108 protein-coding genes and 2 tRNA genes (2 of these 110 cut by a window edge) are annotated in these 115,343 nt (G+C 51.2%); 58 read left to right on the top strand and 52 right to left on the bottom strand.

Features of this window, described 5'->3' with window-relative positions; translation table 11 throughout:
• The 8 genes from ACJJI7_RS09900 to ACJJI7_RS09935 all read right to left on the bottom strand — a co-directional run.
• Nucleotides 1–447, bottom strand: the 5' end (the start) of a protein-coding gene (locus tag ACJJI7_RS09900; RefSeq protein WP_020411892.1) for a vWA domain-containing protein. 636 nt of this gene lie to the left of the window's left edge; only the first 447 of its 1,083 coding nucleotides appear in the window; it begins with the start codon at nt 445–447; its stop codon lies off the left edge, out of view.
• Entirely contained in the window at nt 437–1,741 is a 1,305-nt protein-coding gene (locus ACJJI7_RS09905) for a hypothetical protein (RefSeq protein WP_282951669.1), read from the bottom strand. Before ACJJI7_RS09905 ends, ACJJI7_RS09900 begins: the two co-directional genes overlap by 11 nt.
• A 48-nt stretch (nt 1,742–1,789) precedes the next feature.
• On the bottom strand, nt 1,790–2,584 hold the full coding sequence (locus ACJJI7_RS09910; RefSeq protein WP_020411894.1) for a MotA/TolQ/ExbB proton channel family protein: 795 nt from the start codon (nt 2,582–2,584) through the stop codon (nt 1,790–1,792).
• A 24-nt stretch (nt 2,585–2,608) separates the two neighbouring features.
• Nucleotides 2,609–2,821, bottom strand: a complete 213-nt coding sequence (locus ACJJI7_RS09915; protein WP_353376972.1) for a hypothetical protein — start codon at nt 2,819–2,821, stop codon at nt 2,609–2,611.
• Between the two features lie 9 nt (nt 2,822–2,830).
• Entirely contained in the window at nt 2,831–4,921 is a 2,091-nt protein-coding gene (locus ACJJI7_RS09920; protein ID WP_444902247.1) for a PEGA domain-containing protein, read from the bottom strand.
• Between the two features lie 274 nt (nt 4,922–5,195).
• Nucleotides 5,196–6,746, bottom strand: a complete 1,551-nt coding sequence (locus tag ACJJI7_RS09925; RefSeq protein WP_020411897.1) for a tetratricopeptide repeat protein — start codon at nt 6,744–6,746, stop codon at nt 5,196–5,198.
• Between the two features lie 97 nt (nt 6,747–6,843).
• Nucleotides 6,844–8,070, bottom strand: coding sequence for a hypothetical protein (locus tag ACJJI7_RS09930; protein WP_282951664.1), 1,227 nt, complete (start codon nt 8,068–8,070; stop codon nt 6,844–6,846).
• A 17-nt stretch (nt 8,071–8,087) separates the two neighbouring features.
• On the bottom strand, nt 8,088–8,852 hold the full coding sequence (locus ACJJI7_RS09935) for a hypothetical protein (protein ID WP_282951663.1): 765 nt from the start codon (nt 8,850–8,852) through the stop codon (nt 8,088–8,090).
• On the opposite strand from ACJJI7_RS09935, the gene ACJJI7_RS09940 reads away from it, so the two are divergent.
• Complete coding sequence (locus tag ACJJI7_RS09940) at nt 8,830–9,054, top strand: hypothetical protein (RefSeq protein ID WP_157533339.1); 225 nt, start codon at nt 8,830–8,832, stop codon at nt 9,052–9,054. The two genes, ACJJI7_RS09935 and ACJJI7_RS09940, sit on opposite strands and share 23 nt — an antisense overlap.
• Nucleotides 9,055–9,064: 10 nt before the next feature.
• Nucleotides 9,065–9,274: a hypothetical protein gene (locus ACJJI7_RS09945; RefSeq protein ID WP_157533340.1), complete on the top strand. Its 210-nt coding sequence runs from the start codon at nt 9,065–9,067 to the stop codon at nt 9,272–9,274.
• A 154-nt stretch (nt 9,275–9,428) separates the two neighbouring features.
• Here the strand turns inward: ACJJI7_RS09945 and ACJJI7_RS09950 are convergent, their stop codons facing one another.
• On the bottom strand, nt 9,429–10,781 hold the full coding sequence (locus ACJJI7_RS09950; RefSeq protein ID WP_020411901.1) for an energy transducer TonB: 1,353 nt from the start codon (nt 10,779–10,781) through the stop codon (nt 9,429–9,431).
• 550 nt (nt 10,782–11,331) lie between these two features.
• Here ACJJI7_RS09950 and ACJJI7_RS09955 point away from each other — a divergent pair.
• The 3 genes from ACJJI7_RS09955 to ACJJI7_RS09965 all read left to right on the top strand — a co-directional run bounded on the left by ACJJI7_RS09955 (nt 11,332) and on the right by ACJJI7_RS09965 (nt 14,478).
• Complete coding sequence (locus ACJJI7_RS09955; protein ID WP_020411903.1) at nt 11,332–12,396, top strand: branched-chain amino acid aminotransferase; 1,065 nt, start codon at nt 11,332–11,334, stop codon at nt 12,394–12,396.
• A 364-nt stretch (nt 12,397–12,760) separates the two neighbouring features.
• Nucleotides 12,761–13,357, top strand: coding sequence for a Yip1 family protein (locus ACJJI7_RS09960; RefSeq protein WP_282951661.1), 597 nt, complete (start codon nt 12,761–12,763; stop codon nt 13,355–13,357).
• A gap of 185 nt (nt 13,358–13,542) precedes the next feature.
• A complete protein-coding gene (locus ACJJI7_RS09965) occupies nt 13,543–14,478 on the top strand; it encodes an alpha/beta hydrolase (RefSeq protein WP_282951660.1) in 936 nt (311 codons plus the stop codon).
• Nucleotides 14,479–14,492: 14 nt separating this feature from the next.
• On the opposite strand, the gene ACJJI7_RS09970 is transcribed toward ACJJI7_RS09965, so the two are convergent.
• Nucleotides 14,493–14,975, bottom strand: a complete 483-nt coding sequence (locus tag ACJJI7_RS09970) for a hypothetical protein (RefSeq protein WP_282951659.1) — start codon at nt 14,973–14,975, stop codon at nt 14,493–14,495.
• Between the two features lie 407 nt (nt 14,976–15,382).
• Here ACJJI7_RS09970 and ACJJI7_RS09975 point away from each other — a divergent pair, with 407 nt between their 5' ends.
• Both ACJJI7_RS09975 and ACJJI7_RS09980 read left to right on the top strand, forming a co-directional pair.
• Nucleotides 15,383–16,528 carry a parallel beta-helix domain-containing protein gene (locus ACJJI7_RS09975; RefSeq protein WP_475717121.1) on the top strand — a complete coding sequence of 382 codons (1,146 nt, stop codon included), beginning with the start codon at nt 15,383–15,385 and terminating at the stop codon, nt 16,526–16,528.
• On the top strand, nt 16,521–17,675 hold the full coding sequence (locus ACJJI7_RS09980; protein WP_020411908.1) for an SO2930 family diheme c-type cytochrome: 1,155 nt from the start codon (nt 16,521–16,523) through the stop codon (nt 17,673–17,675). The genes ACJJI7_RS09975 and ACJJI7_RS09980 overlap by 8 nt, the downstream gene beginning before the upstream one ends.
• 77 nt (nt 17,676–17,752) lie before the next feature.
• Here the strand turns inward: ACJJI7_RS09980 and ACJJI7_RS09985 are convergent, their stop codons facing one another.
• From ACJJI7_RS09985 to rsxA, 7 genes are all read right to left on the bottom strand, one after another.
• Nucleotides 17,753–18,460 carry a TetR/AcrR family transcriptional regulator gene (locus ACJJI7_RS09985; protein WP_020411909.1) on the bottom strand — a complete coding sequence of 236 codons (708 nt, stop codon included), beginning with the start codon at nt 18,458–18,460 and terminating at the stop codon, nt 17,753–17,755.
• Between the two features lie 351 nt (nt 18,461–18,811).
• Nucleotides 18,812–19,525: an electron transport complex subunit E gene (locus ACJJI7_RS09990; protein WP_353376979.1), complete on the bottom strand. Its 714-nt coding sequence runs from the start codon at nt 19,523–19,525 to the stop codon at nt 18,812–18,814.
• Nucleotides 19,525–20,229: an electron transport complex subunit RsxG gene (gene rsxG, locus ACJJI7_RS09995; protein ID WP_282951657.1), complete on the bottom strand. Its 705-nt coding sequence runs from the start codon at nt 20,227–20,229 to the stop codon at nt 19,525–19,527. Before rsxG ends, ACJJI7_RS09990 begins: the two co-directional genes overlap by 1 nt.
• On the bottom strand, nt 20,229–21,281 hold the full coding sequence (locus ACJJI7_RS10000) for an RnfABCDGE type electron transport complex subunit D (RefSeq protein WP_282951656.1): 1,053 nt from the start codon (nt 21,279–21,281) through the stop codon (nt 20,229–20,231). Before ACJJI7_RS10000 ends, rsxG begins: the two co-directional genes overlap by 1 nt.
• Entirely contained in the window at nt 21,281–23,425 is a 2,145-nt protein-coding gene (rsxC, locus tag ACJJI7_RS10005) for an electron transport complex subunit RsxC (protein ID WP_444902245.1), read from the bottom strand. Before rsxC ends, ACJJI7_RS10000 begins: the two co-directional genes overlap by 1 nt.
• Nucleotides 23,422–24,036 (bottom strand): electron transport complex subunit RsxB, encoded by a 615-nt coding sequence (gene rsxB / locus ACJJI7_RS10010; RefSeq protein WP_444902244.1) that lies wholly within the window; start codon nt 24,034–24,036, stop codon nt 23,422–23,424. Before rsxB ends, rsxC begins: the two co-directional genes overlap by 4 nt.
• Before the next feature lie 9 nt (nt 24,037–24,045).
• Nucleotides 24,046–24,621 (bottom strand): electron transport complex subunit RsxA, encoded by a 576-nt coding sequence (gene rsxA, locus ACJJI7_RS10015; protein WP_020411915.1) that lies wholly within the window; start codon nt 24,619–24,621, stop codon nt 24,046–24,048.
• 443 nt (nt 24,622–25,064) lie between these two features.
• Here rsxA and yghU point away from each other — a divergent pair, with 443 nt between their 5' ends.
• Nucleotides 25,065–25,940: a glutathione-dependent disulfide-bond oxidoreductase gene (gene yghU / locus ACJJI7_RS10020; protein WP_444902243.1), complete on the top strand. Its 876-nt coding sequence runs from the start codon at nt 25,065–25,067 to the stop codon at nt 25,938–25,940.
• Between the two features lie 38 nt (nt 25,941–25,978).
• On the opposite strand, the gene ACJJI7_RS10025 is transcribed toward yghU, so the two are convergent.
• The 4 genes from ACJJI7_RS10025 to ACJJI7_RS10040 form a co-directional block, all read right to left on the bottom strand.
• A complete protein-coding gene (locus ACJJI7_RS10025; RefSeq protein WP_444902242.1) occupies nt 25,979–26,221 on the bottom strand; it encodes a hypothetical protein in 243 nt (80 codons plus the stop codon).
• The gene (locus ACJJI7_RS10030; protein WP_282951654.1) at nt 26,199–26,681 is read right to left on the bottom strand and encodes a hypothetical protein; all 483 of its coding nucleotides are present in this window, start codon (nt 26,679–26,681) and stop codon (nt 26,199–26,201) included. Before ACJJI7_RS10030 ends, ACJJI7_RS10025 begins: the two co-directional genes overlap by 23 nt.
• Before the next feature lie 35 nt (nt 26,682–26,716).
• Nucleotides 26,717–26,968, bottom strand: coding sequence for a hypothetical protein (locus ACJJI7_RS10035; protein ID WP_020411919.1), 252 nt, complete (start codon nt 26,966–26,968; stop codon nt 26,717–26,719).
• A 306-nt stretch (nt 26,969–27,274) separates the two neighbouring features.
• Nucleotides 27,275–28,231: a D-2-hydroxyacid dehydrogenase gene (locus ACJJI7_RS10040; RefSeq protein ID WP_444902241.1), complete on the bottom strand. Its 957-nt coding sequence runs from the start codon at nt 28,229–28,231 to the stop codon at nt 27,275–27,277.
• Between the two features lie 151 nt (nt 28,232–28,382).
• Here ACJJI7_RS10040 and ACJJI7_RS10045 point away from each other — a divergent pair, with 151 nt between their 5' ends.
• On the top strand, nt 28,383–29,285 hold the full coding sequence (locus tag ACJJI7_RS10045; protein ID WP_020411921.1) for an EamA family transporter: 903 nt from the start codon (nt 28,383–28,385) through the stop codon (nt 29,283–29,285).
• Between the two features lie 23 nt (nt 29,286–29,308).
• Here ACJJI7_RS10045 and metG read toward each other — a convergent pair whose 3' ends face one another.
• On the bottom strand, nt 29,309–31,336 hold the full coding sequence (gene metG, locus ACJJI7_RS10050; protein WP_444902240.1) for a methionine--tRNA ligase: 2,028 nt from the start codon (nt 31,334–31,336) through the stop codon (nt 29,309–29,311).
• A gap of 233 nt (nt 31,337–31,569) precedes the next feature.
• On the opposite strand from metG, the gene apbC reads away from it, so the two are divergent.
• Entirely contained in the window at nt 31,570–32,685 is a 1,116-nt protein-coding gene (gene apbC, locus ACJJI7_RS10055) for an iron-sulfur cluster carrier protein ApbC (RefSeq protein ID WP_444902616.1), read from the top strand.
• Between the two features lie 664 nt (nt 32,686–33,349).
• Nucleotides 33,350–33,742 carry a hypothetical protein gene (locus ACJJI7_RS10060; RefSeq protein ID WP_020411924.1) on the top strand — a complete coding sequence of 131 codons (393 nt, stop codon included), beginning with the start codon at nt 33,350–33,352 and terminating at the stop codon, nt 33,740–33,742.
• Nucleotides 33,743–33,747: 5 nt separating this feature from the next.
• On the opposite strand, the gene trhO is transcribed toward ACJJI7_RS10060, so the two are convergent.
• Nucleotides 33,748–34,752: an oxygen-dependent tRNA uridine(34) hydroxylase TrhO gene (trhO, locus tag ACJJI7_RS10065; RefSeq protein ID WP_020411925.1), complete on the bottom strand. Its 1,005-nt coding sequence runs from the start codon at nt 34,750–34,752 to the stop codon at nt 33,748–33,750.
• Nucleotides 34,753–34,950: 198 nt separating this feature from the next.
• Here trhO and ACJJI7_RS10070 point away from each other — a divergent pair, with 198 nt between their 5' ends.
• Together ACJJI7_RS10070 and ACJJI7_RS10075 are read left to right on the top strand one after the other, a co-directional pair.
• Nucleotides 34,951–35,211, top strand: coding sequence for a hypothetical protein (locus ACJJI7_RS10070; protein ID WP_020411926.1), 261 nt, complete (start codon nt 34,951–34,953; stop codon nt 35,209–35,211).
• 212 nt (nt 35,212–35,423) lie between these two features.
• Entirely contained in the window at nt 35,424–35,957 is a 534-nt protein-coding gene (locus ACJJI7_RS10075; RefSeq protein ID WP_020411927.1) for a hypothetical protein, read from the top strand.
• A 119-nt stretch (nt 35,958–36,076) separates the two neighbouring features.
• Here ACJJI7_RS10075 and ACJJI7_RS10080 read toward each other — a convergent pair whose 3' ends face one another.
• From ACJJI7_RS10080 to ydiJ, 3 genes are all read right to left on the bottom strand, one after another.
• A complete protein-coding gene (locus ACJJI7_RS10080; RefSeq protein ID WP_020411928.1) occupies nt 36,077–36,478 on the bottom strand; it encodes a 3D domain-containing protein in 402 nt (133 codons plus the stop codon).
• Between the two features lie 517 nt (nt 36,479–36,995).
• Nucleotides 36,996–37,730 carry a tetratricopeptide repeat protein gene (locus ACJJI7_RS10085; RefSeq protein WP_353376982.1) on the bottom strand — a complete coding sequence of 245 codons (735 nt, stop codon included), beginning with the start codon at nt 37,728–37,730 and terminating at the stop codon, nt 36,996–36,998.
• 73 nt (nt 37,731–37,803) lie between these two features.
• On the bottom strand, nt 37,804–40,842 hold the full coding sequence (gene ydiJ, locus ACJJI7_RS10090) for a D-2-hydroxyglutarate dehydrogenase YdiJ (RefSeq protein ID WP_444902239.1): 3,039 nt from the start codon (nt 40,840–40,842) through the stop codon (nt 37,804–37,806).
• Between the two features lie 279 nt (nt 40,843–41,121).
• Between ydiJ and ACJJI7_RS10095 the strand changes: the two genes are divergently transcribed.
• The 3 genes from ACJJI7_RS10095 to ACJJI7_RS10105 are packed head-to-tail and all read left to right on the top strand — an operon-like array spanning nt 41,122 to nt 44,470.
• On the top strand, nt 41,122–42,051 hold the full coding sequence (locus ACJJI7_RS10095; RefSeq protein ID WP_444902238.1) for a YbgA family protein: 930 nt from the start codon (nt 41,122–41,124) through the stop codon (nt 42,049–42,051).
• Nucleotides 42,051–42,998 carry a MerR family transcriptional regulator gene (locus tag ACJJI7_RS10100; protein WP_475717122.1) on the top strand — a complete coding sequence of 316 codons (948 nt, stop codon included), beginning with the start codon at nt 42,051–42,053 and terminating at the stop codon, nt 42,996–42,998. The genes ACJJI7_RS10095 and ACJJI7_RS10100 overlap by 1 nt, the downstream gene beginning before the upstream one ends.
• Nucleotides 42,998–44,470, top strand: a complete 1,473-nt coding sequence (locus tag ACJJI7_RS10105; RefSeq protein WP_444902237.1) for a cryptochrome/photolyase family protein — start codon at nt 42,998–43,000, stop codon at nt 44,468–44,470. Before ACJJI7_RS10100 ends, ACJJI7_RS10105 begins: the two co-directional genes overlap by 1 nt.
• 53 nt (nt 44,471–44,523) lie before the next feature.
• On the opposite strand, the gene ACJJI7_RS10110 is transcribed toward ACJJI7_RS10105, so the two are convergent.
• The gene (locus ACJJI7_RS10110; protein WP_083922672.1) at nt 44,524–44,724 is read right to left on the bottom strand and encodes a CPXCG motif-containing cysteine-rich protein; all 201 of its coding nucleotides are present in this window, start codon (nt 44,722–44,724) and stop codon (nt 44,524–44,526) included.
• A gap of 469 nt (nt 44,725–45,193) precedes the next feature.
• Here ACJJI7_RS10110 and ACJJI7_RS10115 point away from each other — a divergent pair, with 469 nt between their 5' ends.
• Complete coding sequence (locus ACJJI7_RS10115) at nt 45,194–45,664, top strand: YqaA family protein (RefSeq protein ID WP_475717123.1); 471 nt, start codon at nt 45,194–45,196, stop codon at nt 45,662–45,664.
• Between the two features lie 961 nt (nt 45,665–46,625).
• On the opposite strand, the gene ACJJI7_RS10120 is transcribed toward ACJJI7_RS10115, so the two are convergent.
• The gene (locus tag ACJJI7_RS10120; RefSeq protein WP_444902236.1) at nt 46,626–47,342 is read right to left on the bottom strand and encodes an aspartate/glutamate racemase family protein; all 717 of its coding nucleotides are present in this window, start codon (nt 47,340–47,342) and stop codon (nt 46,626–46,628) included.
• 1,110 nt (nt 47,343–48,452) lie between these two features.
• Between ACJJI7_RS10120 and ACJJI7_RS10125 the strand changes: the two genes are divergently transcribed.
• Both ACJJI7_RS10125 and ACJJI7_RS10130 read left to right on the top strand, forming a co-directional pair.
• Nucleotides 48,453–49,661, top strand: a complete 1,209-nt coding sequence (locus tag ACJJI7_RS10125; RefSeq protein ID WP_245556655.1) for a pyridoxal phosphate-dependent aminotransferase — start codon at nt 48,453–48,455, stop codon at nt 49,659–49,661.
• A 136-nt stretch (nt 49,662–49,797) separates the two neighbouring features.
• On the top strand, nt 49,798–50,274 hold the full coding sequence (locus tag ACJJI7_RS10130; RefSeq protein ID WP_020411942.1) for an Lrp/AsnC family transcriptional regulator: 477 nt from the start codon (nt 49,798–49,800) through the stop codon (nt 50,272–50,274).
• 51 nt (nt 50,275–50,325) lie between these two features.
• Here the strand turns inward: ACJJI7_RS10130 and ACJJI7_RS10135 are convergent, their stop codons facing one another.
• Nucleotides 50,326–51,255, bottom strand: coding sequence for a HupE/UreJ family protein (locus ACJJI7_RS10135; protein WP_282951639.1), 930 nt, complete (start codon nt 51,253–51,255; stop codon nt 50,326–50,328).
• Nucleotides 51,256–51,419: 164 nt separating this feature from the next.
• Complete coding sequence (locus ACJJI7_RS10140) at nt 51,420–52,235, bottom strand: peptidylprolyl isomerase (protein WP_444902235.1); 816 nt, start codon at nt 52,233–52,235, stop codon at nt 51,420–51,422.
• A gap of 242 nt (nt 52,236–52,477) precedes the next feature.
• Between ACJJI7_RS10140 and ACJJI7_RS10145 the strand changes: the two genes are divergently transcribed.
• Nucleotides 52,478–52,882, top strand: a complete 405-nt coding sequence (locus ACJJI7_RS10145) for a DUF4345 family protein (RefSeq protein WP_169337095.1) — start codon at nt 52,478–52,480, stop codon at nt 52,880–52,882.
• A 205-nt stretch (nt 52,883–53,087) separates the two neighbouring features.
• Nucleotides 53,088–54,038, top strand: coding sequence for an AEC family transporter (locus ACJJI7_RS10150; protein ID WP_020411947.1), 951 nt, complete (start codon nt 53,088–53,090; stop codon nt 54,036–54,038).
• A gap of 58 nt (nt 54,039–54,096) precedes the next feature.
• Here ACJJI7_RS10150 and ACJJI7_RS10155 read toward each other — a convergent pair whose 3' ends face one another.
• The 5 genes from ACJJI7_RS10155 to ACJJI7_RS10175 all read right to left on the bottom strand — a co-directional run bounded on the left by ACJJI7_RS10155 (nt 54,097) and on the right by ACJJI7_RS10175 (nt 59,216).
• On the bottom strand, nt 54,097–54,939 hold the full coding sequence (locus tag ACJJI7_RS10155; RefSeq protein WP_020411948.1) for a sterol desaturase family protein: 843 nt from the start codon (nt 54,937–54,939) through the stop codon (nt 54,097–54,099).
• Between the two features lie 154 nt (nt 54,940–55,093).
• A complete protein-coding gene (locus tag ACJJI7_RS10160) occupies nt 55,094–56,161 on the bottom strand; it encodes a helix-turn-helix transcriptional regulator (protein ID WP_444902234.1) in 1,068 nt (355 codons plus the stop codon).
• A 3-nt stretch (nt 56,162–56,164) separates the two neighbouring features.
• On the bottom strand, nt 56,165–56,731 hold the full coding sequence (locus tag ACJJI7_RS10165; RefSeq protein WP_282951635.1) for a lytic transglycosylase domain-containing protein: 567 nt from the start codon (nt 56,729–56,731) through the stop codon (nt 56,165–56,167).
• A gap of 130 nt (nt 56,732–56,861) precedes the next feature.
• On the bottom strand, nt 56,862–58,589 hold the full coding sequence (locus tag ACJJI7_RS10170; RefSeq protein WP_282951634.1) for a proline--tRNA ligase: 1,728 nt from the start codon (nt 58,587–58,589) through the stop codon (nt 56,862–56,864).
• A 225-nt stretch (nt 58,590–58,814) separates the two neighbouring features.
• Nucleotides 58,815–59,216 (bottom strand): HU family DNA-binding protein, encoded by a 402-nt coding sequence (locus ACJJI7_RS10175; protein WP_020411952.1) that lies wholly within the window; start codon nt 59,214–59,216, stop codon nt 58,815–58,817.
• Between the two features lie 290 nt (nt 59,217–59,506).
• Between ACJJI7_RS10175 and ACJJI7_RS10180 the strand changes: the two genes are divergently transcribed.
• From ACJJI7_RS10180 to ACJJI7_RS10265, 18 genes are all read left to right on the top strand, one after another.
• On the top strand, nt 59,507–59,776 hold the full coding sequence (locus ACJJI7_RS10180; protein WP_020411953.1) for an FmdB family zinc ribbon protein: 270 nt from the start codon (nt 59,507–59,509) through the stop codon (nt 59,774–59,776).
• 77 nt (nt 59,777–59,853) lie between these two features.
• Nucleotides 59,854–61,632 (top strand): aspartate--tRNA ligase, encoded by a 1,779-nt coding sequence (gene aspS, locus ACJJI7_RS10185; RefSeq protein ID WP_444902233.1) that lies wholly within the window; start codon nt 59,854–59,856, stop codon nt 61,630–61,632.
• Nucleotides 61,633–61,735: 103 nt separating this feature from the next.
• Nucleotides 61,736–62,479: a YebC/PmpR family DNA-binding transcriptional regulator gene (locus ACJJI7_RS10190; RefSeq protein WP_282951633.1), complete on the top strand. Its 744-nt coding sequence runs from the start codon at nt 61,736–61,738 to the stop codon at nt 62,477–62,479.
• Nucleotides 62,480–62,626: 147 nt separating this feature from the next.
• Nucleotides 62,627–63,160: a crossover junction endodeoxyribonuclease RuvC gene (ruvC, locus tag ACJJI7_RS10195; RefSeq protein WP_020411956.1), complete on the top strand. Its 534-nt coding sequence runs from the start codon at nt 62,627–62,629 to the stop codon at nt 63,158–63,160.
• A 59-nt stretch (nt 63,161–63,219) separates the two neighbouring features.
• Entirely contained in the window at nt 63,220–63,831 is a 612-nt protein-coding gene (ruvA, locus tag ACJJI7_RS10200; RefSeq protein ID WP_282951632.1) for a Holliday junction branch migration protein RuvA, read from the top strand.
• A gap of 24 nt (nt 63,832–63,855) precedes the next feature.
• Complete coding sequence (gene ruvB, locus ACJJI7_RS10205; protein ID WP_444902232.1) at nt 63,856–64,878, top strand: Holliday junction branch migration DNA helicase RuvB; 1,023 nt, start codon at nt 63,856–63,858, stop codon at nt 64,876–64,878.
• Between the two features lie 11 nt (nt 64,879–64,889).
• Entirely contained in the window at nt 64,890–65,294 is a 405-nt protein-coding gene (locus ACJJI7_RS10210) for a YbgC/FadM family acyl-CoA thioesterase (protein ID WP_282951631.1), read from the top strand.
• 4 nt (nt 65,295–65,298) lie between these two features.
• Nucleotides 65,299–65,988 (top strand): protein TolQ, encoded by a 690-nt coding sequence (tolQ, locus tag ACJJI7_RS10215; protein WP_020411960.1) that lies wholly within the window; start codon nt 65,299–65,301, stop codon nt 65,986–65,988.
• 20 nt (nt 65,989–66,008) lie between these two features.
• Nucleotides 66,009–66,440: a protein TolR gene (tolR, locus tag ACJJI7_RS10220; RefSeq protein ID WP_282951630.1), complete on the top strand. Its 432-nt coding sequence runs from the start codon at nt 66,009–66,011 to the stop codon at nt 66,438–66,440.
• A 7-nt stretch (nt 66,441–66,447) separates the two neighbouring features.
• Nucleotides 66,448–67,242, top strand: a complete 795-nt coding sequence (gene tolA / locus ACJJI7_RS10225) for a cell envelope integrity protein TolA (RefSeq protein ID WP_020411962.1) — start codon at nt 66,448–66,450, stop codon at nt 67,240–67,242.
• Complete coding sequence (gene tolB, locus ACJJI7_RS10230) at nt 67,239–68,534, top strand: Tol-Pal system beta propeller repeat protein TolB (RefSeq protein ID WP_444902231.1); 1,296 nt, start codon at nt 67,239–67,241, stop codon at nt 68,532–68,534. The genes tolA and tolB overlap by 4 nt, the downstream gene beginning before the upstream one ends.
• 95 nt (nt 68,535–68,629) lie before the next feature.
• Entirely contained in the window at nt 68,630–69,115 is a 486-nt protein-coding gene (locus tag ACJJI7_RS10235) for an OmpA family protein (protein WP_020411964.1), read from the top strand.
• An 18-nt stretch (nt 69,116–69,133) separates the two neighbouring features.
• Complete coding sequence (gene ybgF, locus ACJJI7_RS10240) at nt 69,134–69,958, top strand: tol-pal system protein YbgF (RefSeq protein ID WP_444902230.1); 825 nt, start codon at nt 69,134–69,136, stop codon at nt 69,956–69,958.
• 114 nt (nt 69,959–70,072) lie between these two features.
• The gene (gene queE / locus ACJJI7_RS10245; RefSeq protein ID WP_444902229.1) at nt 70,073–70,732 is read left to right on the top strand and encodes a 7-carboxy-7-deazaguanine synthase QueE; all 660 of its coding nucleotides are present in this window, start codon (nt 70,073–70,075) and stop codon (nt 70,730–70,732) included.
• 49 nt (nt 70,733–70,781) lie between these two features.
• On the top strand, nt 70,782–71,459 hold the full coding sequence (queC, locus tag ACJJI7_RS10250; RefSeq protein WP_282951625.1) for a 7-cyano-7-deazaguanine synthase QueC: 678 nt from the start codon (nt 70,782–70,784) through the stop codon (nt 71,457–71,459).
• A 132-nt stretch (nt 71,460–71,591) separates the two neighbouring features.
• Nucleotides 71,592–71,667, top strand: a tRNA-Lys gene (locus tag ACJJI7_RS10255).
• A gap of 104 nt (nt 71,668–71,771) precedes the next feature.
• Nucleotides 71,772–71,847, top strand: a tRNA-Lys gene (locus ACJJI7_RS10260).
• Between the two features lie 807 nt (nt 71,848–72,654).
• Complete coding sequence (locus tag ACJJI7_RS10265) at nt 72,655–72,816, top strand: hypothetical protein (RefSeq protein WP_020411969.1); 162 nt, start codon at nt 72,655–72,657, stop codon at nt 72,814–72,816.
• Between the two features lie 131 nt (nt 72,817–72,947).
• Here ACJJI7_RS10265 and ACJJI7_RS10270 read toward each other — a convergent pair whose 3' ends face one another.
• Entirely contained in the window at nt 72,948–74,060 is a 1,113-nt protein-coding gene (locus tag ACJJI7_RS10270; protein WP_444902228.1) for an NAD(P)/FAD-dependent oxidoreductase, read from the bottom strand.
• Between the two features lie 165 nt (nt 74,061–74,225).
• Between ACJJI7_RS10270 and nadA the strand changes: the two genes are divergently transcribed.
• Nucleotides 74,226–75,278, top strand: a complete 1,053-nt coding sequence (gene nadA, locus ACJJI7_RS10275; protein ID WP_444902227.1) for a quinolinate synthase NadA — start codon at nt 74,226–74,228, stop codon at nt 75,276–75,278.
• 58 nt (nt 75,279–75,336) lie between these two features.
• Here the strand turns inward: nadA and ACJJI7_RS10280 are convergent, their stop codons facing one another.
• Nucleotides 75,337–76,845 carry a M48 family metalloprotease gene (locus ACJJI7_RS10280; protein WP_020411972.1) on the bottom strand — a complete coding sequence of 503 codons (1,509 nt, stop codon included), beginning with the start codon at nt 76,843–76,845 and terminating at the stop codon, nt 75,337–75,339.
• Nucleotides 76,846–77,053: 208 nt separating this feature from the next.
• Here ACJJI7_RS10280 and ACJJI7_RS10285 point away from each other — a divergent pair, with 208 nt between their 5' ends.
• The 10 genes from ACJJI7_RS10285 (at nt 77,054) to ACJJI7_RS10330 (ending at nt 88,762) form a co-directional block, all read left to right on the top strand.
• Nucleotides 77,054–77,332: a sulfurtransferase TusA family protein gene (locus ACJJI7_RS10285; RefSeq protein WP_020411973.1), complete on the top strand. Its 279-nt coding sequence runs from the start codon at nt 77,054–77,056 to the stop codon at nt 77,330–77,332.
• A 20-nt stretch (nt 77,333–77,352) separates the two neighbouring features.
• Nucleotides 77,353–78,438 carry an AI-2E family transporter gene (locus ACJJI7_RS10290; protein ID WP_040628242.1) on the top strand — a complete coding sequence of 362 codons (1,086 nt, stop codon included), beginning with the start codon at nt 77,353–77,355 and terminating at the stop codon, nt 78,436–78,438.
• Between the two features lie 109 nt (nt 78,439–78,547).
• Nucleotides 78,548–79,651 carry a phosphoribosylaminoimidazolesuccinocarboxamide synthase gene (locus ACJJI7_RS10295; RefSeq protein WP_444902226.1) on the top strand — a complete coding sequence of 368 codons (1,104 nt, stop codon included), beginning with the start codon at nt 78,548–78,550 and terminating at the stop codon, nt 79,649–79,651.
• Nucleotides 79,652–79,851: 200 nt separating this feature from the next.
• Nucleotides 79,852–82,206, top strand: coding sequence for a marine proteobacterial sortase target protein (locus tag ACJJI7_RS10300; RefSeq protein WP_282951621.1), 2,355 nt, complete (start codon nt 79,852–79,854; stop codon nt 82,204–82,206).
• On the top strand, nt 82,203–82,781 hold the full coding sequence (locus tag ACJJI7_RS10305; RefSeq protein WP_282951620.1) for a class GN sortase: 579 nt from the start codon (nt 82,203–82,205) through the stop codon (nt 82,779–82,781). The genes ACJJI7_RS10300 and ACJJI7_RS10305 overlap by 4 nt, the downstream gene beginning before the upstream one ends.
• Nucleotides 82,782–83,229: 448 nt before the next feature.
• Nucleotides 83,230–85,899: a pyruvate dehydrogenase (acetyl-transferring), homodimeric type gene (gene aceE, locus ACJJI7_RS10310; RefSeq protein WP_020411978.1), complete on the top strand. Its 2,670-nt coding sequence runs from the start codon at nt 83,230–83,232 to the stop codon at nt 85,897–85,899.
• Between the two features lie 17 nt (nt 85,900–85,916).
• Entirely contained in the window at nt 85,917–87,560 is a 1,644-nt protein-coding gene (gene aceF, locus ACJJI7_RS10315) for a dihydrolipoyllysine-residue acetyltransferase (protein WP_444902225.1), read from the top strand.
• A gap of 252 nt (nt 87,561–87,812) precedes the next feature.
• Nucleotides 87,813–88,082 (top strand): hypothetical protein, encoded by a 270-nt coding sequence (locus ACJJI7_RS10320; RefSeq protein WP_282951618.1) that lies wholly within the window; start codon nt 87,813–87,815, stop codon nt 88,080–88,082.
• 100 nt (nt 88,083–88,182) lie between these two features.
• Nucleotides 88,183–88,485 (top strand): hypothetical protein, encoded by a 303-nt coding sequence (locus ACJJI7_RS10325; protein ID WP_157533342.1) that lies wholly within the window; start codon nt 88,183–88,185, stop codon nt 88,483–88,485.
• Entirely contained in the window at nt 88,475–88,762 is a 288-nt protein-coding gene (locus tag ACJJI7_RS10330; RefSeq protein WP_353377007.1) for a hypothetical protein, read from the top strand. Before ACJJI7_RS10325 ends, ACJJI7_RS10330 begins: the two co-directional genes overlap by 11 nt.
• Before the next feature lie 83 nt (nt 88,763–88,845).
• Here the strand turns inward: ACJJI7_RS10330 and ACJJI7_RS10335 are convergent, their stop codons facing one another.
• From ACJJI7_RS10335 to ACJJI7_RS10345, 3 genes are all read right to left on the bottom strand, one after another.
• Nucleotides 88,846–89,700 carry a glycosyltransferase domain-containing protein gene (locus ACJJI7_RS10335; RefSeq protein ID WP_353377008.1) on the bottom strand — a complete coding sequence of 285 codons (855 nt, stop codon included), beginning with the start codon at nt 89,698–89,700 and terminating at the stop codon, nt 88,846–88,848.
• A gap of 194 nt (nt 89,701–89,894) precedes the next feature.
• On the bottom strand, nt 89,895–93,095 hold the full coding sequence (locus tag ACJJI7_RS10340; protein WP_444902224.1) for an efflux RND transporter permease subunit: 3,201 nt from the start codon (nt 93,093–93,095) through the stop codon (nt 89,895–89,897).
• A 103-nt stretch (nt 93,096–93,198) separates the two neighbouring features.
• On the bottom strand, nt 93,199–94,341 hold the full coding sequence (locus ACJJI7_RS10345; protein WP_444902223.1) for an efflux RND transporter periplasmic adaptor subunit: 1,143 nt from the start codon (nt 94,339–94,341) through the stop codon (nt 93,199–93,201).
• 381 nt (nt 94,342–94,722) lie between these two features.
• Between ACJJI7_RS10345 and ACJJI7_RS10350 the strand changes: the two genes are divergently transcribed.
• A complete protein-coding gene (locus ACJJI7_RS10350; RefSeq protein ID WP_020411985.1) occupies nt 94,723–95,685 on the top strand; it encodes an AraC family transcriptional regulator in 963 nt (320 codons plus the stop codon).
• Here the strand turns inward: ACJJI7_RS10350 and ACJJI7_RS10355 are convergent.
• The 8 genes from ACJJI7_RS10355 to ACJJI7_RS10390 all read right to left on the bottom strand — a co-directional run bounded on the left by ACJJI7_RS10355 (nt 95,682) and on the right by ACJJI7_RS10390 (nt 104,415).
• The gene (locus ACJJI7_RS10355) at nt 95,682–95,966 is read right to left on the bottom strand and encodes a high-potential iron-sulfur protein (protein ID WP_020411986.1); all 285 of its coding nucleotides are present in this window, start codon (nt 95,964–95,966) and stop codon (nt 95,682–95,684) included. The genes ACJJI7_RS10350 and ACJJI7_RS10355 overlap by 4 nt on opposite strands.
• A 411-nt stretch (nt 95,967–96,377) precedes the next feature.
• Nucleotides 96,378–97,703, bottom strand: coding sequence for a sensor histidine kinase (locus ACJJI7_RS10360; protein WP_020411987.1), 1,326 nt, complete (start codon nt 97,701–97,703; stop codon nt 96,378–96,380).
• Nucleotides 97,703–99,055, bottom strand: a complete 1,353-nt coding sequence (locus ACJJI7_RS10365) for a sigma-54-dependent transcriptional regulator (RefSeq protein WP_020411988.1) — start codon at nt 99,053–99,055, stop codon at nt 97,703–97,705. Before ACJJI7_RS10365 ends, ACJJI7_RS10360 begins: the two co-directional genes overlap by 1 nt.
• 114 nt (nt 99,056–99,169) lie before the next feature.
• Complete coding sequence (locus ACJJI7_RS10370) at nt 99,170–99,799, bottom strand: nuclear transport factor 2 family protein (RefSeq protein WP_444902222.1); 630 nt, start codon at nt 99,797–99,799, stop codon at nt 99,170–99,172.
• Nucleotides 99,792–101,000, bottom strand: coding sequence for an FtsX-like permease family protein (locus ACJJI7_RS10375; protein ID WP_444902221.1), 1,209 nt, complete (start codon nt 100,998–101,000; stop codon nt 99,792–99,794). The genes ACJJI7_RS10370 and ACJJI7_RS10375 overlap by 8 nt, the downstream gene beginning before the upstream one ends.
• A gap of 9 nt (nt 101,001–101,009) precedes the next feature.
• Nucleotides 101,010–102,323, bottom strand: coding sequence for an ABC transporter permease (locus ACJJI7_RS10380; RefSeq protein WP_444902220.1), 1,314 nt, complete (start codon nt 102,321–102,323; stop codon nt 101,010–101,012).
• Between the two features lie 13 nt (nt 102,324–102,336).
• Nucleotides 102,337–103,038 (bottom strand): ABC transporter ATP-binding protein, encoded by a 702-nt coding sequence (locus ACJJI7_RS10385; protein ID WP_020411992.1) that lies wholly within the window; start codon nt 103,036–103,038, stop codon nt 102,337–102,339.
• A 96-nt stretch (nt 103,039–103,134) separates the two neighbouring features.
• Nucleotides 103,135–104,415: an efflux RND transporter periplasmic adaptor subunit gene (locus ACJJI7_RS10390; RefSeq protein ID WP_020411993.1), complete on the bottom strand. Its 1,281-nt coding sequence runs from the start codon at nt 104,413–104,415 to the stop codon at nt 103,135–103,137.
• 388 nt (nt 104,416–104,803) lie between these two features.
• Between ACJJI7_RS10390 and ACJJI7_RS10395 the strand changes: the two genes are divergently transcribed.
• Both ACJJI7_RS10395 and ACJJI7_RS10400 read left to right on the top strand, forming a co-directional pair.
• A complete protein-coding gene (locus tag ACJJI7_RS10395; protein WP_040628253.1) occupies nt 104,804–106,309 on the top strand; it encodes a SulP family inorganic anion transporter in 1,506 nt (501 codons plus the stop codon).
• Nucleotides 106,309–107,211, top strand: coding sequence for a universal stress protein (locus ACJJI7_RS10400; protein WP_020411995.1), 903 nt, complete (start codon nt 106,309–106,311; stop codon nt 107,209–107,211). Before ACJJI7_RS10395 ends, ACJJI7_RS10400 begins: the two co-directional genes overlap by 1 nt.
• A 5-nt stretch (nt 107,212–107,216) precedes the next feature.
• On the opposite strand, the gene ACJJI7_RS10405 is transcribed toward ACJJI7_RS10400, so the two are convergent.
• Complete coding sequence (locus ACJJI7_RS10405) at nt 107,217–108,899, bottom strand: aminotransferase class V-fold PLP-dependent enzyme (RefSeq protein WP_444902219.1); 1,683 nt, start codon at nt 108,897–108,899, stop codon at nt 107,217–107,219.
• A 187-nt stretch (nt 108,900–109,086) separates the two neighbouring features.
• Between ACJJI7_RS10405 and ACJJI7_RS10410 the strand changes: the two genes are divergently transcribed.
• Nucleotides 109,087–109,563: an Lrp/AsnC family transcriptional regulator gene (locus ACJJI7_RS10410; protein WP_020411997.1), complete on the top strand. Its 477-nt coding sequence runs from the start codon at nt 109,087–109,089 to the stop codon at nt 109,561–109,563.
• A 3-nt stretch (nt 109,564–109,566) separates the two neighbouring features.
• On the opposite strand, the gene ACJJI7_RS10415 is transcribed toward ACJJI7_RS10410, so the two are convergent.
• The 3 genes from ACJJI7_RS10415 to ACJJI7_RS10425 all read right to left on the bottom strand — a co-directional run bounded on the left by ACJJI7_RS10415 (nt 109,567) and on the right by ACJJI7_RS10425 (nt 111,452).
• The gene (locus ACJJI7_RS10415) at nt 109,567–110,277 is read right to left on the bottom strand and encodes a DUF2238 domain-containing protein (protein WP_444902218.1); all 711 of its coding nucleotides are present in this window, start codon (nt 110,275–110,277) and stop codon (nt 109,567–109,569) included.
• Between the two features lie 96 nt (nt 110,278–110,373).
• Nucleotides 110,374–110,946: a tRNA-(ms[2]io[6]A)-hydroxylase gene (locus ACJJI7_RS10420; protein ID WP_020411999.1), complete on the bottom strand. Its 573-nt coding sequence runs from the start codon at nt 110,944–110,946 to the stop codon at nt 110,374–110,376.
• Nucleotides 110,947–111,023: 77 nt separating this feature from the next.
• Nucleotides 111,024–111,452, bottom strand: a complete 429-nt coding sequence (locus ACJJI7_RS10425) for an acyl-CoA thioesterase (protein WP_020412000.1) — start codon at nt 111,450–111,452, stop codon at nt 111,024–111,026.
• Between the two features lie 485 nt (nt 111,453–111,937).
• Between ACJJI7_RS10425 and fabV the strand changes: the two genes are divergently transcribed.
• From fabV to lpxL, 4 genes are all read left to right on the top strand, one after another.
• A complete protein-coding gene (fabV, locus tag ACJJI7_RS10430; protein WP_444902217.1) occupies nt 111,938–113,116 on the top strand; it encodes an enoyl-ACP reductase FabV in 1,179 nt (392 codons plus the stop codon).
• 151 nt (nt 113,117–113,267) lie between these two features.
• Nucleotides 113,268–114,311 carry an NADP(H)-dependent aldo-keto reductase gene (locus ACJJI7_RS10435; RefSeq protein WP_444902216.1) on the top strand — a complete coding sequence of 348 codons (1,044 nt, stop codon included), beginning with the start codon at nt 113,268–113,270 and terminating at the stop codon, nt 114,309–114,311.
• 85 nt (nt 114,312–114,396) lie between these two features.
• Nucleotides 114,397–114,630 carry a DUF2789 family protein gene (locus ACJJI7_RS10440; protein WP_020412003.1) on the top strand — a complete coding sequence of 78 codons (234 nt, stop codon included), beginning with the start codon at nt 114,397–114,399 and terminating at the stop codon, nt 114,628–114,630.
• A gap of 113 nt (nt 114,631–114,743) precedes the next feature.
• A protein-coding gene (lpxL, locus tag ACJJI7_RS10445; protein ID WP_444902215.1) for an LpxL/LpxP family Kdo(2)-lipid IV(A) lauroyl/palmitoleoyl acyltransferase crosses the window boundary here: on the top strand, nt 114,744–115,343 show its 5' portion. The gene runs 366 nt beyond the window's last position; only the first 600 of its 966 coding nucleotides appear in the window; its start codon is at nt 114,744–114,746; the stop codon falls past the right edge of the window.

Consider the following 115,343-nt stretch of genomic DNA (forward strand, 5'->3'; position numbering starts at 1 on the left):
ATCACCATCACCGGTATATTTGCGCACATTGTTGCCTAACTTCTTATTTTCCTCCTCGAGATTTTTCTTGGCCTGTTCCAGCTTTTTAAGCTTATCCTGAAGCCTTTTAATATCCTCTTGTTCGTCAATGCTGTCGATTTCAGCGATATTACCTTTTACCTCTTCAATTTGATCCAGTATACGGCGGGCGAGCCCTTGGGCCTCAGCCAACTCATCGCTGACGATATCTAAGGTATTACGTGCCTGGACCAAGTGCTCTTGACCGAATTCAACCTCTTCTTGGAGCAGGTTTACTTCGGCGCTCAAGTCTTCTGTTTCCACCTCTATTTCGTGGTCTGAGCCGTGTTTGATGATTAAAAAAATCAGTGCCACGGCGCCGAAGCCACAAGACATGATGTCTAGGAAGGATAAACTGAAGGTGGAAAAACGACGCTGCTTACGTCTCATGGCGTTCCACGCTAATTGCCGTTATCACATCCGGTTGATTGGCAATACTAATTTGGTCTCCTGCATTTAGATTGACCGGAGCAGACACCTCCTCGCCATTCAGCATTAGACGGGTTCCCGCATCCACACGTAGAGCCAGGCGACCTGCGTGATTAGTGACTGTTGCTGCAGGGTGTTTTGGGGGAGTGGGAGTTATTTGAAACTTATCTTCATGCCAAAAAACAAACAGTGGCTGATGCGCAGCTAGGGCACGATGGCCGAACAGCAGATGCGTTGCCGCTGCTTCAGATGGCGCTTCGAGGCGTATGGTAATTTCGCTCTCCGGTGTTGCGCTGATACTGTTTATCAAGCGCAGAGCCGAGTCCTGGCTTCGCAGTTCCTGCCAACGATTATTGATGGATTGCGCGATACTGTCTCTGGAGAGAAGGTACATGTGCTGTGCCAGCTGAACACCTCCGGGAATCTCCGCCCAGCGGTGAGATATAAAGCTGACACTGTTATTCTCTGAGAGGTTTTCAATCATCGCCCGTACGCGGGAGAGTATAGGCGCAGTGGCATCCTGTAGCTGACGCAGAGTGATTTTTGCGGTGCGATCATCCAGCTCTGCCAGAACTTCTCCCTGGCGCATGGCGCGACTTACCCACTGTGGCATCAGGTCGTATAGCTGCTGTTCAGACTCTGCGGAGTGGAGTGGGTCAAAGCGACACTGCATGACAAAAGCGTCGGTAAAAACCCGTGCCCAAGCCTCCTGGAAATGATACTGTCCAGCATCGGCTACTGTTTCAGCGGACTTGACGACAGCCTCTTGATCAACATTGATACGGGAGACCAGGGTTTGGTGTAGTTGTAGTTCTACATGCAATTGCAATCCGGAAGGAGCAATATGGCCAATATTTGCAGTGGCAGAGTCAATAAGGCCCACAACATTTATACTGCTTTCTTTGATAATACCCAGCAACAAGGCCAGCTGCTCTCGAGTGAAGTTTCCTGGTACTGCGAGTACAAGTTCCTCTGGAAGATCGCAATGCTCAGAAATTTCTTGTAAATGGCAGTAGGCCAAATCGGCATGATGACGACAGCTCTGGTTTTCAGATTTCAGTGATTCCAGGCTGAGCCTGCGCCAGAACTGATTATTGACTTGGGTTGGGTGGTTGCGTGCACGCATTTGTGCTGCAGTACCTATATGGATCTGTCGGGGTTCAATTACCGCTATACCAGGGCTTTCTAGAACTTCCGTAGTTCCAATAAAAACCCTTAGACCATAATCATTGATTTCAAGGACACCTTGTCCCATGGGGGCTTCCTCGCGGCCAATAACCGATATGTTGACAACCTGTGTCGGTTAACTAATTTTCAGGAATCGCAAAAGACGGTTGTCACAGTAGTTCTGCGTATCGAGTACCAGCCTCTCTTGCATCAATTGCAACTGGTGCGTAAAAAACATAATGACAATACTGATTACCAGAGCGATAAAAGTTGAATTGAAGGCGACACCGAGGCTCACGGTCACCCCGGCAATATCACCCTCCACAGCTTTGTGCGCTTGTGCTAGAGCTTCACCGATGCCACGCACCGTACCAATAAAACCAATAGAGGGGATTGCCCAGGTGATATAGCGAACCATTGCCAGCTCTGAGTCAAGGCGGTCTCCCTCGGTTTCACAAACCTCTTTTATAGAGTTGGAAACTGCAGCCACATTACGGGTTGAACCAAATCGCTGCAGGGCGGTGAGAATAGCTCTGGGTACCAGATAACTACGCTCCTCCTCAGGGAGTGCCTGAATCGGTCGAGACAGGTCGCGAGTATCTTCTGGTAAAATAGGCGTGCCTTCACTGACATTGAGAAGTGCTCTGTTGAGCAGCTTCCGTTCTCGCATACTTCGCTGGGCTTTCAAACCCATTATTGCCATGGCCCAGAGCATTAGTACAAAACAGGCCTCCTGCTCATAGTCTCGCATCACAATATAGATGGAGCGCTGTTGCACGTAGGTTTCTCCCGCCGCCTCACGAGCCAGTTGCTCCTCAATTAATGCATCAGCGTTTGGACGGATAATGGCTACATAAATGGCATGTACCAGGATAACTGAGCCCAACAGCGCAAATATCTGGAAAATAAAATCTGATGATTTGAATTTCATGATGGTGCTCTTGGCAACTTTTCTCTATATATCTACTGGATAGGAAACGGATAGATCCTCAGAAATTTCTTCGGAAGCTTTGTAATCGTCGGAACTGCTTTTACTACTTTTTGACTTCTTTTCATCCGATTTTTTTTGTGCGACCTGAGTGAGGGTCTCCCCTTCTTTTTCCTGCTTTTCCTGTGCAAATAAAAATGAAGGTAACAGGAGGATGAAAATAAAAATAAATTTAGGCATAGCTCTCTCCTAATTGACCCAGCGTGCCACTCTGAAGCCGATATCGTTTCTTGGGGCCTCTCCATAGTCGCGATAAGACAAACGCAACTCCGTCAGCCCTGAGTGACGCCAGCTGGAGCCACGAATAACATGGTAGTCACCATCCTGTGGGCCCACTGGATTTTCCTCCTGGCGGGATGAAAGACCTGTGCCAATGGTATAGAGATCGTGTATCCATTCAGATACATTGCCTCCAAGGTCATAAATTCCCAACGGGTTTGGGTTATAGCTGGCTACAGGTGCAGTCGCTGCATAGCGATCACTATAGGTGCGCAGTACAGTGGGAATTAGCTTGGCAGCATGACTGTCGGCATAATTACCTGAGTTATTACCAATGGGCAGGTCATTCCCCCAAGGATATTTGCGCATAACACCGCGGTCGTAACGGGCTAGCCATGCCCATTCAGCTTCAGTTGGTAGACGATATCCATTTGCGGCGGAATCAAAGCCGACAACCCGACCGCGTTCTGTCAGGTATACAGGAGTCAGCCCATCCCGTTGGCTGAGCCAATTGCAAAAGAGAACAGCATCGGCCCAACTGACATTGACTACGGGAAGGTTGTCGTTATCTAAGCTCACACCGTTTACATGGCTTGAGGTATGTGAGGGTTTAAATCTTCGGTATTCTCGGTTGGTGACCTCTGTGGTGCCTATATAAAAGGGGCGGTTTAGAGCGACCTGCCGCATAACTTCATTTGCGCGACGCCCTTGCTCGCGTCGGGATGAGCCCATAGTGAATACAGCGTTGGGGCGCATTAATTTCATGGTGCCGCCTGCGCCATGGCGAAGCTCTGGGGGAACTTGTTGCCAGCGAGCCTGCTCCTTGGTTAATAAAACTGCACGCACAGTTTGCTCCAGTCTGGCACTGGGAATCACGCGGGTATCAAATGTTTCATAGCCTCGCTTGCGCACTTCAATACGGTGAGTTCTTGCGGGTAGGTTGAAAGTCTGTCCGGTATTCCCCGCAAATTGCCCATCAATATAGACTTCTGCATCTGGTGGCACACTGGAGACACGAACCCTGCCATACACTGCATTCAGGTTAATATTCAAGTCGCGCTGCATACCTGCAGCGAGGTCGATGGTGTGTTCTACGGAGGCATAACCGTCCTTAAAAAAACGCAGGCGATGGATTTCCCCCGATGTGAGCTCGAGCTCCAGTGGGGTATGACCTCGAAACTCCCCATCCACGGTTACACTCGCGCCCTCAGGAGTGGTAACGACACGCAATAGCCCGTCAGCTGGCCCGAGGGTTACTGTGGCTAGTGCCTGGTCTACTCCAGCGGTAACAGCGACAGGGATATCAACCGTCTTATGCTCGGCAAGGGAGATAGAGATAACTCTATCTCCCTGGATTAACTCTGCGTTAAGTGGCGTAGTTCCAAGTACCTTGCCGCCCACGGTTACTGTAGCGCCTTGCGGATTGCTGTTGATTCGGATACTGGCCCAGGCTGGACGTAGTTTGGCTTCAAGGCGGTAGGTTTTATCGAGCCCCTCGATATTAACCTCGCGGGTAAAAGGCAGATAGCGGTCAGATAAAACTGTTATCCGCATGGACCCCGTAGCGACATTTTTCACCAGACCATTTTCATTTGGAACTTCACGACCATTCATCAGAACTTTTACAGGTACTGGGGGATCCGTTTCGATTTGTAGATGGCCCGGAAGTTTTTCAAGGGTAACCGAGTGGCGACTATGGCCTTCCCGGCTGACTTCTACTTCGCCACTTTTGGCTAGATAGCCCTCAGCTTTAATTGTGTAGCTGTAGTTTCCAGGTAATACGAGGTGGCCATTGCCGAGGGGAATTGCAAAGCCACTGATACTGATTTTTGCATGGACGGGCTGTGTATCGAAAATTAGGGAGCGGGCGATAACTAAATAATATAGCGCCAACGCGCTTAAGAGTAAGCAGGCCGCAACAATCAAGGCGCGCTTGGAGAAAAATAACCGAGCACGAGTGGATTTTGGCTGTACTGGAGTGAAACCAATTGGTTCGATGAGGGGGGATTCATCGATTGCGGGTTTCTCATCCTGGACAGGTACTGCCTCTTTCACTGTCATTTATGCTTCCCTATTGCCACATCGTTATGGAGTTATCGCAATGACTTCGGTGTCGCTGGATAGGCCTTGTTAGGGCCAGGTTGGCAAAACCGAAGCAGGGGTGCTGTGTGCAACAAAGCTTAGCTCGCCGATACCATGGCTATGTGGCATGGTGAGAGGTTTGTCGCGGAACTCTTCATATCCTGAATTTAAATCAGGCGCTCTAAATCAGGCACGGCCCCACTGCGAAAAGACCTGTTTTTTTGATTTTTCGAGGCAATAGAGGTTCTTGTAATTAGCTGTTATTAGCGCCGTTAATTTTTTCCGCACATTGTATGACAACTTCTGTGACAGGTTTCCCTGGCTTGACGATAAACTCCCGACGCACATCCCGATAGCCGTCTCGGGTACCGATGGCTGTATAACGGCCGGGCTTTAAGGCAATTTCTCGCTGATCAAAATAGCCCAGCCTTCCCACATGATAAATCGTGACACTGGTACTACGGTCGGACTTAAAACGTACGGGCATGGGGATTAGTGCTTTAGTGAGTGCATCTTCAAGATCTTCGATCTGTTGTGCCAAACGTGGTGTTTGGCTATTGAGTTTCCGTGCATCACTGAGTACTTTTCTGGCAAAATGATTACGCTTTCCTTCGCCTAAAGTCAGAGGATCTTTAAGGAGATCCTGCATTTGATCATCCAGTTGAGCCCTGGCCGTGGCGCGGGCTTTCCCTGTCACAGCAGCCACTAAACTAGCGTCTTTTTTTACTAAGGTAGTGTAACTCTGCAGGGCTTTGTGCCAGTTTTCCTGCTTTTCCTGGTCGCGCGCGTGAGTGAGAAGTTCTTCGATCTTGGCCTGCTCGGCCCCATTTTTTGCCTGCTTAAGGCCTATACCTGGGGCCTTGGCTTCAGGCTTCAACTTACTGGCTTGGTTGAAGTGTTTCTTTGCTGAGTCAAATTTTTTATCAGCAATAGCGGCATACCCTGCGGACATGGCATTTTTGTAGTCGCGTTCGGTGATTTCCTGTTCTACTTTTGCCAATAATTTTTTTGCAGGCTTTGTTTGTGGATCAGAAGAAAGAGATTCCTTTAAAGATTTCTTGGCAAGATCTAAGTCTGAATCCAGATAGGCACTTTTCCCTTCTGTGAATTTCCACCAAGCCAGCGGAAGCTTATCGGTGCGCTCTAATCCTCTTAATCCCCTGGGGTGCTTCTCGGAAATTATAAGGGTAAGTTTGAAAGCTTCTGTTGCAGAATCCAGGTCCCCACTTTCTAGCGCTCTTTCGCCTTCAGCAAGATGTATTTCAATACGCTCGGGTATACCGTCACGTAATACTTCTAGTGCCTGCAATGATTCCTGATATTTCTCCAAAGCGGGCATAAATTGTCGTTTGCGGTAGAGGCTGTCGGCCTTAAGGGCCAGATCTTCTGCCGCATAGAATTCTTCATATGCCCATAGCTCTACTTTTCGCTCCTTTAATTCTTCCTTGAGGGCGAGAATATCCTGCAGAATTTTCTGGACCTCCCGGCGTTGCTGCATAATTTCGGCATCTGTATAAGGAGATGCTTGGGCAACATTTTCCGAGATGTTATTAGTTGGGGGGGAGCTTATTTGCAGGCTACGTAACGGAGGTTTTTCCACCACCTGGGGAAGCCCCCAAAAGACGCCAATGAGACCGCTGAGCATGGCTGCACCAATTACTATGGGTCCATAAAACCTTTCTTTTTTAGGTTTTCCCTTATTGGTGTTGGTTGCCTTGGGAGAATGAGCCTCCTCACCGCCAAAGGTAAAATTGGCTGGCTCGATTGGTGCTATATCTTCCTTGGCATTATCGCGGTGCTGCATAGTATTTCCGCCTAGTTATTCGTGGTCCCAGTGAAGATGTTGGGTGAAAAGAGTGGAAAAGCGCTTTGATTTACCTCAGTTAGTAACACTTGTGATGCTAGATACTGTTACTGGATGAGCCCGTCTCAGCATCGTATATTTCCTTCAGAATTTCGCGCCATTGCCGATATTGGTTTTCTACTGAACCGGTAAGAGTCACAGTACGATCCTCAAGCTCTACGATTTGTGGCTCAACTTCGGCCTCCATTGAGTCACCCAGCTCCTGCAGTGCCTCTAAGTGCATCTTGGCATCAGCACGGCGATCAAAGGCGCTCTTTATCAGGTAACCACCTGCGCCGATACCGACCTGGCCCGCAGCTTGGGCGCTGCCACCTCCAGCTCCTGCGGCAGCAATTCCGCCGATAATGGCTGCGGCACCCATAATGGTGTGATTACGGGCCTTACGCTTTAATTCGCGCATCTCCCGAACCTCCTCGTAACTGCGCGCACGCCATTCCTGATAGGGCACCTCCATGGTTTTTGCGAATGTGCCGTAATACTCCTGTAGGGTATCGACAAACAGGTAGTCCCGCTCACGAATTTTGCGCACCCTTGCTAGCATCGGATCATTTTCTGCGGGCAGGGCACTTAGATAGTAGATACCACTTTCGCTTTGGTGCAGGTAGCGGTCGAAGGCTTCAGGGGAGAAGCTGCGGGCAAAGCGCATTTCGGAAATAGTGCGAAGCTCGACAATTTGCTGATTTGATAGTTTTTGCCGGTACTGCAGCATGTCGTTGGCAATACGGTTGTAGATGCCTTGGAAAGCATCCCCCTCCGTAGGGTGCTTGCGATCGTAGGCATAATGCGAGGCGTTTTCACTGTACTCTTTTGTAAACCAGAGCTGGCCTCGGGAGTCAGCGACAGTAATTTCAACTGTCAGGGATTCGCCGTCGGATTTGAGAATACGGCCAGAGACGGTTACATCTATATTGGTGCGTGCAGATGGGATAACTCGAACTGCTCCCCAGCCAAGGCTTGATTGCAATGAGTCGGCCAAGGTGACGGCCATAAAGCGAGACTCCGCCTGGCGCAATTCAGGAAATACCAGGGTATCTTCGTCTGCCTCAGTAGTTTCTAGGCCTGGGTCAAACTGAATTACGCCTACGTCGAGTAATCGCTCTTCAGCAATATTTTTGTCCTCAATAGTAAGGGGCGTAAATGCGGTAGTTCGTACTTCCGTTGTGGTACAGCCTGTGAAAATTAATGCGACTACCGACCACAATAATATGGTAAATAAGCATGTCGGGGAGTGGCCGCTTTTGTAAGTGGACTTGTAAAATGACATACAGGCATCCTTAGTAACTACTTCGTCGCTTTTTTATACTTTCGGTATTCTTCCCATAATTTTTCCCGCAATTCGGGGTCGGTTTCCCGGGTGGCTGCTTCACGAATTTGCCTTGCTACAACATCGTCATCTGTACCACTGGGTATATCTGCGGGTACTACGGCCTGTGAGCTGCTGTGGTTGTAGTCCCCCTGTCGCCCTTTTGTAGGCAGCCCGGGTCCGGTAACCTGGCCACTGGAGTTATTTTGCTGCGGTCCTCCTCCAGCTGGTGCTCCACTGCCTGGTGGTGCGGGGATTTCAGCTTCGGCTGATTCAATGAGGTCTTCCAGGGATTCCCCTGGCGGCGCTTCATCCATGGCGTCCTCGTCACTTTCAGCGGAGGCCGAGCCAGGCCTATTACGCACGTAATCACGCTCGCGCAGGATCATGCCGTCGTAACTCACCATGGTGGATTCAAAGCGGCCCTCCAGTTCCGCAACCTGCTCCGCAGCCGATGTCGGGGCTTCGTTGGGTGCGCTTCCCGCCCTTGATGCACTATCGCCTGGTTGCCCGGCATTAGCGCTATTGGCACTACTACTGCTGGAAGATGCACTGCTGGAAGAACTGCTACTGGAGGCGCTGGAAGATGAAGCGGTTTGATCCTCCTCGGAAAAATCGATTTCGTTTGGAGGAGTGCCTTCCTCTCCAGAGGAGGGGTCTGGTGGATTACTTTGATCCCTTTGTGATTGCTTTGAATCACTATAAACCGGTGTGGAGCGATTGCGGGAATCAGATTCCGGCATAGAATCTCCAGCTGAACTCTGGCGGGAAGCCTGTTCCTCTCCCGGTGCCGTACTGCTGTTACTCTGGGAGTTTCTTTCCGCACCGGGCATGCTCATACTGGGCTGGCTAGAAGAGTTGCTACGTGGCTGGCCGCTGCTACTGCTGGCGGTCTGCGACTGGCTGGAGCTCTGTGAGCTGCTGCTGGACGAAGAACTGCTCTGAGACTGCGATTGTGACTGCGATTGCGACTGTGGCTGCGATTGAGACTGAGAACTGGCAGAGGGCATTGATGGCATTGCTGGCGGTTGCGATTGTGTCTGTTGGCTCTTACAGCCGACCATCGCTGAGGTCAATAAGGCAACGGAGAGCAGAGTATGCCAGCCAATACACTGGCAATGACCTTTTCGAAGCGCTTTCCGAATTGTCATCTGCTTTCTCCTAAAATATTTGATATGTGCCCGGGCAGGCGGGTCGGTGAACAGTCTACGTAATCTGCCAGTCCGATAAGTAAACGGTGTGGAATCTTAAAAATAGTTGTTATTTGATTATTTGCGCGTTTACCACACCGCTTTAAAAGTGCTTTGCAGCAAAAATCCTCAATCAAAGACGAATCGTTGCACTATGCCGCGGGTTTCTACTGCTTCGCCGTCCTCAAAGCGAGGGCGAAACTTGGCGCGCTTTAATATGTTGCGGACTTTGGAACGAATGCGCACCTTGTCCGATGGGTAGGCTCTCAACACCTTAATATTGCGTGCTTTTCCGAAAGCGGTAACGTCGTATGAAACAGTGATGTGGGAGTTGGCTAGGGCCTTACTGTCGGAGTCCAGTATTGGAAGTGCTGGCAGGGCGACAGGACGCCCAAAAATATCCTCTATTTCGTCATTGGAGGCGCCATTGTCCCATAGTGCCTGATAGGCTTCGCCATATGTCTGGCGAGCCGAATGCCACTTGTTAAACATCATGTACCAGTCACCTAGCTCTACTTTTGCTTTGGCTGAAGCTGCCGGTGGGGATAGGGGATTTCTTTGGTAAACGTCGACGATACGGGTTATGGCTTTTTTACCGGTGTTAAAACTCTTCGTCCGGTAGTGATCTACTTTGTGAAGTTGACTGGCATTGGATCCACCAGCGCCAAAGCTGGTATTGACGATAACTGGTGCCTGTGGTTCGCCCTTATAGGTTGCCAAGTAATAATTGGTTGCTTTGAGTCCGCGTAGAGCGTCTACCAAGCGCAAATCACTGGCACCAAAATTCTTTGTGATAATATCAACCGCTAAGGTATAAAGTTTTGTAGCATTGATCAGGTGCTCAACAAGAGTCTCACCTTTTTCTTCTATGTAAGACTGTAGATGCCAGCGGCTCAGGTTATTGATAACGGGTAACATCCGTGGATCTTTTTCACCGTAATTTTTTTCGTAAAGCCAGTAGAGGTACTGTTGATTGTCGTTAGCTTCCTCCCACTGATTCAGGGCAATCTGACTTTCGATCAGTCGCTCAATCATAGGGATCTGGTTGAGGGAGTAGAGTCCTTCATTGACCCTATTTACCAGCATGGCACGACGGAACTCACTGGCGGCTTCTTTATGTGCACCAGTTTTTTGCAAAGCTGTGGCTAACCCAAGTAATTGTTCATCAATTCCCGCGCCATAAGCACCGTGTTGTGCCTCAAGCTCTTCAATTCGTTCGCGGTAGCTTTCTACCGCCTCAGAAGGACGAAGTTGTCGTCGATTTTTTTGTAGGGGTTTGGAGGCGGCCTCAATAAATGCCTTGGGAGGGGCATTAGTATCCTGGCTCACAGTTACGCCATCTGCAGCGAAGGCGCTTTTACACAGCAGTGCTGTGGCTGTAAACATCAAGCCGATAGCAAGTGATTTGCTGGTATCTATCTGTGTCACGATTGAACCACTTCCATTCCGGTTTTCATTACCCACAACTGCGAAAAAAGCCATGGCCTCACGCAGGGTATGTGGGTCTCGTTTCCACCTGTGGACCCCAAAGGTCGTTGAGTGGAAGCTCTCTCCTGAAATGTGGTTCTGCTTCAACACGAGGGCCGGCGGTGAGTTCGCTCTTGGGGCCTCGGGGAAGACGCAGCCGGATGCTTATCTTTGCGCTCCTGGCTGCGTATTAAACAGTATAGCCAGCACAATCTGTCATCAGAGGGATTGTGACGGAGACTTCAACCAACCGGCTATCGATTTGCCGGCATGCCTGCGACCACCCTTTTGGTTTAGCAGGCCGGGAGAAATAGCAGAACTCAAGGTCGGTAAGCAGGTGCCAAAAGTTTATTGTGCTTGTTTGGGCGACAGTTGATATTGCCGGGGGGATGCCGTATCTGACACTGTGGGGCAAGTAATACGAACTGCTTAGTGGATTTTTATCCTAAATTTTTGCGTTTTTTTAGGGGCTATTAGCTGTACCTGATCAACCCTCGGGTGACATATTTGGATTGCAGCGCAACAGGCGCCATAATCAGCCAATTGGAATGAGAGGAGAGAGCTGGTGAGCATCTATATCGACCCTGACGTAGCCCCGAGCCTGCGTGGATATGAAATGCCTGAGAGGCTGGGTTTTGGGGCAGTAATGGCGCCAGTAATGTTTCGTGCTGTCTGTCAGGATGGTTGCTGGAGCAGTGGTGAGTTGGTCCCCTACGCACCACTATCTGTTGACCCGGCAGCTAAGGTATTGCATTACGCTCAGTCGTGCTTTGAGGGGATGAAAGCTTACCGTACGTCGCAGGGTATTGCCCTTTTCCGCCCTGAAAAAAATGCAGAGCGCATGTCTTATTCAGCCAAGCGCCTATGTATGCCTCCAGTGCCTGAGTCTCTGTTCATGGATGGTGTGCGCACTGTCGCTGCTTACTGCGCAAATTTAGTACCTGGTAACAGTGGAGAATCCCTCTACTTGCGTCCCTTTCTGATGGGTACCCAGGCAGACCTAACGGTATCTGCGAGCACCTCCTATGAGTTTTATGTGATCGCTAGCCCTTCAGAGGCTTACCACTCCGGTAATATGCGACTTTGGGTAGAGCGAGAAGACGCCAGAGCTGCAGTAGGGGGCACTGGGGATGCAAAGGTCGGTGGTAACTACGCAGGCTCCTTGCTTAGTATTGGTCGCTTAAAAGAGCGTGGCTTTGACCAGTCACTATGGCTTAACCCAGACGACCGCAGTAGTGTGGATGAGTTGTCTGGTATGAATTTCTTCGCGGTAATCGACGGCGAGCTTCACACTCCGGCGCTTAATGGCTCCATTCTAGAGGGGATTACCCGTTTTAGTCTGATTGAATTGGCTAGGGACCTCGGATACAAAGTAATTGAGGGTGCAATTCATATTGATGAATTACTAGGGCAGGTCGCCTCGGGCGTCTGCTCTGAAACATTTGCCTGTGGCACCGCTGCGATTATCAGCCCTATAAGCGTGATAGGTGATGAAAGTGGTACCTACAAACTTCCTCAGGCACCTGGTCCTGTGGCCCAGCACCTGCGTCAGGCGCTCCTTGATATTCAGGAAGGGCGAGAGGAGGATCGTTTTGGTTGGATGTGCGCTATTCAGGCGGTCAGTTTCTGAGGCTGGAATGTCCCTCCAGGTAGCTGGCTGAGTTAATTCGCCAGCTACCTCTGATATGGCTATATCCACTTATTTGTCTCTCTTTTATTTATACAGATAATTATCCTCCCGGGTTGTTTTGTATCATTTTCGGTGGGTTAAATGTTTCTCCTAGAAACGCTCATGTAAGCATTTCCGCCAATTCCTTCCTTATTGTTGACTTGAACGACTTAAGCTCCTAAAAGTAAGTCGATAGAAGAAGAAATGAACTGGAGCTTCGAGGATGGCCTTTTAGTGGTACACCTCATTTTGACCAGCAGTTTCAAGATCAAATTGAGCAAATAGGTCGCACTTAGAGTTCCTTACAGAGCGTGAGGAAAACGGAATGTTGATCCATATGTTCGGCCTTATGATACAGCCCCGCAGGCAGTGGGAACTGATCAGTAGCCTCCCTGAAAAGAAATTACGCAGTCAGTTGCCCTACGTGATTGTTTTGGCGTTGCTTCCAGCAGCGGCGTGGTATTTTGGCACCACTCAGGTGGGTTGGAGTATTGGTGGCGGTGAACCGGTCAGAATTACAGGTCAGAGTGCACTGGAGTTGGTTGCGGTTTTTTACTGCACTATGGTATTGACTGTTGTTGCGATTGGTTACTTCATTCATTGGATGGCCAAGACCTATGGAGCTGAAACACACCCATTGAAGGGCGTTGTTATCGCTGGATTTACTGCAACACCAATCTTTTTAGTCGGTGTCGCCGGTATATACCCTTTGCTATGGTTAGATATTCTTTTGGCTACCGTTGCAGTTGCCTATGCCGTTTATTTGTTATATTTGGGAATTCCCATTGTTATGGGTGTCTCGGAAGAGCGCGGGTTTCTTTTTGCCAGTGCCATTATTACTGTCTCTCTGGTAATGGCTGTGTTGATTATGGTGGGAACTGTACTTTTCTGGAGCTATGTCTCCGAGCCAGTTTTCCACTGATATCACAATTATTCTTCAAATAGCCAGTTTACTTGTTAATTCTAAGCTGGCTGCTTTTAGTAGACAAAGTAATTATATCTATGGATTCTTAATTATTTTCTACCAGTTAATCAGGAAGCCTTTATGTATGGAGGCTACTTATAATGTTGATGACTGCTTTGTGATTTACCTGAGAGGACAGCCTGTTGCGAAAGGTAAATGCGAAACTGATCCCTTTTCTGGATCAACTCAACGAGAGTATGGCTGCGCAAGCAGCTCAGGGGTTCAAGTTTAGTGTAATTAATTCTCGTGAGATGTCTGGAAAAATGATCAGGAGTTACATTTCTGATATTCCAGAAGTGGACTGCATATTTGATGAAGTAGTCTATTCCACTGGCTATAACGTGCCTGTCAGGGTATATAATCCTGCACCAGAGAAGAAGTTGCCTGTACTTTTATATTTTCATGGTGGTGGTCATGTTGTGGGAAGTGTAGAAAACTACGATCCGATATGCCGGAAGTTTTCCCTCGCGACGCAGCATATTTTGGTGGCACCAGAGTATCGGCTGGCTCCCGAAAATCCATATCCCGCTGCAGTGGTCGATTCGTGTGCTGTCGCTCGTGGGATATGGACGGTTTTGGATAAAAGAAAAGTCAATTATCAAAAAAGTTTATCTGTTGCTGGAGACTCAGCAGGTGGAGCCCTGTCTGCATCAGTTTCGCATCTCGCCCAATATGATCTAGGTATTACTATTTCCAAACAAGTTCTGGTCTATCCCTGTGTTGATTATACAGCTAGGTGTGCGTCATATAAGGAAAATGGTGTGGGCTATTATGTCGAACGCGATAAATGCATCTGGTTTTCTGAGCAGTACTTTAAGGATGGCCAATGTAGAAAGTCAGCATCTCCATTACATATGGATTTCTCCGGAGGATTGCCGGATACTCTAGTTATAACGGCAGGGTTTTGCCCCTTGCGAGATGAGGGGGTGCTTTATTATAAGTCTATAAAAAATACTGGGGTTCGTTCAGAAAATTTCCACTTTCCAGATATGATACATGGCTTCTTAAACATGGAGGACTTAGTAAGAGATGAATGTCAAGAAACTTATTTTCAGGCTGGTAAGTTTCTAAATGGTTAATTACTTGTATTGTTTTATTTTGGAGTGTAATGATATTTTAAAATGTAGCCGTTGCTTAGCTCCAGTTCCTCTTGCTTTTCTATGTTCCTCATAAGATCAATTTCTCCAATAGTGTTAAATATCTGTTTTGGCTCGGTATCAATACAATGAATGCCCATACTTGCTACTGTCAAATCTTTATTGATTACTGAATACTCGATAAACTGTAGGTATACTCGATCATTCTTCTTGAAAATCTCTATGCCTGGACCGCTTGATAGCATCACCTTGTACTTAATTGCACCCCATGGGCCGTTGCACCGTATCGCTTGATACTCTCTCATTATTGCCCTTATAGATATTACGGGAGTGCTTTCTGTGAGTCGATTTTCCAATATTTGTTTTGTTTGAAATGTTTCTCCATCAGGTGTCATGATCACTACTTTAAGTGACTGCTCGGCGAGAGTGCTCTCCGCCAATAAGCTGATGGAAATCAAGGCTGGCTTTAAGATTTTCATCGCTTTAGCTTTCCTGGGCCAATTTTAAAGTGTCAGTGACGGATAATTTGCTAATGCCGAGTCGGTATTGTTTTTCCGTTCATTAATAATAGTGTCTTGATGCAGAGGCACTGGTTGGATAGTATCGGTAAAGCTATGTAAGAGGGTTTTTTGCGCAACCTAATTGGTACATTCGTGCCTATTTTTATAGATTGCCACTAATTGCTACCGATAATAATTCAAATAAAGGACGTATCATGAAAACATCAATCTGTGTGGGAGTGGTTTTGGCACTAATGGCTTCCACAGCTTGCTCGCCTGGTGACAAAGACAAGCGGGTACAAAATGACGCTCCCGGCGTAAAAGCTAGCCATGATTTTCAGAAGCAACTACTCAGGCAGCTGATATCCGCAAAACCGGGGGATGTGGTGTTAATTCCCGAAGGAGAGTTTCAAATTAACCGCAGCTTATCCTTGAATGTGGATGGCGTCACGATACGCGGTGCGGGTATGGATAAATCTATTCTCTCGTTTAAAGGGCAGATTCAGGGGGCTGAGGGATTACTGGTGAATGCAAGTAATTTCACTATCGAAAATCTTGCCATTGAAGACACAATCGGTGATGCCTTAAAAGTAAATGAAGGCGAGAACATAGTGATTCGCAATATACGTGTTGAGTGGACAAATGGGCCAGCCACTGAGAATGGAGCTTACGGCATATATCCTGTTCAAACTAAAAATACCCTGGTGGAGAGTTCAGTTGCTATAGGGGCATCCGATGCGGGTATTTACGTAGGGCAGTCGAGAAATGTCATAGTGCGTAATAATCGTGCCGAATTCAATGTGGCTGGGATTGAAATTGAAAACACGATCGGCGCTGATGTATACGGAAATGTGGCAACTAACAATACGGGTGGAGTCTTGGTTTTTAATATGCCAAACCTTCCTCAGCCTGGGCATAGCACCCGTATTTTCAATAATAAAATTTTTAAAAACAATACATCAAATTTTGGTCATGAAGGTACGCCAGTAGCTGCAGTTCCTGCAGGGTCAGGTATTGTAATTAACTCCAATGATAATGTTGAGATATTTGAGAATGAGATAGCAGATAACGATACCGCTAATATAGTAGTGAGTAGCTACTTTACGGCGGGTTATTATAGCGACAAATCCACACAGGAAGATTTCGACCCATATCCTGAAGGAATTTATATCTATGATAACCAGTTTTCTGGTGGGGGCACTTCACCGGACCACCTGGAATTGAAAGCCTTGAAATTGGCTCGATTTGGACTGGGTGGAAGCATTCCCGATGTACTTTGGGACGGGGTTGTCAATCAAGAGAAAACAGTTGATGGAGCCCTGCCGGATCACTTGAAATTATGCATTGATAATGCAGAAGCTGGTATTCTCAATGTGGATTTCCTCAATGGCTATCAAAATATCTCTACCGATATTTCCGCACATAAATGCCAGCTTGAGAAATTACCCCAAATTGTCCTGGAGTTTGAGCAGCCCGTAGAGGATCAGAAGACAGATAATCATCTGGCAGTATTAGAGGGTAGAAATGAATAGTTGGATATCCTGGGCAAGTGCCTTTATCCTGCTTCCAGGAATGATGCTGTCCACTATAGCAGGCTGTGATAAATCTCGCCCTCAAGTGGTCGTGTTTGCTGAAAATGCGATTCCGGAACGACTGAGTGATTGGAACCTGGTAAATATTCTCGATGGTGTATTAACGCCAAATATCGGAGTGGTGCCCTATGACCTCAACACAGGACTATTTACTGATTATGCCCATAAGTTGCGTACAGTGTGGATGCCTGATGGTGTTTCGGCCCGATATGGCGATGAGCAGTTTGACTACCCTGTTGGCACAGTTTTAACCAAAACATTTTACTATCCAAGGGGCGAAAACGAGACAGTACTGCGCACTGATAATTTCGAGCATGACTATGCTGAAGGCCGTATGGGTGAGGCCCTGGATATGCAGCGGGTGCGTCTGATGGAAACCCGGTTGCTAGTGAGGCGTGAGAGTGGCTGGCAGGCGATTCCCTATATTTGGAATGAATCACAGACAGAAGCGGTATTTGAAATTGCTGGTGATGCCAGTCGACTTAAGCTAAAAACGGCAACGGGAGATATTACAGAATTTACCTATGTGGTGCCTGATGCTAATCAGTGTGCTGGATGCCATGCAGATAATTTCACCGGCAAGAAAATTTCACCTCTCGGCCCAAGGGCCAGACACCTCAATCGAGATTACCCCTACCTCAGTGGTACAGAAAATCAGCTGAAGCACTGGCAAAAGATTGGTTATCTTCGTGATGTTCCCAAGACTATTGAACTGCCCAGCTTAGCTAAATTTATGGATAACAGTGTAACGCTGAATGAGCGAGCCAGGGCCTATCTTGATATCAATTGTGGTCATTGCCATAACCCTGCTGGCGCGGCCGATACTTCTGGTTTAATGCTAAATCATAGTGAGACAGACTTGCGTAAGTTGGGCTTGTGCAAGCCACCAGTGGCGGCGGGAACTGGCAGTGGCGAGCGCTTATTTGCCATAGTGCCGGGTGAACCGGATCACTCCATTTTGAATTTCAGAATTGAGTCTGTTGATCCCGGTGCGATGATGCCGGAACTGGGTCGCAGTTTGGTGCATGAGGAGGGGGTGGAGCTGCTGCGCCAGTGGGTTGCGGCTATGCCGGGTACTTGCACATAAACCCTTCTGAAAGACGGAGCTAGTTCAGAATAATGGGTACAGTGCCTGAGGGCACCGTACCTTATCCGAACCCCATTTTAACCGTATGCTGCGGCTTCAGTAACCGGAGTGGCGGCGGGAATCAGCCCGTGGACCATCATGGTTACCGTACGCTCGAGTAGTGGTGAGTCGAGGGCAATAGTGCCACTCAGTATTTCATACTCTAGCTTTAGAATTGTGCCATGGGCGATCTGAGCTGCAGCTTCGGGGTCTGTGAGGCCAAGCAGGTGGAAGAATTCCTGCATCAGGGATTCCCGTGCATGGTTTGACATGCGTACTGCTCGTGTCAGCTGCTCATTCCGCAGTGCTTCATTGCGAAATGCTAGTTCTATAAGGCGCCGGTCCTTGTCCTCAGCTTGGCTTCGGACATGGGTCAGCACAAAACGGGTTAGCTGTTGGACTAATAATTTGCGGCTACTGTTCGAGGCGCGTTCTTGTGCTGAAAGGTTACGGGCAGCGCTGAAGCTTTCTTCCTGAAGTTGGCGCGTACTCTCTAGTCCCTGTTCGACGAAATATGTAAATGAGTCGCTGATAAGGTCATTGAGGTCTTTAAAGTAGTAGGTAGTGGCAGCCAGGGGTACACTTGCTTCCCGGGCTACAGCGCGGTGACGAATACCGCGAATACCTTCCTTTACGATCAGTCGCAGGGTGGCCTCAAGGATTGCCTTGCGGCGCAGGCGGCTGTCGGCGCGCTGAGCGCGGCGGCCGTGGTAGACCAAATCAGACTTTCCATTGTCTACAGTCATAGCAGTATCCCTGTTCTTATTGCGTTGGCACCGATAGCACTCTCAAGCTGGTCGGTCGTGCCATTCTAGCCAAACGAATTCAAAAAGAGACAATAATGCTATTACATTCGATTACACCGGTATTGCACTGAAAAAGGGCTTTATTTCCAGTGTTTTAGCAAAGGTGTATATTTTTGGGCTTTTGGTGACAGATAGGTGTCTATTAATCTATCAAAGGAAAATAAATACGCCAAATATGAATATTTTATTTAGAAGAATAAATGAAATATGCCCTTTAAATAATCACTGGCAATCAAATGGTTTTCGCTAAACTAAGAGATTGCCGTCGATATTTTTTCTCCAAGTTTATTTCTAAGAAATTTTTCCGGTAACGCGAACACGTTTAGAGCCGGGAACAATTTTTACTTGTTGGCTGCGACGACGTTCAATACCTGAATCTATTGCATTTTTTGCTGCGATTAGTAGACCTGCAACCAGGAATGCTCCTGGGGGGAGTACCGCCACAAGTACTCCAGGATAGTTACTACCCAGAACCGAGATGCCCCAGTCTTTTGCCATGGGGCCGAGTAATAGATCCATATCTGAAAAGAGAGTGCCCTGGCCCAATATTTCCCGTACGGCGCCAATTACGATTAATACTGCGGTAAAGCCAACTCCCATCATAAATCCATCTACCAGCGAGGGAAGGACCGGGTTTTTACTCGCGAAGGCATCTGCACGCCCGAGAATGGCGCAATTGGTAACAATCAAGGGAATAAAAATACCGAGCACCAAGTACAACTCATAAGTGAAGGCCTTCATGAGCAGCTCGACACAGGTAACGAAGGTGGCGATGATCATGACCGAAGCGGGCAGTCGAACAGTATCTGGCATTTGCTGACGCACGAGGGATACCGCCAGGTTTGAGCAGGTAAGAACTCCGGTTGTGGCTAGGCCCAATCCAATAGCGTTGACCACTGTGCCTGTCACTGCCAACAGGGGGCAAAGCCCCAGTAGCTGCACCAGTGCAGGGTTATTCTTCCAAAGCCCATTGTGGGTGATTTCTGCGTAACCGGGGGTTGCCATCAGTTTTGCTCCATCTCTGGTTGGGCCCCATCTGTTTTTTCTGCTTCGGGGTTCTCAACTTCCACCGCACGCTTTGATATTGGTGCACTAAAAATCTTTTGGTGATTCTGTGCGACAAACTCCAATACTTGACGCACCTCATTCACGACCGCGCGCGGGGTAATTGTGGCCCCGGTAAACTGATCGAACACTCCGCCATCTTTCTGTACTTTCCATTCATTAGCGGGTGGATTTTTTAATGACAAACCATCGAATTGCAGTATCCAGTCACTTTTCTTCAGCTCAACTTTGTCGCCGAGGCCGGGGGTTTCGCTATGACCTGTAACCCGCACCCCGGCAATAGTACCGTCGCGGTTTACTCCCACCAGCAATTGGATAGGGCCTGAATAACCGTCGGGTGCCACCGCTGGCACAATCACAGCGGAGATTTTTCCATCCTCCCCCCGCGCGAGGTTGATATCACCACCCTGGGGGAGGCCGAGCTGGTTCCAGAAGACCTTGGGAATTGGATAGGTATCAACCAGTAGGTCGTTACTGTGGCGATCCAGGGGAATGATTTCCAACAGTGCTTTTGCCGATGCTGCCCGTATGGCGCGCTCAATGGGTTCACGTGTAGTGATCTGGGTCACTGCCAGCGTTCCGGCAGTGACCAGGGCAAATAGGGTTAAGACAGCGGCGTTTGTCGCCATGGACTGTTTGAGCATCAGTGCTCCTCCAGATCGGTGGCGCGTCGTGGCCGCTTATGGCCATAAGTGCGGGGCAGGGAATAATTGTCGATAGTGGGCGCGGCAAAGTTCATCAAGAGCACTGCGAAAGCCACTGCATCCGGGTAGCTGCCCCATGCGCGGATAATATAGGTAAAGAGTCCCACCCCCGCCCCAAAAATCAGGCGCCCCTTATTACTCGTACAGCCGCTAACCGGATCGGTAATAATAAAGAAGGCCCCAAACATGGTGGCACCAGAAAATAGGTGCAATAGCGGCGAACCTTCAGACAGTGAACTGCCACTGTCATAAAAAAACAGGGATAAAAGAGTCAGGGTGGCAAGCATCGCGACCGGCGCATGCCAGGTGATAATGCCGCGGAAGAGCAGAAATAGTCCTCCGAACAGGAAACCAAAACTAATGGTTTCCCAGCCAGCCCCAGCAAAGGTGCCCTTGTTGAAAATGGGCTCCAATTCATACAGCTGTGACAAAAGAACTGATTCATTGAGGCGGACAATCTCCAAGGGTGTAGCGCGGGTGAAACCATCCACGTTGTAATTGCCGAAGACGAGGGCGAAGGCTTCCCCAACACTGGGGGCACCGCCGATTACATCTGCAGCGCCAACCCAGCGAGTCATGTCCACAGGGAAGCTGATGAGTAGCACCACATAGCCCACCATTGCAGGGTTGAACGGGTTGTAGCCCATACCGCCATAGAGGTGTTTAGCCAGTACTACAGCCACGGCACTGCCTACTACCGGCAGCCACCAAGCACAATAGGGAGGAAGGGCGATGCCAAGGAGCAATGCGGTGACAAAGGCACTATAGTCACGCAAGTAAAAGGCCACGGGGCGATTGCGTAATTTCATCACCGCCGCTTCGCACAGCATGGCGGTGATAATCGACAAGGCAATATTGATCAGAACGCCTATGCCAAAGTAGATTACCATCGCCAGTACACCCGGGGCGGTGGCGGCGGCCACCTGCAGCATCACTTTGGCTGTTTGATCTCCGGAGCGGGCATGGGGAGAGGTGGCACGGATCAGTGACATTATTGATCTCCACCCTGTGCCGATTGCTGTTCATGCATCTTGTTTTCCAATTTTTTCTGCAGCTTCTCCAAGGCGGTCTCAAAAGCCTCTAGATTAGCGTCATCTTCTTCCCGGGCCTTTTGCAGTCGTGCTTCGGCTTTGGATACCCTCTTGCGTAGAGCATCAATATCCGCAGTGAGCTTTTCCGCATCACTTAACTGGGCCCGCGCCTCTGCGGCGGAACGGGCTTTGTTGATAGCGCGTACAGCGGCATTGGTTTCTTCTTTACTGGGTTCTCGCGCGGGGTCGCGGTCGGCGCGTCGCTTGGCCAGGGTGAGCTTGTGTTCAGCTTCCTGTAGTTTCAATTCAGCGGCTTTGAGTTGAGCGGCAAGCTGGTCGCGCTGGCTGTCATTGGCGGTTTCCAGTTTGCCGCGTAGGCGCTCCACGCGGCTCTCTGCACTGGAGAACGTGCGCTGAGCACGGGCGAATAATTGCTGGGGGTCCTCTTGGCGGGACTGGACCCTAGCTAGCGCTGCGGCGACAACATCGGCCTCCTGTTTACTGGCTTTGGCTTGCTCAGACTCTGGGTTTTGCTCGCGCTGCTGGCGGGCCAGTTCGGCTGCCTTGCGTCGGGCTTCACGTTTTGCCTCTTTTTCCTTTTCCGCCTTTTCCAGGCGCAGTTTACGGAATTCGAAGCGGTCGCGAGCACGGTCGGATTTCTCCTTCTCCGCCTCGGTCTGGCGTATAGCCCCCTTTGCCGCGCGGTAATACTGGACCAGAGGAATCGTGCTGGGACAAACATAGGAGCAGGCCCCGCATTCAATGCAGTCAAACAAATTGTAAGCCTGTAGTTTTTCCCGTTCATCAGCGCGTGCATACCAGTAGAGTTGTTGTGGTAGCAGCGATGCAGGGCAGGCTTCTGCGCAGAAACCACAGCGGATACAAGCTTTGGCTATTGGAGCGGGTGGCAGCTCATCAATGGTAGGTACCAGCAGACAATTGGTGGTTTTTACAACTGGTGAGCTTTCATCATCAATGGTGTACCCCATCATGGGGCCACCGATAATCACCTTTTGCATCAATCCGCGGTGAATTCCGTGATGCTGAAGGATATGACGAATGGGGGTACCGATGGGTACTTCAATATTGCGTTGTCGCTCCAGGGCTTTGCCCACTACAGTGGTAACCCGGCTGATCAATGGCTCTCCGAAGTGTACTGCGCGGAATATGGCTCTGGCAGTACCCACGTTCTGGCATACGATTCCGACATTGGCCGGCAGTCCCTGGTTGGGGACCTCACGCCCTGTGAGAATCTGGATCAGTTGCTTTTCACCGCCGGAGGGGTATTTAGTAGGAAATACGACAATATCGAAACGAGTGCCTTTGGCGGCTTCGCGCATCGCTGCAATCGCTTGAGGTTTGTTATCCTCAATCCCGATGAGAACCCGTTCGGGTTCATCAAGGATGTAGGAAAGGATACCGACTCCGGCAATAATTTCTCCAGCGCGCTCACGCATCAGCATATCGTCAGCGGTGATATAGGGTTCGCACTCGGTGCCATTGATAATCAAAGTATCAATCTCTGCACCGCCATGAGGGTCCAGTTTTACTGCAGTGGGGAAGCCGGCACCTCCCATTCCCGCGATGCCGCAGTCACGAATTTTCTCCAGCAACTCCACTCGACTGAGCTGGGTAAAGTCCTCACAGGTCTCAAGCTTGCACCAGCGCTCCTCACCATCGGTGCGAATAACAATGCAGTCTTCCACCTGCCCCGATGGATGGGGGACGGCGCAGGGCTCTATAGCAACGACCTTGCCAGAGCTGGGAGCGTGCACTGGACAGCTGATCAAGCCATCCGCTTCAGCAATTTTTTGCCCCTTTAATACATCGTCACCAAGATTAACCAGTGGCAGGGCTGTAGCACCTGTGTGCTGTAGAAGGGGCACTATCAGGTCTTCGGCTAAGGGAATACTGCCAATGGGCTCGCCGGTACTTTGATGCTTATTCTCCGGGGGGTGTACGCCACCGTGAAAATCATTGGGGCGCAGCTCCCGCGCTTTTTCGCTGGCAATTAACTGGGCCTCACGGGCAGCGCGACGCTCGGTAACCGCTTTCCGCTGTTGGGCTCTTTCTTGCTGTGCTTGGGTCTCGTTCTCGGGGCTCAAACTGCACCTCCCCCAGTTTCTGTCTGATTACCGCGACGGTCAGAGGCTATTAACTGGATGCCGTCCTCAGGTTTCCGGGGGTGCCAGTCTTGTAAAGGCATATCTACAGGCACCATATCAATACAATCCACTGGGCAGGGTTCCACACACAGGTCGCAGCCAGTGCATTCATCGGTGATGATGGTATGCATGTATTTAGCAGCCCCGGCGATAGCGTCCACCGGGCATGCCTGGATACATTTGGTACAGCCGATACATTCTGCCTCGCGAATAAAAGCGACTTTCTTTACTTCCTCTACCCCGTGCTCGGCGTCCAGTGGCATGGGTTCCATGTCCAGTAAGTTGGCCAGCTCATTGATGGTGGCCTGGCCTCCGGGTGGGCACTTGTTGATGGCATCGCCGTGCACGATGGCTTCCGCATAGGGTCTACAGCCGGGGTAACCGCACTGTCCACACTGGGTCTGTGGTAGTAGCGCATCAACCTGTTCCACCAGAGGGTCGCCTTCAACTTTAAAGCGTACAGCGGCAAATCCCAGCAGGGCACCAAACGTCAGTGCCATGCCGCCAAGTACCAGTAGGGGAGAGGAAATTTCTGAGATCCAGTCCAGCATCGTAAAACCCTATACCAGACCGCTAAAGCCCATAAATGCCAGGGACATCAGCCCGGCAGTTACCATACCGATAGCTGCACCGCGAAATGGCAGGGGTACATCTGCGGCAAAGAGACGCTCACGCATGGAGGAGAAAAGAATCAAAACCAGGGAGAAGCCCACAGCAGCTCCGAAGCCGTACAAAGTGGACTGCATAAATGTATGGGCCTTCATGGTGTTTTGCAGGGCCACTCCTAATACTGCGCAATTAGTGGTGATTAGAGGTAGGAAAACCCCTAGTACCTTGTACATTAATGGGCTGGTTTTCTCGATAAACATTCGCGCAAACTGCACTACTACTGCAATTACCAGAATAAAGGAAATAGTACGCAAATACTCGATACCAAAAGGCTCAAGCAGGTAGGTATTTACCAAGTAGGAGCAAATTGACGCCAGGGTTAGTACAAAGGTTGTGGCACCGGCCATGCCCACGGCGGTCTCCAACTTGTTGGAGACACCCATAAAGGGGCACAGGCCCAGAAACTGTACCAACACATAGTTGTTGACCAGGATGGTACTGAGCAGGATAACTGCGAATTCGGTCATAACAGGTCCGGTTGAAGCCCTGGGGCGAAATGGCACGAGCGCTATGGCGGTGTATATGCCCCTGATAGTGGTGCGTTCTGGGAGCAAGGTGTCCGTCGAATGTCGCGCAGGGCCGGTATTATGGGTGAGTCGCAGAGGGCCTTCAACTCGGAAAAGGCATCTTCTGGCAGGTGAGGGGCCCCAGCTTCGGGGTCAGTAATATGACCAAATAGCCGCTGCATGACTATAAGCTGTGCGAGGTTATTGAGATATGGGGTTGTCGTCAGTGTCCATATAAAAAATAGGGCTTATTTCAGCTGTTTTGCCGGTTGTGAGTGTAGTTTCGGGTGAATTAAGTGAACTCCTTTGAACTTTCTCGATAAATGCTGGCGCGCCCCTTTACAGTAAATTGACGTGGCCATATCTATGGCTGGACAAATCCTAATATCAGTTGGAGCCGTGAAATGTCGGATCAACCTTATACCCCACCAAAAGTCTGGACCTGGGATTCGGAGAGCGGTGGGCAGTTCGCCAAGATCAATCGCCCGGTGGCGGGTGCCACACATGAGAAGGCGTTGTCCCGGGGTAAGCACCCGATGCAGCTGTATTCACTGGGGACGCCGAATGGGGTCAAAGTGACGATCATGCTGGAGGAGTTGTTGGAGCTGGGTTTTGATGGAGCTGAATACGATGCCCATCTGGTTCGTATTACTGAGGGAGATCAGTTTGGCAGTGGTTTTGTGGAGGTGAACCCCAACTCGAAAATTCCTGCTCTTTTGGACCAGAGCACAAATCCGCCTATCAGGGTATTTGAAAGTGGCTCGATACTCCTTTACCTGGGAGAGAAGTTTGGCGCCTACCTACCGCATACCCCGGAGCAGCGCACGGAAACTCTCAACTGGCTTTTCTGGCAAATGGGCGCTGCCCCCTATCTCGGTGGTGGTTTTGGCCACTTCTATGCCTACGCCCCTGAGAAGTATGAATATCCGATCAATCGTTTTGCTATGGAAGTAAAGCGGCAAATGGATGTCTTGGATCAGCAGCTGGCAAAACACCAATATATAGCCGGGCGTGAATACACTATTGCAGATATCGCGATCTGGCCCTGGTATGGAGCATTGGTACGCAATGAGGCTTATGATGCTGCCGAATTTCTCGATACCCAAAGTTACAAACATCTGAATCGCTGGGTTGAGGAAATTGCCGCACGGCCTGCGGTGCAACGTGGACGCATGGTAAATCGAACCTGGGGAGATCCCAAAAAACAGCTTCACGAGCGCCATGAAGCCGGTGATTTTGAGACAAAGACCCAGGACAAATTAACAGGTGAAGAGAGCTAACAGGGAGTTGTTTATGAGAAAAAAGTTCGCCTTCCTCTTTAGAAAGTACGCAGTGAAAGCATCAGCTGAACTATTTGCGAGGTGCGTGGCAGCCGCCACAATTTCTCGGTAATAAAACCAGCAGCGAATGCCAGACCGAGCATTACTGGTACAGGAATTGAACTCAGGAGTTGGTGGGCCTGCTGCTGCTGTTGATTGATTAAGTGCAATGCGCTACGACGCTGTTTTTCTGTATCGTGGCGGCATTGTTCAATCTGTTTATTTAAAGTTCTCAGCGACATCGCTTAAGGCCTCTTTCACCTGCCGCTTGGTTTCTTCAAACCCAAGCAGCGGGCGCAGTTTCTGTTGGTATATCAGCACGCCGATAAAAATAGCAATTTGTAATAAGAGAAAGACGAGAAAGCCAATATAGATAGACTGGGAAAAATAGTAGGCAAAAAGGCCTACGCCCCCGCAAATAGTGACAAGCAGGGCTGTTCCCAGGGGCACCAACATCAGTTGCAAAAATATAAGGCGTTTGCCAGCAGTCAGAGTGCGATCCAATTCCAATTGGAATAATCGCTGAATATTGCTGATCCAGGCAGTAAGCAACGTGAGAGTGGCTTCGGCACGGGCCAAAGTTGTTTCTAAACTGTCACCGTCGCTATTCCCAACGCCGTTGGCTGATCCATCTGTTTCGTCCCGGCCGCGATCGTGCGCAGCCGGGCCGGAATTAGAGTCGGGCTTTTTTCCATTTCCCATCTAGGGTATCCCTACCGGTAAAAAAATGATCAGAGCTATTTAAAAAGCTTAGCGATTGCCCAACCGACTACAAAGGCACAACCCACCGCAAGAATTGGGCGTTCCCGCAATGAAGATTCCGCTTTTTCCATAACTTCCGCAGCACGCTGTCTCTGGGTTTCCACGGAAGATTTAGCTCGCTGTCTCAAGCTTTCCGCAGCATCAGTTGCCGCCTCGCCTGCGAGATTATAGGCCTGTTGCAGCTTTTCCCTACTGGAGTTTGTGTGGGGAGATCTTGCAGTTGCCATCGGGTTGCTCCTTTTCAGGGGTTGATTGGCAAGGAATGATATAGTCGTCCCCTGTATTCCCCAGTCAAATTAGCGCTTTTATTAGGGGAATTGAAAATAAGCACAATTAATTATTGTATAAAAAGCTATATACACTCTCTTTTCTTGTCTCCTAACCAAAATCACTGAAATTCCTTCCTGGGTATAAGTACTTTTTAGGGTGAGAATCGTGCCCAATGGGTAGGATAGTGACCCCGAGCCTTAATTGTGATCACTTTTCTAAGGCTCTGTTGGGTGCGGGGAGAGCATATAGATAGAAGTGGGAAGTCACGGCTTAAGGGGTGCGTTGTCGAATTCCCGTCTCCAGGATTCAATATTATTAACCACGCCATTTAATAGGCGCTGGCGGCTTTCTCGGCTGATCCAGGCATTGTGAGGGGTAAGGATTAGGTTGGGAATGTCGTTATCCAGCAGAGGGTGGCTTGCGGGTGGGGGTTCTTCGCTGAGCACATCCAAGGCTGCCCCACCCAGCTTGCCGCTGCGCAATGCGTCGGCGAGAGCTTCCTCATCTACCAGGCCGCCGCGGGCTGTATTGATCAATAGAGCGCCGGGTTTCATTGCAGCGATAAATGTGCGATCGATAAGTTTCTCAGTTTGCTCTGTAAGTGGACAGTGCAGACTGAGCACATCTGACTCCGACTGCAACTGCGCCAGGGGCACCCGGTTTTTCTGTTCAGTTTGTCCGGAGGATTCAGCGATCAAAATCCGCATATCCAGAGCCTCGCCAAGGCGAGCAACCCTCTGACCTAACTCCCCATAGCCAATAATGCCGAGAGTTTTTCCCGATAGTTCAACTACTGGATGATCCAGCAGGCAAAAAATCTCTGACTGACTCCATTGTCCCGCCATTACGTCCTGGTGATAGAGGTGCCAACGTGAGGCGAGGGCCAGCATTAAGGCCAGAGTATGTTGTGGCACTGAGGCTCCAGCGTAGCCTTGGACATTGCGCACTGGGATGTCGAGTTCTTTTGCGGCCTCAAGGTCAACATTGTTGGTGCCGGTAGCGCATACACAGATCAGTTTGAGGTTTTTTGCTTGCGCTAAAACGGCGCGACTTAATACCACCTTGTTGGTGATTACCACCTCCGCATCGGCAATGTGCTCAGCAGTTTGCGTGTCGGAAGTGGTATCGTGGAAATCCCAGTGGTCTAGACTGTTTTGCAGGGCTGATATGTCCAACTCCTCCAGCTTCATTGTCAGTGCGTCAAGAAATACGCCGCGCATGGGGTCTCCTTAGTTTCTGTGTTGTTTTAGGCATGCTACGGCAGTTGATGCCGATTGCAATGGCTTCGCTGGAGGGGCGCGTGATCTGTCCTGTGTGGGTGGCTACGGTTTGTTTGTCGGGCCTTTCTGTTTCAGTTGAAGAGGGCTCTTAATGGGAATATCGGTAACCGCAGCAACACTGGTTTTAGTATCGGCATTTCTCCATGCGGGATGGAATTTACTGGGAAAATCCCGCACACCTTCCCCGGCTTTTTTTTGCATCGCCACACTGAGCGTGGGCTTATTACTTCTTCCCCTTGGTGTTTGGGTCTTGTCTCAAGCACAGGGATTGCCGCGTGCGTTCTGGCTGCTTCTGATAGGCAGTGGCTTTTTTCAGATGATTTATATGGGAGGTCTGGCGTTAGCATACCAGCGCGCCAATATGGGGCTTGTTTATCCCATAGCACGAGCACTGCCTGTATTACTGGTGGCGCTGGCAACGGTGCTGCTCGGACAGACTCTGCCGTGGCTTGCCTGGCTGGGCATGTTACTGGTCACCATTGGCTGTCTGTTAGTGCCACTGGTGTATTTTCGTCAATGGCACTGGCGCGCTTACTGGCGAGCTGATTGTGCCTGGGCCCTGGTCGCCGCACTGGGGACTGTAGGGTATTCACTGGCAGATAAGGGAGCTTTACTCCACCTGGAGACAGCGCTCGACGGTGCCGTTCGGCCTATGGCGATGGCATACAGTTACCTGGGTATGCAGTTCTTTGCCAGCGGCTTGTGGTTGCTTTTCGGTTGTCTTGGTAGCAATGGGCGTGCCCAATTGGTGCGAAGCCTGGGTGATTTGAAGCTCGGGTTAGTAACGGGACTGATGATGGGAGCTACCTATGGCCTTGTTTTGCTGGCCATGGCGATGACGGAGAATGTGAGCTATGTAGTGGCCTTGCGCCAGCTCAGTATTCCGCTGGGAGTTGGTTTTGGTATCTGGCTATTAAAAGAGCCGGCATACAGGCCCCAACTGCTTGGTGTGGGGCTAGTATGCGCCGGCCTGATTGCAGTGTCACTGCGCTAGGCTAGGGACATCGCCAGATTCAATTACATGACTCGCATGCCGGGCTTGGCGCCCTCGTGAGGCTCTAGAATCCAAAGGTCTTTACCACCAGGCCCGGCGGCCAACACCATACCTTCGCTCACCCCGAAGCGCATTTTGCGCGGCGCCAGATTAGCTACCATGACAGTATGCTTGCCCTCCAGTTCTTCTGGCGAATAGGCGCTCTTGATGCCGGCAAACACCTGTCGTGTTTCGCCGCCCAAGTCTAGGGTCAGCCGCAGTAACTTACCGGCGCCCTCTACGTGTTCTGCTTTGGCAATCAGAGCGATACGCAGGTCTACCTTGGCGAAATCATCGAACTGGATTTGCTCGGCAATGGGCTCATCGGCCAGGGGACCTGTGGCGGCCTTGGCCTCGGCCTGCAGTTGGGCCAGAGACTCCTTTGCCGCATCCATCACTGCATCCACTTGGGTTTTTTCTACACGCTGCAGCAGCGGCTTGAACTTGTTGATCTCATGGTCGACCAGAGGTGTAATCGCACTGTTCCATTCCAGCCCGCTGTTGAGGAATTCAGCCGCCTTTTGCGCGGTGTTGGGCAGTACTGGGGCGAGCCATGTGATCAGCGCGCGGAACATATTCACGCCTTGAGAACAAATTGCCAGTACTTCGGACTCAGCTCCTTCCTGCTTAGCCAGGGACCAGGGGGCTTTGTCGGCGATCCAGGCATTGGCAGCATCGGCCAGTGCCATAATGTCACGCATGGCGCGGGCATATTCGCGCTGCTCATAGTAATTGGCAACGCGTGGTGCGGCTTCTATAAACTGGTCCCACAATTTTTCATCGGCCAGTTCAGTGGCGAGCTTGCCACCGGCCTTACTGACAAACTTGGCGGTGCGTGAGGCGATATTGACTACCTTGCCTACCAAGTCGGAATTCACCTTGGCGATAAAATCATCCAGGTTGAGGTCCAGGTCATCCACTCCGGCGGTGAGTTTGGCGGCGAAGTAGTAGCGCAGGTATTCGGGATTCAGGTGATCCAGGTAGTTGCGGGCGTTGATAAAAGTGCCGCGGGACTTGGACATTTTCTTGCCGTTGACGGTTAGGAAGCCATGCACACATACCTTGTTGGGGGTGCGGAAATCTGCGGAGTCCAGCATGGCCGGCCAGAATAGGGCGTGGAAGTTGACGATATCCTTGCCGATAAAGTGATATACCTCAGCATTGCTGTCTTTCTTCCAGTAATCCAGCCAGTCGCTACCGTTCTTGTCGCAGTAATTTTTCAGGCTAGCCATATAGCCGATAGGAGCATCCAGCCATACATAGAAATATTTGCCCGGCGCGTCTGGGATCTCAAAACCGAAGTAAGGTGCGTCGCGGGAGATGTCCCATTCCTGCAACCCCTCTTCGAGCCACTCGGCCAGCTTATTGGCGACTTCATCCTGCAGGGTACCGGAGCGAGTCCAGTCACGCAGAAATTCAGTGAAGGCGGGCAGTGTAAAAAAGAAGTGCTCGGACTCTTTTTCCACCGGTGTAGCGCCAGAGATGGCGGAAACCGGATCGATTAGCTCTGTGGGGCTGTAAGTAGCGCCACAAGCCTCACAGTTATCACCGTATTGATCGGGTGTGCTACAGCGTGGGCAGGTACCCTTGATATAGCGGTCTGCCAGGAATAGCTGTTTCTCTGGATCGAATGCCTGGGTGATGGTGCGAGAGGCGATATGGCCATTGTCGCTCAAACGCTGATAAATCATAGAGGACAACTCGCGGTTTTCCTCTGAATGGGTGGAGTGGTAATTATCCACGCCGATCAGGAAGTCGGCAAAATCCCGCTCATGTTCCGCCTGCATGTTGGCAATGTGCTGCTCCGGGGTCAGGCCCAATTGTTCGGCCTTGAGCATGATTGCGGTGCCGTGCGCATCATCTGCGCAAATGTATAGACAATCGTTGCCGCGCGCACGCTGGAAGCGCGACCAGATGTCGGTCTGGATGTACTCGAGAACGTGGCCCAGGTGCAGGGAGCCATTGGCATAAGGGAGTGCGCTGGTGACTAGGATTTTGCGCGTATCGGGCATCGGTTTTTCCATCGCTTTGGGGTTGCGGCCGGGGGCTCCGCTGGAGCGGCCGGAGAACGTCAAAAGACCGCGGAATATAGCAGATTTGTGCTATGCCGGGGAGGTATGTGGGATGTCGTTGAAATGATCCATTCACTGGCGTTGGGCTGTTTCATCCTACACAATGCATCCCAGACAAGAAGCACCAAGAGGGAGATACCGTGAGCGATCATCACGACCATGAAGAGCTATCAATGGAAGTTCAGGCCGAACTCGAGCGCCTGGCTGAATGCCTTGGTCAGTTGCACGACTCGGCCAGTGGGTTTTTACTGGACGAGTTGGATGCGGACATTGAGGTAGGTTACGAGGGCGATACAGTGCTTGTAGGTATAACCCTTGGCTACCCTTGCGCGAGCCAGGTGGAATCCTGGCACAAAAGGGTCAAAGAGGCCTGTGAGCCCTTGTTGAAAAGTGGCCCCCTGGGTGGTAGCAGCCTGCAGTTTGAGCTCTTCAGTGATATCCCCGCGACTTCATCGCCAAGTGCCCCTGAGCCACTGCAAGGGGTAAAAAATATCGTTGCGGTAGCCTCTGGCAAGGGGGGGGTGGGGAAGTCCACCACAGCAGTAAACCTGGCGCTGGCGCTGGCGGCAGAGGGAGCCCGGGTAGGGTTACTCGACGCAGATATCTATGGCCCCAGCCTACCTACGATGCTCGGTACTGAGGGGCAACGTCCTCACGTAAAGGAGCAGAAATTCTTTGTGCCGGTGGATGCTCTGGGAATTGAGACCATGTCTCTGGGCTACCTGATGACTGAGGATACCCCAGCTGTATGGCGTGGCCCGATGGCCAGTGGTGCTCTTAATCAAATCCTTACCCAGACTCTATGGTGCGATGCAAAGGAAGAGCTAGATTACCTGATTGTGGATATGCCGCCCGGCACAGGTGATATTCAGCTGACTTTGGCACAAAAAACGACTCTAGCTGGGGCGATTATAGTGACTACCCCCCAAGACTTGGCGCTGAAAGATGCCATCAAGGGAGTAGAGATGTTCCGTAAGGTCTCTGTGCCTGTACTTGGTATCGTCGAAAATATGGCACTGCACACCTGCTCCAAATGTGGTCACAGCGAACCGATTTTTGGCGTTGGTGGCGGTGAACGCATTGCTGAGGAATACGATACACATTTACTTGGTGAGTTGCCGTTGGCACAAAAAATCCGTGCAGATGTCGATAGTGGCTGTCCCAGCGTTACCGCAGATCCAGATGGGGAGATTGCTGGGTTTTATCGGGAAATTGCTCGTAAAGCTGCTGCTCAAGTCTGGCTCAATGCCAGTAGCGAGGAGGACCTTCCAGAAATCGAAATTAGTTGAACCCATTCGCGATATTGATCACAAAGAATTAATTTTTTTATTATTGTGGTTTTTCGCGGTGGTAAAAATCCCTATATTGAGCCTCTCCGGTGTGCCTTCCATGGAATTTTCTGTTGTGTGAAAGGTGCCTAAATCAATGGCCGGGTATTATACCCGGCCATTACGTATCAACTGTCGGTTTGTGAGTTCTGGCCGAACAGTGCCTCAACCTTTTAATTAAAATATTTTTCGTAATTTACGGGTATCACTGTAGGTTGCCTTATTTAGAAGCTTAAAGGGAGGTTGTCCGTATTTGCAGTATTTTAGGGGGCATTTGCTCTGCACTGAGATTGATGATTGTGTTAAGGAGCATTTATACCTATTTAAGAAAAATTAAGTATTTATGCTGTATTTATACTGGTGGTCGTCATAGCTATTAGTCAGTGATTCTGCCAAGGCTTCACAATTCAGGGAGGGCAAAAGGCCGATATAGATTGCGTGATAAGAAATTTCGACGATCCGGCAGAACAGCACAAATTTGTCGGGTTAAAGTGATAATTTCAGGAGTGTGCGAAAAGTCCCCAGCGGCTGCGTTAGCCATAGTTGCAGGTGAGGCTCATAAAAGGCATTGCAAAAGCTGTAGTCGATAAAAATAACAAAGACAAAAGCGCGGGTGCTTATATCAATGAATTTTCAAATCAGCTATCGACCGATAGGGGGTATTGCGCGGGTATTATTTTATGGGCCGGTTGGTTTTGCGGAGAAAATGGAAGCTGCAGCCCGGCTTGTGGAAAAATACCGCCACAGGGTACCATTACGAGTACTTTTGGACCTGCGCTATGCGCGTTCGAAAGTCACTTTAGAGGAGCAGCGGAAATTTACTACTTACATCGCGGAGCATCCGGTATTGCGACGTGCTTATATAGCTGTGTTGCATCCACGCAGTCGTTGTACATCTCCGCTGGCGACACAGGGGACCTGCCTATGCAGACATAGCTCGCGGGAATTTGTCGCCGAAGCCGAGGCTGAGGCCTGGCTTACCCAAAATAAGGGAGCTGTCAGGCCTGTCGCGCTCTAGTTATTTTAAGCCTGCTGCTGGATCTGTGTGCGCTGGGCTTCAGCCTGGCGTCGGCGCTCTTCTTTTTTCTGCAGACGTTTATTTGAGGTCAGGTCACGGGCATCCTGTCCCATATGTTTTTCGCCCCGTTGTTTGGCCAGTTGAATCTGCCTTTCACGCTCGCGGAAGCGGGCGCGATCGGCATCGCTGACCTTGTCGTGGCAGTGTGGGCAACTGACCCCCTGTTCAAACAGTGGGGACTTCTGGTCTTCCTGAGTGATTGGCATTCGGCAGGCGTTGCACTGGTCGTACTGCCCGCGCTCCAGATCGTGGTTGACAGTAACACGCTCGTCGAAAACAAAGCACTCACCTTCCCATAGGGACTCCTCTTTGGGCACCTCTTCGAGGTACTTCAAGATCCCGCCGTGCAGGTGATACACCTCTTCAAAGCCCTGCTCTTTCATATAGGCTGTGGACTTCTCGCAGCGAATGCCCCCAGTGCAGAACATGGCGACCTTCTTGTGTTTGGTCGGGTCCAGGTTTTCTTTTACGTACCGGGGAAATTCGCGGAAAGTATCGGTTTTTGGGTTGATTGAATCCTTGAAAGTACCGACTTGGAATTCATAGTCATTGCGAGTGTCGACTAAAACGACTTCTGGGTCGCTGATCAGGGCATTCCAGTCCTTGGGTTTGACGTAGGTCCCCACCACGCGGAGAGGATCAATACCCTCCACACCCATAGTTACAATTTCCCTCTTCAGTTTGACCTTGCTGCGAAGGAAAGGCATCTCGCCGGTAAGGGATTCCTTGTATTCCAGTTCAGCTAGACGCTTGTCAGATCTTAGGTGGGCAAGGACAGTGTCTATGCCCGCGCGGGAACCGGCAATAGTGCCGTTAATGCCCTCGCTGGCCAGAAGTAGGGTGCCGCGTACACTGTGTTCCAGCATGACATCCAGTAGGGGGGCGCGCAGAGACTCGAAGTCCTCCAGGGTGACGAACTTATAGAGTGCACATACAACAAATTGATCCATGGTACTTCCTCATTTGCGGGCCGGAGCGTAAATCCGGAGCAGAAAAAATCGCCGCGCATTTTATCGCAAAAAAAACAGCTTGTCGTACATTTAGCAAGCAGTTCATAGCTTGCCCCAACACAGATTTGTGGTTGACCGGGAGGCTGCAAATTGTCAAAGTTCTGGCCGAAATATAAGGGTCACAGCGAGGCGAACCCCATGGGCGAAGAATTTGCACCGAAAGAGTCGGAGTTAAGCCAGGTCTACCGCGAGGGCGAGGTTTCTGTCCAAATTGATATTTATGAGGATGGAGAGGGCGGCTGGCTACTTGAAATCGTCGATGAGAATAATAACTCCACGGTGTGGGAAGACTCATTCGAGACTGAGAAAGAGGCCCTGGATGAGGCGATGGATGCTCTGCGTGAGGAGGGCATTACGGCCTTTATAGGCCCGGTACAGGAGGTAGATGGTCATTGGTGAGTAGTTCTTTTCATACATCACGCGGGAGGCTGCGCCCCGTCTAAAGCCGGCAAACCCACCGGCTTTTGAGGTGCCACCGACTTTTACTGCTATGGTTAAGGTGAGAAGGGAATCGCGACTGTGTGACAGCACACCCAATCACCGCGCCGTCGCGAGGCAACTGTGTAGTCTTTGTCTCCGGCGGTGCTACCTAGCCAGCGGTTACCCTGCCGATGAAACTGCGCTGCGTATTGCCTCTTCTATCTTTGTGCATTCTGCCAGCCTCTGCTGAAACCTTAATTCTTTCCGATAAACAGCTGCTTAATACAGGCCTCAAGGAAGCTCGTCTGATTTCAGAACTACATGGTTACGCCATTGTAGCTGGTCGCTATTGCGTGGACTGTGATGAGAATTTGGCAATTTATATTCATCAGATCCCCCGACAGGAGGAGGGTGGTGGTGAATTGCTGGGCTCGATAGGTTCTGACCGCTATACCTACCCAGGTCGCTATATTGATTACATGACCAAAAAACTGGTAGAGAAAACCCGGATGTTTTATGGCTACTGTTATGAAGGGCAAGCTTCTTTACTGTGGCTTACGGAATACTTCACTGGTGACAAGTGGGTCAAAGCGGAGTATCTGATAGTGCTGGGTGATAATGGACTAGAACATCGCTATAACGAGAACCAGCAGCCGGGTATTTTTAATCTTGAAAATGAAGACTGTCGGGAGTTGAAGGGTATCTTTGCAGAAATGGAGCCTTAGGGATTTTTAAAAAGAATATAAGCCCTTAGGCTCATCTGTGCTTTTAATAGCAAGGTATCGCACAATAAAAAAACCCCGCTGGAGGGCGGGGCCAAAAGGGTCGTTGAAATCAGTTCTGCTTACTTAACAGGTTCGAAAACAATCTTCAGTTTTTTCTTGCCCCAAGCTCGGGCTTTGCGAATATCTTTTTCCATCCACACGTCAATACGGTTGGTAAATCGCTTGTTCATACGGTCACGCACAGTGTAAGTACCGGGCAGACCTTCAATTTGTACTTTGGCACCGTTCGTCAGGCCGTGCTTTTCCAAGTCACGGGATACGGCGATTATTTTGTCGCCTGGGCGCAGGCGGTTGTTCCAGGCGGCAACCCAAGGGTCGCTGTCAGTTTGTCCTGGTACAGAGTTATAGGCGGTTGCATCAACGATCATGGTTTTCTTGATTGCCGCGGACGCGTTGACACTTACACCAATTGCAAGAAGAGCGGCGATGAAAAAAGCTGTATTGCGCAGAGTCTGTTTCATGATGTCCCATTACCTCCAGGAATCAAATGGTCACAAGCCAAGAGGCGCTTGTGAAATTTCCAAGTGTTTTTGGAAATCGTTGATCAATATTTAATCAACGCTGGTTATATTACCGGCGATTTAGGAGGTATCAACTTTTTCTTATTTGATGACAGGATCACCAGCAGAACGGAGGCGGGCATAAAAACTTTGGAATTATTTGTTAAATAAATAGATAAAATAGAAATTTTAAAAGCATAATATGGAAATTTATTACTCTAAAAAAGAATTAAAAAGGTCTTTCAGAGGGAAATAATTTCAATATCAAAAATATACCTGACAGCGATGTCATTCTAAATATTGCTGGGCGGTACGAGGATCGGCTTTCTAATTAGCAGCAAAAAAGTAAAAAATTTCTCTGTAACTATTTGTGACTAGACCTTCAAAACCTTCATATTGGAGAGATATAGGGTTATGAAATGGTGTGACTAATTATTCATATGGCCGGTTCGGGCTTAAAGAGCATTTTTGTCGAAGGCTAAAGAGTAGTTTCGGGGTTCTGACCAATAGGTTCCACCTGCTGACGCAATGTGGCGAGATAGTCAGCATCCTCTTTCAGGTCAGGGAGTTTGTATTGAAGATCTAGTTGTACCGCTTTCTCCAGCCATGCGATAGCTTCTTCCAGATTTCCTTGCCACTCACATACCTGTCCGATATTGAAGTAAGTAATGGCCAGGTTATGCCACTCTTCCTGAGCCGATAGCCCGTTAATAGCACTCTTATAAAGAAGGTAAGCGGTGTTTAGTAGGTGGGCACGTTGGGTTATGGTTTCCTCGCTGGCTGCTTGGCGATGGTAGGTGTGTGCCATAGCTGAGCGCACCCTGGCAGCAGAGTGTGGCAATTCAGCACCGGAGTCCAGGTAATTCAATACAGATTTAAACTGGGCGCGAGCCAGAGGGTAGAGATCAGGGCGGGATTTTGCTCCCAGGGCATTTAACACAATGCCATAGCGATAACGCAGGGCCTGCTGCTGTGCTGGGTAAGGGGATAGTGCGGAGATAGCTTTTTCATAAAGGGGCAGAGCGGCACCGTATTCCCCTTTACGAGCCAGAGTTTCAGCTTCATTCACCCAGGTAACAGCGCCATGGGTGCTGCTGTGCGAGTCGAGCTTCTCGATTTGGGCATGTTGTGTGATCGATATAGCGGGCACTAGTATCGCAAGGGTGAGAAGGGCGCAAAATAGGATCTGAAAACTGAAAAAATTTCTGTGCATAAGGATTTCCGCAATCTGGCCCGGTCGACGGTAACAAGGCCCACTTTCGTAGGCCCCTTACGTCAGTAAATCCCTAGTTCTTGAGTTGTGCCAGGAGTCCTTGCAGAGGGTGGCGCAGGCTGACACCTGCGAAGCGATTGGCTTGGCAGCGACAGGAATAACCGGTGGCTAGTTGGTTGCCCTTGCCGCCACTAAGTTTGGGTGCCCATGACTGCTGGAATATTACTTGCGAGGTATCCTTGTGTGTGGCCTCGTGGCCATAAGTGCCCGCCATTCCGCAGCAGCCGAGACTTTCGGTTTGCAGTTCCAGGCCGAGGGTGGCAAAAACCTCCTGCCAATCCTTCAAAGAAGCGGTGGCGTTGGTTTGTTCACTGCAGTGGGGCAAGAGCTGAAAACTGGCTGGGCGCACCCGCTCGCGTTGTTTGTATAGGTGTTCTTCTTGCTGTGCCAGCCACTCCTGTAAAAGATGGACTTTCGGTGCCTGTTCGCCCAGGAGTTTTTTGTACTCGGAGCGGTAGGTGAGAGTCATGGAGGGGTCTATCCCCACAAGAGGTATGCCACTGTCCGCCAGATTGTTGAGCATCTCGCTATTACCCTCGGCAACCCGTTGAAACTGGCGCAGGAATCCATGCACATGCAAGGGTTTGCCGTTGGCGCGGTAGGGAGCAAGTATCGGTACAAAGTCCAACTGTTTGAGCAGGCGCATGATATCGGCCACCACTTCAGCATCAAAATAACTGGTGAAAGCATCTTGCACGATGATTACCGCCCGGCTGCGCTGGGACGGTCCCAGGGTTTCCAGGCAGGCTTTACTGGCAGTAGGCACGCCGAGTTCACGCACACTGGCTTGCAGAGTTTTCTGCGATAACTGAGGACTATCTACCATGCCGAAAATACGTTCCATTAAGAAGGAAACCGGCTTCAGTTTTAAGGGCCAATTGTAGAGCTGTGGCAGTTTTGCCATATGCGGCATCAGAAATTCCAGTCCGCCGACGGCGTAATCTTTTATCGGACGCAGGTATCGGCTGTAATAGAGTTCGAGAAACTTGCTGCGGAATTCCGGTACATCTACTTTGATTGGGCATTGGCCGACACAGGACTTACATGCGAGGCAGCCTTGCATGGCTTCATTCACTTCGTGGTTGAAGTCGTATTCGCCGCGGGTTTTAGCCAGGGTATTGATGAAGCGTTTGGGCAGGCCGACAAAAAAGGAGCGCTCGCGGTACTTGCGCGCGCTGGCTACGGCATCTACATCGTGCTTGCTTAACAGCCGCAGCCATTCGCGCATTAGAGAGGCGCGCCCCTTGGGAGAGTGGATTCGATTGCGGGTGGCCTTATAGGACGGGCACATCGCTTCATCGGGGTTCCAGTTAAAGCAGGCGCCGTTGCCATTACAGTGCACGCCTTCATCATAGCCCTCCCATACCTGGGCTGGGATCTGTCGGTCGAGTTCTCCGCGGGTGTTTACCGCATCAATTTTCAGCAGGCTGGAGTTGTCATCAGGCGTGGCAATTTTGCCGGGATTAAACTGGTTACGTGGATCGAAAGCGGATTTAATTTTTTGCAGCTCGGGATACAGTTCCCCAAAAAATTCTGGTGCATACTCGGAGCGAATGCCTTTGCCGTGTTCCCCCCAAAGTAGCCCCTTATATTTTTGCGTAAGTGCCACGACCTGGTCGGTGATTGGGCGAATTTGTGCGGCCTGCTGAGGATCTTTCATATCGATAGCTGGACGCACATGTAATACACCGGCATCCACATGACCGAACATGCCATAGTCGAGGTTGGCTTTATCCAATACTGCGCGAAACTCAGCAATAAAATCTGCCAGGTTTTCGGGCGGTACGGCGGTGTCTTCCACGAATGGAATCGGGCGTTTTTCCCCTTGGGCATTACCCAATAGGCCTACCGCTCGTTTGCGCATGGCCCATATCCGGTTGACCTCCGTGTGACCGCGGGCGATGGAATAGCCGAAGCTTTTACCCGGTCGGCCTATGGTCTCATCAATGTGCCCAGTGAATGTTCTTAGTGCATGCTCCAGCTCTTCTTCTGTGCCTGCAGCGTATTCCACCAAGTTGACACCTTTGACTGGGCGATCCTCCGAGGGAAAAAATTCGCTCACGCTGTGCCATACGATATCTTCCATGGCCAGCTGCAGGACCTTACTGTCTACCGTTTCGATAGACATGGGCCCCGCGCGCATCAAATCATTAGCATCGCGCAGTGCTTCCTGGAAGTGATCATACTTCAAGTTGACTAGCGCTACGCACTTGGGGATGGGTAAAAGGTTTAGCTTCGCTTCAGCGATAAAACCGAGGGTCCCCTCGGACCCGCAGAGTACATTATTGAGGTTAAAGCGCTCGCCTTCGCGGATATGGGCCAAGTCATAACCAGTAAGGCAGCGATTGAGCTTGGGGAACCTCTGTTCAATTAATTCGGCTTTTTCCCTGGCGATGTCATCACAGGTTTTGTGTACCTTTGCGGAGCGGCTGTCCTCTTGACATATTTTTTGTAGCTCTGTTTCCTCTATGGAAGAGGAGTGCCACAGCTCCCCCCCCATGAGTACTGTATGCAGCTCGAGCACGTGATCGCGGGTTTTACCGTAAACACAGGAGCCCTGGCCTGAGGCATCGGTATTGATCATGCCGCCGATGGTGGCGCGGTTACTGGTTGATAGCTCAGGTGCAAAAAACAGACCATGGGGTTTCAAGGCGGCATTTAACTGGTCTTTAACTACGCCAGCCTGCACTCGCACCCAGCATTCTTTTGCATTGATTTCCAGGATTTGATTCATATGACGGGAGATATCCACTACCAGTCCGTCAGTGAGTGACTGGCCATTAGTGCCAGTGCCGCCACCTCTAGGAGAGAGCACAATAGAGTGAAACTCTTTCTGATCCGCCAGCGAGGCCAGCAGCTGCAAATCGCGGCTATCACGGGGGTACACCACTGCCTGTGGCAGCACTTGATAGATGGAATTATCGGTGGCTAGGACCGTGCGGCTGGCGTAACTGGGGGTGGTATCGCCGCGGAAACCCGCATCTGTCAGTTCTTGCAAAAACTGCAAATAGAGCGCTTGAACCTCGTCGACTTCGCGCAATGCTGGAATCATGAGCTAATCCGTAATTTCGGGGGAGGTGAAGGCCGCATACAAGACCGGAGTGGAAGGCAGGTAATAACTTAAAGCCTGGCCGCTCGGTAGGAATGCGGCTCTGCATTGTAGCTGCGGTGTGGGTGGGCGCAAGCGGCATAGCGCTAAATCCAGGGTGCCGAAAAAGTTATACAAAGTGGAAGCTTGTATAACTAATTGCCGCAGGCTATAAAAAAGATACATGAAATTTTTCTGCGCACCATAACTATGCATATCCATCTACTGCCTAAGAAAATCCCTGTGGGAATTAGTCGCTGCGCGGTGGGGGACCCGGTGCGTTACAACGGCAGTCACAAGCACAGTAAAGTCTGCACTCAGCTGCTGAGCAATTGCTTCGAGCTCCATTCCTATTGTCCGGAAGTGGCAATTGGCATGGGAGTGCCTCGACCACCTATTCATCTCATTGTGAGTGACCGCCTGCGAGCGGTGGGAAGAGAGGATGCCACCCTGGATGTGACGGAGTCACTGGAGCACTATGCGGATCAGGTAGTACCAGAAGTGGAAAATCTTCGCGGTTTTATTCTGATGCAGAAGTCTCCCAGTTGTGGCATTCGCACCACGCCCCATTACAAGGTGGGTGGAACCGGAGTACTTGCCCATGACTCTGGATTGTTTGCCGCGCGTTTACGCCATCATTTTCCGCATTTGCCGATGGAAGAGGTGGGGCGTCTGAATGCCAGTGATATACGTGAAAATTTCCTCACCCGCGTTTTTGCCTACGATGCCTGGCATCGCTACGTGGCTTCCGACCCCCGCCCGGCTCGCGTGATCGAGTTTTATACCGCTTATAAGTACTTGCTGCTGGCCCATAGCCAGCCACAGACACGTGCACTTGGCCAGTTTGTTTCAAATTCCCGAGCGTTGGAAGCTGAGCGGTTTGCCTATGAAGTGCGGGGAAAAATTATGGAAATTCTTACCAACCAAGCCAGCCGCAAGGATCGAACTAATGCCCTGATGCATAGCCAGGGCCACCTGAAAGGTTATTTGACCAAAGAAGAGCGGGCCGAGTTGGCACATCTTATTGATGAGTACCGCCAGGGGCGCAAACCTTTATCGGCAGTGCTTACTATGCTGCGCCATTATTTACCGCGCAGTCCCCATCATTTTATCCATAGCCAGGTCTTGCTTGCTGCAGAGCCAGCTGAACTTGGTTTGTGTGAGTTTCGTTGATGGTTAGCATGAATGATACAGGTCTCACAGAAGTTGCCTATCTGCCTATTCGAGAAGTGGCACGTCGCACTGGTGTTCAGCCGGTAACATTGAGGGCCTGGGAGCGCCGTTACGGCCTCTTGACTCCGGTCCGTACCAGTAAAGGACATCGTCTCTACAGTGACGAGGAGGTCGGGCGTATCGAAACTATTTTGACGTTCCTAGCGCGTGGCGTGTCTATAGGACAGGTTCGTGCACTATTGGAGCGTGGTGATGGAATAGTATTGCGCGCAGAGGAAAGTATAGAAACCGGGAGCAGTTGGCGTGAGTTACTTGATGAAACTTGTGAGCTGCTTCGAGAGGTTGCTGAGCCTCAGTTACGCCGGCGATTAGATCAGTGGATAACCGGTTTTTCTCCGCAGTTATTATTGGAGTGCTGGTTAAAGCCCTTGAGAGAAAGACTGGATCGGTCGCCTTTACCTGACAGGACGTTGGTTCTTTCCCTTTTTTGGCAGTTGCTACATGAGCAGCTGATAGTGGCCAACGATATTGCCCGAAAAAACCTGTGCAAAGATAACAAACCAGATAAGTGTCGTATTTTTCTCCTGGGGCCTCCGGGTGAGGAACAAAAGGTTTTTACCCTGATGTTTGGCAACGTGCTGCTTGCCAATGGTATCGATGCTTTTGTCTTTAATGGTCAGGTAGGCATGGGCAACTTGGCAGCAATTATGCAAAAGCTGCAGGTGGATGGTGTACTTTGTTATAGCTACCGTGCGTTGCCCAAGCATTTTGTTACTAGGGATTTATCGACTCTGGCCTCAGGGCTTCGGGTGCCTCTATGGCTGGCGGGGGACTATGTTGAGATCCAAATTACTGAGTTGGATGGCATTATGAGACTGCCTTTTTGCTCAATTCTGCCAGGAGCTACCGCTAGTATTATTGCTCAATTACGGGAGCAGCTGAAGTAATGAGCCAACAATTTACCCTGGGGCGCGGTTTGGTTTGGTTGCGCAGTGATCTGCGGTTACATGATAATTCTGCGCTCTACCATGCCAGCAAATGTTGTGAACAGTTGGCAGCGATTTTCATTGCATGCCCCGATAGTTGGAAAAGCCATAATGAAGGTGATGCATTAGTGGCTTTTCGTATGGGCTGCCTTTACGAACTACAGCTCCAGTTGCAAACCAAAAATATCCCCCTGTATTTTCTCGAGGTGCCCACATTTTCTGGAGTTCCCCAGGCACTGCAGAAAATTATCCGACGCCTTAAAATAGACGCGCTATTTGCCAATGCTGAATATCCTCTAAATGAACAGCGCCGGGATAATGCTGTGCAGGAAAAGCTACAGAGAAGTGGTATTCAGGTAAATTATTATAGTGATCGTACGCTCTTTTCTCCGGGGTCAGTGAGGACAGGTAGTGGAGATCCTTACAGGGTTTTTACTCCTTTTAAGCGCGCACTGATAGAACGATGTACAGATAGTGATGTTAAGCCTTTGCCCGCCCCTCGAAAAATACCCCTGACTGATGAGAGAGCACAATGGCCGAGGTCGGTGACCCTGGAGGGGGGCGAAAAACTGAATCAAAAAGTACCTGGTAAGTTATTACATTTTTCAATTGAGGCCTTTAATTCGGGGGTTGTCAATGGCTGGAAGACTGGGGAAAAAGCTGCGCAAAAACGCCTGAAGGCATTTAGTGAAATAGTTAATAAATATCAGGCAGAACGGGATTTTCCTGCCTTGGATAGTACCTCGCGGCTATCGCCCTACTTAAATAGTGGGGCTATCTCAATCCGTCAGTGTGTAGGAATGGCCCTAAAACTCAATGACGGACACTGGTTAGGTGGACAAGATGGTATCGCCTGCTGGATTAGTGAGCTGATCTGGCGGGAGTTTTATACCCATTTATTGGTGGATTTCCCTCGGCTGAGTAAAGGAAAACCATTCAGAGAGGAAACTGATCAAATTCCCTGGTCATATGATAAAGATAGATTTGAGCGTTGGAGCCGAGGTGAAACTGGAGTGCCTATTGTCGACGCGGCTATGCGACAGCTGAACGAAACGGCATGGATGCACAACCGGTTACGTATGATAGTAGCTTCATTTTTAAGCAAAAATATGCTTATCGATTGGCGCTGGGGTGAACGGTATTTTATGCAACGCTTGATTGATGCTGACTTTGCATCTAATAATGGCGGTTGGCAGTGGACGGCATCCACCGGTACTGATGCTGCACCCTATTTCCGTGTATTCAACCCTTATAGTCAATCTCGGAAATTTGATCCCAAAGGTGAGTTTATCCGAAAATTTGTGCCGGAGTTAGCTTCTCTTGATGACAAGGGTATCCATGATCCACCACCTGTTGCAGGTTATCCGCAGGTTATTTGTGATGTGGGAGCTGGACGAAAACGGGCGATTGAGCTTTTTTCGAAATTGAAGTAAAGGCCGCTAACGTGTTTTAGTAAGTATCATGTGCTCCAGTTAATAAGATACGTTCAAAATATTTCATCTTCATCATATGTAGAGATTGATAAGTCTCCATTCATATCAATATTTATGCGAAATACTATTGGATTGCAACATACTTGGCAGTCTTCGGTGTATTGCTGTGGGGTTACAGAGGTGTCGATCAATACCGTAATTGATTCACCACAATATGGGCAATATATTCTCTCTTCAATTAAGGCATTAGGCATGGTCTGTTACCTCGCTAAGTTGGGGTAAATCTTTCATTTATCTTGCCATAAGAAAAGCTTTTTGAACTCGTTGTGCGAATCTATGATTAGGAAATTCGACAATTTGTGTCATGATTACTTATGTGAATATAGCAGAAATTATTTCTTTGCTATAAGGCGGGCTCCCTATTGTAACTACCCTTCCCCCTTTTTGGAGAATTTTTTAATTTATGACGTTGTCGATGTAAAAGGGGATGGCTTAATTAAAACAGGGGAGAGTCTGGCTTTAAACCTGAAAGCAGATTTTGCCATCTTTTAACAGGGCTTTTTCATGTCTAGCCAGCTTTATTGGCTTTAAAAAGAAAGAGAGCTACTTTTTAGATCGTCATTTTCTTCCGATGAATAATAGATTGATACTACAAGTATCTTGTTGCCCTCTAAGACAGTAGCATATATGGTGTGGATTATTGCTTTAGGACTTCTGTATTACTTGACAGATATAAAGGTAGCTTTGAAATTTATGGGCAGCTTAGTTGATTTTGGGTTTGTAGGTCTTTTTATTTCCGCATTCTTGGCTGCAACTATCTTACCTTTAAGTTCAGAGGTTATTTTAAGTGCATTATTATTAAGTGGCCTATCACCAATTTCTTTAATTGCTGTAGCAACTGTTGGGAATGTGGCAGGCTCTCTGACTAATTATGCCTTGGGGTACTGGGCTGGCTTGGGGCTTGCGAAGAAATGGCTTAAGATGACCGAGAATGAATTTGATCAGGCAGAGCAAAGATTTAAGAAGTACGGGGTACTTTCACTTTGCTTTTCCTGGGTTCCAATTATTGGCGATCCATTGACAGTTGTAGCTGGTATTTTACGGGTGCGCTTGTTGTGGTTTTTGATATTAGTAGGCCTGGGTAAGCTGCTTCGATATATAGTTCTTAGCTATATGGTGTTAAAAGTTGTATAGCTATAAGGCCTTGTTATGTTTTCCTCCTGTAATGTCCAGTTTATGGTACTTTAAAGGGTAGCCGTGTTGCCTAATTGGAGTGGCGAGTACCGTAATGCCACTTCTCAAAGAGGTGAAATAGAGGCGAAAAGTAAGATATGTTTTTTGGACTAATTTATTAGAAGTCAAAATTTGTATATGCTCAGTCATTTTTACTTTATAAAACGAAATGCTCAATTGTCTTGCTGTTAAGCCAGTTTTTCAATTTTATTTCCAGTTTTTAATACCTCCGATATAGACCTCGTCGACATGGTAGTATAAGAATGTGCGGTCTCCGCGTTCAAGCTTGTGCATTAACCTATCGATAAAGCTTCTATCAGGTTGTGTGGAGAAGAGAGAGTAAACAAATTGACCTGTTGGGGAATGTAAGCGTGCCTGCCCATTTCTCAACTTATGTCTCCAGTTTTGGCTTGGTAGCTTCAAGAATGTATTGATATCCATTAGCTTTAATCTGTGTTCGGGCGGATTAACCCAATTATAATTTTTCTTGTGGCGAGTGATTTTAAACTGTCTATTTACTTTTGATATAGTTTTCATCTGTTCAGCTAATCCCTCATTCAGCCTGGAGGGAGAGTAGGGTGTTATAGTATCTTTGATAGCGTGGCTAACATCATGTTTGGTTGTACGAAACGTCCTAGCTCTTGTTTGCTTATCTAGGTATTTAACGTTTCACCGGTGATTTTGAACGGATATCAGTCTGATATGTACTTTTTAGAATTGATTATTTCTTGTTTTACATTTTCATTTTTCTTATCACTAAAATGTACTTGACCGATTTTCATCGGCCCACTTATAAATATTGGCATTGGCTGTAAACGAAATTAGGATAAAAAAGAGAAAGGTAATGGAAAATAAAGGGGAGGTCACTGCGGATATTCTCTAGATAACAGATACTTGGTGCTTTTGTATATATTAATGATTGCTATTTTGACCGCATCAATATCGCTTCTGCCATAGCTGCCTCTGCCAATAATCGATTGGAGTTTAACGTTGGAATGGGTGAATTACTTTCGTTAATTATCAATGGTATTTCCGTGCAGCCAAAGACTACAGCATCGCATCCCGCTTCCCCGAACTGCCTTATGATATCCTGAAAATATTGAATGGTGTCTGGTTTAAAAATCCCGTTGACCAGTTCATACATAATTAAGTGGCCGACTTTTTCAATTGTTCTTTGTGGTGGGCGCTGCCAGCTTATATTTGCCGCCTCAATTTTTTCCGGATATACATCACTCTCCACAAGCCACTGGGTCCCAAGTATGCCTAGATTTGTGTAGCCCTTTGACAGTGCTGAATCAACTACACAGTCAACGATATGGAGCCAAGGCAGTGGAGACTTTGAGCTTATATAATTGAATGCTTGATGGATGGTATTGTCAGGGCAAATTAGTAGATCAGCCCCTTGAGCTTTGAGTTTTTTTGCGGAAGAGAGCATCAGGTCGCCGATACCCTCGAAATTATTTGACTCCAGGTACTGTACATAACTTGCCAGGGAGTGGGTGTGCATGGAAACCTCAGGATGGGCGTGTTTCCCAAGATACTTGGCGCTCTCATTGCAAATTGTCTTGTAGCAAAGCGCTGCTCCCTCAGCGGAGAATCCCACAATACCAATGTGCTTTATTTCGTTATTTAGCTTCACTGACTACTTCCTTTGATGTTTGAATAGCCCCCAAACACGCTCTCAATTGCTTATAGGGACAGGGTTTACTGACTCGGCAATAGGAATAGTTATCTTAAACGATTCATCCAGTGGAAAGAATTGTCAGGGATTAGCTTTTCCTTTGGTAATCTCACCAAGTAGAGTGGCTCTCTTTAAGTGTTTTTGGTAGTAAGCAAATGCTTTTGTACTAGAGAATGTGTTTTTGCTGGCCCTAAAAAAATAGGAGTATCAGATCTTCTTTCGCCGTTAATATTATCGGAAGTTCAGAGTTCTGATGTTTTATTGGAAGCTTTCCAATAAATGCTGTTCAAGTGTGTAGGCATATCAATAAGCAGCTGCCAATCGGCTGGCCCATATTTCCATCACCGCCACAATTATTCCTGAGAGCAAAGATGATGAAATCGGTATCTTCTGCTTGTGTCTCTTTAGATTGGGAAGCCCTCTGTAGACTTTTGTGAATTGCAGGAATGTTTCCTGTAGGATGTAACAGCTGGACATTTCCAAGTTAAGCGCACTAATTAAAGTGTCTTTTTGCTCTTTTGGTAAAGACGCGGAGAAGGCTAAACTTGCGATATGTAATAGCGATTTAGCCAGACATCTGTTCATTTGGTCCAAGCTCTTTTTTATTTGTCCCTGAATGTCCAGTTCAGAATGGCAACTGAAAATTATCGGCGATTGTAAACCTAAAAAGGTTATGACAGATCTTCCTAGTCTCGGTTGCAGAAATAGGCGCCAATAGAAAACAGGTTTGTGCACCTTGGTACCAGGTTGACTCTTACCGGGCCTAAAATGAATTTTGCCTATCTGATCAGGTTGCTGCTGAATTATCCAGACCAATTGGTCATATTCAGGTGCTTGATAGCATTATCTGATTACCTGCTTTAACTCCTCCCCTTTAACTCTCTCGCTGGTATCTCTTTGCCGACCAGAACCCACTCCCCGGTCGCAAATCGAGAGAGACGGATACTCACAGAATTTTCTGCGGTAATGCCCCTGCAAAATTCTGCCTAATGCGAAATCAGCCCTGATTTATAGCCATCAATTACCCTGACGGTTGTTACCGTATCGGGCATAAATGGCAGATAAATAGTGAAGAACGTGACAGATTTTACTCCCCGATTCAGCCTGCAAAGTCAGGCTCTGAACAGCGAGGATTCTAATGTATGGGCCGTCAGTGACCGGGCCCATGGCCTGGCTGACAAGGGGGAGGACGTCATATTTCTGTGTGTGGGTGATCCAAACTTCGACACCCCGGAGCCCATACTGGATTTTGCCCGTGCCAGGCTTGGCGTGGGACGTACCCATTACTCTCCCGCCGCGGGGGAGCCTATGTTGCGCCGCGCTATTGCCGATATCGAGAGTAAGGTATCTCAACACCCCTGCAACCCCGATGATGTCGTAGTGTTTCCAGGTGGAACCAACGCTATCTACGCAGTGCTTTCCTGCCTTCTGAATCCTGGTGAGGAGATAGTGATTCCCGAGCCGATGTATATTGGTTATGTGCCAATTTGCGACGGTCTCAGGCTCTCTGTTAAGCGGGTGGCTTGCCCTGCAGAGAAAGATTTTGCTTTCGATGTGGAAGCAATCAAGGCAGCTATTGGTGAAGAGACCCGGGTGGTAATGATCAATACCCCGGTAAACCCCACTGGCGCCATGGCAACCCCAGAGCAGTTACATGAACTGGCGGCATACTGTCGCCAGCGCAATGTCTGGTTGGTGTGCGATGAGATGTATTCCATGATTACGTTCGCTCGCCGTCATACTTCCCTACGCACGGCCGCTGAAGAGCTGGATAACATTGTGGTCATTGACGGCCTATCTAAATCCCATGCCATGAGTGGATGGCGCCTTGGCTGGGCAGTAGCTCGTGGTCCGTTGGTTGATCGGCTGGCGGAGTTTGCAGGTGCTACTATTTTCGGTTGCCCACAGTTTATCCAGGAAGCAGCGGCTTTCGCCCTGGAGTTCGATTCCTATTTCGTCAAACAGATGCGGGATGCTTACGAGCGCCGCCGCGACTTAATTGTCGAACGCATTGGCAAAATACCTGGCCTTAGCTGCTACAGCCCAGAGGCGGGAATGTTTGTTATGGTGAACGTGTCTGAAGTCGCTACCTCTGGGCAGGAGTTTGCCGAGGCCCTGCTGGATGCTGAGCGGGTATCCGTGCTACCTGGCGCACCTTTTGGTGAGAGTGCAGTGAACCATGTTCGCCTTACCCTTGCCGCGGATGAAGCTGAACTGTCCCGAGCGTTGGATCGTATCGAGCAGTTTGTCACCAGTGGAAATCGCCAGGCCGGCTGAGCCGAAGAGCGAAAGAGGTCGCCTCAGACTAAAGTGTTGAGGCGGTGGCTTTTGCCGCTGTGGAGGCTGTAATGTTTCAGCCTTCAGCGAATACCGCTATCCTTGCCCCCTTTCAGATTCAAAAGAAATCAGTTCTGTGAAAATTGACCGGCATAATTTGCGTATTTTGCAGGCGCTGCAAACCAACGCCCGTATTAGCAACCTGAATTTGAGTGAACAGATTGGTCTGTCGGAGAGTGCCTGCCTGGCTCGGGTTAAGCGCCTGACCAGTGAGCGCTACATCCGCGAATTTCTTGCCGAGATTAACTTGGATAAGGTGCGCCATGCAGAGTTTTATGTAAACGTGGCCCTTAAGCGCCAGGATGCGCGTACCAGTGAAAATTTCCGGCGGATTATCAATGACATCCCTCAGATAGTATCCTGTGTGAAGATGTCTGGTGAGTTTGACTATATGTTGCGTTTCGTTTGCCCTGATGCGGCGGACTTCAATCGGGTCTCTGAGCAGCTGCTGGCCAACGAGGAAGCTGCGATCTCACGTATGACCTCGCACTTAGTCATTGAAAAAACCAAACCTTTCACTGGCTATCCCCTGGAGCTGCTGTTTCAGGACTGAGCCAAAACCGCAGGTGGTGGGGCTGAATAGCCCTACCACTGGAGCCAAGGGCTAGATTAGTAGCGATAGAGTTCTATCCAGACACCACCAGCAGGCGACTGCGCCGATCAAGTAGGCAATTGGTGTTGCTATCCAGACTGTTATATTGCCCCTTTCCCACTTCTTTTCAGGCACCTGCTGCCCTGGGATGTATCGTTGATGAAGCAGCCTGAGTATGTGACAAAACCCTATGAATAGAGTGGCAGTGATGGCGACAAACAGTATTTGTCCAGCTTCCACACCCAGGTTAAAACTGAGAAGTGCCAGGGGGATAGAGCTTTGCGGCAGCCCAATATCCGCCAGAGCACCGGCAAAGCCGAGGCCATGCAGCAAACCGAAGGCGAAGGCCACAAGCCATGGCAGGCGCGTTGTCAGGCTGCTGTAACCATGACCCTTGGCCAATATTTCTCGGGCTATAAAGACAATGCTGAGAGCGATGATTACTTCGACAGGGGCTTGTGGCAGGGATAAATGCCCCAGGGTGGTGGCGCCCAGGGTTATGCTGTGAGCTAGGGTGAAACCGGTGAGGGCAAGCAGTAGCTGCTGCCAGCCACTGCAGAGCAACATTAGGGCCAGGACAAACAAGAGGTGATCTATGCCGAGTAGAATGTGTTCCAGGCCGAGCTTGAAATAGGTGCTGGTAACTTGATCATGGGATTCCTTTTTGCCGACAGTAAAGCCAGTGCGCTCGGGCATCAGTCGTTGGAATATTTCATTCCCATCTAGCCAGGCAATCCGTACAAGTACGTCGGTGAGGGTGTGTTCCAGCCCATCAATGGAGATGGGCAGTTGTGAAAGCGCATTGGGGTGATATATCTGCCAGCGCTCTGTATAAAATCCGTTTTGGAAGCCACCACTGGCTGGGCCAAGTACAGTAGAACCCAGGCCCAGATGTACATCCAGAGACAGCCGTAATTCTCCGCGCGCGGGCACTCGCCACATAACATCAAATCGCCGTGAGTCTATCTGTTCAATTTGGAGATAGGCGGATCGTAACTCATGGGCGGTGGTAGGGAGTGAGAGAGCAGCTATACACAGCACTAATAAGTATATTTTTGCCCAGCTTTTATAGTGCATCTTTTTCGTCCTGCTATAGTGTGGCAATTTCAGAGGGATGGGGCGTCAATACGTACTGTGTAATTTTCTCGGTACTGCTGATATTGCTGTTCCAGTTGTGCTTTTCGCCTGTTTAATTGCCAATCACGCAGCACCTGAGTCCGCACTTCTGAAAACTTGGCTGCGCTGCTGGGTTCATAATCATCTACGAAAACCAGGTGCCAGCCATAAGCGGACTTCAGTGGTCCAAACCAGTTTCCCTGCGATGATTTAGTAAGTTGGCTGGAAAAGCCGGGGCCAAATAGCTGATCAATACGCGTGCTGCTCTTATTGTTTATCTGATTGGGCAATAGGCTACTGTCTCCGGCAGAGGCGTCTTCCAGGCCCTGGTTAAGCCGGATGAGGACTTTTTTAATATCCTCCTGGCTATTACTGGTTTGAAAATAGAGTTGTCGGAAGCTGAAGTGGGCTTGGCGCTGGTAGTCTTTCCCATTTTGCTCCATGTATTGCTGCAGCGTGCTTTCCGCCGGCTCAACGTTGTCGGCAATATCCCTGGCGGCAAGTTCTATCTTCATACGTAAACGTCGCCGGATCACGGTGTCATTGTGATCCAGACCGAGGTTCAGCGCCTCACGGTACAATATTTCTTCTCGCACATAAGTTTCCACAAGCTGCTGTACCTCAACAGGAGAGGGTGCCCGTTGCCAGCGACGGGAAAATACTGCGGAAAGGTGCTCAATACGGTCCTCAGTTATGACAATTTTGTTGCGGTCCACCGATTGTTCTTGTACAAGCGTATCAAGGATAAACAGTGCACCGCCGATGATTAACATATGAGTGAGCGGCTCTTTGATTAGTGCTCTCATACTCGGGACCTGTTTGAAGTAACTGGTGGGAATGAAGTGGCGACCGGTAAGTATGGAAGGCGGTAAGTGTTTTGCCAGAAAGAAAAAGCTTTCCCTGCCGGCCAATTTACCAAGGAATGGTGACCTATTAGAAAGAGTGGCGGCTTGGGCCTCATATATACTTGAGGAAGGCTTTCGGGAAGGCTTGCGGTTTTGCGAGCCTTCCTAGACGTTAGATCACCGCTGGTGGAGGGGAGTTGCAGTTGAAATATTTGGGTAGAGTCTATTTAACTCTCAACTTGTTGATTTTTGCGTCTATAGGTCTGGGAGCTCTGTTTAATCCAGAGGCTTTCGCTGCAGCAGTTGGCCTGTCATTCATTTCCCCTGCAGCTGTGCCAGAGTTTCTTGCTACTTATGGTGGCTTTATGCTGGCAATTGCCGTAATTCTCTTAATTGCTCTGGCAATGCGGCCACACCGCCGGGCAGCCTATGCGGCTTTGTCGATTTCTTATATTGGGTTCGCCATGGGTAGACTTTTTGGCATGCTGGCAACCGGCAGCTTTGACGAGCGCAACTTGTTGTTTTTGGCCCTGGAAATATTGATGGTGGTCTGGGGACTTTTCTGTTATCGAGAATCTCGCTGGTTGCCGTTGCAACATGGACACTAAATGAGAGTTTTCCAATTCAAGTTGTACCTCTAAAGCTTTCGCTTATTGATAAATGACTTATTCTTTTCCCATCCAATAATTTTCCTTGTATTAATTATTGCCAAAAAGCCTGGCGAGGGCTTTCAGCCCTGGCCTGCTGTGTCTTTTTTATCAATTGAAAAATTGTTGCGCAGTGGCCCTGTGTGGCCTCTGATTGGTGGGTGAAATGTCACAGTTCCAAAGCTTGGTTGAAGCCTTGGTTATCCTGGTTGCTCTCTGTGCCTCGGCAATCTGGTTGCGTAAGCACCGGGTGATTCTCGAAGAGGAGCAGGGCGTTTTTGGGCGCCTAACGACGGATTTTGCACTGCCCGCAGTCATCCTACTCAGTTTGAGTAAGGTTCCTTTTTCCTCCCAGGCGTTAATACCGGCTGCAATTTTGTTCGTGGTTAGCATCGGTATTATGGTGCCCGCGTGGCTCATCGGAAAAATGATGGGATTAGGTCGCAAGACACTTGGCTCTATTGTATTGGTGGCTGGGTTTGGCGGCTCATCCACCTTGGGACTATCGTTGATCCGGCGGGTTTTTAACAATAATCCACTGGTAATGAGAGATAGTGTACTGATAGGGGAATATGGCGCCTTATTATCCGTGTTTACTTTTGGTGTTGCCGTAGCTATTTACTTCGGCAGGGATGAGGGAAAAAGGGAAAGTCTGTGGGAAGCCTGCAGGCCTTTTTTTACATCGCCAATTTTCATTGCCATGATCCTAGGAACTGTTATTTCTCTTATTAGCTTGCCTCAGGGAAATGTCTTTGTTCAACTATTTGAAGATATTTTGCGAGTTTCGGGTCGGTCCCTGATTGTACTGGTGGCATTCAGTATCGGTTTGGCATTGCGTCCAATTGCGGTGCGTGAACTGGCGGGTCTGATTACTGTTGCTGTGCTTTTGAAGTTAGCGGCAGAGCCTCTTCTTGCCTGGGTTCTGGCGCTGTCTTTTGAGCTGCCACACCTGGAGCGGGAGTTACTGGTTTTACAGTCTGCTATGCCCTCTGGTGCGATTGCTGCTGTCCTGGCTAAACGTTATGGATGTGATGGTGCGGTTGCCTCAGCTATGGTGGTGGCGACAGCCTTTATCAGCTTGGTATCACTGCCACTCACGCTGTATTTGGGAGGATGAGCATTCGGGATCCAGACCTGTGAATATCAGTTGAATGCCACAGGTCCGACCGAACGCCCTATGCGATAATTTTTTCTCCGTCCTCCCTATCTGGAGTTGGTGCCGTCCCATGGGCTTGAGGCAGCTTTTCACCATGGAGCTCCCCGTCTACCGCTTGGCGGAAAACTTTCTTGTAGTCTTTGAATTCAGTACCCATCAACCGGTCCCACCAAGTGAAGTAGAAGCCATAATTACCCTGGAATCGTTGATGGTGAAGGTCGTGGTGGGTGGTTGTAGTCATATTGTCCAGCGGACCATCCACCCAGCTGCGTGGGTGAAATTCGCGGCCGGTATGTAGCATGGAGTTACGGAAAATCATTACAAACAGGAAACTGAGCCAGATAGTTGGGTGTAGGGGTATTGTTAGTGCAATCAGGGGGGAGAAGAGCCCATTAACAAAAATTTCCCCGATTGAAAAACTGTAAGCCGTCCAGGGTGTGGGAGTCCGCGACATATGGTGCAGACGGTGGAAGTGTTTAAACACCCTTGGGTGGTGCATGGCCCTGTGGGTCCAGTAAAAGTAGGCGTCATGTAAAAGGATAACTACAGGCAGGCTGATCAGGTTCCACCACATAGGGTAATCACTCCACTGCCAGTAAAGCTTGGCAATGCCCATATCCTGCAGCAGATTAATAGTGATACCGAAAAGAGTGAAAATACAAACGGTCAGCATTGAGTAGCTGACTTCTCGTCGAATGTCCCCCCAGTTGGCTCGGCGTTCTTGAATTCGGCGCCGGTTCATCCAAGCGCGAAATAGCCAGCCTGCACAGATACTCATTACCGAAGCCGCCAGCACATAGCGAAATAGGGTTAATTTAAAGTGAGTGGCTCCGTAGTGACTCACGTCCATTAGAAAATCCATACTCTCACCATCAATATTGTATTGGAAATGGAGTCGCTGTTTTCCCGGTAGGATTGGGGCAGCGCGTGCGGTGGAGTTTCCAGTCTGGGGACGTTTTTTAATAGAGGCTTGCGGAAAATGAAAAAATGCTGACGGATTCCGAACGGCTGCCCAATCAGGCGGGCAGCTTCTCGCGACGGTACTCGGTGGGAGTCAAATTATGGCGGCGCTTGAAGGCAGCATTAAAGGGGCTGAGTGAGCGGTAGCCGATATCCAGGGCGATAGTCAGTACCGGAAGGTGCGCCTGTTCAGGGTCTGCAAGGCGGGCGCTGGCTTCATCAATACGGAACTGATTTAGATACTCATTAAAATTCCGATAACCGAGATGGCGATTAATCAGGGTGCGCAGCAGGTGTTCGCGAGTATCCAGTTGCTCTGCCAGCTCCCGAATAGTAAGACCCGTGTGACGGTAGCCGCCGTTTTCCATATGCTCCTGCAGTTTTACCAGCTGTGCCTGCTGCTGTTCATCCAGACTTGGCACTGGTTCTGGTGGTGGTGCCTCTTCCTCTGGGGATTCTACTGGTGCTTGTGAAAGGGACTCCCCCAAGGCGCTGGGTGCTAGTGCCAGCAGCCATAAACAAGCTGCCAGCGATAAAAGGCTGGCTAACAGTGCGTGTAGGGTCGGTACACCATTCGGCACAGGTCGGTAAGCAAACAAAGACTCGGCACTGATCACAATAAACATATAAGCGCCAACTACAATTAACAGGATTGCGCGCAGGCGGCGGCGCTCTTCCACAAGGTCGGATTGGAATTGCCCTAACAGTGTCAACACTCCCAAGCCAATCAGGGCGAGGCGCAGGAATTGGGATAGATTAAAGAAAATTTCCTGTGCGTTGGTGCTCACTGAAATTGGTGCGTGATTTGCCATGACGCTGAAGATGATGGAGAGGGAAATCGGGAGCCAGCCCCAATGTGGGAAGGATTCCTCCTCTCGGCATAGCAAATGTGTAAAAAGCCAAAAGGCGGCAGGCACCAGAATCACAGGCATATGAACAAGCATGGCAACGGTGCCACTAAGTGTGGGCAGTGTCGGTAGTAGCAGGTAGCAAATTACGCCTAGCAGGACCAGAATCAGCCACCGACCTGCAGCGAGCTGGTAGTGGTTAATGGATACTTTGGCAGCCGCCAGCAACAGTAAAGCGCAGGCCCCGCCAGAGAAAAATAAATAACCGGCGGTCATGGCTTACCTCCAGCGGTTAGCCCAGGCATCCAGGACTTTGCTGCTATAGCTGTGGCGGCCATAGCTGCCATTGTAATAAGCGAGGGCATTGGCCAAGTTACCCTTGGCTTTCTTAATATAGTGCTTGAGGATTGTGCAGCCATAGCGCAGATTGGTATCCATATCGATCAGGTTGTCATCCGGACGCCCGATTTCCTTTTTCCAGAATGGCATCACCTGCATCATACCCTGGGCACCTACTCGGGATACCGCATAGGGATTGAAGGCGCTCTCGATCTGGATTACGGCGAGGACAATCTCCGGTCGTAGTCCCGCACGCGTCGCTTCGCGGTGCACCGCTTTCAGCACATGCATCCGTCTTTTAGGGTCTTTGATATAGCGGGATAGAGGCTGGGATTTTGACATCAGCCACACCTCTGCATCGAAGCGATCGACAAAACTGTCTGCCTGGCTGATGGCTTCTCTCAGGGCGAGGCGCAACTCGGGATCGACTTCATTGGAGATGCTCTGGGATTGGGCGCCACACCAAGACAAGCATAACCATATTGTGGCGATAGCTTTTTTTATCATGGCTTGGATTTTACGAAATCCTGACAAAATGGGCAGTGCCTTTTTGCGGACCTGTAACGCAAATCTACTTTATCGCGGAGTATTGGCAGGATACCCGGCCCGCTAAGGAGCCGGGATGGCGGGTTGTGGATTAGTGGCTGATTTTATCCAGTAAGACTTCTTCCAGCTGGGAGACAGCAAACTCCTGGCTTTCAGCATCGCCGCGCCCTTTGTACTCCACCACACCTTTTTCCAGGCCGCGGTCGCCGATTACGATACGGTGTGGGATACCGATCAACTCGACATCTGCAAGCATGGCGCCAAGTCGTGCCTTTGGCTCATCCATCAGCAATACATCGATGCCATTGTTGCGCAGGGATTCGTACAGGTGGTCGCACTTCTCCCGCACCACTTCGCTTTTGTGCATATTGATAGGCACGATCGCCAGCTGGAACGGAGCGATTGCATCTGGCCACAGAATGCCGGAATCGTCGTGATTCTGTTCGATCGCTGCCGCTACGATACGGGAAACACCGATGCCGTAACAACCCATCGGCATTACCTGTTCCTTACCGTTTTCGTCGAGTACAGTGGCATTCATTGCGCGGCTGTATTTGTCACCCAGCTGGAAGATATGGCCTACTTCAATGCCGCGTTTGATTTCCAGGGTCCCCTGTCCATCAGGGCTGATATCGCCGGGAACCACATTGCGCAGATCGGCAATACGGCCGAGCTCTACATCGCGACCCCAGTTCACGCCGGTATAGTGGTAATCGTCGCGGTTAGCACCACAGATGAAATCTGCCAAGTGCGCTGCTGATCTATCCACAACCATCTCGATCTTCATGCCCACTGGGCCCAGAGAACCGATATTGCAGCCCAGCTCGTCAGCGATACGTTGCTCTGGTGCGAACTCAAGCGGGCTTGCGATACCGGCCAGCTTTTCCGCTTTTAGTTCATTTAACTCGTGGTCGCCGCGGAGGACCAGCGCGACCAGTGGTGCGGTTTCCCCTTCTTCGCATGCGCCCATCACAATGAGAGTTTTCACCGAGTGGGCAGGGTCGCTCTTCAGGAATTCGCTGACATCGACGATGGTTTTCTGCCCTGGGGTGTGCACTTCCTGCATATCCCCACTGGGTGCGGCACGCTCACCGGCAGGGGCTACAGCTTCAGCCAGCTCTACGTTGGCTGCGTAACGGGACTCTGTGGAGAAGGCGATATCATCTTCACCACTTTGTGCCAGAACGTGGAACTCGTGGGAACTGGAGCCTCCGATAGAGCCGGTATCCGCCAGCACTGGACGGTAGTCCAGGCCAATGCGGTCAAAAATACGACAATAGGCATTGTGCATTATGTCGTAGGTTTCCTGCAGGGAGTCCGCATCGATATGGAAGGAGTAGGCGTCTTTCATGGTGAACTCGCGTGCGCGCATTACACCAAAACGGGGGCGAATTTCGTCGCGGAATTTGGTTTGTACCTGGTAGAAACTCGCCGGTAGTTGTTTATAGCTGTTGATCTCGTTGCGGATCAAATCGGTGATCACTTCTTCGTGGGTTGGGCCCAGGCAGAAGTGATTATTGTGGCGGTCCTGGATTCGCAGCAGCTCAGGGCCATACTGCTGCCAGCGGCCGGATTCTTCCCAAAGCTCTGCCGGTTGTACCACGGGCATTAGTACTTCCAGTGCTCCGGCTCGGTCCATTTCCTCGCGTACAATACGCTCCACCTTACGCAGCACGCGCAATCCTGTGGGTAACCAGGTGTACAGGCCGGATGACAGGCGACGGATCATACCCGCGCGCAACATTAGTTGATGGCTAATTACCACCGCGTCGTTTGGGGTTTCTTTTTGGGTTGCAATGAGATAACGGGATGCGCGCATAGGAATCTGTTGGGCTCAATTATCAGTAAGCTGGCTATTTTACGCTATTCATCGCGCAATAAATATTGCCGCTTGGTTCTGGTCTGGTTATTAAGATTGGGGGGCAGTGAGCTCTAACTGGCTCATATCCTATGTAAGCCAAATTAAGTAGGAAAGGGCGTTTTCCGAGTACATCAGTAAAAAACCCCGCATGAGCGGGGTTTTTTACTGAGGAAGAGGGATGTCTTAGGACTCCGCCATTTCTTTCAGCTTCTTCAGCGGACGAACTTTCACCTGAATGCTGGCCGGCTTGGCCTTAAAGGTGGTCTCTTCACCAGTGAACGGGTTGATGCCCTTGCGAGCCTTCTTGGCCGGCTTCTTCACGGTGGTGATTTTCATCAGGCCAGGCAGAGCGAACTCGCCAATAGCGCGCTTCTTGATGTGACCTTCGATGATATCGCTCAGCTCATCCAGAACAGACTGAACCTGTTTGCGGGACAGCTCAGTGTTTTCCGCAATTTGGTTCAGGACCTGGGTTTTAGTGTACTTTTCCTTGATTGCCTTTACTTTTTTGGCCGGTGCGGCTTTCTTAGCTGGAGCCTTTTTGGCAGCAGCTGTTTTAGTAGCAGCTTTCCTGGTAACAGCCATGGCTTACTTCCTTCTTTTGTTGTTTGGTATGTATCCGGTAAAAGTGTGTTTGGTCTCCCGCTGCGCTGCATCCAAAAAACGGCGGTCTCAGCGGGTGATGGAGGGAAGTATATATAGTTTTTGTTCGGCCGCACGGGGAAATACTGGAAAAATAGTGCTTTTTCTATAGTTTTTAGCCTTTTTGTGACTCTGAAACCCCTCTCGACAGGCCAAAAGGTGGGGGCAGCTTCTTCCCTTTGGGGGGCTCATGTATACTCTGTCCCCCTTTTTACAGCACCAGGTACTGAGTAATGCCGATCTATGAATACCAGTGCAATGCCTGCGGCCATGAAATGGAGGCCCTGCAGCGCATGAGCGATGACCCGCTCAAAGACTGTCCAGCCTGTGAACAGGCAGAGCTGCGTAAGAAAGTTTCCGCGGCTGGATTCCGCCTGAAGGGCGGCGGTTGGTATGAGACTGACTTTAAAACTGGTAATAAGAAAAACCTTGCCGGTGGCGCAGCCAATAATGGTAATGCCAAGGGCGACAAGCCCGCTAAGCCGGCGGCAAAGACGGCCTAGATCCGCTGTGCGGGTTTGCCCGCGCGGTGTACTCTCTACTTAAACTTTTCACCTATCGATAACGGGAATTTTCATCCATGCGCAGCGACTACTGTGGCGTCCTTCGTTCCGCGGACATAGACCGTGTAGTAACCCTCTGTGGCTGGGTCGATCGCCGTCGAGATCACGGCGGTGTGATCTTCATCGACCTGCGCGATCGCGAGGGTATTGTTCAAGTAGTATTTGATCCGGATGCTGCCGAGCATTTCGAAATGGCCGACCGCGTGCGCAGTGAATATGTGCTTAAGGTCACTGGGCGTGTGCGTGCCCGCGCTCCAGAGGCATTGAATCCAAATATGGATACAGGTGAAGTCGAGGTATATGGCACCGAGCTGGAAATTCTCAATGCAGCGGAAACCGTACCTTTCCAGTTGGATGAGCATACTGAAGTAGGTGAAGACGTACGTCTTAAGTACCGTTACCTGGATCTGCGCCGCAATGAGATGCAGAGCAATTTGTATTTCCGCTCCAAGTTGACCACTGCTATCCGCAATTACCTGGATGAACACGGCTTCCTCGATATTGAAACTCCAATCCTGACCCGTGCCACCCCGGAAGGCGCGAGGGATTATCTGGTCCCAAGCCGGACCCACGAAGGTAAATTCTTCGCCCTGCCGCAGTCTCCACAGCTGTTTAAGCAGTTGTTGATGGTTTCCGGCTTTGACCGCTACTACCAGATAGCCAAGTGTTTCCGAGACGAGGACCTGCGTGCGGACCGCCAGCCGGAATTTACCCAGATCGATATCGAGACTTCCTTCCTCGACGAGGAAGAGATCATGGCGATCACCGAAGGTATGGTCCGCAAGCTGTTTAAGGAATTGAAGGGCATTGAATTGGGCGAGTTCCCCCGCATGACCCACTATCAGGCCATGTTGCGCTACGGTTCCGACAAGCCGGATCTGCGTATTCCGCTGGAAATGGTAGAAATTAAAGACCTGATGACCGAAGTGGATTTCAAGGTATTTTCCGGACCGGCTAATGATCCTAAGGGCCGTGTGGCTGCGATCAAAGTACCTGGTGGCTGCGATAAGCTGACCCGCAAGCAGATCGATGACTACGGTAAGTTTGTCGGCATCTATGGCGCTAAGGGGTTGGCCTATGTGAAAGTCAACGATCGCGCTGACCTTGAAAACGGTCTGCAGTCTCCAATTGTTAAATTCCTGCCCCTGGAAACACGCGCGGCAATCCTCGACCGTTTGCAGGCGCAAGATGGAGATATTATTTTCTTCGGAGCGGATACGGCTAAGGTGGTTTCTGAAGCCCTGGGTGCATTGCGCTGCAAGCTGGGTGAAGACCTGGGTCTCTATACCAGCGAGTGGGCTCCCTTATGGGTGGTGGCCTTCCCGATGTTTGAGGAAAATGATGACGGTAGCCTCACCGCATTGCACCACCCGTTTACTGCGCCCTCTTGCAGCCCGGAAGAGTTGGAGAAAAATCCGCTCGAAGCTTTGTCGCGCGCTTACGATATGGTGCTAAATGGCACTGAGCTGGGTGGTGGCTCTGTACGTATCCATGATCAAGAGATGCAGCAGGCGGTATTCCGCATTCTCGGCATTGATGAGGAAGAGCAGCGCGAGAAATTTGGCTTCCTGTTAGATGCGCTTAAATACGGTGCGCCCCCCCACGGTGGCCTTGCCTTTGGTTTGGATCGTCTGGTTATGCTAATGACCGGCAGCGACTCTATCCGCGATGTGATCGCTTTCCCAAAAACCCAGAGTGCGGCCTGTGTGATGACAGATGCACCGGGAACGGTGGACGCCAAGCAGCTGCGTGAATTAAGCATCCGCCTGCGCCAGAAAGAAGAACAAATCAGCTGATTTTCCCCGGTGGGCTATGCGAAGCGAGCCCGCGAAATCGTGTAGATGGACAGCTCGCTTCGCTTACTGGTCCATCCCACGCACAGACTGAAGAGAGACGACAATGGCCGGACATAGTAAATGGGCCAATATCAAGCACCGCAAAGCGGCCCAAGATGCCAAGCGGGGCAAGGTTTTTACCAAGATTATTCGCGAATTGACGGTTGCAGCGAAAGCGGGGCCGAACCCAGATGATAACCCGACGTTAAGGGCTACCATTGATAAAGCTCTGGGCGCCAATATGAAGCGCGATACCATCGATAAGGCGATCGCCCGCGGGGCCGGAAATGCTGAGGGTGAAAACTACGAAGCGGTTGTATACGAAGGGTACGGTGTTGGTGGTGTAGCGGTGTTGGTAGAGTGCCTGACCGACAACCGCAACCGTACGGTGGCCGAAGTGCGCCACGCTTTTTCCAAGCGCGGTGGAAACCTGGGTACAGATGGCTCGGTAAGTTACCTGTTCACGCGTAAAGGTCAGATGTTCTACGAGACTGGGGTCGATGAGGATTCGCTGATGGAAGCGGCCCTGGAAGCGGGTGCTGAAGATATCGAGACCAATGACGATGGCAGCGTTGAAGTTACCACTGAATTCCAGGACTACCTGACAGTAAAAGACGCGCTGGTAGAAGCTGGTTTTACTCCGGATAGTGCCGAGATTGCGATGATCCCCTCCACCACAGTTCCCCTGGATAAAGATGGTGCGGAGAAGGTGCTGGCGCTGGTCGAGATGCTGGAGGATCTCGATGATGTGCAAAACGTTTACACCAATGCGGATATTCCTGCAGAGGTCATGGAAGAGTTGGGCTAACTCCCGCTCACTGCAGGGCAGGGAGCGTCCTGCCTTGCCCCATGTGATTTTCGATACGCTCCTCGCAAGCTCTCCCTTGACGCTTTCATCTCACCTTGGGACACTCCCACCACTATATAAACATACAGATACCTGGGGAGCTGCCTCTTGACCCGAATCTTGGGTATTGACCCCGGCTCGCGTAAAACGGGCTATGGAATTATCGATGTGGAGCGGGGTAAGGCTCGCTATGTGGCTAGTGGGGTTATTCGTATTCCCGAGGGACCTCTGCCGGAACGCCTCAAGCTGATTTTCGATGCGGTGTGCCAGATTGCACAGCAATACCAGCCTGCACAGATGGCAATTGAAAACGTATTTATGTCCAAGAGTGCAGGCTCCGCCCTAAAACTGGGGCAAGCCCGTGGTGCCGCTATTGTGGCTGGGACCAATAGCGGCCTCGAGGTTGCCGAGTATGAAGCGCGCAAGGTCAAACAGGCGGTGGTGGGCAATGGCGGTGCAGATAAATTGCAAGTTCAGCATATGGTAAAAACCCTGCTGTCGCTGCCAGCGGCGCCCCAGGAGGATGCCGCTGATGCGCTCGCGGTGGCGCTGTGTCATATGCATACAGAGCAGACATTGGCATTTACCGCTGGAGATGGGGGGGCGCGCAGTCGCTTCCGTCGCGGGCGTCTCAGTATGTGAATGGCTCCTGCCGCTCTCCCTCTTTCGTTGGGGCAGGTATAACAAATTTGGAATAACACATGATTGGACGATTGAGCGGCTCTCTGGCCGCAGTGCAGCCGCCGCTGCTATTGGTGGATGTGCAGGGAGTTGGCTACGAAGTGCTCGCTCCCATGACCACTATCTTTGAGCTCCCGGCCCTGGGTCAGCAGGTACAGTTGCACACCCATTTGGCCGTTTCAGAGACTGCCCAGCAGTTGTATGGCTTTATCCGTGATGCCGATCGTAAGCTTTTTCGGACCCTGATAAAGGTAAGTGGTGTTGGCCCCAAAATGGCACTGGCAATTCTGTCTGGACTCGACGGTGCGGCGTTGGCGCGCTGTGTTGCAGAAGACAATGTTGCAGCTCTGGTAAAAGTGCCTGGTGTGGGTAAGAAGACTGCTGAGCGTTTGATAGTGGAGCTGCGGGATAAGTTGACCCCGGACTTTGGTGATGCCAACGATATCCCCTTGATAGCCGCGACTGCCAGCCCCAGGGCAGATCATGCCGGAGAGGCTGAATGTGCCCTGGCGGCATTGGGCTACAAGCCAACTGAAGCCAGTAAAATGGTTGCGCGCGCCAGCAAGGAGCAGCCTGATGCAGATAGTGCTACCTTGATTCGCTTGGCCCTGAAGGGCATGGCGCCCGCGTAAATTGAGTGCCCTGGAGTTGTTGCGATGATAGAAGCTGATCGCCTGGTAGCACCTGATCCGGTAGGCCCTGCGGGCCACGAAGAGCAGTATGACCGCGCTGTGCGCCCCAAGACTCTGTCGGACTATGTGGGTCAGCCGGTGGTGCGTGAGCAGATGGAGATCTTTATCCAGGCCGCCAAACTGCGCAAAGAGGCCCTGGATCACACCCTGGTGTTTGGCCCGCCCGGCCTGGGTAAAACCACCCTTGCGAATATTATTGCTGCGGAGATGGGAGTGGCTATCAAGACCACTTCCGGGCCCGTGCTGGAAAAGGCGGGCGACCTGGCCGCCTTGATGACCAATTTAGAGCCGGGTGATGTGTTGTTTATCGATGAGATTCACCGCCTGAGCCCACATGTGGAGGAAGTCCTGTATCCGGCGATGGAGGACTACCAGCTGGATATCATGATTGGTGAAGGGCCTGCGGCACGCTCAATCAAACTGGATTTGCCACCTTTCACCCTGGTGGGCGCCACAACCAGGGCAGGCTTGCTCACCTCCCCCCTGCGCGATCGCTTCGGCATAGTTCAACGCCTTGAATTCTATAACGTGAAAGACCTCACCAGCATCGTGCGCCGCTCCGCGGGCCTTATGGGGGTGGATATGGATGAGGGGGGAGCCCTGGAGGTGGCGCGGCGTGCCCGCGGCACCCCGCGGATTGCAAACCGCCTGCTCCGCCGCGTCCGAGATTATGCCGATGTTAAGGGCAATGGCTCTGTGGATTCGGCCACCGCGGATGCCGCGCTCAATATGCTCAATGTGGATGCCCGCGGCTTCGACCAGCTCGACCGACGCATGTTGCTAGCCATGATTGAGAAGTTTGATGGCGGCCCGGTTGGGGTAGACAGCCTAGCAGCTGCGGTGAGTGAGGAGCGCGATACCCTGGAGGACGTACTTGAGCCCTACCTGATTCAACAGGGCTATATCGCTCGCACACCTCGCGGACGGGTGGTTACAGGGCTCGCCTATGAACATTTCGGCATACCAGCGCCGGATAAAAAGCAGTGAGAGGAAACCGGGTGAAAGGAGACTTCAGTATTCCCATGCGTGTGTATATCGAAGATACAGACGCGGGCGGCATTGTGTATTACGTGAATTATTTGAAATATATGGAGCGCGCGCGCACAGAACTGTTGCGCTCCCTCGGTTATGATAAGCCGGCGATGCCGGCGCAGGGGCTTTTACTGGTGGCGCACTCCGCCGAGATCCAGTACCGCCGCTCCGCTCTACTCGATGATGCATTGCACGCTACTGCGGCGATTGGCAAACTGGGGCGAGCCGCGGTGACTTTCGAGCAAAAAATCTGGCGCGGCGATGAGCTAATTTGCGAAGGTGTGGTCAAAGTTGCCTGTGTCGCTGACGACAGCCGCAGGCCCTGTGCCCTGCCGGAACCTATTTATTCAGCATTAAAGGCAGTTATTTAAGAAGATGAACGCCGGTGAACAACTTTCTCTTTGGGGGCTAATCCAGAACGCCAGCCTGTTGGTACAGCTCGTGATGCTGTTGCTTTTATTGGCCTCTGTGGTGTCTTGGGTCATGATTATCCAGCGCGGGCTTTACCTATCCCAGGCCAAGCGCGGCCTCAGTAGCTTTGAGCGTCGCTTCTGGTCCGGTGCGGACCTCAACAAGCTGTTTCGCGAGGGAAGTGAGCGCGCCGAAAAAGGCAAAACTGATGGGGTCGAATCCCTGTTCCGCGCCGGCTTTACCGAGTTTACCCGCCTGCGACAGCAGGGCAGCAGTGGCCCTGAAGCGGTTATGGAGGGTACTGAGCGGGCGATGCGCGTGGCCATGTCACGTGAGCAGGAAAAGGTGGAAATGAATCTGCCGTTTCTGGCTACTGTTGGCTCTGTCAGTCCCTATATCGGCCTGTTTGGCACCGTTTGGGGGATTATGAATTCTTTCCGCGGTCTCGCCACGATGCACCAAGCCACCATTGCCACGGTTGCCCCAGGTATCAGTGAGGCACTGGTGGCCACGGCTATGGGCCTATTTGCGGCAATACCTGCAGTGATGGCATACAACCGCTACTCGGCCAAAGCGGAGTGGCTGTTATCCAGCTACGAAACTTTTGCCGAGGAGTTTTCCTCGATCCTGCACCGCAAAGTGCACTCTGGCTGAGTAGTGAGTAGGCGAACCCTATGAGTGTGTTTCGCAAAGGAACCAAGAAGAAGCTGGTATCCGAAATCAATGTGGTGCCCTACATCGATGTGATGCTGGTGCTTCTAATTGTCTTTATGGTCACGGCACCATTATTGATGCAAGGGGTCAAAGTCGACCTGCCCAACGCGCCCTCGGCGCCGATGGAGGATACCGACGAGGAGCCGTTGATCGTGTCTGTACGAGCCGACGGTACCTATTACCTGAACCTGGGATCAGAGGAAAAAGAAGCTAAGCCACTGTCTGAAATCAAGGAGACGGTTGGCAAGGTTTTGCGCCAAAAGCCAAAAACTCCGGTGTTGGTATGGGGCGATACCGATGCCAGGTACGGCCTGATCGTGAATGCCATGACCGAACTGCAGCAGGCGGGAGCGCCCAGCGTCGGTCTGGTGACAGAGCCACCGCAGGGGTAGGGTGTCGGTGAATAAAGGCTTTTATGCACTGGCGATTATAATCAGCCTCCTGTTGCACGGAGCGCTGATTGCTGCCATCACTTATGGCTGGGAAGCCAGCAGTATGCCCGAGCGCAAGGCTATGCCGAAGTTTGTGCAGGCCAAACTGGTGACTATCGAAGCAGCTACGCCGCAGAAAAAGCTGCCAAAGAAGGTGGATAAGATCCAGCAGCGCGCCCAGCGCGAGGCAGAGCAGAAGCGCAAGGCAGAGGTTGAGCGCAAGCGCCGCGCGGCCCTGGAGCAAAAGAAAAAGCTCGAGGCTGAAAAGAAACGCAAGGCCAAAGCTGAGGCCGATCGCAAGGCTAAGCAAGAGAAGGCCCGTCGCGAGAAAGAGCGTAAGGAAAAGGAGCGCAAAGAGAAAGAACTGAAGGAGCAGTTGGCTAAAGAGCGCCAGAGTTCTTTTGATGAAGCACTGGAGGAAGAGCAGGAGTTATTGGATGCCAATGAGGGGCAGCAGGCAGTAATGTCTGTTGGTCAGGCAATCCAGCAGCGTATTGAATCAGTATGGAGTCGCCCGCCGAGTGCGCGTAACGGTATGCTGACCAAAGTGAAAATTAATTTTGTCCCCACCGGTCGAGTAGTGGCAACTAATATCGTCGAGGGCAGCGGCAACGCCGCCCTGGACCGTTCGGTTCTTACAGCTATTCGTCGGGTAGAAGTTTTCCCTGAAGTGGCTGAGCTGGCCAGGGAAGAACCAGTAATTTTCGAGCGGGAAGTCCGCACTACTATTTTGAACTTTAAAGTCGAAGATCTGCGCCAATGATCAAGAGTTTACTGAAAACAGTCGTCATTATTGCCATCGCCTCGGTGAGCCTGGGGGCTCGGGCCCAGCTGGTGGTAGATATCACAAGCGGTATCGATGATCCTACTCCTATTGCGATATCTCCTTTCAGCTGGTCCGGCAGCGGTGTGCTGAAAGAGGATGTCTCCGGGATTATTTCCGCAGACCTGCGCCGGAGCGGCCTATTCTCTCCGGTGCCTAAAGAGGACATGCTGTCTTTTCCTAAAACCCCGGAGGATGTGGTGTTTCGGGACTGGCGTATTCTCGGTACCGAATACATAGTGACTGGTAGAATCGAGCCCCAGGCTACCGGTTACCTGCTCACTTTTGACCTTGTTAATGTGTTCGGCCAGCACAAGATGTTCACCAAGCAGGTGCGCGGTGGCCAGACCCAGTTGCGGGATATCGCCCATCGCGCGGCAGATGAAATCTTTGAAGCCATAACCGGTATTCGTGGTGCCTTCTCTACCGAAATGGTATACGTGCAGGAAGAAACCCGCGGCGGTAAGCCCAGCTATGTGCTGATGCGCTCAGATATCGATGGCGCCCGAGCCAAGCAGATTCGCCGCTTTAATGCGCCGGTGATGTCTCCCATGTGGTCGCCAAATGGACAGGAGCTGGCTTATGTTTCTTTCGAGACCGGCCGCCCGGCGATTTTCCGCGAGAACCTGCGCACCGGTGCGCGCAAGCAACTGACTAACTTCAAGGGCATCAATAGCTCGCCGACATGGTCTCCTGATGGAACCAAGTTGGCTATGGTGCTCTCCAAGGACGGCAACCCGGAGATCTACGTACTGGATCTGGTGAGCAACAAATTCACCCGTATGACCAGACACTTCTCCATTGATACCGAGCCAAACTGGATGCCTGATGGTAAATCGTTGGTTTTCACATCCGATAGGGGAGGAAAACCACAAATTTACCAATTGACTCTTGCCACTGGTCAAGTCGACCGCTTAACCTTCGATGGCGACTACAATGCGCGGCCGCGTGTTTCTCCTGATGGGAAGACGTTGGTCATGGTACATCGCAACCGGGGAACCTTTACCATCGCCACGATGGATATTAATTCGGGCAGAATGCGTGTCCTCACGGAGACCACACTGGACGAATCCCCTAGCATTGCACCGAATGGGGCAATGTTGATGTACGCAACCAAGCGCGGAGACAAAGGTATTCTGGCTGCGGTATCGCTGGATGCTGGGGTGAAGTACAACCTGCCCTCACAAAGGGGTGATGTCCGGGAACCGGCATGGTCGCCATACTTTGATTGAGGCGGGGGCCCGACGCGTTGATGCGTAGGGTGTTTAAAAGACCAATTTTAAAAATCTTTCAGGATTTTCGATAACACAAAAAAGCGGAGTAGCTTATGTTGAAATCAGTTAAAACAGGTTTTGGACTGGCCTGTGTATTTGCAGTAATGGCCGGTTGTAGCAGCACTGACAGTGAGCAGAGCGGTCAGGAAGTTGTAAACCAAACCGACATTGAAGCTCCGGTTGAGACCAATGTTGTAGACGATGGCGAGGCTCTGGCTCCTCTGGAAAACGTAGTTTACTTCGACTTCGACCAATCCCTTCTGAAGCCGGAAACCCGTGAGTTACTGATCCGTCATGCTGACCGTATGCGCAGTGCTTCTGGCTCTGTGCGTCTGGAAGGCCACGCTGATGAGCTGGGTACCCGTGAGTACAACCTGGCTCTGGGTGAGCGCCGTGCTAATGCTGTACGCGACTTTTTGGTACTGCAAGGCGTAGATGCAGCTACTCTGGAAGTGATCAGCTACGGTGAAGAGCGCCCGGCTCAAATGGGCTCTAACGAAGCTGCCCGTGCGATGAACCGTCGCGTTGTTATTAACTAATCGTCAAAATGGATGCCAATGGCTTTTACGATTAGAAAACTGGCGATTACCGCAGCATTAATGGCTGCGGCATCGCCCGTATTCTCCCAGGCTCCGATTGTGGATCTGTCTGCCAGCAGTCAGGAGCAGTCGATTTCCCCGAGCGATAGTGACGCTGCGGAAATGCAGCTCGCCCGTGCCGGAAGTCCGGCTCCGAAAGCCAAGACTAACCCCCAGGCCGAAGCCTACTACCAGATGCAAGTGCTGCAGCAGGAAGTACGTGAACTGAGGGGGGCGGTCGAGGAGCTGCGCCACGAGATCAAACGTCTCAAGCAGCAGCGCACCGAGGATTATATGGACCTGGATCGGCGTATTGCCCGCCTCAGCGGTACAGAGCCCTCGTCTCAGCCGCCAGCCAATGCCGACGATGGCGGGGCAACTTCCGCTCAGGGCGGTAGCGCAATGCCTGCCAAGCCTCAGGGCCCAAAAGACGGCAAGAGTGAGCGCGATCGCTATCAGGCCAGTTTTGGCCTCGCTCGCAATGGCGACTACGGTGGTGCCAGCGCTGAGTTCAAGAGTCTGCTGCAAGACTTTCCCAATGGGCAGTACGCTCCCAATGCCAACTACTGGCTGGGTGAGATAGCACTAGTGCAGGGAAACCTGGAAGAGGCTCGAGAATGGTTTGTGGCACTGCTTGATGGCTACCCCAACTCCAATAAAGTCTGGGACGGTCGTTACAAGCTGGGTACTGTTTACCACCAGCTTGGTGACCAGCAGAAAGCCCGCAACCTGCTTGAGCAGGTTGCTGCCAGCGACGCCAGGGCATCAAACCTGGCGAAGAAGTATCTCCAGGAGAACTTTTAGTAGCGGATAATTCGTTACTCTCAAAGTACCATCGCTGGTTTTTTGAGCAGAAAAAGCCTATGATCCCGCGCCCGGATGGCATGTGCCCTCTGGGCGTTTTTGTGTCGGGTGTATATGTCCAGTCTGTCTAAAGAATCACTGAGAATTAGTGAAATTTTCTACTCCCTTCAGGGGGAAGCACGAGAAAGTGGCCTGCCAACAGTGTTTGTTCGCTTAACTGGCTGCCCGCTGCGTTGTACCTATTGCGACTCCGAATACGCTTTTTATGGTGGAGAGCGTATGACTCTGGAGCAGATATTACACCAGGTAAAGAGCCATCCGGCGCGACATGTCTGTGTGACTGGCGGTGAGCCCCTGGCGCAACCCAATTGCCTGCCCTTGCTGGAGTCCTTGTGTGATGAGGGTTACTCAGTAAGCCTGGAGACCAGCGGGGCCATGCCTGTGGACCAGGTAGACCCGCGTGTCTCCCGGGTTGTGGATCTGAAGACACCAGCTTCTGGGGAACAGCACCGCAACCGCATGGAAAATATGCAAGTGCTCACCCGCGATGACCAGATTAAATTTGTGATCTGCGATCGCGGCGATTACGAGTGGGCCAGATTTACGCTGGATCAGTACAGCTTGCCAGAGCGAGTAGGGGAAGTGCTCTTTTCGCCCAGTTATGAGCAGCTGCAGGCGCGGCAGCTAGCTGAGTGGATACTGGCGGATGGCCTGCCGGTGCGTATGCAGATGCAGCTACATAAGTTGCTCTGGGGAGATATTCCTGGGGTTTAATTCCATGCCCGGGTTTGCCGTCTGCTGCGTATAAATAAATGAGGAACTGATGACTGCAAAGAAAGCGGTAATTTTGCTATCTGGAGGCCTGGATTCAGCCACCGTACTCGCTATGGCGAATGCTGATGGCTATGAATGCTACGCATTAGGGTTCGATTATGGTCAGCGCCATGAGGCCGAACTGTTAGCCGCGGAAAGGGTTGCGAAGGCCCAGGGTGCCCGTGAGCACAAGGTAGTCAAGCTGGACCTGCGCGCTATTGGCGGTTCTGCTCTGACCGATGACTCTATTGAGGTACCGGAAGAGGAAACTGCTGGCATCCCTGTCACCTATGTACCTGCACGAAATACGGTTTTCCTTTCTATTGCCCTCGGTTGGGCTGAGGTTCTGGGGGCGCAGGATATTTTCGTTGGTGTTAATGCGGTGGACTATTCTGGGTATCCCGACTGCCGCCCAGAATACATTGATGCCTATGAAAAAATGGCAAACCTTGCTACCCGTGCTGGCGTTGAGGGGCGCAAGCTCTCAATTCGCGCGCCTCTGATGCAGATGAGTAAAGCGGATATTGTGCGTGAAGGGACGCGTCTTGGGGTGGACTACAGTTTGACGGTATCCTGTTACCAGGCGCGCCCGGATGGAGCCGCCTGTGGGCGTTGCGATAGTTGCCGTCTGCGCGCAGCGGGTTTTGCAGATGCAGGCCTTGAAGACCCTACAGTCTATGCACAGTGACCGGTACCTGGTGCCAAATTTCAAAGAAAATACCTAACTCCTTAAATTTGTTGGATTTTTTTTCGAATTAGGTATTGTCTTTTCGGAATAGATCCGTAAGATACGCAGCTCCTCACATTGAGGCACGGAAAAGGGTCGTTAGCTCAGTTGGTAGAGCAGTTGGCTTTTAACCAATTGGTCGCTGGTTCGAATCCAGCACGACCCACCATTTTCCACCGGGTAAGCACACAATTACCCAGTATGCTTTTTATATCTCCGCGCGAGAATAAAAGCTTCCTGAGTTGGGACATACCAAGATAGCCCAACGTTAAAGGGTCGTTAGCTCAGTTGGTAGAGCAGTTGGCTTTTAACCAATTGGTCGCTGGTTCGAATCCAGCACGACCCACCATCTCCAAAACCTCTCAGAATTCAGCGATTATGAGAGCATCTGAATTGCTCTACAGTCTCCTTCTGTCATCCGATTCCCGAGAGATTATTGCATAACTACATTTCGTCAACATGATTCCCCTCTTTGGCATAGTTTCCAATATTCTTATGGTGAAACTTAAATTCAGTTATGCCAGTGCGAATGTTGAAGTTGAATAGGGAAGTGGGCACAAATTTTTTTCCTATACTTTCAGTGCTTCTTTCTCATGGCGATATCCCTCTCGTTCAATAAAAATTAGCTCAGTGGTTGATCGGCCCAGGATCAGCCGATTTGAGAATAGTTTCTAAGTATTTAGCTTTTCTGTATCTCAATTGATTCAGTGCTATGGGGCGTAAGTCTCTCGTAGTCAGTTATCCACAGTCCGATCTGTAATTCTTATCGCGCATTGACCTTAGTGAAAATCAGCGCTGTTTTATAGCTGTATTCTGCAAAGAGCGATTGCTTTGGCTTTTTGGGTGGTTAATAGTACCTGTTTAGGCCATGCAGAATTTAGTGATAAAACTTTAGTGGAATTTTATTGCCAGGAATTGTTTCCGGGTTCATGAGACTTACTGAAAAAATAAAAAAAACTATAGTCTGAGAATTATCATTGGGCCGGTTAAAGTTGTTGCGAACTGATCTGGAATTACCGGTAAAGTGCCGCTGGTAGACTGGAGCAAAGCCTAATGGCGACTGACATTCTGACTGAAAATCCAATGTAGAGTTGTGGTACGAATATTGGATCTATTATCCGGTCATTTCAGCCATATCTTTAGGGTAGGGGGTGAAATGAATGTTGCTGAGACCGAGCAGAATGCTATTAGCGGAGGTGCTGTAATGGTTAATCAACTAGGGGGTGACAATTTACAGTTTGCTTCCCAGACAAATGGCAGCCAAACCGCCCAGGTAACACAAAATGGCAGTGGAAATATGGGGAGCGTTTTCCAATAGATAAGCCAAAGAAGGCGCAGGATATTAAGTGGATATGATCTTGTGGAAGGGGTTGCTGTTCCATTTTACAGTGTGCAAAAAGAATTTCTGAGTGGGAGCTTTCGTCAAGAAATTAAAAGATAATTGAGCAGTTATTCCCGGCTAAGATATTTTCCCATGGCTAGGGCAGCGAGTTCGCCGAGGTAAAGTGCAGAGGTTAAGCCGGGGGATTCAATACCAAAAAAGGCTAGCAACTGCAGGTTAGATGCCTGGCCTTTTTGATAGATGTAAAAATCGCCTGCAGGGGCACCTTTGGGGACCAGTTTTGGGCGTATTCCTGCGTAGTCAGCGTGTAAAGAGCCACTTGGTAGGCCGGGCCAATACCGGCGGATGTTTCGATAGAATTTTTCCCCGCGCTTTGCGTCAATGCTGTAGTCAATCGCATTGACCCATTCTACATCAGGCCCAAATCGAGCATGGCCGGCTAAATCGAGAGTGAGATGTATACCCAGCCCACCTTGGTCAGGCAGGGGGTAAATCAAGTGTGAGAAAGGAGCCTTGCCGGATAGGGTAAAGTAGCTCCCCTTGGCCATATATAGTGGTGGGATTGCTCTGAGAGTGGTTTCATCTATGCCGGAAAGCAACTTATTGGTGTGGAGTCCTGCGGCTACTACCAGCCGGGGTGTCTTGAGCTGGTAGCCATCCTCCATTGTCAGCAGATAGTCGTGCCCAGTGAACGACAGGTTTGTGACTCTGGTTGATAGGGCTAGTTGGCCACCTTGATCTTCCAGGGCTCCCTGAAGAGCGAGTAGCAGGGCGTGGCTATCAAAAATGCCTGTCGTTGGGGAATAAATTGCAGCGCAGCACTCCAAATCGGGTTCCAGCTTTCGGACATCCTTTGCAGTAAGAATTTGCAGCCCCCCTGCGTTGTTTGCATCGCCTTGTACTTTCAATGCATGTAGTTGAGGCAATTGGTCCTCGCTGGTGGCCACGATTAACTTACCGATGCGCTTGTGCGCTACGGCATATTGCTCGCAGAACCTGTAGAGCCTGGACTTGCCTTCGACGCACGCACGGGCTTTTAGGCTATTAGTCGGGTAGTAGATCCCTGCATGAATGACTTCGCTGCTGCGAGCGCTGATCTCCGTACCTATAGCATTGTGTTGCTCGAGTACTATAACCCGGCGACCAGAGCGGGCGAGTGCATTAGCACTGGCAAGACCCAGGGCTCCGGCCCCGATCACTATGCAATCAGCTGTATCCATAAATTCCTTTGGGGACGGTCAAAACCAGGAGGAATGCGCAGATACAAACTCCAGGCAGTCGGCGCTGTCCAATGGCGTAGTAACTATAGATGAGGTTGTGAAAGCACTGTGTTGGCGCTGCAATGCGCTATAATGCGCCCTTTTCGCGAGTAGTGGTAGTTAGCCATGATCCAAAAGTCCGTTGCCGCAGAAACGGTAGAATCCCGCTCACTGGTGCAGGCACACCTGGCGGAGCCGGTTGTGACTCAATACAGTGATGAGGAATTGCAAGGCTGGCGTGAACGTATCAAGCGCCTGTTAGAAGAGCAGAATGCCGTACTGGTGGCTCACTATTATACGGATCCACTGATCCAGGCTCTGGCTGAAGAGACGGGCGGCTGTGTATCTGACTCCTTGGAAATGGCCCGCTTTGGCGCTAGGCATAGCGCTGATACTCTCGTGGTGGCGGGGGTGAAATTTATGGGGGAGACGGCCAAGATCCTGACCCCAAACAAGCGTGTCCTGATGCCTACTCTGGAGGCCACCTGTTCCCTGGACCTGGGCTGCCCACCCGATGAATTTTCAGAATTCTGTGACCAGCATCCCGATCGCACAGTAGTGGTATATGCCAATACGTCCGCTGCGGTAAAGGCACGCGCGGATTGGGTGGTAACCTCCAGCATCGCCCTGGATGTGGTAGATCACCTAGATGCCAACGGTGAGAAAATCCTCTGGGCACCGGATAAACATCTTGGTGGCTACGTTCAGCGCGAGACCGGCGCAGACGTCTTACTGTGGGATGGCTCCTGTATTGTGCATGAGGAGTTCAAGGCCAAGGGAGTGGAAGACCTGAAAGCCCTGTATCCAGATGCGGTGGTATTGGTACACCCGGAATCTCCCGCGTCGGTGGTTGCTTTGGCGGATGTCGTAGGCTCCACTTCGCAGATTATCAACGCGGCCAAAACCCGCCCGGAAAAGCGCTTTATTGTAGCCACCGATCAGGGCATCTTTTACAAAATGCAGCAGGAGTGTCCAGATAAGGAACTGATGGTTGCGCCTACTGCCGGTGCCGGTGCCACTTGTCGCAGCTGTGCCAACTGCCCTTGGATGGCGATGAACTCCCTGGAAAATCTCTGTGGGGTTTTGGAGCGCGGCGATAATGAAATTTTTGTAGATGCGGAGCTGGGCCGTAAGGCAATGATTCCCCTGCAGCGAATGTTGGATTTTCGCAGGGCCTGACGGGTTAATTTAGCCGTATAGCGATAAAAAGCGGCTGTTGGCCGCTTTTTATTTTGGGTTAAAGCTCTTTGGCTTTTTCCTGCATTTTGATCACATCCTTGAGGCGCTGCTCGAGAATGGCATTGGTCTGGTATTCGTTTTTAGTCATGCGAATACCGTGACGCAGGTGCTGAAGGGCTTTATCGAAGACGCCATTGAGAATGTAGTACTCGGCGCGGGCCTCATGCACTCCGACGATGTCCCCAGCGAGTCCATGGGTCTCCGCCAGCAGATACCATACGGAGGGATCTTTCTTGCGTATGCGGCTATATTTGGCCAACAGGCGCTCCGCAGCCAGGTAATTGCCGGCTTTAAAGTGGGCATTGGCGAGGCCCATGATTAGGGCGTGATCACCAGGGTTGCGGTCAAGTGCATGCTGCAGACGCTGGGTGGCACTGGAATAATCTTCCCGCACCAGGTCGATGTCGGCTCGCGCCAGTACAAAGGCGGCCTTTGAAGGTTCTTTATCAAGCAGCGGCTGAAGGGTATCCAGGGCTGTATCTGGTTTACCCGCGGCAAGCTGCGCCAAGGCCAGGCCATAGCGTGCGGCGTCTTCATTGTCATTGATGCCGTTTAGCTCGGCATTGAAGCGTTTTACAGCTTGTTGGGGGGTTGGCTCCCCGGCCAGGCGAATACGGGCGCGCATCAGATGATAGTCCCGGCTATCACTCGGAGGTACTTTTGTCATGCGCTGGGAGCGGAGCTTGGCATCAGCGATACGTTTTTCTGTCACTGGGTGGGTGAGCAGGAATTCTGGTGGGCGGCGGTAGTAGCGGGTTGCCTTGAGCATTTGTTCGAACATTTCACCGGCGGCTTCCGGATCGCGCCCGGATTTGGCCAGGGTTTCGATGCCCACCCGGTCTGCTTCCTGCTCATTCTTGCGGCTGAAGCGTAGCTGGTTATCCAAAGCTGCAGCTTGGGTGGCAGTCATGGCAGCGAGGCCAGCTTCGCCACCGGCAGTGGCGGCGAGTACCAGGGCGCCGAGCATGCCAGCCAGAGTGGGGATGGTACTGTTGCGCTGGGCTTCCAGTGATCGCGCGTAGTGCCGCTGACTGAGGTGCCCGAGTTCGTGGGCGATCACCGAGGCGAACTGGTCTTCATTTTCGGCAAATAGAAAGAGACCGGTATGGATACCCATAATCCCACCGGGAACCGCAAATGCGTTCATGGTTTCATTGCTCACCACGACCACATCGATATTCTTGTCTTCCAGTGGGCTGTATTCCGCCAGCCCCTTTACGGTTTGCTCAACATATTGTTGGAGCAGGGCATCAGAGGAGGTTTTCACTTGGCTGCGGAACATACGCAGCCACATTTGCCCCAGCTCTTTTTCCCGTTGGCGCGAAACTACCCCGCTAGTGCTGTCGCCCAGCTCCGGTAGACGTATTTCCTCGCTGTCTGCGGTGGTGGCGATCGGGGTGGCGCCGAGTAGCAGGCCTATACCCAGCGCCCTAAGGCCGGTGCGGAATCGCTGCGTTAGAGGCGCTTTGTTACAACGGCGAGGCAGGGTCTTGTGGGAATCAGTCATCTCAATTACTGCTCGGTCTGTCCGTGAAGGATCTATAGTCCAACTCTATACGCAACCCTATTGAACTGTCGAGGATTGGACTCAGTGGAGCACAAATGGTTCAGCTTTGCGCCACGTAGAGGGTTAAAAAGGGTAAAGCTTTGTGGGTGTGTGGCGCAGATTACGCGCTATAATCCGCGGCAATTCAAAGCGTGTGACTGAATAGCCAATGGCAAAAATCCCCACTGAGACAGTGCGAGAACAGCCGCTTCCAGATTGGGACGCGGCGGAGAGGGTGGATGCGCGGAATTTGCCGTGCCCCCAGCCCCTGTTGGCCATGCGTCGCGCCCTGCGCGAGTATGAGGTGGGAACTCTTTTGTGTGTGATAGCAACAGATGAAGCTTCCTGGCGCGATTTTCACAGCTTTGCCGCCTTGAGCGGTAGGTCGCTACTGCGCGCAGAGCGGCGTGATAATACCTTTCTATATTGGCTGTACGCTGGCAAATGATGAACCAATCCCGAGAATCCATGTTATCGATTGTTAAAGGCTGGGTGAATCGCTACTTCAGCCAGGAAGAAGTGGTGCTGCTGGTACTGCTTCTTACTGTAGCTCTGGTGGTGCTGGCCACACTCGGGGTGGTATTAGCGCCTGTACTTACGGCTTTGGTAATAGCCTTTTTAATGCAGGGCATGGTGCAAAAGCTTAAATCCTGGCGGGTGCCCCACTGGATGGCAGTAACACTGGCTTGCCTGGTGCTGGTGGGCGCCATCGTTGCCTTACTGTTTGTAGTGCTACCAATTATCTGGCGCCAGCTAGTGCGGCTGGGTGCGGAGTTGCCGAATATGGTTCAGCGTGGGCAGGAACTTTTACTGCTGTTGCCTGAGCGATACCCACGCCTGATTTCAGCGGCGCAGATCGATGAAATTTTTAACTTACTGGGCAGTGAGTTGGGTGGCATAGGTCAGACCCTGCTAGCCTTCTCCCTGACCAACCTGCCAATTTTTGCCGGATTGTTGATTTATGTGGTGGTGGTGCCGATCCTGGTGTTTTTCTTCCTCAAGGATTCCGATCAATTGATCCGCTGGTGCACCTCCTTCTTGCCAAAGGAGCGTCCGATGATGCATCAGATCTGGCATGAGATGAACGACCAGGTGGCAAACTATGTGCGCGGTAAGGTGGTAGAGATTGGCATAGTGGCAGCGGTCAGCTATGCCGCTTTTCTACTGTTAGGGGTGAATTACGCCTTACTGCTCGCGGTAGCAGTAGGGTTCAGCGTGTTGATTCCCTATATCGGCGCTGCGGTAGTGACGATTCCAGTGGCGGCCATAGGCTTGTTTCAGTGGGGGTGGAGCAATGAGTTTTTCTACTTGATGATCACCTACGGCATTATCCAGCTGCTCGATGGTAATGTGTTGGTACCGTTGCTTTTTTCTGAAGCTGTCAACCTTCACCCAGTGGCAATTATTCTGGCAGTTTTGTTTTTTGGTGGCATCTGGGGGTTCTGGGGTGTCTTCTTTGCTATCCCTCTGGCGACTTTGCTTAAGGCCATTATGAGTGCCTGGCCTACCAGTGAGCACCAGGCTGAGTGGGAGGCGAGGCGAATATCGGATTAATTATCTGATTTGGGTATTTAATCGATATCTTTTCTTTGTCTGTAGGTCGCGGCATTTGCTAGAATGCCGCGCTTTCTTTTATTTGGTCCCTTCAAATAGGTGAGAGCCCATGAGCCTGGCTGACAAAGTCCTAGCGGTCAATAATGACCTGCCTATCCGCACTGACAAGCCCATCCACAGTGGCAAAGTTCGCTCCGTTTACTGGCTGACCGAGGCCGACAGCCGTCGCCTGATCGAGGAGAAAGGTTATCCGGTAGCGCCGGACGCGCCTCTCGCAGTGATGGTAATTTCTGATCGTATCTCTGCATTCGACTGCATCTGGACCGGTGAAGGCGGTATGCGTGGCGTGCCTGGCAAGGGCGCGGCATTGAACGCTATTTCCAACCACTGGTTCAAGTTGTTTAAAGAACAAGGCCTGGCCGATAGCCACATTCTGGATATTCCGCACCCGCTGGTGTGGATCGTACAGAAGGCACGCCCGGTTATGATCGAAGCGATCGCCCGCCAGTACATCACTGGCTCCATGTGGCGTTCCTATCAGAAGGGTGAGCGCGAGTTCTGCGGGATTGAAATCCCCGATGGTCTGCAAAAAGACCAGAAGCTGCCAGAGCTGCTAATTACTCCCTCCACGAAAGGTATTCTCAAGGGCATCCCCGGTGTGCCGGAAGCAGATGATGTAAATATCACCCGCAAGAATATTGAGGACAATGTCGAGGCATTTAACTTCCGTGATTCGGGAGACATTGACCTGTATGAAAAGCTGCTGAAAGAGGGCTTCGATGTAATTTCTACGGAGCTTGAAAAGCTTGACCAAATCTTCGTCGACACGAAGTTTGAGTTCGGTTACGTGACCGATGCCAACGGTGAAGAAAAACTGATCTACATGGATGAGGTGGGCACCCCGGATTCCTCTCGTATCTGGGACGGTGAACAATACCGCGCTGGCAAGGTTGTGGAAAACTCCAAAGAGGGTTTCCGTCAGGCCCTGCTAAACCACTTCCCGGATTCCGATATCCTTCTGAACAAAGACCGTATGGGTGAGCGTCTGGCTCTGGCCCGTGATAACGAGTTGCCCGAGTCTATGCTGATGGATCTCTCCGCCACCTACGTGGGTATTGCCGAGAAAATTACCGGCAAGAAACTGGAGATTTCAGAGAACCCCAAAGAAGAGCTGCTTGAAGTTCTGCGCAAGGATTACGGCCTGGTCGATTAATCCAGTTCTAGTTGAAAAAACCGGCGCTGGCGCCGGTTTTTTTTGTTCCTGCAGTTCCGGCTTGGCTCTTAGGGCTTTGCAATTTTCTACCCGCCATAATTCGTCATTTTTGCTCCTTACTTTCGCCCGATTCGTTGCCGTGTTTCGCCTGCTTCCCTGTTTTTAATAACCCCAGTTAATTAAAAAGTGGAGGGAATTTTGTGAACAGGGTGATGTTGTTCGGGCAACGCTTTCACAAAGATGATCTGATGCTGCCGACAGAGGAATACTATCGCCGCCGTCAGCGCAGCGGTGGTCTGGGCCGCTGGATATTGTTTATTGTGGTGGTATTGGCGGTAGTAATCGCGGCTATTGGTGCAGAGGTGAACGCGCAAGAACTGCCCGGTGAGGTGGACACTGATGCTGCCTTCTTGGAAACGGTTACCCTGGATGAGGTAAAGGCTGGTGACTTGTTATTTACCGGTGCTGAGATGGGCCGCTATATTCCCGCAGTACACCTAGCGAGCCAAGTCAAAATAGTTATTCGCGGACTGGTTGCAGATGTACAGCTACAGCAAAAATTTCAAAATACCAGCGATAATTGGCAGGAAGCCATTTATGCATTACCACTGCCAGAACAGGCGGCCGTTGCCAGGTTACAAATCCAGTTAGGCGAGCGCTTGATTGTCGGAAAAGTGCGTGAACGCAAGCAGGCGGCGAAGATTTATAAGGCTGCCCGTGCGGCGGGCAAGCGCGCAGCCTTACTGGAGCAACAACGGCCTAATTTGTTCACCAATAAGGTTGCCAATATTGCACCGGGAGAGGTAGTGCAGGTAAATATCCGCTACATCCAACCGGTGACTTACGATGGGGGTACGTTTTCCCTACGTATGCCTACTACGCTAACACCCCGTTATATCCCAGGTGAGTCTGTCCCTGTGCATGCGCTTGGTGGAGATGAGTTGAATCTGGTAACACAACATAATGGCTGGGCCCTACCGACAAATCAGGTACCGGATGCCCCGGCCATTACCCCACTAATGCAGCCGGCTGAGGAGCTTCACGCTATTGGCAGCCATAAGATGGCTATTGAAGTGGAGTTGCATAGCGGTCTGCCACTGGCACAAGTCAGCAGCCCCTATCACAAAATTGATGTTGAGGATCAAGAGGGCGGGCGCTACGACGTCCATCTGCGAGAAGGAGCGGTGAGTATGGATCGGGATTTTGTCCTGCGCTGGCAGCCGCATGCCTCGGCCCTGCCTCGCGCCGCCCTGTTCAGTGAGAGGATCGATGCTACTAGTGAGAAAGCTGGAACCTACTTACAGGTGATGTTACTGCCGCCCGATGACGGTATTCGCAGCCAGCGCCTGCAGCGGGAAGTGGTTTTTGTAATTGATACCTCTGGCTCCATGTCCGGCAATTCCATTCGTCAGGCTAAGGAAAGCCTGACACTGGCACTTGCTCGCCTGAGTGCGAATGATCGTTTTAATGTGATCGCATTTAACAGCGCTAGCCGTGCCCTTTTTCCACGCCCTGTAGTGGCAAGTGCGGAAAATATCCGTCGCGCACGGCAGGAAATAGAAATCTTGAATGCAGAAGGTGGCACAGAGATGGCACCGGCTCTGCGCCTGGCTTTGGAGCAGCAGTTACCGGGCGATATCAACCTGGTGCACCAGGTGGTTTTCATTACTGACGGGGCGGTAGGGAATGAACAAGCGCTGTTTGAGGTAATTCACCAGCACTTAAATAACACCCGTCTTTTCACTGTGGGGATTGGCTCGGCACCCAACAATCATTTTATGCGCAAGGCTGCGCAGTTTGGGCGAGGTGCCTTCGTCACCATCGGAGATATTACTGAAGTGCGTGAGCGTATGCACGCCCTGTTCACCAAGCTTGAAAACCCCGTGGCCACTGACCTGCAGCTCAGCTGGCCTGAGGGGTTAGTAGCGGATGCTTACCCCAAGAGAATTCCGGATCTTTATCGTGGTGAACCCTTACAACTGGTGGCCAGGGTAGAGGGCGGTAATTTTCAGGGGGAAATCAAGCTACGTGGGCGTATGGCAGACAAACAGTTTGTGCGTAAGCTGGATTTAAAAGTCGATGAATCTGGACATGGTGGCAGTCTTGGAAGCCTGTGGGCGCGCAGCAAAATTGAATCCTTGCGTGACCAGCAGATGCAGATCGGTGAGAGCAGTGATACTGGCCAAGTATTGCGTGAACAAATTTTGCAGCTAGCCCTGGCGCACCAGCTGGCTAGCCCTTATACCAGTTTTGTTGCTGTAGAGGAGAAAGTGGTTCGCAATGAAAAGGATAAACTCGCCCGCGGCCCGGTTACCAATGTGGTGCCTCGAGGGCAGGTGCTGCAGCGCCAGGCTTACCCCAGTACAGCGACTGGAGTCTATACCCAACTGCTTGCTGCCCTGGGATTATTCAGCTTTGCAGCATTGTTAAGTCGCGGGCGTAAGCTTCGCAGCAACATGGTGCATCAATTGCGCCACCTGTTGCGCAAGGTAATGCCGGATGTGCGCTGTACCCAAAATAGCTTTGAAGCCCGGCCTGGGGGAGTTCATCCGTGATCCGCCCCCTGCTTTTCCTGGTGTGCTTCGTGGCGGGGTTATGGCAGCTGGGTTCCGCTGCCTGGTTGCTGGCAAAGGCACAGTTGGCTCAGCTACTGATTGTCAGTGCCTGGGAGGAGCAGTTGCAGGGTGGGGCTCCGCAAAAGCCCTGGCCCTGGGCGGATACTTGGCCTGTGGCCAAATTGAAGCTGGAAGGACAGTCGCCATTAATTGTTCTCGCCGGAGGTAGTGGGCAGGCGCTGGCTTTTGGCCCCGGCTTGTTGTCGGGTTCAGGGAGCCCAGGGGAAAACCGCACTACAGTGATTGCGGCTCATCGGGATACTCACTTTGCAGGATTGGACCGTGTCAGGCGAGGTACCTCCATTTATCTGCAAGATAAATACGGACGCTGGCATACTTACCGGGTTTCGGAGATGCGGATTGTGGATAGCGAGAGCGAACGCCTGCCGGTCTTTGCCGAGCGCGGGTTAATGCTGGTGACCTGTTACCCCTTCAATGCCCTGGCGGCGGGTGGTCCCCTGCGCTACTTGGTCTACGCTGAATATCAATCCGGCGGGGAGCTGGTTCAATTGTGACTGGCACCATTATTTAGGACTCGATTTTGTAGTTCGTTTTCTGGAATTTTCCATTAAATATTCCAGTAAAATAGTGATTAGACGAATAATCGTTTTGCCTTTTTGTTTTATTTGTTACTAACTGTCCTATCTGGAATTTTTTTTGTAGTAATACTACAATCCCCTCCGCTAACAACCGGGATTAGGGTTTTGCCCGCCACACTGTGCGGGCCCCGGAACAGATAATCACAGTCAAACTAGGCCCCGCGGCAACAGATAGCGCCGCTTTTCCTCTCCGCCAGAATCGAGTGAAGAATCACATACTTTGCATTTGCGCCAACAAAGTTGGTGAATTGGCGGAACCAAGAAAAAAAGGAAGCTTTTTTTTGCCCGCGCTGTAGTTTGCCCGCGTACCGATTTTTGAGAAATAGACCGACTCGACGTCGCCTAATTCGCCGAGGAGCACTTGATGCACGAAGATACCGATAACCTCGAAACGCAGGAATGGCTGGATGCGCTGCAGGCGGTTATCCGCTACAGCGGCAAAGAACGCGCAGCCTTCCTTCTGAAGCAGTTGTCCGATCGCGCTACTGATGTAGGCGTACAGCTGCCCGCGGCTATCACCACACCCTACCGCAATACCATTCCGCCCAATGCGGAAAAACGCATGCCCGGCGATCTGTTTATGGAGCGCCGTATACGCTCTCTGATCCGCTGGAATGCCCTGGCGATGGTAGTGCGCGCTAACCAGAACAACGACCATCTCGGCGGCCATATCTCCAGCTTCTCTTCTGCGGCTACTCTCTACGATGTGGGCTTTAACTATTTCTTTCGCGGTAATGAGGGCGAAGAGCGCGGTGACCTGATTTTCTTCCAGGGCCACAGTGCGCCGGGCATTTATGCACGTTCCTACCTCGAGGGGCGCTTCGATGAAGAGCAGCTGGACAACTTCCGTCGCGAAGTAAATGGCAATGGCCTCTCCTCTTACCCGCACCCTTGGCTGATGCCGGAGTACTGGCAGTTCCCCACGGTTTCCATGGGATTGGGGCCGATCCAGGCGATTTACCAGGCACACATTATGCGCTACCTGTCTGCCCGCGGCCTGTCCCCGCGCGGCGATCGCAAGGTGTGGGCTTTCCTCGGTGACGGCGAGTGTGACGAGCCGGAAACCCTGGGCGCAATTTCCCTGGCGGGTCGAGAGCAACTGGAAAACCTGGTGTTTGTGGTCAACTGTAACCTGCAGCGCCTGGACGGCCCAGTTCGTGGCAACGGCAAGATCGTGCAGGAGCTGGAAGGCGTATTCCGCGGTGCCGGCTGGAACGTTGTCAAAGTACTCTGGGGCCGCCTGTGGGATCCGCTGCTGGAGAAAGATGATAAAGGCCTGTTGCAGAAAGTCATGGACGAAGTGGTCGATGGCGAGATGCAGAACTTCAAGGCCAACGGTGGTGCCTATACCCGTGAACACTTCTTCGGCAAATACCCGGAGCTGTTGGAGCTGGTTAAGGATATGTCCGATGATGAGATTATGAAGCTCAATCGCGGCGGCCACGATCCTTACAAAGTTTACGCAGCCTACGCGGCGGCTATGGCCCACAAAGGGCAGCCCACTGTAATCCTGGCGCAAACGGTTAAAGGCTACGGCCTGGGCTCCGCCGGTGAAGCGGCGATGGATACTCACTCCGTGAAGAAGCTGGACCTGGATTCCCTCAAGCGTTTCCGCGACCGTTTTGCCATTCCGCTCACCGACAAAGAGTTGGAAGAAGTGCCTTACTACCGTCCATCTCCGGACAGCCCGGAAATGAAATATATGGCGGAGCGTCGCAAGGCCCTGGGTGGTCCGGTTCCCCGTCGCCCGGTTGAGTGCCCGAAATTGGAAATTCCCGGTCTCGACGCATTTAGCGCACTGACTAAAGGCTCCGGTGAGCGTGAAATCTCCACCACCATGGCATTCGTTCGCGCCATTGCCGCACTAGTAAAAGACAAGAATATCGGCAAGAACATCGCGCCGATCGTTCCCGATGAAGCCCGTACCTTTGGTATGGAAGGCCTGTTCCGCCAGCTGGGTATCTATTCCTCCCAGGGGCAGCGCTACACCCCGGTGGATCACGGCCAGATCATGTATTACAAGGAAGACAAGAAAGGCCAGGTGCTGGAAGAGGGCATCAACGAAGCTGGCGCTATGTCCGCCTGGATGGCGTTGGCCACTGCCTACAGCAACCACGGCGTGCCGATGGTGCCTTTCTATATTTACTATTCAATGTTTGGCTTCCAGCGCGTGGGCGACCTGGCCTGGGCCGCTGGAGATATGCAGGCACGCGGTTTTCTGATCGGCGCCACTGCCGGCCGCACCACCCTGAACGGTGAGGGTCTGCAGCACCAGGACGGTCACAGCCACGTGCTGTCCTCCACTATCCCCAACTGCCGCAGCTATGACCCAGCCTACGGTTACGAGCTGGCAGTGGTTATGCAGCGCGGCTTGAAAGAGATGTACGAGGAGCAGAAGAACCTCTTCTACTACATCACCATCGAGAACGAAAACTACCTGCAGCCGGAAATGCCCCAGGGTGTGGAAGAAGGCATTATTCGCGGTATCTACAAGCTGCAGTCCAACGTCAAGAAAGGCGCCAAGGGCAAAGCGGCGAAAAAGCATGTGCAGCTGATTGGTGGCGGTACTATTTTGCGCGAAGTACTGGCAGCGGCGGATATCCTCGCCGACCAGTTCGGTGTGACTTCTGACGTGTGGAGCCTCACCTCCGCCGTTGAAGCTGCCCGTGAAGGTCAGGATGCGGCGCGCTGGAATATGCTGCACCCGGAAGCTGAGCCGCGCAAAGCCTGGATCACTGAGCAGTTCGAAGGCAACACGTCTCCCGTTATCGCCTCTACCGACTACATCCGTTCCTATGTGGAGCCACTGCGCGAATTTATCGACGGTGAACTGACCACCCTGGGTACCGATGGTTTCGGCCGCAGTGACAGCCGCGAGCAGCTGCGCCGCTTCTTCGAAGTGGATCGCAACTACGTGGTAATCGCCGCACTGAACGGCTTGGCCAAGCAGGGCGTTATTGATGCGAAAGAGGTTGCGGAAGCGATCGTGAAGCTCAATATCGACGCCGAAAAAGTTAACCCACGCATCAGCTAAGAGAAGGCAGAACTCCTATGGCAAAACAAGTCATTAAAGTGCCTGATCTCGGTGGTGCCGATCAGGTGGATGTGATTGAAATTACTGTTGCTGTCGGCGATACCGTCGCGCAAGAGGATTCACTGATTGTGGTGGAGGGGGATAAAGCCTCCATGGATGTCCCAGCCCCAGTGGCTGGCAAAATCCTCAGCATCAGCGTGAAAGAGGGCGATAAGGTCTCTGAAGGCGATGTGATTGGGGAGATCGAAACCGATGTAGCGGAAGCGCCGGCAGAGGAGCCCGCTGCGGCACCTGCCAAGGAAGAAACTGCACCGGCGGCCGAGCCCGCAGCTGAAGCCCCTGCGGCAGCAGTGAGCGGTGAGCCGAAAGAGGAAACGATCCAGGTCCCGGACCTGGGTGGTGCCGATGCAGTTGATGTGATCGAGATCAGTGTACAGCCCGGCGATGCGGTCGAAGAGGGCGACTCCCTGATTGTGGTGGAAGGCGATAAAGCCTCTATGGATGTGCCTTCCCCCAGCGCCGGTACTGTGGTCTCTATCGCCGTTAAGGAAGGTGATAAGGTTTCCACTGGCGATACCCTTGGTGTGTTGAAAGTAGTTGCCACAGGCGCCGCCGAGCCCGCGGCTACAGCTGCAGCCCCTGCAGCGACAGCGCCTGCCGGGAGCGCGCCACAGCAGGCATCTGCGTCTGTTGAGCCCCCGGCAGTGCCGCAAAAAGATCATCAGCTGGAACGAGATTTTACCGCCGCAGCCCAGGTTTACGCCGGTCCTGCCGTGCGCAAACTGGCGCGGGAGTTGGGCGTTACCCTGAACAAGGTGAAGCCCACGGGTCCCCGCAACCGAGTCTCCAAGGATGATCTGCACAACTATATCCGCGAACAGGTGAAGAAGGCTGAGAGCGGTGCCGTTGGCGTAGGCGGTGGAATCGGTATTGCCAAGATGCCGGATATCGACTTCAGCCAGTTTGGCCCGGTGAACGTGGAGCCGATGAGCAAGATCCACAAGATCACCGCTGCCAACATGTCGCGTAACTGGCTTAATGTGCCCCACGTCACCCAGTTTGATGATGCGGATATCACTGAGCTGGAAACCTTCCGCAAGTCCATGAAGGCCGAGGCGGAGAAGCGCGGAGTGAAGCTCACCCCAGTGCCTTTCCTGCTGAAAGCGGTAGCCGCAGCCCTGCGCGCAGAGCCCAGCTTTAATGTATCCCTGCACAATGATGGCGAGCACATTGTGCGCAAGGACTATGTACATGTGGGGATGGCAGTGGATACGCCAAAAGGCTTAATGGTGCCGGTTATCCGCGATGTGGATAAAAAAGGCTTGTACGAGCTGGCGGCCGAGGCCACTGAGATGGCCCTGAAAGCCCGTGATGGCAAGCTGAAACCCAACGAGATGCAGGGTGCTTGCTTCACTATCTCCAGCCTGGGGGCTATCGGCGGCACCGGATTTACCCCGATCGTCAATTCTCCGGAAGTGGGTATCCTCGGAGTATCCAAGCTGGCGATGAAGCCGGTGTGGAACGGTAAGGACTTTGAGCCCCGACAGATGTTGCCCTTGGCGCTCTCCTACGATCACCGCGCGGTAAATGGCGGAGATGCCGGACGCTTTATGACTTATTTGGTCAGCGTGCTGGCAGACGTGCGTCGACTGTTGCTGTAAAGGTTCCAGAGTCATTACCCTAAAAAAGCGGCCTTTGGCCGCTTTTTTTATTTTTCGAGCTGCCTTATGTAGCTATTGCTTTTCGGTATGCTCGCCTATGCAGTGGGGTGGAAGGAAAATGACGTTTAAATTCACTTAAAGATGAATTATGCGAATAAATGACTTGGCGCCAACTGGCTGGAAATTCCCTGGCAACTAGACTCAGAGAAAGACAACTATCAACGCAACACTGAAAATGTGGAGTGTCGGATCATGAGACCTTCAGGGAAATTCGCCTTTCCTGTCGTATCGGCACTGGTGATGCAGGGTTGCTTGTTTTTGCCGGCTGAGGAAGTGGAGGGTGAAGATCCATTCTTCTTTGAGACTGGCACAGCCAGGCAAGGCGAGAGTTTTGTTGATGCCGGCGCCCATCACTCCCGACTTCGGCCACCTATAACGGTCGGTTTTCAGTGTGAGGAGAGTTGCGAGGATAGAGTGTACGATTCCTCTAGTTGGTTTTTCCCGATACTGAGGGTGTATTAGCCTCTGTGGGAATCCGCATGGAGATCGCTACAGCATAACCCGGTCTTTTACCGAAGTACGCGAAGTCAATTTCGCGTGGTACCGATACGGAGAAGTGCCCATGCAAAAATCCCCGATAGTAATTTCATTGTTTACAACGAGCTTGTTATTGGCAGCTTGTGGAACACCAGATACACGCAATCAAGTGGTTTACCCTTACAGTCCACCTACACCGCGCCATCTGGATTACCGTGCTTATCCTGCCCCTTCGTCACACGTGCCCGCAGCGCCCCCATCACGTAAATCCAGTTATTCCAGTTGTCCCGGAGATTCTGAAGAGCTAGCGCCCGGTTCTATTTGTCCACCCAGTGCTCGTTGTATAGATATTTCTGGCGGAAGGCGATGTATCTCTTATGAAGAGTAAAATTATACTGCCTTTGATATTTGCGCAGTTGCTCGGCGGCTGCGCCGATGGCTTTTGGCAGGATTTGTGTGGCGACCCGGTTTATTACACTTATAAGCGCAGCCCAGTACCACCCGATGAAATTACGGCTTTCCCGCGTTTTTGTCTTGTGGGCGACCCCTACATGGGGGAACTTGAAAACTGCATTGCCGCCGGTGTGCACTGTTACCAACTAGATACTGGCGAGTGGTGTGCGGGACCTTATTCGCCCTTTGTATTGAGCTACAGTTTTTACTAGCACCGGATGCGTGCAGCTTTATTTGATTCAGGTTTGGGTGGTTTAAGAATACTTAAATATTAAGTTTACTCAGGCTATAGTAATTAGATTTTAAGCAAGGACTTTAAACTGTCTTTGATGGTCGTGCCGATATAGTGCTTTAATCCATTGAATGTATTCTTGATGTTAACCTCATGGTAATAATCATATCCTAGTTCTTTTAATAGTACGTGAATATTCTTTGTAACACCTATGGCGAACCAGCTGCAGGGAAAGGAAATAATGCAGGGCATCTCTTTATTTTTAAGCTGGATTTGCCCCTGGTCAATGCAATTTACCTGATTGAGAAGGTTAAAGCTTCCGTCTGAGAGGTCAAAGTTATAAAAGAGCCTAGATTTGCCGTCTATTCCAATGTGTTCAGGCGAATGGTGTGTGTAGTATTCCCTTATCATTTTTTGGTCATCGCTATAGTCGGGATACATCTCCTTAATGACTGAAAATAGATGACTTAATGTTTTTACTTTTCCTATAAATATACCCGTTGAAAATATGGTGTTTCCTGCAAAGTACTTTCGCTCGAAGAAACCCTGTGTTCCACTATGTTGGTGATCATTTGAGAATACTATATCTCGGTCAAAAGAATAAAATTTACTCTCGAGTTGATGAATGGCCGGTAAGATTATTGAATCGAAACCATCAAAATAACAGAGGATATCTTCTTCCGGTAGAGTCTTGCAGAAAGGGAGAAGCAGATCGATTTTTGTGGAAAAATTTTCCCATGGTTGTTCTTGCCCGAGTATGGTGAGTGAAACCCCATTGCGTTTGGCGGATTCCTGTAGAACAGGGAACATTCTTTCAGAGTGAGTGGCAATAGTGACGAGGTGTAACATTTCAGGAACGAGACTATCTGGGTTCCATGGCCTTAATCGTTGACTGGTGAATTCCAGCTGCTGAAGCAAGTCTAGTCCAAGGTTTGTGAACCGTTTGGAGGGGCTGGTTTCCTCGCGTAGTGTGACTCCATGCCTTGCCTATGAGGGCAAGAATTACTTTTGAGCAAATGGGGAAAGGGTTCCAGGCCGGTGCCCGCTATTGAAAAGACGAGCGTAAAAAGAAAAAGCCCCAGGCACAAATATGTGCCTGGGGGTAAGGGGCTTTAGCCGTTAGCAGGTTGTTCTAACGGCAAGGGGGTATCCTGGACTTGATGTGCGCTTACATTCTTTGACGTGGATATTTTACCGCCGGCAATTTTGCGTAGGGCAACATAAAACACGGGTGTCAGGAACAGGCCAAACAGTGTGACACCGATCATGCCGGTAAATACGGTAATGCCCATGGCATTGCGCACCTCAGCGCCAGCGCCGCCGGCCAATACCAGTGGAACCACACCGGCAATAAAGGCGACTGAAGTCATAATGATCGGACGAAGACGTAGGCGGCAGGCTTCCAAGGCAGCTTCTACCGGGCCCTTACCGTCCATTTCCAGTTCGCGGGCAAACTCCACAATCAGAATGGCGTTTTTACAGGCAAGTCCCATTAAAACAACCAGCCCGACTTGAACGAAAACATTGTTGTCGCCGCCAGTAGCCCAGACACCAAATAGTGCAGCCAGCAGGCACATGGGCACGATCAGGATCACCGCCAGCGGCATAACCCAGCTCTCATAGAGTGCGGCCAGTACCAGGAATACCAGCAGTACTGCGAGTGGGAAAACCACCATAGCGGCATTGCCCTGGTTGACCTGCTGGAAGCTGAGGTCGGTCCACTGGATTTGCATGCCCGGTGGCAGGGCTTGGCTGGCAACCTGCTCAACCGCTGCCAGTGCCTCGGAAGAGGACAACATGCTGGGATCGGACTGCCCCATCAGGTCGGCTGCCGGATAGCCGTTGTAGCGGATCACCGGGTCTGGTCCGTAACTCTGGCGCAGGGTCACCATGGTGCTGATGGGCACCATCTCCCCATTCATATTGCGAGTGTAGAGATTATCGAGATCCTGCACTTCATCGCGGAAAGGCGCATCTGCCTGGGCAACCACCTGGTAGGTGCGACCGAACAAGTTGAAGTCGTTGATATACATGGAGCCGAAATACAGTTGTAGGGTGCCGAATAGATCGTCCATACGCACGCCCTGGGCTTTGGCCTGTAGGCGGTCTACCTCGGCGTCCATCTGCGGCACATTGGCCTGGTAGGAGCTGAAGGGGTAGCTGAGGCCGCTGGCTTGGCTCAGGGCCCCAGCCAGCATATTGGTAGCATTTTGCAGCTCACCGTAGCCGGCACCGCGACGGTCCTGAACATAGAGGGAGTAGCCAGAGCCGGCGCCCAGACCGAAGATGGGCGGCGGCATAAAGGTCATGGCAAAGCCTTCCTTGATCTGTGAGATTTTGCCATTTAGCTCCGCAGCGATTTCCTGGGCACTGCGCTCACGTTCATCGAAATCGTCGAACAGGATAAATACCGTGCCCACGTTGGGGGTGTTGGTACTTTGCAGGGCGTTAAAGCCGACAAAAGCGGCCGCGTTGGCAACCCCCTCAGTTTCCAAAGCCAATTCACTCACGCGGCGAGCAACTTCCTCGGTGCGGTCCAGGGAGGCACCTTCCGGCAGGCGAATACTACCCACCAGGTAAGTCTTATCCTGAACCGGAATAAAGCCGCCGGGCACCTGTTGGAACAGGGCGAAGGTACCGCCGAGCAATATCAGGTAGACCCCAAATACGATACCGCGACGCTTGAGGCTATGGCCCACCACCCGCTGATAGCGCTCGGAGTTGCGCTGGAAGAAGCGGTTGAACGGGCGGAATAACCAGCCGAACAGGCGCTCGATAATGCGCGCGGGTATATCCGGCTTGGCACCGTGGGGCTTCAGCAGGGTTGCCGCCAGAGCCGGGGACAGAGTCAGGGAGTTGATCGCGGAGATAATGGTGGCGATGGCAATGGTGGTGGCGAACTGGCGGTAGAACTGACCGGTGATGCCGTCCAGGAAGGCCATGGGCACAAATACCGCACAGAGCACCAAACTGATGGCGACAATCGGACCGCTCACCTCGCGCATGGCTTGGTGGGCAGCGGCTAAAGGTGTCAGTCCCTCCTCGATATTGCGCTCGACGTTTTCCACCACCACGATGGCGTCATCCACCACAATACCGATGGCCAGTACCATGGCGAACAGGGTCAGGGTGTTGATCGAGAAGCCCAGCATCAACAGCACCGCAAAGGTGCCGACAATAGATACCGGCACGGCCAAGAGTGGAATCAGGGAGGCGCGCCAGGTCTGCAGGAACAGGATAACCACCAGCACTACCAGCAGCACCGCCTCCAGAAGGGTCTTGATCACAGAGCTGATGGAAGTGCTGACGAATACGGTTGGGTCGTAGGCAACTTTCCACTCCAGGCCTTCGGGGAACTGTTCTCCCAGTTCTGCCATCTTCTCGCGCACTGCAGCGGAGACTTCCAGGGAATTGGAGCCTGGAGACTGGAAAATCGGAATGGCAACCGCCTGGCGGCCGTTTAATAAGGCGCGTAGAGAGTCTTGAGATGAAGCCAGTTCAACCCGCGCCACGTCACGCAATCGGGTAATTTCACCATCGCTGCCGGTCTTCAGTACCACATTGCCAAACTCTTCCTCGCTTTGCAGGCGGCCCTTGGCGTTGATAGAGATCAGGAAATCAGAACCATTGGGCATCGGCGAGGCGCCGATCTGTCCGGCGGACACCTGTACATTTTGTTCACGCACTGAGCTGACGATATCCGCTGCAGTCACGCCCAGGGCCGCCGCTTTCTGCGGGTCCACCCACAGGCGCATGGCGTAGTCCCCGGAGCCAAAGACGGCGGCGAGGCCCACACCGGGAATACGCGATAGCTCATCACGGATATGCAATACCGCATAGTTGCGAATATAGGTGGCATCGAGGCTGTCGTCTGGAGAGATCAGATGCACCGCCATCATCAGGTTGGGCGACTGCTTCTGCGTGGTTACCCCCTGGCGGCGCACATCTTCCGGTAGACGGGGTAGTGCCTGGGATACCCGGTTTTGTACCTGAACCTGGGCCTGGTCTGGGTCGGTGCCCAGTTTAAAAGTGACATTCAAAGTGAGGGTGCCGTCACTGCCTGCTACCGACTTCATGTAGATCATGTTTTCCACACCATTGATGGCTTCCTCCAATGGTGTGGCAACAGTTTCGGAAATCGTTTTGGGGTTGGCTCCAGGATAGCGAGCGCTAACTTGCACGCTGGGGGGTACAACTTCCGGATATTCACTAACCGGTAGCGATGGGATACTGATCAGACCCACCACAAAAATAATGATCGACAGCACCGATGCAAAAATAGGTCGGTCGACAAAGAAACGGGAAAAATTCATACACTGCTACCCCGTGAGCGGCAATATAAACGCTCGAATTCCATTGATATAACTCTTCCAGATTGGATGCTGGCCATAGTAGGGCTGCCTTCCACCCGTTGTCTTAGTGGCCCGCTGCCTGGGCGCCACCACCCCGCACTTGCTGGGCAACCATTTCAGGCACCACGGGCATACCGGGAAAGAAAATTTTCTGCAGGCCGTTGACCACAATTTGTTCGCCAACTTGCAGGCCACTGCGAATTACCGTGCGCTCACCCTGGCGTGGCCCTACTTGAATTGGGCGACGTTCTGTCAGGTTCTCTTGAGTGACCACATAGACGTAGCGGCGGTCTTGATCGGTAAGTACGGCCTTGCTATCGATTAGTACTGCTTGATCCATTTCTTCAATGGGCATCTCCACACGGGCGAACTGTCCGGGCTTAAAAGTACCTTCGGTATTGGAAACCACTGCCCGGAACTGGATGGTGCCTGTGTGGCTATTGAGGCGATTATCGATAAAGTCCAGCTTGCCCTTATGGGGGTAGCCGTTTTCACCGGAGAGGCCGATATGTACTGGAGGCGCAGAATCGGCCTTGAGCAGGCGGCGGCTCTCGGCGAAAGTCTGTTCATCGCTTTCGAAGTAGACGTACATGGGGTCTACAGAGACCAGAGTGGTCAGCAAGGTGGTATCGGCATTAGCGAGATTACCTTTAGTGACTAGGGCGCGACTTACCTGACCACTAATTGGAGCCTTGACCTGAGTGTACTGGAGGTCGAGTCGGGCGTTTTCCACTGCTGCTTCTGCGGCGCTTAGGGCTGCGCGTTCCGCGTCCCTTGAGGCGATGCGACGGTCGTATTCCTCGCGGGAGATCGCTTTGCTGTCCAGTAGCTGCTGGGCGCGGCCGGCCTGTTTTTCACTGAAGGACAGCTGGCTGCGCACTCGCTGTAAATCGGCCTCAGCAGCACGAAGACGGGCTTTATAGGGGCGTTGGTCGATGGTGAACAGGACATCGCCACGTTTTACTAGGGCACCTTCGGCAAAGGAAACCTGGTCGATATAGCCACTCACGCGGGGACGTAATTCCACGGTTTCGGGCGCTACAACTCGCCCGGTAAAACTGCGCCACAGGGTGGTAGGCTCAGAGCCGACTCTTGCAACTTCAACCGCAGGTGGCGGCGGCTGTTGTCCCGCAGGCTCGCCGGTGCCACAACCGGACAGAACCAGTGCGGACAGACCGAGTAAAGTGACTGTTAATTTCTTGACCATAACGCGTGTACTCCCTTTGCTACGGAAGAGGGAGGTGCTGAATGGCTCCTCTCCTACTAGGGCTGCAACTTTAATGATGAGCAAGATGATGAGGGTATCCGGTAACTATGGATTGATTGCCTATTCCTGCTTAAGGGGGAAAGTGATGTAGAAATGAGTGCCGCATGGGGGGAGTAATTGGAACTGGATATATAACTAGTTGTTTGTCAAATTGAGTGAGATTTTACCGTGATTTGAGAGATATGATTCGTCTGCGGTTATCTATTACTGCACGGTAATTGCCCATTCCTGCAAAAGAGTCGGGAGATTGCCTAAAACTCCGTATACTGTGAGCCACCTAGATTGATGTAGCCCGCTGGGATGCGGTCGAAAGGGGAACGTATGAGAACCGATGGCAGTGTGAATCAACAGTCTCCAACTTCTTTGCTGGAACCTACTCGCAAGAAGTTGGCCGGGACACTCCAGCGACTGGCACCCGAGCAGGGGCTAATAGAAACCTACTTGGATGGTTTGGCCCTAATCCGTTGTAACGAGCCGGTAGCTTGTGCCTCCTCTGTATATGCGCCATCTCTCAATTTTATTATTCAGGGAAGTAAAACTCTGGAGTTGGGAGACAGGGAAATTTCCTATATGCCTCTCAGCTATGTGGCGACTTCAGTACACCTTCCCATTCTTGGGCGAGTAGAGCGTGCTTCGGAGGACACCCCTTTCCTCGGTGTGAAGTTAACGATAGATCCCAAAGAAGTAGCTGACCTGGTATTGGAGCTGGGAGATAAGGCCCCGGGAGTGGAGGCGGGGTATGACTGCCCTGAAGTGAGTTGTGGCCTTTGTGTGACGCAGATGGATCAGGGAATGCTGGATGCATTGAGCCGGCTGGTACACCTGTTGGAAACTCCTGTGGATGCTCAGATATTGGCCCCCCTGGCGCGACGGGAGATTATCTATCGCGCCTTAATGGGTGAAATCGGTGCCCGTATGCGCAAGTTTGCTATGGCAGACAGTCAGGCAAATCGGGTATCCAGAGTCATTGAAGTATTGAAGGACCGCTACTCGGAGCCGCTACGCATTAGTGACTTGGCAGAGCAGGCGAATATGAGCGAGTCATCGCTGTATCACAGCTTCAAGCAAATCACCCGCATGTCGCCCCTGCAGTTTCAAAAGAAATTGCGCTTACATGAAGCCCGCCGCTTGATGCTCACTGAGGGCCTGGAGGCAGCTTCCGCCAGCTATAGGGTGGGCTATGAAAGTCCTTCACATTTTAGCCGTGAGTACAGCCGCATGTTTGGCCTCCCCCCACGTGCGGATGTGAGTAAGCTGCGTGGTGAGCAAAGGGTGCCAGCCTAGTCCGAGGTGGCATCACCCTGTTTGAGGACAAACAGGCTGCACCACCCCTCAGGACTGATTTCTCCTTCGACCACGATGCAGGCATTAGGCGGCTGGAAAAGCTGGCAGTCAACGCACTTCTTGCCATTATTTGGTGTGTCCTGATAATTCACGGCTTCTTTTTTTGCCTTGATCTGTGCGTTAGTGCGATCTGTGACAATAACTGCCGCCGGTAATATCGCTAGTGAGCAGCTGGAGATTTTGAGGAATTTTCTACGGGAGATAGTCTGTTTCCGGTCCATGCTAGAAAAGTGTCCAAATTAATTGGTTAGGGCTTCAAAAATTCAGAGTAGCTGGACGAGAGGTTTTTGCTGGGATTAACACTTTTTACAGAAAAAAAGAGAAGTAAGAATCAATCTTATTGTCATTTAAGGGTTCAATACACCTGTCTGTTCCCTGGTCAGCTGAAATCAGGCTTCGCACTAAATTAGCCGCTGGAGGAGCACTATTTAATCTGCCGTGATTTTTTTGGATAGGGTTGCTTTAGGTAGTTGTATAAAAGAAATTTTTGTTAAAGTTTTTTGCTCCCATAAATAGGGGGCCGCCTTGTTTAGCCAAGGCTGCTATAGGTCTGAATGACACTTAATTTATTGTATAACTTGCTATTTGAGCAGATAACCATTTGATGGTTTGCTTTTTGGGCAAGTTCCTCGCTAGTGAGATTCTTTAGCCCAGGGCAGCCATAAGGTAATTTGTAATCCTCCCTCAGGACGGTTTAGCAGTTGAATGTGTCCTCCGTGGGCATCGACAATTTCTCTGCACAGCGCTAAGCCAAGGCCCACACCCTGTTCTTTGGTAGAAAAAAATGGAAGTAGTGCCTGTTGTAGAACTTTTTCACTCATGCCGCAGCCGCGATCCGCAATTACGAGTTTTTGTCCTAGGCCATCAGTGCTGATGGTAATTTTAATATCTTCATTACTGGAACCGGCCTCGTGGGAGTTTTTGATCAGGTTCAGTAGGGCTTGCTCGATTTGTACTGGGTCAAAATACCCCTGGCGCTCTGGTAAATCCCCCGACAAGGTGAATTCCTGCAAGGGGGCAATACGTTCGATAAGTGTCTGCCAATCCACAGTTTCGCAACTGGGGGCAGGCAGCTTCGCGAAACTGGCATAGCCCTGGGTAAATTCCGTCAGGTGTTTGCAGCGGTCGGCGATGATATCAAAAACTTTTTCCAGCGCCGCAGCTTTATCTGGCTTGGCGATAAGCATTTTGCCTGAGTGCGCCAGTGAGGATATGGGGGCCAAAGAATTATTGAGCTCATGGCTGATTAGGCGAATGACTTTTTTCCAAACTTCTACTTCAGCGCGGGTTAACTCTCTTGTCATCTCACGCAAAACAATCAAGCGGTGCTTTTGCGCATTGAGTACAAATGTACTATTACCGATGTGCATGGAGTGAGTTCCATTTGTATCGGTGTAGTTAAAAAGCCCGTTTTCCCAATTATTAATAGCATTTGCGATCTCCCCTGGGCTATTGGGGAGTAGTTTCTGTAAAAGCAGGCCCTGGATGGGCCTGCCGGCATTAAGTAGTTTTTTGGCACTGCTGTTGGAATAAATGATGTGATCGCTTTGATCGACAAGTAACAGCGCTTGCGGTGAGCTTTGGATCACAGTATCGAGGAGCAATTCGCGCTGATAAATATGAGCGCGCTCACGTCGCAGGTGCTCACCGATTTCGTTGTATAAATTTGTAATCTGGCGGAGCTCTATATCCCTGGGAGGGACCAGAGAGATCGAAAAATCACCATCGCGAAAATTAAGTAGCCCCCCCTGTAAGGATTTAAGGGTGGTCGTCAGGGGAGTGAGAACCTGACGCATCAGCCCCAGGATAATAATAATCCCGAGGAACAGCCCCGTAGCCCACGATAAGCGTGGATCCAGGCCTATATAAATACAAAGCCACGGGATAGCTGTACCTATAATCAATGCCAGAGTGGCTGTGGCAACGATGCGCCCCTCCAGGGAAAAATGTTTGGACATCAATAGGAAATACCATGTTTTTCCAAGCGACGATACAGCGCTTGACGGCTCATACCCAGCTCTCTTGCAGCCTGGGCAATAATACCATTGCAGCTGGCTAGGGTTTGCTGTAGTAGCTCCCTACTAGGCTCAAAACTCACATCAACTTTTTCAGTTACAGGCTGTTCGGGCAAGGCCAGCACCGCCTCATCAATGGTGTCCTCCTGGCACAGGACTGATGCACGCTGCATCACATTCTGTAATTCGCGTACATTGCCTGGCCACTGGTAGCGGGTCATTGCGGTCAGTGCCTGTGGGGAAAGTTTTTTGGGGTTACTGTTTTCACCTAAAAAGCTTATTGCCAGAGGTGCTATATCCTCGGGGCGTTCACAAAGAGGAGGTAGACGCAGCTCGATCACATTCAGGCGGTAGTATAAGTCCTGGCGGAAGTTGCCCTCAGTGATGGACTTGGGCAGGTTACTGTTGGTAGCGCTAATTACCCGTACTTTAACCTTCCGCGTTTGACTGCTGCCAAGACGCTGGAATTCTCCGGTTTGCAGCACACGTAGCAGTTTTACCTGGCCACTGGCAGAGAGTTCGCCGATCTCGTCGAGAAACAGGGTGCCTCCATCGGCCGCCTCAAAACGACCTTCACGGGCCTTATTTCCTGCTCCGGTGTAGGCTCCGGGTTCCGCGCCAAAGAGCTCCGCTTCCATCAGCTCCTCCGGCAGTGCTCCGACATTCACTTTGATAAAGGGGCCATCACGGAGTAGTGAGTTAGCTTGAACAATATCGGCTATTTTTTCTTTACCCGCCCCGTTGGGGCCTGTGATCAGCACAGGTACATCGGACTTGGCTACCTGGGTGGCCATTTCCAAAAGCTTTTGCATATTATCGCTACGGTAAATAATATCTCGTAGGTCAAACTTTTCTCGCAGTTCGCTGCGGGCATTCATTGCCTGTTGTTGTGACGCACGCTGGCGTTTTTGTAGCTCGCCCAGCTCTAGTAAGTTGACAATCGTGGAGATCAGCTTGTTATCGTCCCAGGGTTTGCCCAGGTAATCGGCCGCTCCAGCGCGGACCAGCTCCACCGCCATTTCCAATTGCGTCCAGGCGGTCAAGAGGATAATGGGCAGATCCGGATTGATTTCGCGAATAGCAAAAAACAGTTCGCGCCCCTCTTCACCAGAGGTGGTGTCCGCAGTGAAGTTCATATCCTGGATCACCAGGCTGATATCCCGGTTCTCTCGTAATAATTGCAGACCTGCCTGGGGAGTAATGGCACAGAGGGGCTGCAAGTCATGTAATGACAACAGTATTTCCAGGGCCGAGACGATACCGCTGTTATCGTCAATAATGAGTATTTTATCCATAGGACCAAGAGCCAGCTTGTAAGCTGGCCATTATGCAATGAGTGAGTGGTTAGGGGGAACTGCTGCCGCTGGTGTTTAAATCCAGGCCGTAGGTTTGAACGTTAGTGTCAGAGGCTAATGACCATTGCTGGCAGGTTGGTGATCAAAACTCAATACTCTGGCGAGCTTCCACTGCCCATCCTCTTTTTTCCAGAGGTGGGTGAACTGTCCACTCTCGCGTAATACTTCGCTGTTATCAGCATTTATGCCATAAAATTTATGTGTACCGCTTTGAATGGCCCCGTAGTTGTTCATTGGGAAAACTCTAACACTATCGTTAATGAGTTCGCGGCGCGCTTTAATGTCACTGCCGGATTTCTGACGTTCACACATACTGCTAATACCATTGAGAAACTCTTGTGCTGAGCTTGCAGTTTTCCCCCACTTATCATGGTACATTTCAAAATCATCGGTGACGAGTTGACCCAGTTTTTTAATGTCGCAGCTGTTGAAAACAGCATCAAAAAGTTGTGAGTCCACAACGGTGATTTCCTTTTCTAATTCCTCCGTAGCTTGAGGGCCGGCAACGACGGGATGTTGCTCGGCAATTGCTGTGGGTATGAAAATTGATATGGCAGTAAAACCTAGAGCCATCAAATAATTTCGCATAATAAATTCTCCCTTTTTATTTACTATCTTACTTTTCACCAAACTGGCGGTCAGCGAAAAAAGCCCGACCACCAGTTTCAATTTGATTTTATACACTGCGCGTGGCGGTAGCCGGGGAGATATTGGCTGCACGCAGTGCTGGCGCTAGTGCAGCAGCGAGACTAACAACCAATACCAATAGAGCACAGATAAGGAGAGGTAGTAGGGTTAATACCGGCTGAGAGTAATCGCGTACCATATACTGATTAACGATTAGGGCTGCGGCACTGCCCAGGGCGATACCGGTAACGGCAATCAGACTGTTTTCAATCAGGAAATAGCGGCTGATATTGCTGCGGCTAGCCCCTAGTGCCCGTCTAACACCTATTTGTTTGGCGCGTTGGTTAATCCAGAAAATTGTCAGCCCGACGATCCCCAGCGCAACGATAAAGCTGAGTGTGGCCGCAACAATAGATAACACTTTGACCATTAAGTTATCGCCTGCATAACTGCGAGCGACATACTCTGAGAGCACTCTGGTTTTAATGACTCTTTGAGGGTCCCTTTCAGACAGTTTATCTACCAAGATTTTTAACACATCATCGCGCTTGCCTGGTTCGGCGCGTACTAAATAATTGACGTCCTGAGTATTTCTGACAATGGGGAAAAAGGCCACATTACCTGCTTTTGACCAGTCCACCCAGGCGCCCAGATGCCGTTCGATAACACCAATAATTTCTATTGGATGGGAAGTGTTGCCATCATAAAGGGGTTTTCCAATAGGATCTTGGTCTGGGTAAATTTTATCGGCGAACTGCTGGGTAATAACTGCGACATTGATATCCCGAATTTCACTTGGATCAAAATATTGCATTTCTGCATTGGTAAAATTTCGCCCCGCCACTAATTTTAAACCTAGGGTATTGATAAAGTTTGGGTCGGTGTTGTATCTGTTAGAGACCTCTCCGCCGACCTCCTGATTAGGTTGAGTGTAAAAAGTGCCCGCGGAGCCAGACCGCGATAAGGGGACTTGGTTGGTAATGGTTGCATCTTTGACGAAAGGCAGTTTTCGCAGTAACTCCAAATCAGAAGATACGGCTCCAATCATGTCGTAGTTATTGGGAATTGCCATCACGTTGATGGCAATGATCTCCTCTACGGCAATACCGGTGGGCCTTTCTATCTTTGCAATACGATCTTTTACGATCACAACCGTGTTGCTGATGATTGCCAGTGTCAATGCAAGTTGAAGAGCGATCAGCAGGGCAGGCACTTTGTTACGCCAGAGGGCGGATAACATGGGTTTTAATTCAAGCATGACTCGTCCTTACTGGGTTTTCAGGTAAATGGAAGGGTTAGTGCGACTGATACGCCAAGCTGGGTAAAGCCCTGCCAGCAGGCTTGCGATTAGCGCGAGACCGATGGCTGCGATCACCATCACCCAATCCATCCTCGCGACCGTATCCAGTTGTCCCATAGCTAAATAACGGATTCCACTGATCCCCATAAAAGCAAGTAAAATACCGGCTATCCCACCGAGAATACCGATGGTTGAACTTTCAATGAGGTGCTGCGTGAAAATGGCATTGCGGCTGGCTCCAAGTGCCCGACGCACACCCGCTTCAGGCGCTTTGCGGAGAAACTTGGCGAGTAATAGAGCTACTGCGTTGATAACGCAAACTAACAGAAAAGCCAGGGATACCCAGCCCAATACGCGATTGTCATCGCTGAGGACTTCGTTGAGAACCAGCCATTCGGAAGGTTTACTCAGGGCAAATTTCAATGGTCGCTCGAAGCGCCCTTGGTCCTTCTGCCCTTGAATATATGCGGTTAGAAAGTTTTCGTACTCGGTTTTTTGTTCTTTATTAGTGAGCTCTACCCAGTACTGAATCCAGACGCTCTCACTTTGTAGGAAACCCTCATAACCTTCGCCCTCTCCACTATCCCAGCCATTGGTATTCCCCCAGCTGTAAATTTCCAGCTTGCGGTGAAGACCAAAAGGCACGAAAAGGGATTCAACTTTCGTAAAGGAACCATTATTGACATCGTAAACTTTGGGTGAGGGTTCCCAGGTATCAATAACGCCAATGACGGTAAAAGGTTGGCTATTTAATATGACGGTTTCACCAATGCTGTCTTCTCCAGAGAATAACTTTTCATTGGTGGCCTTGGAGAGTATCACCACTTGCATGGGTGAGCTGTCGGCAGTCTTCTCCCAGGTGCCTCCATATATAAAAGGGATATCGAATAGGTTAAAGAAATCACGGGTGGTTACGCGGATGTCAGCGGTATAAGGCCGGATTGCTGACTCTTCCAGTTCCACGGTAAAACCATAGCGGTGCATGGCCACCTGATGGGTGGGGATATCAGAGCGCAGTAGGGCTTGGGCATCTCTATAAGTCAACTGCCAGGGAATTTCATTGGTGGTATTTGCGGCTTCATTAACATCCCAGCTATCGAGTTGAACGGCAAAAAGAACATCGTCTTTATGCTCTAGCGCGTTCTGCGACATCATGTAGTTGAGGGTGAGTACTGTCATGGAGGCACCCACACCCACCGCGATAGCAGCGACCATCAGCGCACTTAATGTCGGTGTACGACGCAGGCTTCGCAGTGCCAGGGAAATATAGTATCCAATCATTACTGCAGACTCCTTAAGCAGTAGCGGCTTCAGGTTGCTCTGTGACCGGGCGCAGGTCGCACACTTGCCCATCCACGATCTGGATATTGCGGTGCGCACGACGGGCCAGCTCCGGATCATGGGTAACCATTACGATGGTAGTTCCCCACTCATTGATAAATTCCAGTAGCTCCATTACTTGGCGTGCCATTAGGGAGTCGAGGTTTCCAGTGGGCTCATCTGCGAGCAGGAAACGTGGCTCCCCTGCCAGGGCCCGGGCAATAGCAATACGTTGTTGCTGTCCGCCGGAAAGCTGTGCAGGCAAGTGTTTTGCGCGGGCGGACAAGCCCACTTGCTCCAGTACTTTCTCAATACGCTTGCGGCGTTCTTTAGCGCTGAATCCACGGTAGCGAAGAGGGACATCAATATTGTCGAACAAGCTTAGATCCGGGATCAGGTTAAACCCTTGGAAAATAAACCCGATCTTTTCATTACGCAGGCGGGAGCGCTGGCGATCGTTCAGGTTACTTACATCCTCGCCATCCAGCAGGTACTGGCCGCCGGTTGGGGTTTCCAATAACCCTGCGATATTCAGAAAGGTCGTTTTTCCGGAGCCACTGGGGCCGGTGACAGAGACAAACTCCCCCTCCTTGACTTCTAGGCTGAAGTCACGCAGGGCGTGGGTTTCAATAGTGTCTGTGCGGAAACTCTTGCGGACGTTATGCATCTTAAGCATGGCGATGTTCCTTGTTTGTCACTGAATTTTTAAATCGTTGATAAATCGCGGAAACTGAGTGGGTGTAGCTTGCGCGTGTTGAATGTCTCGCTCGGTTTATTCTTTCAGGGCAACTAGCTGTGCCCTCTCCAATTCTTCGGAGGCGGAGATAATGATTTGATCTCCCTCTTGCAGGCCGGAAATGATTTCCACTTGTTTCAGTCCCAGCGCGCCAATTTGAATGGCGACGCGCTCTGCCTGTTGTTGATCGTTGAGGCGGAATGCAAAGCGGCCGCCGCTCTGATCCAGGAAACCACCACGTTTCACCAGCAGCACATCATTGCGATTCTCCAGTAGCACGCGGGCGGTGAGGCGCAGGTTTTGGCGCAAGTTTTGGGGTTGTCCCTCGCTAAAACGCACTCGGGCGATGACTTGGTTGTCGATGACTTCGGGGGATATCGCAGTGATTTCACCGGGTAGTTCACGCCCCCCTAGGTTGACGGCCACGGCCATATTCAAGCCGAGGTCGTCGGCGTAGTTCTCTGGCACTGCCGCCTCAAGCTCAAAACTGGTGAGGTCAACTACGGTGATCAAGGGGGCGTTAGCGGCAACGGCGCTGCGCTGGGATACGGCGAGACTGCCGATGGTGCCGCTGACAGGGGAGAGGATTTCTAATTCCCGAACGCGGCGCTCGAGTTCCTCTACCTGCAACTTCTGCTGGGACACTTGTAAATGAAGGGTTTGGGTATCAAAGCTCAGGGACTCTTTTTCCAGCTCGGCGTTTTGTACAGCCTGCTCATACTCCAGTTGTGCTCGGGCCATATCGTCCTTGCTCTTTTCAAAGTCGAGCAGGGAAATAATCTGCTTCTCCTTGGAAAGCTCAGCCCGTTTTAACTCCCGTTTGGCGGCGGTGAGGTTTACCCGGGCGAGATCGGCCTTTTGCTGGTTTTCCAACTGCTGGCGCTTGGCCTGTATTTTCTGCCGTTGCAATTCTACGGACAGTTTATTGAGTTGAGCTTCCTCCTGGGCGAGTTGGTTGGATAGCTCAGGGCTGTCAACCGAGGCGAGGACTTGCCCAGCTTTCACAGTATCTCCGGCTTTTACCGCAAACTTAACGATGCCCTGCGCAGGGCTATAAAGTGTGGGGCTGTTGGCTGCGACCACTTTGCCCTGAACCACCAAGTCTCGAATCAGGTCACCGCGCTCAACCTGGGCAATATTGATACGGGATAAGGACAGGGTGTTATCTACTGAGCCGGTCCTATGCCAGGCATTAACACCCCAGATCAAAAATGCGATGGTGAGGCCAAGCAAGGCGGCAGCCTTATAGGCTTTGGGGTTTTTCCAAAGCGGTAGGGCTTCGATTTGTGTATCTTGCCTGGAAGTATCTCTAATCATTGTTGCTTTCCACTTCTCTGTGCGATTGCTTCTGCTTTGTAATTTGGATGCAGTGCATTTCTGTTTCGGATGCAAATCAAAAAAATCTGCTCTGTGAGCTACTACGCAAACGCTGTGCCAACTTTTTTATGTCTGTAACTTACTGATATTTATTGATATTTTTCTTTTATGGGGATCTGCACAATCACAGGGGTGTCCGCTAAAAGTGTCCGCTGTCCGCCCTGTCCGGGAGATGGACCGGGCACTGTAAGCTGCATATTTCCGCCGGAAGAGGGGCGGATACCGAACTTTGCTTGCGGTTTCACGAGAGTGGTTGTCATGCGGGGGGACGGCGGTTTGTGGTAGAGTGCGCGGCCTTTTTTTGATCAATTCAAATTTATTTGCGTTTATGTTCCTTCCATCGCTGCTCTCTTCGACCAAAGCCGACTGGTTCGGCAATATACGTCGCGACGTACTCGCCGGCCTGGTAGTGGCCCTGGCACTGATTCCCGAAGCCATCGCTTTCTCGATTATCGCGGGAGTTGATCCCCGAGTTGGCCTCTACGCCTCTTTCTGTATTGCTGTGGTCATTGCCTTTGTGGGCGGTCGGCCGGGGATGATTTCCGCCGCTACTGGCGCAATGGCCCTTCTGATGGTGACCCTGGTGAAGGAGCACGGACTGCAATATCTGCTCGCAGCCACATTGCTCACCGGGGTGTTGCAGATCATCGCTGGCTATCTGAAGCTGGGTAGTTTGATGAGCTTTGTCTCACGGGCGGTGGTCACGGGGTTTGTGAATGCCCTGGCGATCCTTATCTTCCTGGCGCAAATGCCCGAGTTGATTGGTGGTACCTGGGAGGTCTATGCCATGACAGCTGCGGGTCTGGGGGTCATTTACCTATTCCCCTATGTCCCGGTGATTGGTAAAGCTGTGCCTTCACCGCTGGTATGTATCCTGTTGCTGACGGCAGTGGCTGTCACCATGGGGATGGATATCCGTACCGTGGGGGATATGGGCGAGTTGCCGGATACTCTGCCTATTTTCCTCTGGCCCGAGGTTCCGCTGAATTTCGAAACCCTACAGATTATTTTCCCCTACTCCGCTGGTCTGGCAGTGGTAGGTCTGCTGGAATCCCTGATGACAGCAACGATTGTGGACGACTTGACCGATACTCCGAGTGATAAGAACCGCGAGTGTAAAGGTCAGGGGATCGCCAATATCGCGGCCGGCTCCCTGGGGGGGATGGCCGGTTGCGCCATGATTGGCCAGTCTGTCATCAATGTGAAGTCCGGTGGCCGAGGTCGGCTCTCAACTCTGGTAGCTGGCGTTGGCCTGCTGACCCTGGTGGTGTTTCTCAGTGACTGGGTTGCGGTAATTCCTATGGCAGCACTAGTTGCGGTCATGATTATGGTTTCCATAGGTACTTTTGACTGGAGTTCTATCCGCAACCTGAAACGCTACCCGCTCTCCACAAATTTGGTGATGTTGGCTACTGTGGTTGTGGTAGTGTGGACCCATAACCTGGCCTATGGTGTATTTGTTGGTGTGTTACTGGCCTCGCTGTTCTTTGCCAATAAGGTTAGCCACTTTATGTACGTGAGCAGCTCTCTCGAAGAAGCTCAGAGCCGCCGAACCTACAAGGTCATTGGACAGGTCTTCTTCAACTCCGCCGATAAGTTCATGGCCTCTTTCGATTTTAAGGAAGTGGTGGATACTGTAGTGATCGATCTCAATCGCGCGCATTTCTGGGATATTTCCGGAGTAAATGCGCTGGACAAGGTGGTGCTCAAGTTCCGTCGTGAGGGTGCAGAAGTGGAGCTGGTAGGGTTGAACGAAGCTAGTGAAACCATCGTCGACCGGTTCGGCGTACACGATAAGCCCGAGGAAATTGAGCGGGTTCTTGGAGGACATTGATGGCCGTAAGCAGCAGCGAAAATAACAATAAAGAGACACATAATGGTGGGTCTTTACCAGTGGTACTTTCCTGTATTGATGGTTCCCAATACACCGGCGCCGTTTGTGATTACTCCGCTTGGCTGGCTGCCAAGCTGGACGCACCGCTAAAGCTGTTGCATAACATTGAGCGCAGTAGTGTACCTGCGGTCACCGATTTTACCGGCAGTATCGGCTTAGGCAGCCAGGAAGAGCTGCTGGAAGAACTGACGGCGCTTGAGCAACAGCGTGCGCAATTGCTGGTGAAGCAGGGCAAGCTCATGCTGCAGGCGGCACGAAATCGCGCTGAGGATGCCGGCGTTGGACAGGTCATTACCTGCCAGCGCCACGACACCCTGACAGAATCTGTGGTGGAACTGGAAGACTGCATTCGTGTTCTGGTACTCGGTATTCGCGGTGAGGAGCACGGCGAGTCAGAGCAGGGGCTGGGCGCACAGTTGGAAACTGTAGTCCGCTCCCTGCACAAACCGATACTGGTGGTTAATCGGGAATTTCAGCAGCCGCAGAGGATTATGCTTGCCTATGACGGTAGTGAGGCGGCGTGCAAGGCCCTGGGCCTGATAGCTGGTAGCCCGCTGTTCCGCGACCTGTCCTGCCATCTGGTAAATGTAGGACCGGCGCAAGTGGCGGAAAAGCTGTTAGCTGAGGCCAGTGCCGAATTGGACAAGGCCGGCCTCGCAGTAACGGCCAGTAATCTGGAGGGTAATACAGTTGAGGCCTTGATCACCTATCAGGAGGAGCACCAGATTGACCTCACTGTGATGGGGGCGTTCAGCCACAATCGTCTGCGCGATTTGTTGATGGGCAGTATCACAGCGAAGATGCTACTCAAGACCCGCCAGCCTCTGCTGCTATTGCGATAACTTTCCTAGAGCGCGAGTACTGCGTCCCGGGGGCTGACAAACCAACGCAAAGCCTCCGCATCCTCGGGAAGCGGTAGATCGTAGAATTTTGCATTGCGTGGTTTGCGGCAAAGCTCCCGCTCGGCAATGGCCAGGTACTCCTCTAGAGGAAGTAATGACACCTCCTGCTCGCTTTTACTGGAAGGGCAATTGCTGAAGTTCAATTGCGCCAGGCTGGCTGCGGACTCTGGTTTTTTGCCTTGATAGCGCCAGACTCCCTGATCCTGGTCGAAATAATAATACGGCAGTAGTCTCCAGCCGTGGCGCGCTACCAGAGCCACGGCTTCAAGCAGATATTCGAATACTGTCTCACTGATGAAGTAATTGAAATTCAGGCGTACCCAGCCCGGACGCATTAATTTTTGCCCTTTGAGTATCTGTCCCTCCAGCGCCCGGCTATAGGCCATATCGATATCCAGAAGGGTATGCCCATAGGGGCCAGCGCAGGAACAGCCACCGCGGGCCTGGATTCCGAAAAGGTCATTGAGTAGTGCTACTACGAAGCCGTAGTGCAAATCCTTCCCGCGCCATTTGATGCGCAGCGAGACAATTGAAAGGCGCGGTATATCAAGGTTGCCGAGAACCTCGATGTTCTCTTCCTTTGACCAGCGCTCGAGAGCATGGCCGATCAGCCGCTTCTCCCTCTGGGTTATTTCATTGATACCCACAGTTTGCTGGAGTTTAAAGACCATGCCTGCGCGAATGGACTCGACTATCGCCGGGGTGCCGCCTTCCTCGCTGCGCTCCGGGTCTTCGAGGTAACGGTGATCCTCAGGAGTGACATAGAGCACCGTGCCACCACCGGGTGCTGCAGGGACGGCGTTTTGCAGTAGCTTCTCTTTCACCACCAGAATTCCTGGAGTGCCGGGGCCACCGACAAATTTATGCGGAGAGATAAATACAGCGTCTTTTGAACTATCGCCCCGGGGGTCTTGCTCACCGCGCACATCAATTGCCATATAGGGGGCGGCCGCGGCGTAGTCCCAGAAAGACAGGGCACCGTACTGGTGAAGTAGGCGGGTGACAGCTTCTACTTCGGTCACGATGCCGGTGACATTAGAGGCGGCGGAAAAGCTGCCGATCCGCAGGGGGCGGTCAGCGTACGCACGCAGCTGATTTTCGAGCGTATCAAGATCCAATGTGCCGGTGCTATTCAACGGAATAGACACTAGTTCGGCAATGCTTTCCCGCCAGGGCAATTCATTGGAGTGGTGTTCATAGGGCCCAATAAATACGACAGGACGCTGGCTGGCAGAAATACTGTCACTGAAGCGATGCTGCAGGTTCAAGTCCACCGGAGGACGCAACTTTAGAATATCGATCAGCTTGTTAATGGCGGCAGTGGCACCGGAGCCACAGAATATGATTTTGTGCTCCTCGCTCCCGTTGACTGCACGCCGGATCTCTTTCCTCGCCTCCTCTCTGAATCCTGTGGTTTGAGCACCGGTGTAAGACGTTTCGCTATGGGTGTTGGCATAGTAAGGCAACACCTTTTGGCGAATAGAGTCTTCGATGAAAGATAGTGAGCGGCCGGATGCAGTGTAATCAGCATACACCAGTGGTCGCTGTCCGAAGGGGGTGGCAATGGGCTGCATATCGCCAATAACTGAGTCACGGATGTATTTGATGAGAGCTGTCACGAGTTCCATTTCCTGTATTTTTCATGGAAATTACTCTAGTGCTTTAACACCGAAACAATGTCCCTGTTTGTCTTTTTTAATTGGTAAATTTCGAAACATTGTGCCGTTTTATTTTATTTTTCGGTACGTTAATGCTTTAAAAGGGTAGGGTGGAAACACTAGTAATTATTATGAATGTTTTAAAGGAGGGGCTTTAATGGCGGCGCGGCTAAACAGGCAAGACAAACAAATTCTGGAGCTGTTACAGGGGGATGCGACGCTGTCTGTTGGGGAAATTGCTGAGCGAGTGGGTGTGTCAAAATCCGCTTGCTGGAGGCGCATTCACAAGATGGAAGAGGAAGGGATTATCGCTGATAGAGTGACCTTGCTAAACCAGCATAAGTTAAATTTGCCCCTGACTGTATATATCTCTATCCGTACCAACCAACACAATGACCAGTGGGCAGCCCAGTTTGCCGAATTGGTGCAGGGGGTTGCTGAGATTCTGGAGGTACACCGGATGAGTGGGGATCTGGATTACCTGATCAAGGCGGTGGTGACCGATATGCCTGGTTACGACCGCCTGTATAAAGAACTAATTAAGGCCGACCTATTTGATGTCAGTTCCAGCTTCGTAATGGAGACCATGAAACAGACGACCCGTTTACCTCTGACATACGCTGTTGATAAGTAAGCTTCAGTGGCTGTGGCGCTTGCGTAACCATTGGCGGAGTTTTGCCTCGCCAAGAGCCCTGTCTCCATATGGTACTTTGAGGCTATTGCGGATTTCCCGCCAGGCATTGGAGTTGAGCCAGAGATTCAAAGCCAGTACGACCAACATCACCAGGATGGAGCCCAGCCCCGCCAGCAGCATGTCCTTTTGCGCGTCCCAGATATCGCCCTGGGAGCCGAGGAACGCGATTCCCAGCTCCGGAGAAACTGTCCGTGCTGCCAACCATTCAATAATTTCGTAAATAGAAGAGAGGGCAAACGTCACATCTACTGGGAAGAAGTAGGCCCAGAATCCACGCAGACCAGCCAGGCGTATTAATATTTCCCGCACTGGGTAGGCGAGCAGCAACCCAAAACTAAAGTGCACCAGGCGATCGTACATATTGCGCTCGGCGCCAAGCCATTCCTGCAGAGTGTAACCAAAGGGCACTTCTGCATAGGTGTAGTGGGAGCCAAACACATGCAGGCACATAAACACGGTGATCAGCGTATAAGAGACGTTGGAGAGCGGGAGCATACGTATGCTGATCAAAATTACCGGCAGCGCCGCAAAGACCAGGTAATTTTCTAATAACCAGTCATCCGGATGCAGCGGCTGCCAGGCTGACCAGCCCCATGCGACTGAGAAAATAGCCAGTAATAACAGGCGGTACCAGTATTTTCGAATAGCGGACATGACTGTAAAAACCCACTGCAAAAAAAGTATATCTGCGCCAGGATACACCATTGTCCGCCGTTGTGGATTGGGCCAAATGACCCCTGGTATGAATAGCTAATGCAGGGCCGGCCGGTAGGGAAGGGCGGCAATAATCCTGGCTTCCTCATTCAGCAAATGGGCAAGACGACTCTCCACCGCCTCACGGGGGAAATACTCCAAGGCCAACTCAACAAACAGTTCATGGTGGCGGGCCTCACTTTCTGTAATGACCTTATAGAAAGTTTGTAATGATCCCGCTGGAAGGGCCTCAGCGACCAAGCCAAAACGCTCACAGCCTCGCGCTTCAATAATTGCTGCGGTGAGCAGGCGGTCTATCAGGTACTCTTCCGGACCACGGCGAATCAGCTTGCGCAGGGCATGAATATAGGGATCTTTCTCATCTGGTGCCTGATAGATCCCCCGCTCATGCATAATCCTGATCACTTGGCGGAAATGGTTCATCTCCTCTAAAGCCAGATTCACCATGGCCTCGACCAGTAGAGGTTTATCGGGATAGTGAGAGAACATGGACACTGCCATACCAGAGGCTTTCTTTTCCGCTGCGGCATGATCCTGCAGGAAGCGGTTAAAGTCACTGAGAACGACTTGGGCCCAGTCTTTCGGGGTCTTGTAATACAGTTGGAACATGGTGGATGGCGGTGACGCAAAAACGCCATTATACCGCCATCGATAGGATTGACCTGCTGGCCCTGTTGAAAAAGGTTTTAGCTCGCCAGGCGGCGTTCGCGTACTTCCCGATCGCGCTGGGTAGCAATTCGCGCCTGCTCCAGGGACATGCCGGCTTTAGCATGGGGGGTTGGCCTGCCATTAGCACCCAAAGCTACGAAGACTATTTGCTCGACTTGCACAATCAACTCCTGGCTCTGCTTATTGCGAACCTCACAGTGCACGGTGAGTGAACTCTGGCCAATGCCGATCACTTCAAACCCAAACTCTACTACGTCTCCGCAGCAGGCTGGGCTGACAAAATCGATCTCTGACATTAGCTTGGTTACCAGCATTGGTGTACCCATCTGACAGCCGGCAAAAATGGCAGCCTCTTCATCAATCCAGGCGAGTAACTGGCCGCCAAACAGGCGCTGGGCGGGGTTCAGGTCGCCGGGCTTTACACAGTGACGCGAATAGTATTTCACACTGACCTTCCTAACTAACTGTGGAATCAACAATTGGTGAGCTACTGGTGGCGAATTTGCCAGAAGTAATCCTCGGCAAATTTCGCAACAGAGATTAAATCGATACTCACATAGGGAGTTACTGCATACAGCGTGCCAAGGCAAAAAAAGTGTAGCCGAGGAAAAAGGTTGTAAAGACTGTCACGGAGTTTAAGGCAAGCACATATTTGGCGCGATTAGGCACCTGAGAGCACATAAATAGTGCGATAAGTCACAATAGATGGGCTTGGTGGCTGCTTTGGCCGCTGGGTGGGATATTCTGGACAATCTGCTCGCCAGCCTGGAAATGTCGCTATGGGACTCACCAGCCACAACCAGTAGAATGGCCGGGAATTTGTCCCAAGTGTCTTTATTCTTGGGGCCGTCAGTGTTTTCCCGATGCGCTGTAAGCGTATCTGTGATCACATAACCACGATTCCCCAAGTGCAAAGGGAGAGACAGTAAGGATGATTATCCAGCCGAAAGTACGCGGATTTATTTGTACCAATGCCCACCCGCAGGGCTGTGCAGCCAATGTGCGTGAACAGATTGAGTACATCAAGTCTCAGCCAGCAATTGAGAATGGCCCCAAGCGGGTTCTGGTTGTAGGTGCCTCCACCGGTTACGGCCTCGCTTCGCGTATCACTGCCGCTTTTGGTTGTGGCGCCAAGACCCTGGGGGTGTTCTTTGAGAAGCCGCCCACAGAAAAGCGCACCGCTTCTGCCGGTTATTACAACTCGGCTGCGTTCGAGGACGAAGCGCATAAGGCGGGCCTGTACGCCAAGAGTATTAATGGGGATGCCTTCTCTGATGAGGTGAAGGCCCAGGCGATTCAGATGATTCAAGAGGATCTGGGGCAGGTAGACTTGGTGGTCTACAGCTTGGCATCTCCACGTCGTACCGACCCCAAGACTGGTGAACTTTACAGTTCTGTATTGAAGCCGATCGGTGAGTCTTACACCGCCAGGAACCTCAATACCGACAAGCTGGAAATCTCGGACATCACAGTTGATCCTGCCAGTGAGGAAGAGATTTCCAATACCGTGAAGGTTATGGGCGGTGAGGATTGGGAACTGTGGATGCAGGCTTTAGGCGATGCCGGCGTATTGTCAGATACCTGCAAGACAGTTGCTTACACCTATATCGGTGAAAAGTTAACTTGGCCTATTTACGGTCATGCGACTATTGGTAAGGCGAAAGAGGACCTGGATCGGGCGGCCAGAGCCATTACTGAAAGTGGTCAGGCGGCGGCAAATGTCGCGGTACTGAAAGCACTGGTCACTCAGTCGAGCTCTGCAATTCCAGTGATGCCACTATATATCTCCCTGGTCTACAAGGTGATGAAAGAAGAGGGCACCCACGAAGGCTGTATCGAGCAGTTGTACCGCTTGTATACCGAGGGTCTGTACACCGATAGCCCACGCCTCGATAGTGATAACCGCCTGCGTATGGATGACAAGGAGTTGCGCGAGGAGACCCAGGCTAGGATTGAAAAATTGTGGCCAGAGGTGACCAAAGAAAATCTTTTTGAGTTGACTGATTACAAAGGTTATCAGGCCGATTTTCTCAAGCTGTTTGGTTTTGGCGTAACCGGTGTTGATTACGACGCAGACACCAGCCCACAGGTAGAAGCTGAATTCAGCTGATCACGCTGAACCAGTCCCGACTGCAATTTTGCATTCTACAAGGAGCGGCATGGCCGCTCCTTGATCCAACCCCACCCAGGTCTTCTATCTACTCTCTCAAGCCCCAAAACGGCATAATTCCTGTTTCGCCTTTTTGTGGAGAGAGGACGCCATGAATTACCGCCAGCTTGGCACCAGCAATCTCAAAGTCAGCCAGATTTGTCTGGGCACAATGACTTTTGGTGAGCAAAATACAGCTGCTGATGCGGCTAAACAGCTGGATTATGTCTTTGATCAAGGGGTAAATTTTATCGATTGTGCCGAGATGTATCCGGTGCCGCCGCGCCCTGAGACTCAGGGGCTCACCGAGGAATATATCGGTAAATGGCTGTCGGCCCGTGGCGGTCGTGACAAGGTAATTATTGCCACAAAAGTGGCGGGGCGCGGTGAGGCTAATCCGGGGGTTAGGCACCTGCGTTCTGGACCGCGCCTCAGCCGAGATCATGTACTGAAAGCTTGTGATGAGTCCCTAAAAAGGCTGGGCACCGATTACCTCGATCTCTATCAGGTCCATTGGCCGGAACGCCAAACCAACTTTTTTGGTTGTCTAGGGTACCAGCATGGAGGTGATGATGGCATTACTATTTCCGAGACACTCAATGCACTGGAGGAGTTGGTCAAGGCAGGCAAGGTGCGTTATATCGGTATTTCTAACGAGACGCCTTGGGGCATGCATGAATACCTAAGAGAGTCAGTTGTTTATGGTAAGCCGCGTATCGTTTCCATTCAGAATCCATACAATCTGCTCAACCGGAGCTTTGAAGTGGGCTGTGCGGAGATCTCCATCCGGGAGCAATGTGGCCTTCTGGCATATTCGCCACTTGCCTTTGGTGTCTTGTCCGGCAAGTACCTTGGCGGCGCAAGGCCTGCAGGGGCACGCCTGACTTTGTATGAGCGTTTTCAACGCTACACAAACGATCGCAGTGCAACAGCTACCGGTGCTTATGTGGAGTTGGCCCGCCAGTTTGGTCTAGACCCTGCACAGATGGCTCTGGCATTCGTCAACCAGCAGCCGTTTGTGACTAGCAATATCATCGGCGCAACCACCATGGAACAGTTGCGTAGCAATATTGCCAGTACTGAATTACTTTTGGATAACGAACAGCTAGCTGCGATTGAAGCTATTCATCAGTACAACCCAAATCCGGCTCCGTAATAGGTGGCTCTGCTATCTATAATGGGGAACACAAACCGCTAAATCGGTACCAATACATCACGTGAGCACGAGAGAGGCAGCTCCCATGGAAACGACCGGGCATCACACGCTCAACGATCTCTTTGCCCAGCTGGGGATGTCGTCGGAAGATGCGGCGATTCATGAGTTTCTGATTACTCACTATTTGCATAGGCATGAGAAATTATCTTCCGCATCATTTTGGACTGAGGGGCAGAGGGAGTTTCTTCGGAGCGCCATAGAGGAAGATTCTGACTGGTGCGTCGCTGTTGATGAGCTGGATTCCCTCCTGCGCCATTAAGTTGTAACACTCCTGCGGCTGCTGTCCATTCCAGCCTGTATCCCATGGGTTATACTACGCCGAATTCAACCGATTAAGCTGGTGACTATTCGCCGGCAGCGTAGCGATACCCGATGGAAAAACCCCGATTTCGAGTTGCCTTACTGCACCCCCGGCACTGGCTGACCTGGTTGCTCTTTGCTTTTTGGTTCCTGCTGGCTCAGCTGCCTTTTCGTTGGCAGTTGTCTATAGGGCGTGGTGTGGGCAAGGTGATGATGAGGCTAGCCCCAAGCCGGCGCACTATTGCCGAGCGCAACCTTGCCCTGTGTTTTCCTGAGTTCAGTAAGGCTGAACGCTCACAACTTCTTCGTCGAAATTTCGAGTCCAGCGGAATTGCCCTAATGGAAACCGGCATGGCCTGGTTTCGCTCTGCGCGCTGGCTGCGTAAGCGTGTCTCTATAGAGGGGTTGGAAGCCTTGCAGGATATCCAGGCTGAGGGGCAAGGTGTGCTGCTAATGGCTATGCACTTTACCACCCTGGAATTGGGGGCGGCTCTTATGGGGATGAGCATTACCCTTGATGGTATGTACCGGCCGCACAAAAACCCTGTATATGACTATATGCAGCGTAAAGGGCGTGAGCGCCATACTGGTGATGGTAGTGTCTACCAGCGTAAGGATGTTCGTGGGGTACTGCGCGCCCTGCAGCAGGGGCGTGCCGTCTGGTATGCTCCA

The organism is Microbulbifer variabilis (assembly GCF_056232115.1).

Bases quoted from the DNA above. Each gene is read 5' to 3' on its own strand.
- ACJJI7_RS09905 (WP_282951669.1), bottom strand. From the start codon at position 1,741: ATGGGACAAGGTGTCCTTGAAATCAATGATTATGGTCTAAGGGTTTTT.
- ACJJI7_RS09910 (WP_020411894.1), bottom strand. From the start codon at position 2,584: ATGAAATTCAAATCATCAGATTTTATTTTCCAGATATTTGCGCTGTTG.
- ACJJI7_RS09915 (WP_353376972.1), bottom strand. From the start codon at position 2,821: ATGCCTAAATTTATTTTTATTTTCATCCTCCTGTTACCTTCATTTTTA.
- ACJJI7_RS09920 (WP_444902247.1), bottom strand. From the start codon at position 4,921: ATGACAGTGAAAGAGGCAGTACCTGTCCAGGATGAGAAACCCGCAATC.
- ACJJI7_RS09925 (WP_020411897.1), bottom strand. From the start codon at position 6,746: ATGCAGCACCGCGATAATGCCAAGGAAGATATAGCACCAATCGAGCCA.
- ACJJI7_RS09930 (WP_282951664.1), bottom strand. From the start codon at position 8,070: ATGTCATTTTACAAGTCCACTTACAAAAGCGGCCACTCCCCGACATGC.
- ACJJI7_RS09935 (WP_282951663.1), bottom strand. From the start codon at position 8,852: ATGCCGGAATCTGATTCCCGCAATCGCTCCACACCGGTTTATAGTGAT.
- ACJJI7_RS09950 (WP_020411901.1), bottom strand. From the start codon at position 10,781: ATGGCTTTTTTCGCAGTTGTGGGTAATGAAAACCGGAATGGAAGTGGT.
- ACJJI7_RS09960 (WP_282951661.1), top strand. From the start codon at position 12,761: ATGTTGATCCATATGTTCGGCCTTATGATACAGCCCCGCAGGCAGTGG.
- ACJJI7_RS09970 (WP_282951659.1), bottom strand. From the start codon at position 14,975: ATGAAAATCTTAAAGCCAGCCTTGATTTCCATCAGCTTATTGGCGGAG.
- ACJJI7_RS09980 (WP_020411908.1), top strand. From the start codon at position 16,521: ATGAATAGTTGGATATCCTGGGCAAGTGCCTTTATCCTGCTTCCAGGA.
- ACJJI7_RS09985 (WP_020411909.1), bottom strand. From the start codon at position 18,460: ATGACTGTAGACAATGGAAAGTCTGATTTGGTCTACCACGGCCGCCGC.
- ACJJI7_RS09990 (WP_353376979.1), bottom strand. From the start codon at position 19,525: ATGGCAACCCCCGGTTACGCAGAAATCACCCACAATGGGCTTTGGAAG.
- rsxG (WP_282951657.1), bottom strand. From the start codon at position 20,229: ATGCTCAAACAGTCCATGGCGACAAACGCCGCTGTCTTAACCCTATTT.
- ACJJI7_RS10000 (WP_282951656.1), bottom strand. From the start codon at position 21,281: ATGTCACTGATCCGTGCCACCTCTCCCCATGCCCGCTCCGGAGATCAA.
- rsxB (WP_444902244.1), bottom strand. From the start codon at position 24,036: ATGCTGGACTGGATCTCAGAAATTTCCTCTCCCCTACTGGTACTTGGC.
- rsxA (WP_020411915.1), bottom strand. From the start codon at position 24,621: ATGACCGAATTCGCAGTTATCCTGCTCAGTACCATCCTGGTCAACAAC.
- yghU (WP_444902243.1), top strand. From the start codon at position 25,065: ATGTCGGATCAACCTTATACCCCACCAAAAGTCTGGACCTGGGATTCG.
- ACJJI7_RS10025 (WP_444902242.1), bottom strand. From the start codon at position 26,221: ATGTCGCTGAGAACTTTAAATAAACAGATTGAACAATGCCGCCACGAT.
- ACJJI7_RS10030 (WP_282951654.1), bottom strand. From the start codon at position 26,681: ATGGGAAATGGAAAAAAGCCCGACTCTAATTCCGGCCCGGCTGCGCAC.
- ACJJI7_RS10035 (WP_020411919.1), bottom strand. From the start codon at position 26,968: ATGGCAACTGCAAGATCTCCCCACACAAACTCCAGTAGGGAAAAGCTG.
- ACJJI7_RS10040 (WP_444902241.1), bottom strand. From the start codon at position 28,231: ATGCGCGGCGTATTTCTTGACGCACTGACAATGAAGCTGGAGGAGTTG.
- ACJJI7_RS10045 (WP_020411921.1), top strand. From the start codon at position 28,383: ATGGGAATATCGGTAACCGCAGCAACACTGGTTTTAGTATCGGCATTT.
- metG (WP_444902240.1), bottom strand. From the start codon at position 31,336: ATGCCCGATACGCGCAAAATCCTAGTCACCAGCGCACTCCCTTATGCC.
- apbC (WP_444902616.1), top strand. From the start codon at position 31,570: ATGGAAGTTCAGGCCGAACTCGAGCGCCTGGCTGAATGCCTTGGTCAG.
- ACJJI7_RS10060 (WP_020411924.1), top strand. From the start codon at position 33,350: ATGAATTTTCAAATCAGCTATCGACCGATAGGGGGTATTGCGCGGGTA.
- trhO (WP_020411925.1), bottom strand. From the start codon at position 34,752: ATGGATCAATTTGTTGTATGTGCACTCTATAAGTTCGTCACCCTGGAG.
- ACJJI7_RS10070 (WP_020411926.1), top strand. From the start codon at position 34,951: ATGGGCGAAGAATTTGCACCGAAAGAGTCGGAGTTAAGCCAGGTCTAC.
- ACJJI7_RS10075 (WP_020411927.1), top strand. From the start codon at position 35,424: ATGAAACTGCGCTGCGTATTGCCTCTTCTATCTTTGTGCATTCTGCCA.
- ACJJI7_RS10080 (WP_020411928.1), bottom strand. From the start codon at position 36,478: ATGAAACAGACTCTGCGCAATACAGCTTTTTTCATCGCCGCTCTTCTT.
- ACJJI7_RS10085 (WP_353376982.1), bottom strand. From the start codon at position 37,730: ATGCACAGAAATTTTTTCAGTTTTCAGATCCTATTTTGCGCCCTTCTC.
- ydiJ (WP_444902239.1), bottom strand. From the start codon at position 40,842: ATGATTCCAGCATTGCGCGAAGTCGACGAGGTTCAAGCGCTCTATTTG.
- ACJJI7_RS10100 (WP_475717122.1), top strand. From the start codon at position 42,051: ATGGTTAGCATGAATGATACAGGTCTCACAGAAGTTGCCTATCTGCCT.
- ACJJI7_RS10105 (WP_444902237.1), top strand. From the start codon at position 42,998: ATGAGCCAACAATTTACCCTGGGGCGCGGTTTGGTTTGGTTGCGCAGT.
- ACJJI7_RS10110 (WP_083922672.1), bottom strand. From the start codon at position 44,724: ATGCCTAATGCCTTAATTGAAGAGAGAATATATTGCCCATATTGTGGT.
- ACJJI7_RS10135 (WP_282951639.1), bottom strand. From the start codon at position 51,255: ATGTGGCGAGTGCCCGCGCGCGGAGAATTACGGCTGTCTCTGGATGTA.
- ACJJI7_RS10140 (WP_444902235.1), bottom strand. From the start codon at position 52,235: ATGAGAGCACTAATCAAAGAGCCGCTCACTCATATGTTAATCATCGGC.
- ACJJI7_RS10150 (WP_020411947.1), top strand. From the start codon at position 53,088: ATGTCACAGTTCCAAAGCTTGGTTGAAGCCTTGGTTATCCTGGTTGCT.
- ACJJI7_RS10155 (WP_020411948.1), bottom strand. From the start codon at position 54,939: ATGGATTTTCTAATGGACGTGAGTCACTACGGAGCCACTCACTTTAAA.
- ACJJI7_RS10160 (WP_444902234.1), bottom strand. From the start codon at position 56,161: ATGACCGCCGGTTATTTATTTTTCTCTGGCGGGGCCTGCGCTTTACTG.
- ACJJI7_RS10165 (WP_282951635.1), bottom strand. From the start codon at position 56,731: ATGATAAAAAAAGCTATCGCCACAATATGGTTATGCTTGTCTTGGTGT.
- ACJJI7_RS10170 (WP_282951634.1), bottom strand. From the start codon at position 58,589: ATGCGCGCATCCCGTTATCTCATTGCAACCCAAAAAGAAACCCCAAAC.
- ACJJI7_RS10175 (WP_020411952.1), bottom strand. From the start codon at position 59,216: ATGGCTGTTACCAGGAAAGCTGCTACTAAAACAGCTGCTGCCAAAAAG.
- ACJJI7_RS10180 (WP_020411953.1), top strand. From the start codon at position 59,507: ATGCCGATCTATGAATACCAGTGCAATGCCTGCGGCCATGAAATGGAG.
- aspS (WP_444902233.1), top strand. From the start codon at position 59,854: ATGCGCAGCGACTACTGTGGCGTCCTTCGTTCCGCGGACATAGACCGT.
- ACJJI7_RS10190 (WP_282951633.1), top strand. From the start codon at position 61,736: ATGGCCGGACATAGTAAATGGGCCAATATCAAGCACCGCAAAGCGGCC.
- ruvA (WP_282951632.1), top strand. From the start codon at position 63,220: ATGATTGGACGATTGAGCGGCTCTCTGGCCGCAGTGCAGCCGCCGCTG.
- ruvB (WP_444902232.1), top strand. From the start codon at position 63,856: ATGATAGAAGCTGATCGCCTGGTAGCACCTGATCCGGTAGGCCCTGCG.
- tolQ (WP_020411960.1), top strand. From the start codon at position 65,299: ATGAACGCCGGTGAACAACTTTCTCTTTGGGGGCTAATCCAGAACGCC.
- tolR (WP_282951630.1), top strand. From the start codon at position 66,009: ATGAGTGTGTTTCGCAAAGGAACCAAGAAGAAGCTGGTATCCGAAATC.
- tolB (WP_444902231.1), top strand. From the start codon at position 67,239: ATGATCAAGAGTTTACTGAAAACAGTCGTCATTATTGCCATCGCCTCG.
- ACJJI7_RS10235 (WP_020411964.1), top strand. From the start codon at position 68,630: ATGTTGAAATCAGTTAAAACAGGTTTTGGACTGGCCTGTGTATTTGCA.
- ybgF (WP_444902230.1), top strand. From the start codon at position 69,134: ATGGCTTTTACGATTAGAAAACTGGCGATTACCGCAGCATTAATGGCT.
- queE (WP_444902229.1), top strand. From the start codon at position 70,073: ATGTCCAGTCTGTCTAAAGAATCACTGAGAATTAGTGAAATTTTCTAC.
- queC (WP_282951625.1), top strand. From the start codon at position 70,782: ATGACTGCAAAGAAAGCGGTAATTTTGCTATCTGGAGGCCTGGATTCA.
- ACJJI7_RS10265 (WP_020411969.1), top strand. From the start codon at position 72,655: ATGAATGTTGCTGAGACCGAGCAGAATGCTATTAGCGGAGGTGCTGTA.
- ACJJI7_RS10270 (WP_444902228.1), bottom strand. From the start codon at position 74,060: ATGGATACAGCTGATTGCATAGTGATCGGGGCCGGAGCCCTGGGTCTT.
- nadA (WP_444902227.1), top strand. From the start codon at position 74,226: ATGATCCAAAAGTCCGTTGCCGCAGAAACGGTAGAATCCCGCTCACTG.
- ACJJI7_RS10280 (WP_020411972.1), bottom strand. From the start codon at position 76,845: ATGACTGATTCCCACAAGACCCTGCCTCGCCGTTGTAACAAAGCGCCT.
- ACJJI7_RS10285 (WP_020411973.1), top strand. From the start codon at position 77,054: ATGGCAAAAATCCCCACTGAGACAGTGCGAGAACAGCCGCTTCCAGAT.
- ACJJI7_RS10290 (WP_040628242.1), top strand. From the start codon at position 77,353: ATGTTATCGATTGTTAAAGGCTGGGTGAATCGCTACTTCAGCCAGGAA.
- ACJJI7_RS10295 (WP_444902226.1), top strand. From the start codon at position 78,548: ATGAGCCTGGCTGACAAAGTCCTAGCGGTCAATAATGACCTGCCTATC.
- aceE (WP_020411978.1), top strand. From the start codon at position 83,230: ATGCACGAAGATACCGATAACCTCGAAACGCAGGAATGGCTGGATGCG.
- aceF (WP_444902225.1), top strand. From the start codon at position 85,917: ATGGCAAAACAAGTCATTAAAGTGCCTGATCTCGGTGGTGCCGATCAG.
- ACJJI7_RS10320 (WP_282951618.1), top strand. From the start codon at position 87,813: ATGAGACCTTCAGGGAAATTCGCCTTTCCTGTCGTATCGGCACTGGTG.
- ACJJI7_RS10325 (WP_157533342.1), top strand. From the start codon at position 88,183: ATGCAAAAATCCCCGATAGTAATTTCATTGTTTACAACGAGCTTGTTA.
- ACJJI7_RS10330 (WP_353377007.1), top strand. From the start codon at position 88,475: ATGAAGAGTAAAATTATACTGCCTTTGATATTTGCGCAGTTGCTCGGC.
- ACJJI7_RS10340 (WP_444902224.1), bottom strand. From the start codon at position 93,095: ATGAATTTTTCCCGTTTCTTTGTCGACCGACCTATTTTTGCATCGGTG.
- ACJJI7_RS10345 (WP_444902223.1), bottom strand. From the start codon at position 94,341: ATGGTCAAGAAATTAACAGTCACTTTACTCGGTCTGTCCGCACTGGTT.
- ACJJI7_RS10350 (WP_020411985.1), top strand. From the start codon at position 94,723: ATGAGAACCGATGGCAGTGTGAATCAACAGTCTCCAACTTCTTTGCTG.
- ACJJI7_RS10355 (WP_020411986.1), bottom strand. From the start codon at position 95,966: ATGGACCGGAAACAGACTATCTCCCGTAGAAAATTCCTCAAAATCTCC.
- ACJJI7_RS10360 (WP_020411987.1), bottom strand. From the start codon at position 97,703: ATGTCCAAACATTTTTCCCTGGAGGGGCGCATCGTTGCCACAGCCACT.
- ACJJI7_RS10365 (WP_020411988.1), bottom strand. From the start codon at position 99,055: ATGGATAAAATACTCATTATTGACGATAACAGCGGTATCGTCTCGGCC.
- ACJJI7_RS10375 (WP_444902221.1), bottom strand. From the start codon at position 101,000: ATGCTTGAATTAAAACCCATGTTATCCGCCCTCTGGCGTAACAAAGTG.
- ACJJI7_RS10380 (WP_444902220.1), bottom strand. From the start codon at position 102,323: ATGATTGGATACTATATTTCCCTGGCACTGCGAAGCCTGCGTCGTACA.
- ACJJI7_RS10385 (WP_020411992.1), bottom strand. From the start codon at position 103,038: ATGCTTAAGATGCATAACGTCCGCAAGAGTTTCCGCACAGACACTATT.
- ACJJI7_RS10390 (WP_020411993.1), bottom strand. From the start codon at position 104,415: ATGATTAGAGATACTTCCAGGCAAGATACACAAATCGAAGCCCTACCG.
- ACJJI7_RS10395 (WP_040628253.1), top strand. From the start codon at position 104,804: ATGTTCCTTCCATCGCTGCTCTCTTCGACCAAAGCCGACTGGTTCGGC.
- ACJJI7_RS10400 (WP_020411995.1), top strand. From the start codon at position 106,309: ATGGCCGTAAGCAGCAGCGAAAATAACAATAAAGAGACACATAATGGT.
- ACJJI7_RS10405 (WP_444902219.1), bottom strand. From the start codon at position 108,899: ATGGAACTCGTGACAGCTCTCATCAAATACATCCGTGACTCAGTTATT.
- ACJJI7_RS10410 (WP_020411997.1), top strand. From the start codon at position 109,087: ATGGCGGCGCGGCTAAACAGGCAAGACAAACAAATTCTGGAGCTGTTA.
- ACJJI7_RS10415 (WP_444902218.1), bottom strand. From the start codon at position 110,277: ATGTCCGCTATTCGAAAATACTGGTACCGCCTGTTATTACTGGCTATT.
- ACJJI7_RS10420 (WP_020411999.1), bottom strand. From the start codon at position 110,946: ATGTTCCAACTGTATTACAAGACCCCGAAAGACTGGGCCCAAGTCGTT.
- fabV (WP_444902217.1), top strand. From the start codon at position 111,938: ATGATTATCCAGCCGAAAGTACGCGGATTTATTTGTACCAATGCCCAC.
- ACJJI7_RS10435 (WP_444902216.1), top strand. From the start codon at position 113,268: ATGAATTACCGCCAGCTTGGCACCAGCAATCTCAAAGTCAGCCAGATT.
- ACJJI7_RS10440 (WP_020412003.1), top strand. From the start codon at position 114,397: ATGGAAACGACCGGGCATCACACGCTCAACGATCTCTTTGCCCAGCTG.